This is a genomic window from Micromonospora sp. LOL_025, from assembly GCF_048060285.1.
Lineage (GTDB): Bacteria > Actinomycetota > Actinomycetes > Mycobacteriales > Micromonosporaceae > Micromonospora.
In genome coordinates, this window is record NZ_JBHMIR010000018.1 from 57,672 (window position 1) to 140,332 (window position 82,661).

General features: G+C 74.1%; 57 protein-coding genes (1 of these 57 only partly in view). 41 read left to right on the forward strand and 16 right to left on the reverse strand.

Features of this window, described 5'->3' with window-relative positions; genetic code table 11:
• The 9 genes from ACFHW0_RS21140 to ACFHW0_RS21180 form a co-directional block, all read left to right on the forward strand.
• Positions 1-55: the 3' end of a GNAT family N-acetyltransferase gene (locus tag ACFHW0_RS21140; RefSeq protein WP_416610237.1), read on the forward strand. It extends 179 nt beyond the left edge of the window; only the last 55 of its 234 coding nucleotides appear in the window; its start codon lies beyond the left edge, outside the window; the stop codon is at positions 53-55.
• Between the two features lie 434 nt (positions 56-489).
• On the forward strand, positions 490-2,139 hold the full coding sequence (locus ACFHW0_RS21145; protein WP_416610129.1) for a family 10 glycosylhydrolase: 1,650 nt from the start codon (positions 490-492) through the stop codon (positions 2,137-2,139).
• A gap of 347 nt (positions 2,140-2,486) precedes the next feature.
• Positions 2,487-3,035 (forward strand): hypothetical protein, encoded by a 549-nt coding sequence (locus ACFHW0_RS21150; RefSeq protein WP_416610131.1) that lies wholly within the window; start codon positions 2,487-2,489, stop codon positions 3,033-3,035.
• A 127-nt stretch (positions 3,036-3,162) separates the two neighbouring features.
• Positions 3,163-3,915 (forward strand): alpha/beta hydrolase, encoded by a 753-nt coding sequence (locus ACFHW0_RS21155; RefSeq protein WP_416610133.1) that lies wholly within the window; start codon positions 3,163-3,165, stop codon positions 3,913-3,915.
• A gap of 164 nt (positions 3,916-4,079) precedes the next feature.
• The gene (locus tag ACFHW0_RS21160) at positions 4,080-4,709 is read left to right on the forward strand and encodes a CatB-related O-acetyltransferase (protein ID WP_416610238.1); all 630 of its coding nucleotides are present in this window, start codon (positions 4,080-4,082) and stop codon (positions 4,707-4,709) included.
• 178 nt (positions 4,710-4,887) lie between these two features.
• Positions 4,888-6,468: a phenylacetate--CoA ligase family protein gene (locus ACFHW0_RS21165; RefSeq protein ID WP_416610135.1), complete on the forward strand. Its 1,581-nt coding sequence runs from the start codon at positions 4,888-4,890 to the stop codon at positions 6,466-6,468.
• A gap of 3 nt (positions 6,469-6,471) precedes the next feature.
• A complete protein-coding gene (locus ACFHW0_RS21170; protein WP_416610137.1) occupies positions 6,472-6,912 on the forward strand; it encodes a DUF4188 domain-containing protein in 441 nt (146 codons plus the stop codon).
• Positions 6,909-8,012, forward strand: a complete 1,104-nt coding sequence (locus ACFHW0_RS21175) for a hypothetical protein (protein WP_416610138.1) — start codon at positions 6,909-6,911, stop codon at positions 8,010-8,012. Before ACFHW0_RS21170 ends, ACFHW0_RS21175 begins: the two co-directional genes overlap by 4 nt.
• A 2-nt stretch (positions 8,013-8,014) precedes the next feature.
• A complete protein-coding gene (locus tag ACFHW0_RS21180; protein ID WP_416610140.1) occupies positions 8,015-8,998 on the forward strand; it encodes a nitroreductase in 984 nt (327 codons plus the stop codon).
• A gap of 75 nt (positions 8,999-9,073) precedes the next feature.
• Here the strand turns inward: ACFHW0_RS21180 and ACFHW0_RS21185 are convergent, their stop codons facing one another.
• Positions 9,074-10,363: an MFS transporter gene (locus ACFHW0_RS21185; RefSeq protein ID WP_416610142.1), complete on the reverse strand. Its 1,290-nt coding sequence runs from the start codon at positions 10,361-10,363 to the stop codon at positions 9,074-9,076.
• Between the two features lie 213 nt (positions 10,364-10,576).
• On the opposite strand from ACFHW0_RS21185, the gene ACFHW0_RS21190 reads away from it, so the two are divergent.
• The 4 genes from ACFHW0_RS21190 to ACFHW0_RS21205 all read left to right on the forward strand — a co-directional run bounded on the left by ACFHW0_RS21190 (position 10,577) and on the right by ACFHW0_RS21205 (position 16,132).
• Positions 10,577-13,555 carry an MXAN_6230/SCO0854 family RING domain-containing protein gene (locus ACFHW0_RS21190; RefSeq protein ID WP_416610144.1) on the forward strand — a complete coding sequence of 993 codons (2,979 nt, stop codon included), beginning with the start codon at positions 10,577-10,579 and terminating at the stop codon, positions 13,553-13,555.
• A gap of 69 nt (positions 13,556-13,624) precedes the next feature.
• Positions 13,625-13,927 carry a WXG100 family type VII secretion target gene (locus ACFHW0_RS21195; protein WP_416610146.1) on the forward strand — a complete coding sequence of 101 codons (303 nt, stop codon included), beginning with the start codon at positions 13,625-13,627 and terminating at the stop codon, positions 13,925-13,927.
• 7 nt (positions 13,928-13,934) lie between these two features.
• Positions 13,935-15,599 carry an alpha/beta hydrolase gene (locus ACFHW0_RS21200; protein ID WP_416610148.1) on the forward strand — a complete coding sequence of 555 codons (1,665 nt, stop codon included), beginning with the start codon at positions 13,935-13,937 and terminating at the stop codon, positions 15,597-15,599.
• Positions 15,596-16,132 (forward strand): hypothetical protein, encoded by a 537-nt coding sequence (locus ACFHW0_RS21205; protein WP_416610150.1) that lies wholly within the window; start codon positions 15,596-15,598, stop codon positions 16,130-16,132. Before ACFHW0_RS21200 ends, ACFHW0_RS21205 begins: the two co-directional genes overlap by 4 nt.
• Before the next feature lie 52 nt (positions 16,133-16,184).
• On the opposite strand, the gene ACFHW0_RS21210 is transcribed toward ACFHW0_RS21205, so the two are convergent.
• A complete protein-coding gene (locus ACFHW0_RS21210) occupies positions 16,185-16,982 on the reverse strand; it encodes a siderophore-interacting protein (RefSeq protein WP_416610152.1) in 798 nt (265 codons plus the stop codon).
• A 467-nt stretch (positions 16,983-17,449) separates the two neighbouring features.
• Between ACFHW0_RS21210 and ACFHW0_RS21215 the strand changes: the two genes are divergently transcribed.
• The 7 genes from ACFHW0_RS21215 to ACFHW0_RS21245 all read left to right on the forward strand — a co-directional run bounded on the left by ACFHW0_RS21215 (position 17,450) and on the right by ACFHW0_RS21245 (position 26,024).
• Positions 17,450-18,478: an iron-siderophore ABC transporter substrate-binding protein gene (locus tag ACFHW0_RS21215; RefSeq protein WP_416610154.1), complete on the forward strand. Its 1,029-nt coding sequence runs from the start codon at positions 17,450-17,452 to the stop codon at positions 18,476-18,478.
• Positions 18,475-19,518 (forward strand): FecCD family ABC transporter permease, encoded by a 1,044-nt coding sequence (locus tag ACFHW0_RS21220; RefSeq protein ID WP_416610155.1) that lies wholly within the window; start codon positions 18,475-18,477, stop codon positions 19,516-19,518. Before ACFHW0_RS21215 ends, ACFHW0_RS21220 begins: the two co-directional genes overlap by 4 nt.
• Positions 19,515-20,549 (forward strand): FecCD family ABC transporter permease, encoded by a 1,035-nt coding sequence (locus ACFHW0_RS21225; RefSeq protein ID WP_416610157.1) that lies wholly within the window; start codon positions 19,515-19,517, stop codon positions 20,547-20,549. Before ACFHW0_RS21220 ends, ACFHW0_RS21225 begins: the two co-directional genes overlap by 4 nt.
• Entirely contained in the window at positions 20,546-21,367 is an 822-nt protein-coding gene (locus ACFHW0_RS21230) for an ABC transporter ATP-binding protein (RefSeq protein ID WP_416610159.1), read from the forward strand. Before ACFHW0_RS21225 ends, ACFHW0_RS21230 begins: the two co-directional genes overlap by 4 nt.
• 178 nt (positions 21,368-21,545) lie before the next feature.
• Positions 21,546-23,255 carry an ABC transporter transmembrane domain-containing protein gene (locus ACFHW0_RS21235; RefSeq protein ID WP_416610161.1) on the forward strand — a complete coding sequence of 570 codons (1,710 nt, stop codon included), beginning with the start codon at positions 21,546-21,548 and terminating at the stop codon, positions 23,253-23,255.
• The gene (locus tag ACFHW0_RS21240) at positions 23,252-25,144 is read left to right on the forward strand and encodes an ABC transporter ATP-binding protein (protein WP_416610163.1); all 1,893 of its coding nucleotides are present in this window, start codon (positions 23,252-23,254) and stop codon (positions 25,142-25,144) included. The genes ACFHW0_RS21235 and ACFHW0_RS21240 overlap by 4 nt, the downstream gene beginning before the upstream one ends.
• Before the next feature lie 112 nt (positions 25,145-25,256).
• Positions 25,257-26,024: a YqjF family protein gene (locus ACFHW0_RS21245; protein WP_416610165.1), complete on the forward strand. Its 768-nt coding sequence runs from the start codon at positions 25,257-25,259 to the stop codon at positions 26,022-26,024.
• Here ACFHW0_RS21245 and ACFHW0_RS21250 read toward each other — a convergent pair.
• A complete protein-coding gene (locus ACFHW0_RS21250; RefSeq protein ID WP_416610167.1) occupies positions 26,016-26,489 on the reverse strand; it encodes a winged helix-turn-helix domain-containing protein in 474 nt (157 codons plus the stop codon). The genes ACFHW0_RS21245 and ACFHW0_RS21250 overlap by 9 nt on opposite strands.
• A 397-nt stretch (positions 26,490-26,886) precedes the next feature.
• On the opposite strand from ACFHW0_RS21250, the gene ACFHW0_RS21255 reads away from it, so the two are divergent.
• On the forward strand, positions 26,887-31,227 hold the full coding sequence (locus ACFHW0_RS21255; protein WP_416610168.1) for a S8 family serine peptidase: 4,341 nt from the start codon (positions 26,887-26,889) through the stop codon (positions 31,225-31,227).
• 87 nt (positions 31,228-31,314) lie between these two features.
• Here ACFHW0_RS21255 and ACFHW0_RS21260 read toward each other — a convergent pair whose 3' ends face one another.
• From ACFHW0_RS21260 to ACFHW0_RS21270, 3 genes are all read right to left on the reverse strand, one after another.
• Positions 31,315-32,016 carry a winged helix-turn-helix domain-containing protein gene (locus tag ACFHW0_RS21260; RefSeq protein WP_416610170.1) on the reverse strand — a complete coding sequence of 234 codons (702 nt, stop codon included), beginning with the start codon at positions 32,014-32,016 and terminating at the stop codon, positions 31,315-31,317.
• Between the two features lie 329 nt (positions 32,017-32,345).
• Positions 32,346-34,154: a serine hydrolase gene (locus ACFHW0_RS21265; RefSeq protein WP_416610171.1), complete on the reverse strand. Its 1,809-nt coding sequence runs from the start codon at positions 34,152-34,154 to the stop codon at positions 32,346-32,348.
• Positions 34,155-34,167: 13 nt separating this feature from the next.
• Positions 34,168-35,988, reverse strand: a complete 1,821-nt coding sequence (locus ACFHW0_RS21270) for a glycoside hydrolase family 3 protein (protein WP_416610173.1) — start codon at positions 35,986-35,988, stop codon at positions 34,168-34,170.
• Between the two features lie 161 nt (positions 35,989-36,149).
• Between ACFHW0_RS21270 and ACFHW0_RS21275 the strand changes: the two genes are divergently transcribed.
• The 3 genes from ACFHW0_RS21275 to ACFHW0_RS21285 all read left to right on the forward strand — a co-directional run bounded on the left by ACFHW0_RS21275 (position 36,150) and on the right by ACFHW0_RS21285 (position 38,085).
• Positions 36,150-36,731 (forward strand): RNA polymerase sigma factor, encoded by a 582-nt coding sequence (locus tag ACFHW0_RS21275; RefSeq protein ID WP_416610175.1) that lies wholly within the window; start codon positions 36,150-36,152, stop codon positions 36,729-36,731.
• The gene (locus ACFHW0_RS21280) at positions 36,724-37,443 is read left to right on the forward strand and encodes a hypothetical protein (RefSeq protein WP_416610177.1); all 720 of its coding nucleotides are present in this window, start codon (positions 36,724-36,726) and stop codon (positions 37,441-37,443) included. The genes ACFHW0_RS21275 and ACFHW0_RS21280 overlap by 8 nt, the downstream gene beginning before the upstream one ends.
• A 210-nt stretch (positions 37,444-37,653) precedes the next feature.
• Entirely contained in the window at positions 37,654-38,085 is a 432-nt protein-coding gene (locus tag ACFHW0_RS21285) for a hypothetical protein (RefSeq protein WP_416610179.1), read from the forward strand.
• Between the two features lie 174 nt (positions 38,086-38,259).
• Here the strand turns inward: ACFHW0_RS21285 and ACFHW0_RS21290 are convergent, their stop codons facing one another.
• The gene (locus ACFHW0_RS21290; protein WP_416610181.1) at positions 38,260-39,285 is read right to left on the reverse strand and encodes an alpha/beta fold hydrolase; all 1,026 of its coding nucleotides are present in this window, start codon (positions 39,283-39,285) and stop codon (positions 38,260-38,262) included.
• A 351-nt stretch (positions 39,286-39,636) separates the two neighbouring features.
• On the opposite strand from ACFHW0_RS21290, the gene ACFHW0_RS21295 reads away from it, so the two are divergent.
• On the forward strand, positions 39,637-41,142 hold the full coding sequence (locus tag ACFHW0_RS21295; protein WP_416610184.1) for an aminopeptidase P family protein: 1,506 nt from the start codon (positions 39,637-39,639) through the stop codon (positions 41,140-41,142).
• Between the two features lie 159 nt (positions 41,143-41,301).
• Here the strand turns inward: ACFHW0_RS21295 and ACFHW0_RS21300 are convergent, their stop codons facing one another.
• Positions 41,302-42,684 (reverse strand): hypothetical protein, encoded by a 1,383-nt coding sequence (locus tag ACFHW0_RS21300; protein WP_416610187.1) that lies wholly within the window; start codon positions 42,682-42,684, stop codon positions 41,302-41,304.
• A gap of 854 nt (positions 42,685-43,538) precedes the next feature.
• On the opposite strand from ACFHW0_RS21300, the gene ACFHW0_RS21305 reads away from it, so the two are divergent.
• The 6 genes from ACFHW0_RS21305 to ACFHW0_RS21330 all read left to right on the forward strand — a co-directional run bounded on the left by ACFHW0_RS21305 (position 43,539) and on the right by ACFHW0_RS21330 (position 49,466).
• A complete protein-coding gene (locus ACFHW0_RS21305) occupies positions 43,539-44,474 on the forward strand; it encodes an acetaldehyde dehydrogenase (acetylating) (RefSeq protein ID WP_416610189.1) in 936 nt (311 codons plus the stop codon).
• The gene (dmpG, locus tag ACFHW0_RS21310) at positions 44,471-45,481 is read left to right on the forward strand and encodes a 4-hydroxy-2-oxovalerate aldolase (RefSeq protein WP_416610191.1); all 1,011 of its coding nucleotides are present in this window, start codon (positions 44,471-44,473) and stop codon (positions 45,479-45,481) included. Before ACFHW0_RS21305 ends, dmpG begins: the two co-directional genes overlap by 4 nt.
• 100 nt (positions 45,482-45,581) lie before the next feature.
• Positions 45,582-46,388, forward strand: coding sequence for a cupin-like domain-containing protein (locus ACFHW0_RS21315; protein WP_121399328.1), 807 nt, complete (start codon positions 45,582-45,584; stop codon positions 46,386-46,388).
• The gene (locus ACFHW0_RS21320) at positions 46,388-47,641 is read left to right on the forward strand and encodes an aminotransferase class I/II-fold pyridoxal phosphate-dependent enzyme (RefSeq protein WP_416610193.1); all 1,254 of its coding nucleotides are present in this window, start codon (positions 46,388-46,390) and stop codon (positions 47,639-47,641) included. The genes ACFHW0_RS21315 and ACFHW0_RS21320 overlap by 1 nt, the downstream gene beginning before the upstream one ends.
• On the forward strand, positions 47,638-48,507 hold the full coding sequence (locus ACFHW0_RS21325; RefSeq protein ID WP_416610195.1) for an HpcH/HpaI aldolase/citrate lyase family protein: 870 nt from the start codon (positions 47,638-47,640) through the stop codon (positions 48,505-48,507). Before ACFHW0_RS21320 ends, ACFHW0_RS21325 begins: the two co-directional genes overlap by 4 nt.
• Entirely contained in the window at positions 48,504-49,466 is a 963-nt protein-coding gene (locus tag ACFHW0_RS21330) for an ornithine cyclodeaminase family protein (protein WP_416610197.1), read from the forward strand. The genes ACFHW0_RS21325 and ACFHW0_RS21330 overlap by 4 nt, the downstream gene beginning before the upstream one ends.
• Before the next feature lies 1 nt (position 49,467).
• Here the strand turns inward: ACFHW0_RS21330 and ACFHW0_RS21335 are convergent, their stop codons facing one another.
• A complete protein-coding gene (locus ACFHW0_RS21335; protein WP_121398517.1) occupies positions 49,468-49,962 on the reverse strand; it encodes a MaoC family dehydratase in 495 nt (164 codons plus the stop codon).
• A 150-nt stretch (positions 49,963-50,112) separates the two neighbouring features.
• Between ACFHW0_RS21335 and ACFHW0_RS21340 the strand changes: the two genes are divergently transcribed.
• Together ACFHW0_RS21340 and ACFHW0_RS21345 are read left to right on the forward strand one after the other, a co-directional pair.
• The gene (locus tag ACFHW0_RS21340; protein ID WP_416610199.1) at positions 50,113-51,477 is read left to right on the forward strand and encodes a hypothetical protein; all 1,365 of its coding nucleotides are present in this window, start codon (positions 50,113-50,115) and stop codon (positions 51,475-51,477) included.
• 178 nt (positions 51,478-51,655) lie between these two features.
• The gene (locus tag ACFHW0_RS21345) at positions 51,656-53,236 is read left to right on the forward strand and encodes an amino acid adenylation domain-containing protein (protein WP_416610202.1); all 1,581 of its coding nucleotides are present in this window, start codon (positions 51,656-51,658) and stop codon (positions 53,234-53,236) included.
• A 49-nt stretch (positions 53,237-53,285) separates the two neighbouring features.
• Here ACFHW0_RS21345 and ACFHW0_RS21350 read toward each other — a convergent pair whose 3' ends face one another.
• From ACFHW0_RS21350 to ACFHW0_RS21370, 5 genes are all read right to left on the reverse strand, one after another.
• Positions 53,286-54,527, reverse strand: a complete 1,242-nt coding sequence (locus tag ACFHW0_RS21350) for an acyl-CoA dehydrogenase family protein (RefSeq protein ID WP_416610204.1) — start codon at positions 54,525-54,527, stop codon at positions 53,286-53,288.
• Positions 54,528-55,430 carry a phytanoyl-CoA dioxygenase family protein gene (locus tag ACFHW0_RS21355; protein ID WP_416610206.1) on the reverse strand — a complete coding sequence of 301 codons (903 nt, stop codon included), beginning with the start codon at positions 55,428-55,430 and terminating at the stop codon, positions 54,528-54,530.
• Between the two features lie 14 nt (positions 55,431-55,444).
• Positions 55,445-56,968, reverse strand: coding sequence for an aldehyde dehydrogenase family protein (locus tag ACFHW0_RS21360; protein WP_416610208.1), 1,524 nt, complete (start codon positions 56,966-56,968; stop codon positions 55,445-55,447).
• The gene (locus tag ACFHW0_RS21365; RefSeq protein ID WP_416610210.1) at positions 56,955-58,136 is read right to left on the reverse strand and encodes an aminotransferase class I/II-fold pyridoxal phosphate-dependent enzyme; all 1,182 of its coding nucleotides are present in this window, start codon (positions 58,134-58,136) and stop codon (positions 56,955-56,957) included. The genes ACFHW0_RS21360 and ACFHW0_RS21365 overlap by 14 nt, the downstream gene beginning before the upstream one ends.
• A gap of 71 nt (positions 58,137-58,207) precedes the next feature.
• Entirely contained in the window at positions 58,208-59,440 is a 1,233-nt protein-coding gene (locus ACFHW0_RS21370; protein WP_416610211.1) for an MFS transporter, read from the reverse strand.
• A 280-nt stretch (positions 59,441-59,720) separates the two neighbouring features.
• Between ACFHW0_RS21370 and ACFHW0_RS21375 the strand changes: the two genes are divergently transcribed.
• From ACFHW0_RS21375 to ACFHW0_RS21410, 8 genes are read left to right on the forward strand one after another with little or no spacing between them, the layout of a single operon-like run.
• Positions 59,721-63,011 carry a non-ribosomal peptide synthetase gene (locus ACFHW0_RS21375; protein ID WP_416610213.1) on the forward strand — a complete coding sequence of 1,097 codons (3,291 nt, stop codon included), beginning with the start codon at positions 59,721-59,723 and terminating at the stop codon, positions 63,009-63,011.
• A gap of 38 nt (positions 63,012-63,049) precedes the next feature.
• Complete coding sequence (locus tag ACFHW0_RS21380; RefSeq protein WP_416610215.1) at positions 63,050-69,589, forward strand: amino acid adenylation domain-containing protein; 6,540 nt, start codon at positions 63,050-63,052, stop codon at positions 69,587-69,589.
• Positions 69,586-72,033, forward strand: coding sequence for a beta-ketoacyl synthase N-terminal-like domain-containing protein (locus tag ACFHW0_RS21385; RefSeq protein ID WP_416610216.1), 2,448 nt, complete (start codon positions 69,586-69,588; stop codon positions 72,031-72,033). The genes ACFHW0_RS21380 and ACFHW0_RS21385 overlap by 4 nt, the downstream gene beginning before the upstream one ends.
• Positions 72,034-72,037: 4 nt before the next feature.
• Positions 72,038-73,057 carry an LLM class flavin-dependent oxidoreductase gene (locus tag ACFHW0_RS21390; RefSeq protein ID WP_416610217.1) on the forward strand — a complete coding sequence of 340 codons (1,020 nt, stop codon included), beginning with the start codon at positions 72,038-72,040 and terminating at the stop codon, positions 73,055-73,057.
• Positions 73,054-74,649 (forward strand): MBL fold metallo-hydrolase, encoded by a 1,596-nt coding sequence (locus ACFHW0_RS21395; protein ID WP_416610219.1) that lies wholly within the window; start codon positions 73,054-73,056, stop codon positions 74,647-74,649. The genes ACFHW0_RS21390 and ACFHW0_RS21395 overlap by 4 nt, the downstream gene beginning before the upstream one ends.
• Positions 74,646-78,236, forward strand: a complete 3,591-nt coding sequence (locus ACFHW0_RS21400) for a CocE/NonD family hydrolase (RefSeq protein WP_416610221.1) — start codon at positions 74,646-74,648, stop codon at positions 78,234-78,236. Before ACFHW0_RS21395 ends, ACFHW0_RS21400 begins: the two co-directional genes overlap by 4 nt.
• Positions 78,233-79,534, forward strand: coding sequence for an aspartate aminotransferase family protein (locus tag ACFHW0_RS21405; RefSeq protein WP_416610223.1), 1,302 nt, complete (start codon positions 78,233-78,235; stop codon positions 79,532-79,534). The genes ACFHW0_RS21400 and ACFHW0_RS21405 overlap by 4 nt, the downstream gene beginning before the upstream one ends.
• Positions 79,535-79,550: 16 nt before the next feature.
• Positions 79,551-79,763 (forward strand): MbtH family protein, encoded by a 213-nt coding sequence (locus ACFHW0_RS21410; protein ID WP_370040316.1) that lies wholly within the window; start codon positions 79,551-79,553, stop codon positions 79,761-79,763.
• Positions 79,764-79,913: 150 nt separating this feature from the next.
• On the opposite strand, the gene ACFHW0_RS21415 is transcribed toward ACFHW0_RS21410, so the two are convergent.
• Both ACFHW0_RS21415 and ACFHW0_RS21420 read right to left on the reverse strand, forming a co-directional pair.
• Positions 79,914-82,202 (reverse strand): condensation domain-containing protein, encoded by a 2,289-nt coding sequence (locus tag ACFHW0_RS21415; protein WP_416610224.1) that lies wholly within the window; start codon positions 82,200-82,202, stop codon positions 79,914-79,916.
• The coding region (locus tag ACFHW0_RS21420; RefSeq protein WP_416610227.1) for a phosphopantetheine-binding protein at positions 82,199-82,661 on the reverse strand (463 nt) is incomplete at its 5' end. The genes ACFHW0_RS21420 and ACFHW0_RS21415, both read right to left, overlap by 4 nt.

Below are 82,661 nucleotides of genomic sequence, written 5' to 3' on the forward strand. Positions count from 1 at the left end.
CTCGGCGGCGGGCCCGGCCACACCTCACGGTCCGCGACGGGCGTGGGGGCGGTAGGCTGTCGAAGCGGGTACGCGACGGCCGATGACGGGCCACGACCACCCGCCTTCCTTCCGGCTCGCAGCCGCCAGTGAACATGTTGCGCGTCGCCCTGTGAAATCTTGGAGTACGTCTTGGCAGACATGACGCCGCCCGCCCTGAATCCCTTCGAATCAGAGGGAGACGGGGACACCGACCGCGAACGCGGGCGAGCGGTGGACGTGAGCGCGGACGCGATGACCCGCATGCGCACCCCGTTCGTCTCGACAGACAGTGACCACGGCACCGCCGACGAGAGGCGGGCGTCGCGTTCCTGATGCTCCGCGCCGGGGTCGTCGAGAGCGACGACTACGGCTGGATCCGCCACCAGATCGGCGCCCGGCCCTTATTTGACCGTTAACCAACGGTCCAACTGGTTCACCAGGTGGGGCCGGACTGGGCAGACTGGGACGATGTCCGCCGCTGAGTCGCCCGCCCGCCGCCGTCGTACCCAGGCATTCGTCGCGGTGGTCGCCGCGCTCGCCGTGGCGGTCGCCCTCGGCGCCTGGTCGCTGCGGGACCGGGTCGCCGGTGGACCCGGCCTGTCGGAGCAGGGCGCCGTGACCACCTTCGGTGCCGCCCCGGCGGATCGCGCCCCCGCCTGCGCCGGTCGACCGGCCCGGGCGCCCCGCGAGCTGCGGGGCATGTGGATCACGACGGTGAACAACATCGACTGGCCGAGCCGGCGGGGGGTGCCGGCCGAGACGGCGCGGGCGGAGTTCCGGGGCTGGCTGGACCTGGCGGTGCGGCACAACCACAACGCGGTCTTCGTGCACGTGCGGCCGAGCGGGGACGCCCTCTGGCCGTCGGCGTACGCGCCGTGGTCGGAGTGGCTGACCGGGCGCCGCGACGGTCGCGACCCGGGCTGGGACCCGATGGAGTTCATGGTCGCCGAGGCGCACGCCCGCAACCTGGAGTTCCACGCCTGGTTCAACCCGTACCGGGGCGGGCAGCCGGCCACGGTGGGCGGGCCCGGCCCGAGGCTGGACCGGCTCGCGCCGACGCACCCGCTGCGGCGGCACCGCGACTGGGTGGTGACCTATCCCAGCGCCGACCGGCCCGGCAGCCGCCTCTACTTCAACCCCGGCATCCCCGAGGCACGCACGTTCGTCGAGGACTCGATGCTGGAGGCGGTCCGGCGGTACGACGTCGACGGGGTGCACTTCGACGACTTCTTCTACCCGTACCCGGAGGCCGGGCAGGACTTCCCGGACGACGCGACGTTCGCCCGGTACGGCCGGGGGTTCGCGGACAAGCACGCCTGGCGCCGGGACAACGTGAACACGCTGGTCCGCGAGATGAGCGAGCGGATCAAGGCGATCAAGCCGTGGGTCAAGTTCGGCATCAGCCCGTTCGGCATCTGGCGCAACAAGCGCACCGACCCGGCCGGCTCGGCGACCGCGGGGTTGCAGAGCTACGACGACATCTACGCCGACACCCGACTCTGGGTACGGCGGCAGTGGCTGGACTACGTCGTGCCGCAGCTGTACTGGCACATCGGTTTCGACAAGGCCGACTACGCCAAGCTGCTGCCGTGGTGGACGGCCACGGTGCGCGGCACCCGGGTCCAGCTCTACATCGGCCAGGCCGACTACCGGGTGGGCGAGCGCGGCGCCTGGCGCGACCCGGCCGAGCTGGACCGCCAGCTCGCCCTCAACCGCCGGTACGGCGCGAGCGGGAGCGTGCACTTCAGCGCCAGGCAGGTGCGCACCGACAAGCTCGGCGCGGTCAGCCGGTACAGCGGGGCCCACTACGCCGGGCCGGCGCTGGTGCCCGCGATGGCGCAGCTGCCGGCGGCGCCGCCGGCCGCCCCCACGGTCACCGGCGCGCGGCGTACGGGTGTCGACGCGGTGACGCTGACCTGGCGCGGGGACGGCGCCGCGAGCTTCGCCGTCTACCGTGTCGACGGCGACACCGCCCGGCTCGTCGGCACCGCCCGGGGCGCCGGCTGGGTCGACCGCACCGCCCCCGCCGACCGTTCACTGTCCTACTGCGTCTCCGGCCTGGACCGCAGCGGCAACGAGGGTCGCCTCAGCGCGCCGATGGCCGTCGACACCCGGTAGGAGCGGGCGGTCAACCGACGAGGTGGACACGCTCACCGGGGTGCGGGCGGCGGATGTCGGCGCCCAGGCGGTCGGCCTCGCGCCGCAGTACGCCGTCGCGCACCCGCGCCCCAGTCGTTGAGGAGGCCGTCGTGGACGGCGTAGGCGCGCCGGGGTGCCATCCGGCGTAGGCATGCGATCAGGTCGGGGACGGTCATCCACGGCGCCTGGCTCGAAGTGATCGAAGTGTCGTGGGATCTGCCCGGCGGCCGGAGCTGCCGCAGGCAGAACCCGGTAGGCGACGCAGCGCGCCCGGAGAGGTCGCCCCGGTTGCGGGAACGCCCGGTCGCGCCGGTTACCCTGCGGCGGTGGTGGTCGGCGAGGACGGGGAGCGGCTGGCGGCGTCGCTGGCCGACCGGCTCGACGCGGTCACCTTCACCGACCTGACCACGGACCAGGTCACCGCCCGGTTGATCGACGCGGTGGTCGACTGGGCGGGGGAGCGGGGCTGGCGGGTCTACCGGCGGGCGTCCAGCGTGTTGCCGCTGCCGCCGCCGATGTCCGCGCAGCAGTCGGTGCTCGACGTGGCCTGCGCCCGCCCGGACGGGCCGCCGGTCGTCGTCGAGGTCGATCACGGTACGCGCCGCCGTACCTGGGAGAAGCTGCTCGCCGAGGCCGACGCGGGGCGGGTCCCGCTCTGGGTGCGCTGGGGCGCCGGCCGGTTCACCGCGCCGCCCGCGCCGATCCTGATGGTGGCCTGCGAGGTGAGCGGGCGGCCGGACCCGACCGGCCGGGGGCGGGTACACAGTCGTTCGCCGCGAGCCGACAAGCTGCCGCCGGCGCATTCGGCCGTGCGGGTCGCGACGGTGGACGCCGTCGAGCTGCCGCTGCCGCCGCCCGGGTCGCCCGGGGCCTGAGCCGCACGGGCACGGCCGCCGCACGGCTCGCGGCATCGCCTCGGTGCGTGCGCACACCGGGTGGCGGTCGACGGTGCGACCTCGGCCGTGACGCCACAGAGTGGCCGGGCCGTGCCAGACTGCGATCATGGACGAGACGCCGAATTTCCTCCGCCCGTTCGTGCTGACGCCGGCCGCACGTCGGCACGAGCGAGAGGCGAACCTCGACTGGTACGTACCGGAGGGCGGCGGTCCGCACCCCGCCGTGGTCCTCGTCCACGGGGGACCGCTACCGGCCGGCCTGCACCCGGGTCCCCGCGACTGGCCGGTCTACCGCGGCTACGGCTGCCTTCTCGCCGACCGCGGTCTCCTGGCCGTCACCGTCGAGCACCGGATGCGCGTCGTCGCCGGCCCGCAGGGCCCCGTCACCGACTGCCCGACGGCCGCCCTCGACGTCGCCTCGGCCGTGGACCGGGTACGTGCCGACCCGCGCGTCGACGGCGGGCGGATCGCCCTCTGGTTCTTCTCCGGCGGGGGACTGCTGAGCACGGACTGGCTGCGGGACCGGCCCTCCTGGCTGCGGGCCGTGGCCCTGACGTACCCGCTCCTCGCGCCGATGCCGGGTTGGGGCGTCGACCCGCGCTTCGATCCGGGCGCGGCCGTCGGCGAGCCGGGCGGGCCCGTACCGCCGCTGCTGCTCACCCGCGTCGGCCGGGAACGCGACGAGATGGCCGAGACGGTCGCGGCGTTCCTCGACGCGGCGGGCGACGCCGGCGTACGGGTGGAGGTGATCGACGTACCGGGCGGGCAGCACGGGTTCGACATGCTCGACCACACCGACGAGTCCCGGCGGGCGGTCGAGCAGGCGGCCGACTGGGTCTCGCAGCGACTGGCCCGGTGACCGGCTCTCCTTCCCACTCCGCAGCGGCGACGCTCTGCGGTGCGACGGCCGGTCGACCTCCGCCGGGAAGGGGCTGGTTTTGCGATCATGGGTACGTCGACCCGCCCGAGAGGAGGTGATCCGTGGTGGCAGGCGTCCCCGCCGATCCGAACGTCCTGCATCCGATGCCCGAGCAGCCGCGGGTGGTGCTGTTGAAGCCGCTGGTCACCTCGCCGCTGATCGAGGTCGGCGAGTTCTCCTACTACGACGACCCGGACGATCCGACCGCCTTCGAGACCCGCAACGTGCTGTACCACTACGGGCCGGAGAAGCTCATCATCGGGAAGTTCTGCGCACTCGGCGAGGGCGTGCGGTTCATCATGAACGGCGCCAACCACCGCCTCGACGGCCCTTCGACGTTCCCCTTCCCGATCATGGGCGGTTCCTGGGCCGAGCACTTCGACCTCATCACCGGCCTGCCCGGACGGGGTGACACCGTCGTGGGCAACGACGTCTGGTTCGGATACCGCGCGATGGTGATGCCCGGCGTCCGCATCGGCCACGGGGCGATCGTCGCTTCCGGTGCCGTCGTCGTCGACGACGTGCCCGACTACGGCGTCGTCGGCGGCAACCCGGCCAGGCTCATCCGCCGCCGGTACGGCGACGAGGACATCGTCCGCCTGCTGGCGCTGGCCTGGTGGGACTGGCCGCTCCCACACCTCACCGAGCACGTCCGCACGATCATGTCCGGCAGTGTCGACGCCCTGGAGGCTGTGGCGCCGCCCGCACGGCGGCCCGGGTCCTCCGACTCCTGACGACGCGGCCGCACACCGCACCCACCTGCCGCGCTGCGGGTTCGGCGTCGAAGGTCTCGCCCACCGCACCGACCTCGGGTAGCGGCCGGGAGCCTGGACCGGGCTGGGTGCGGATACTCAGCGACGCATCGGTGCGACAGCTCAGGCGTCCCCGGCCGGATGCGCCGAGGATTCTGACATGGCCGAGACGCTGCACCGCTACGCTGATCCGTCCTTTGTCGCGTCACCGCGCCTGACGGCCGGGGAACGCTGGCGACGGGCACGTCTGACGATCTTCGGTCGGGTGCTCGGGGCGGTGGTGCGGCTCGCCGGTCGCCATCCCGCCTCGTGGCGGTGGTCGGCCCGGCGGCACCACCCGGCACTGGACCTGCTCGCGGCGGCGAACGCCCGTGCGGGTTGCGCGCTCGCCGCACTGGACGTCCCGGCGTACCGCTCCTTCCTGCGCGCCCGGCCGGCCGGGGCCCGTCGCCGGCTGCGGGACTTCCCGGAGACCGACAAGGTGAGCTACGTCGTTCCGTTCGACGCCGCCCGGCGCTGCCGGGGCGGACGACTGCCGGCCCGGGGCGTGGTGGTCGACGAGTCGGCCGGGTCGTCGGGCCGGCCCTTCAACTGGCCGCGCGGCGAGCGGGAACTGCGCGCGGTGCACCGCGACGTCGTCGGCTACACCAGTCTGGTCTTCCCGATGCGTCGCCCGTTCGTCATCAACGCCTACTCGATGGGCGCCTGGGCGACCGGGACGACGACCGGCGCCGCGATGGCCCGCATCGCGGTGGTCAAGAACACCGGCCCGGACCTCGGCAAGATCGTCGACACGCTTCGCGAGTTCGGCCCGGACTTCGACTACCTGGTGACCGCGTACCCGCCGTTCCTGAAGCACCTGCGCGACCGGCTCGACGCCGACGGCTTCGACTGGTCGCGCCACCGTGTCTTCGCCAGTTGCGGGGGAGAGGGGATGACCGAGGCGTTGCGCGCCTACCTGGAGGAGCGGTTCCTGAAGGTCCGGTCGGCGTACGGCGCCTCGGACCTGACCATCGGGATCGGCGCGGAGACCCGGTTCACCGTGTGGCTGCGGCGCCGCCTGCGCACCGACCCCGAGCTGCGGGCGGCGCTGCTCGGCGTCGACGAGCAGCGGTTGCCGATGGTGTTCCAGTACAACCCGTTGGCCACCTACCTGGAGACCAACGAGCGCCGGGAACTGCTCTGCACCATCACCGGCCCCGACGTCCTGCAGCCGCGGCTGCGGTACAACGTCGGCGACGAGGCGCTGCTCGTCGGGTATCGGCGGATCCTCGACCTGGTCCGCGGCGATCCGCAGCGCTGGGCCGAGTGCCGCGCGGCGCTGGCCAGCGAGCGGATGACCCTGCCGCTGCTGCTGCTGTTCGGCCGGCGCGACTCGACGGTGTCGTACCTGGGCGCCAACCTCTACCCGCAGGACGTGGAGTACGGCCTCTACGCCGGGAACCCGTACGCCGCCGAGATCAGCCGGTTCTGCCTGGCGCTGGCCGAGGACGCCGCGCTGGAGACCCGGCCCGTGGTGCACCTCGAACTGCGCCGTCCGCTGCCCGACTCGGACCGCGAGGCTCTCGCCGGCGCCTGCCGCAGCGGCGTACGCCGGCACCTGGCGGATGTCTCCCGCGACTTCGCGCAGTCGCTGACCGAGGACCCGACCGCCGGTGACCTCCGGATCGAGCTGCACGAACCGGGCGCCGGCCCGTTCGCCGGCCAGCAGAAGATCAAGAACGTCTACCTGAAGGGCTGAGAGATGCGTACCCGTGACTTCTCCCGCGCCCCCGCGCGGGCGCAGGCCGGCGCCATGTTCTTCGGCGCCACCCGCTACAGCGGGCCGCTGGCGATCCTGCGGCTCCTCCCGGCCTGGCTGCGGATGGTCCGCGACATGCGCCGCATGTCCGGATACCGCTGGCACCGGGTGTACTGGGAGTTCCCGTTCACCCTCGGCACCGTCGCGTTCTTCGCCGACCGCGACGCCCTGCTGCGCTTCGCCCGGTCCCGGCACCACCGCAAGCTGATGGTCTGGCTCACCGACGGCAACCGCAACGCGACCGCGGGCTTCATCCGGCTCTTCACGGCCGAACCCGACGGCTACTCCAACGGGCTGTGGCGGGCCGAGTCCACCGAGATGGGGCACATCGCGACGTTCACGCCGCTGGGATCGGAGACGGTGGGACCGGCGGTGCGGCGATGACCGCCCCGCGCGGTCTGGAACGCGTCGTCGACCGGCGCGGCCTGCGCGAGTTCCTGGCGCTCACCGACCGGGTGTACGCCGGCGAGCCGCGCTTCGTGCCGCCGTCGCGCCAGCAGGTGCGGCGGTGGTGGCGCGACGGCGTGCCCATGTACGTGCTCCGCGACGGCGCGGGTGCCGTCGTGGCCCGGACCACCCTGCACACCGACGCCGCCCTCGACGCCCGACTCGGCCGCCGGTGCCAGCTCTTCGGGCTCACCGAGTTCACCGCCGCGGCGGCGCGCCCGCTGTTCGACGCGATCGGCGCCGCCGCCCACGCCGCCGGCGACCGGGACGCGCTCTTCGGGCCGGTGGCGTTGCTGCCCAACCAGTCGGGCGGGGTCATCACCTCCGGGTACGCCGACCGGGGCTTCATCGACAGCGCCTGGAACCCGCCCCGCTACGTGACCGCGTACGAGTCGTCCGGGTTCCGCCGGCGGTTCGAGTCGGACACCTGGATCTGCCCGGTCACCGCCGGAGACGACGTCCCGCCCGACCCCGACCTTCCACCCGGCGCCGACGAGGACGGCGCGGAGCTGAGGGTGCACCGGGGCGACGTCCGCCGGCTCGCCGACCAGCTCGAACTGCTGCGCGGGATGCTGAACGCGTCCTTCGCCCAGCTCGGCTACTACACCCAGATCTCCGCCGCGCAGCTGCGCCGGCAGACCGACGGGCTCGCGTACCTGCTGAACGAGTCGCTGCTGCTCTACCTGACCAGGGCCGGGCGGCCCGTGGCGTTCGTGCTGTGCGTACCGGACATCAGCGAGTTCGTGGTTCGGGTCCGGGGCGACCTCAACCTGGTCAACCAGCTCCGGCTGCTGGCGGTCCGCCGCCGGTACCGGCGGGAGGCGGTGCTGATCGTCAAGGGTGTGCTGCCCGAGCACCAGGGACGCGGATACCAGCGGCTGCTCTCCGCCGCGCTGCGCCGCAACCTGCACACCGGCGGGTACACCACGCTGCGCAGCACCTACGTCGGCCGGGACAACCCGGCCTCGGCCGCGCAGTACCGGACGATGGGCGGCCGGCCGCTGCACGGGTACACCTTCTACGAGAAGGCGCTGTAGACATGGGCCTCGCCGCGTTCCGCGCCCTGGAGCCGCTCTGCTGGCGGGCGCCGAGCGCGCACAACACCCAGCCGTGGCGCCTCGACCACCAGCCCGGAGCGGTCCGGGTGGGCTGGGACGAGGCGCACACGCTGCCGGCGGCCGACCCCTCCGGCCGGGACCTGCGGCTGTCCCTGGGCGCCTTCGTCGAGACCTGTCTGGTCGTCGCGGCCGACGCCGGGCTCCGGATGCGCTTCGTCGCCGACCACCGTGCCGCCGACCGGCGGGCGGGTTGGCTGCGGCCGTCCCCGCACCGCTACGACACCCCGTTCGACGCGGCGCAGGTGCTCACCCGCCGCACCCACCGGGGCCGGTTCTCGGCCGGCCCGGACGCCGGGGTGGTGGCGGCCGTCGACGCCGTCGCGCGGGCGTCGGGCGGGGCGGTCCGGGCCGTACCGGACGCCGGCCTGCTGGCCCGCCTGCTGAGGACCGCCGACCGGCAGACGTACGCCGATCCCGCGGTGGTCGGCGAGTTGCGGTCGTGGCTGCGGCTCACGCCGGCGCACCCGGACTATCACGTGGACGGGCTCACCGACCGGTGCCTGGGTCTGTCCGGGCGCGAGGCGACCGCGTTGCGGGCGGCGCTGGCGGCGTACCCGGTCCTGCGCCCGCTGGGCCTGCCCCGGCTCCTCGCGGCGGCGTCCGGCAACCCGCTCGCGCGCGGTGGCGCCGTGATCGTCCTGATCGGACCGCCCGGGACGCACGACGCGACCCAGGTCGAATTCGGTCGGGTGCTCGCGCGCACGTGGCTGACCCTGCACGCGGCCGGGCTGGCGGCGCACCCGCTGAGCCAGCTGATCGACACTCCCGCGACCCGGAACGCCCTGGGCTCGCTGCTGGGCGTGGCGTCGGAGCGCCTGCTGCACGTGGCCCGGGTCGGCCGGCCGGTGGGCCCGGCGGCACCCTCGGCGCGCCGGGTCGGCGGCAGCGGGCAGGGCCTGCGCTGATCCCTCTTCGACGGCGGTGGCGCGGCCGCGTCGGGGCCGCGCGGGGGCCGGCGTGCGGGCGGCACCTCCCAGGGGTCACGACGCCTGGCTGGCCGCGGGCCGTCGGGTCGCCGACCGGCGGACCACCGGCTCGGACCCGGCGCGGCGGACCGGGGTGAACAGCCCGCCGACCGCGACCAGGAGACACCCCGCTCCCGCGACGAGAGTGACCGCGGTGACGCCGTAGCGGCCCGCGGCCCAGGTCAGCACGGCGGCGCCGGCCGGGCCGAGCGCGTAGTGCGTGCTCCAGAACGCGGAGGTGACCCGCCCGAGCAGGTGGTCGGGGGTGATCTCCTGGCGCAGCGACATCGAGCAGATCCCGCCCACGCTGACGCCGCACAGGTACACCGCGGTCAGCACGGTGACGCCCCGCACGCTCCCGACGACGCCGATGCCCACGATGGCGAGACCGCACACCGCGTGCGCGCCGATCCAGGTGATGCCGAAGCCACGCCTGCGGCGCAGCGGTGCCACCAGCAGTGCTCCGACGACCGTGCCCAGGGCCGCCAGGCCCAGCACCGTGCCGACCGTGCCGTCGGAGCCGCCGAGGTCGTGCTTGACGTGGTAGACGAGGACGTCGGTGAGGCCGTACGTCAGGAAGATGAAGACCGACAGCAGGACGGTCAGCGAGCGCAGCACGGGCTGCCGCCAGAGGAACCGCGCGCCGGCGAGGAACTCGGCCAGCCGGCCCTCCCGCGCCGCCGCGCCGCCGGCCTCCGCGCCCTCGTCGGACCGGCGTAGCCGCACCAGCCAGAGGCCGAGGGCCGACAGGGCGAAGCTGGCCGCGTTGATGGCGATGGCCGCCGTGGGGCCGAAGCGGGCCGACACCACGCCGGCGAGCAGCGGCCCGAGCACGGCCGCCGCCGCGTACGTCGCCTGGAGGCGACCGTTGGCCTCGGTGATCCTGGGCCGGTCGACGAGGTTGCGCACCGCGGTCACCGCGGCGACCTGGAACACCATGCCGGCCGCCTCGCAGATGGGCAGCACGACGAAGAGCAGCCAGACCTGCGGGCCACCGAGCCAGGCCAGGGGAATGAGGCCGTAGAGCACCAGGCGGGCCAGGTCGGCGGTGATCATCAGTTTCCGTCTGTCGTACCGGTCGACCAGGACGCCGCCGAAGATCCCCGCGCCGACGGACGCGGCACCGGCCGCTGCCGTGAGCAGGCCCATCTGGGCGACCGACCCGGTCGCGTGGAGCACGAGCAGCGGCACCGCGATGTAGGCGAACGAGTCGCCGGCGGCGGAGAGCGACTGCGCGGCCCAGTAGGCGCCGAAGTTGCGATCACGCCACAGGGGACGCGGAACCGGATCGGTGCGTCGGCTCATGTCGGCGAGGGTAATCCGCTGCCCCCTGCCAGCGGTGTCCCCGGCACGCGAACGGGTGTCTCCCGGCCGGGAATCAGGGTGGGGCCGGCCGCGGCCGGCCCGTACGATCTTCCTCGCGGTGGGCGGCTCCCCGCGGTGCTTCCTTCTCACCCTTTCCTGGCAACTAGCGTCGCGACTCTCCGCCCACCGCCTTCGCACGGGGAGGTCGCGAGCATGGATGCGCTGGCCGTGGTGCTGCTGCGACGCACCGGCCGGGTCGCGGTGGTGGGCACGGGTGCCGCCCCTGTGGACGGTGCCGCCTGGGTGGCCGCCCTCGAGGCCGATCTGGCCGGTCGTGGCTGGCTGCTCCGGGACGACCTGCGCACGGCGGCGGCCCGGCTGCCGGCGTCGGTGCGGGTCCGGTGGGCCGACTGGCTGCTGGCGACCATCGACGAGATGGTCGGCGCGGATCGTCCGATGCTGCCGCTCTACCGGTCGTTCCCCGACACCCCGCGCGACATCGAAGCGGTCTACGTACGGCGGCTGCTGACCCATCTGTTCGCCGTGCCCGGCGCGCCCTGCGTGCTGTGCGGCCGCGAGGACGGTGGCGCGCCGCTCGACCCGTGCGGCCATCCCGTGTGCCCGGCCTGCTTCCCGCCGGAGCAGGTCACCGCGTGCCCGGTCTGCGGCCGCCGGCTGGCGGCGGACGACACGTACCTCACCGTCGTCGCGCCCCCGGCCCCGGTGCGCCGCCGGCTGCGGCGGGCCGGTGCGCCGGTCGGGGACACCGGCGCGCGCGCCGTCCCGGCCGCGCCGCCGCTGCCGATGCGTCTCGCCGGGCTCGAGGCCGACCCGGTCGGCGCCGCGGCCCGGCTCCGCGACGAGCTGGTCGCCCGTCCTGCCGCGCTGAGCGGGTCCGACCGGGCCGACCTCGAGGTGTTGGTGAACGCCACCGCGCCGGGCCGCCTCGACTGGTTGCCCGAGGTGGTGCCGGCGCGGGAGACCCTCGCGCTGGTCGTCGCCTGGGCGCTGCACGCCACGGCGTGCACCCCCGGCCACCGCGACCTGGTCGCCGCGGCCCGCCGGCGGTGGTCGACCGCCACGGACGTGGCGCGGACCCTGTGGGCGTACTCGGGTGGGGACCCGGGGCTGGTCCTGCCGAGGCGGGACGACGGGTCCGGGGCTCCGGGCGCGGCCTGGCGACCGGTCCACGAGCCCGTCGTCGTCGTGCCGGTCGCCCGGGTGCGGGCCCTGCCCCGGCCGCTGCGGCGCGCGGCTCTCGCGCATCTCGACGCCTGCGGTGCCGCGGGCGCGGCAGAGGACCTGCGGCGGCACCCCACCGTCTGGAAGCGCCTCGGCGAGCGGCTGCACCCGTACGAGAAGGTGGCCGCGCACCCGGCGGCGGCCGTCGCGTTCGCCGCGCTGCGCGGCACCCGCACGGCGCGCGCCAGCGCCCTCGGCGCGGCCATGGTGGCGGCCTGCGCCCGCGAGCCCCGGCGGCTCGTGCTGACCGGGCACCCCGACGGCACGGTCACGGTCCGCGTGCGGACCCACGCGTCCCTGGTGGAGGAGGCCCTGACCGACGGCGACGTGGCGGGGGCCGCCGGCCTGCTCACCGAACGTCCGGGCGAGCTGTGGCGCCGGCTCGACCACCTGCTGCGGGTCGCCGGGGACGATCCGGCGGCGTACCCGGCCGTCGAGACGGCCGTGCGCCGGACGGTGGCCCGGGTGGCACCCGGCGTGCTCGCCGCGGCGGCGGCTGAACTCACCGGCCGCGCCGAGACGGTACGGGCGACGGCCGCCGAGCTGGCGGCGACCGCGCGGGCGCGGGCGGCGGCGCGGGCCCGCGGCTCCGCGCAAAGCGGGGCCGCCCCGGCGCTCGCCGTCGGCCTGGGCGACGTCCTGCGCGCCGTCGCGCGAGGCGTGCGCGGTGCCGGCCCCGCCTTCCTGCGGCAGGCGTTCCGGTCGGGCGACGAGCTGCCCCCTCCCGCCGAGGCGCCGCCCGTGGGCGACGCCGTCGAGGAGTCCGGGATCGTCGGTGGCCGTCCCGGTCCCGGTATGCCCCGGCGGGTGTTCCATCCCCGCGGCAGCGTCGTGACCACCTGGACCGAGCCCGAGCGACGCCCGCCGGTGCCCGCGCCGGCGATCACCGCGGTACGCGGGCTGGTCGACGCCGAGCTGACCGCCCGCGCCGCCCGGCTCGGCCGGTTCGACATGGCCGTCCTCGACGCCGCCCTGGCCCAGGTGCCCGCACCGACGCGGGAACGGGCCGCCTCGGCGCAACTGGCGGGGTGGCCACGGGGCAGTGTGCGGGCGCTGCCCGACGCGGAGGTGTTGCGGTTCTTCCTGCACTGGGCGGAGCCGGGCGCCGCGCGGGTCGACCTCGACCTGTCCTGCGTGTTCTTCGACCGGGACTGGCAGCGGGTGGGCCACTGCGACTTCACCCGGCTGCGTTTCGCCGGCGACGGCGCGATCCACTCCGGCGACCTCACTTCCGCCCCGGCTCCGCTCGGGGCCACCGAGTTCCTCGACCTGCACCTGACCCGTCTCGCCGCGCACGGCGTGCACTACGCCGTGCCGACCGTCCTCAGCTACAACGCCGTGCCGTTCGAGGCCCTCACGGAGGCGGTCGCCGGCGTCATGCTGCCCCTCGCCCGGGGCCAGCAGTTCGACGGCGCCCGGGTCGCGCAGCGGTTCGACCTGCGCGGCAACGCCCGGATGCTGCTGCCGATGGTCGTGGACCTGCGCACCCGGCGGCTGCTCTGGACCGACCTGACCCTGACCGGCCGTGGCTACGGCCACAGCGTCGACCGCCACGGTGACCAGCTCGCGCGGGCGGCCGCCGACCAGTGGGAGCACTTCCTGGGCGGCCACCACACCACGGTCCTCGACCTGCTGGCATGGCACGCGGTCGGGCGCGCCGACCGGATCCTGGTCGGCCACGCGGGCCACACCTACACCGAGGTACCGGCCGACGTTGCCGCCGTCCGCGCGGCGGCGTCGGCGGACACCGGCGAGATCCGCGTACCGCCGGATCTGGCCGGCCGCACGGTCCTGGCCGGCGCCGTCGACCCCGACGCCCTCGACCGGCTGGTCCCCGTGCCCGCCCCGGTCGCGCCGGGCTCGACGGTGGTGACGGTGACCGGCACGCCCGGCCATCCGTGGACGCCGCTGCGCGCCGGTGACGTGCTGGCCGGGCTGGGCACCGGCTGAGGCGACCGATCCGCGCGGCGCGGGGGGCGGTTATGTAGGCTCGCATCGATCTTCGCGGGAGGCCAGTCAGTGATCGAGCTACACGTCGAGCCGGAGTTGCTGGAGAAGGCGTCGCGGGTGTGCGACGACCTGCGGGACGATCTGCGGCGCGACGTGTCCGACGTCGGAGACGAGACGCGGGCCGCGGTCTCCGGCCTGCCCGGATGGCAGACCCGGGCGGCGCTGGAGCAGCTGCGCTGGTCGTGGTCGGACGACCTGACCAAGCTGGACCGCTATCTGTCGCAGGTGGGCGACGCCCTGCGGGGCTGCGCGATGGACTACCGCTACAGCGACGAGGCCAACGCCGCCCGTTTCGACATCCACGGGCGGTGACCGCACGGTGGTGACCTACGCGGACCTGCGCGAGGCGCGCGTCGCCCCGCTCCGGGACGCCGCGCAGGCCTGGACGGACCTGTCCCGGGCCTGCGCGAAGCTGGAGGAGCGGTGTGGCGCCGAGCTGACCGGGCCGCTGCGCGGCTCGGGCTGGCAGGGGCCGGCTGCCAGTGCCGCGCTGGGCCGGCTGGGCGAACTCGACGACGAATTCGAGGTCGCGAGCCTGCAGACGCGGACCGCCGCGAGCGTGTTGCGTGAGGCGGCGGAGGAGTTCGGCGACCTGCAACGGCGGTTGGAGTCGGCCGTCGGCGCCGCCCGGTCCCTCGGACTGGCCGTGGACGAGGCCGGGCGGGTGTCCGCGCCGGCGATGGCGGCAGGGGACAGGCACGACCCGGACGCGGAGACGATCCACCGTCGGCACGTCCAGAACGCCGCGATCTACACCGATCTCATCACGCGGATCGTCACCGAGGCCACCGAGGCCGACAGCCGGATCGCCCGCGCCCTCACGCAGTTGAAGGCCAGCGCGTCGGGGCAGTTCGCCTGGGAGTACAACCGGGCCAACAGCGGCGCTCTCGCCGCCGCGGCGGCGCTCGAACTGCGCGAGGACGACATCCCCGCGCCGGGCAGCAGCCCCGCCGACGTGCACGCCTGGTGGAGCGGCCTGTCCGACGACGAGCGGCAGGTCTACCTCACCGCCTACCCGGAGCGGATCGGCGCCCTCGACGGGCTGCCCGCCAGCGACCGCGACGCGGCGAACCAGTTGGCGCTGCGCACGTTCGTCGGTGACGACGCCGGCCGGCACCGCGACCGCGACGACCCGCGGCACGCCACCGCGCTCCTGCTGCTGGACAAGCTGGAAGGCACGGAGAACGCGGCGCCGAACGAGCGGCTCTACCTGCTCTCGTTCGACCCGACGGGTGACGGGAAGGCGGCGGTCGCGATCGGCAACCCGGACACCGCCGCCCACACCGCGGTGCTCGTTCCCGGCGTCGGCACCGAACTCGACGACATCCGTGGCCTGATCGGGCGGGCCAACGACCTGCGGGAGGCCTCGGTCGAGCTTGCCCCCGCCGGCGCCGACGTCTCCGTCGTGGCCTGGCTCGGCTACGACACCCCGTCGGTGAACCTCGACATCGTCAGCGCCGTGTTCGGAGCCAAGTCCGAGGCCGGTGCCCGCGCGCTCGACGGCTTCGTCGACGGGCTCCGCGCCTCCCACGACGACAGTCCCTCCCACATCACCGCCATCGGTCACAGCTACGGGTCGACCGTCCTCGGCGAGGCGGCCAGCAACGGCGACGGCCTCGCCGCGGACGACCTGATCGCCGTCGGCAGTCCCGGCATGCGCGTCGAGAACGCCGGCGAGTTCAACATCGACCCGGGACACGTGTGGGCCGGCGCCGCGGCCGACGACACCGTCGTCGCCCGGCCGGAGGAGACGATCGGCTGGCTCGACGGCGTACCCGTCGTCGGGGAGTGGGTGGTCGACGGCCTCGTCGGCATCCACGGCCCCGCGCCGCACGACCCGGAGTTCGGCGGCAACGTCCTGCACGTCGACACCTCCGGCCACAGCGGATACTGGGCGCAGAACAGCCAGATGCTGCGCTCCCAGGCGGCCGTCATCGTCGGCGACTACGAGGCAGCCGCCCTCGACCACGGCAGAGCACCATGATCCCGCCGTACCGCACGCCCTGGTGGCGAGCGGTGGTCCTGGCGGCCGTACTGGTGCCGGTCACCGCCTGCACCGGCGGTGACCCCGGCTCCTCAGGAAAGGACGATCCGTTGCAGACCAAGCCAGCAGCCGAGGTGAGCACCCTGGCCGAGGCGCGGGCCCAGGCCGTCGCCGCCACCGCCGGCGTCGCCCTGGACGACTGGCGGACCAACACCTCGCCCTGCCAGGGCCAGCGGGGCGAGATCGCCGACGACGGACGGTGGACGTTGAGCGGCTTCGCCGGGCTTCCGGTCCCGCCCGCCGACCAGATCACCACGCTGCGGCGCATCCGCGACATGTGGCGGCAGCAGGGCTACGAGATCACCGAGGACCGCACCTTCGCCGACGGCACCCGGGGTGCCGTGTCGATGCGTGACCCCGGCACCGGGATCACGATCAGCCTCACGACCACCGCGAGCCGGGACCGCGTCGCCCTGATCCTGGCGAGCGACTGCTACCGGCCCGCGGCCGGCGAGGACCCGGCCAACGCCTAGGTCGGCTCCCGGCGCGTGCGCGGGCGGCCCGGGCACGCACGGCCACCGGAGTTCAGTGCGCGGCGACCTTCCAGTAGCCGCCGAAGTACACGCGTTCCTTGGCGATGCCGCGTTCGGCGCACAGGTGCCGTCGGACGGTCGTGACCATGGCGGACTCGCCCGCGACGAAGGCGTACGGCGTGCCGGCCGGCAACGCCAGGTCCCGCAGCGTACGGATCACCACGTCGCTGCCGCCCGCCGGCGCGCCGCCCCGGTGCAGCCAGGTCAGCGTGACACCGGGCGGCGTGCGTACCTCGATCTCGTGTTCCGCCGAACCCACCTCGATCAGCGCTATCGCCCGCGCCTGCGGCGGCAGCGCCTCGACGGCCGCGGTGATCGCCGGCATGGCGGTCTCGTCGCCGACGAACAGCTGCCAGTCGGTGTCGGCGGGCGGGGCGTACGCGGCGCCGTCGCTGAGCACGCCGATCCGGTCGCCCGGGGCGGCCCTGCGCGCCCAGGCGGAGGCCGGTCCGCCGTCGCCGTGGAGCACGAAGTCGATGTCCAGCTCGCGCCGGCCGGCGTCCAGGCGCCGGACCGTGTAGTTGCGGACCACAGGCCGTCGCTCCGCCGGCATGGCCTGCAGGGCGGGCCACCACTGCGCGGAGTCCGGCAGGTGCAGGTCGGCGTCGGGCGCGGGGGCGAGGAAGATCCGCGCCAGGTGGTCCGGCCCGGCGTAGCCGAAGCGGTCGATCTCGGCGCCGGTCAGGGTGATGCGCCGCAGATGAGGCGTGAGCGGCCGGTTGGCGACGACCTCGGCGAGCATCGGGCGCCTGATCACCCCGGCCTCGACCAGTGTGGTGCCGACGGTCATGGTGTCGCTCCTTCGAGGATCTGCGCTACCTCCTGGCTGCAAAGTTAGGTTAGCCTGACCTGAGCGCCGGCTGATCTCCTGCCCCTGGTCATCGAAGGTGGAGAATCGGTCCGGGTGCGGAGGCTCGCCCCCGGCCAGGGTGCGTCGGCGCTTTCGCGACCGGCGTCGGCGCGGCCCCGCTGTCGGGCGTCGCCGCGGGGCGCCCGGCGTCGCCGCGGAGGTCGTTTCCGGCCGCCCGTCCGGCCGTCGCCGTCCCGGTCCGTGTCCCGGCCGCGCCCCGTCCGGCCGGTGCCTGTCGCGCTCGCCGGGCGGCGGGCGCCGCGCTCCGCGGCACGGACCGCGTCGCCCCGGTAACCGCAGGTGAGGCGGCCTGCGGGGGCGGTTCCCGGCGGGGCCGCGGTAGATCAAGACCACCCCGGAACGTATGTTAGGTTAGCCTCCCCTTACCAGCATTGAGGTGTACTTTCATGCGCTCAAACCGCTTCCTCACCGGGGTCGTCGCCCTGGCCGCCACGTTGGCGCTCACCGCGTGCGGCGGTTCGTCGAAGGCCGAGGACGCCTCGACCGACGGCGGCTCCTCGGCGTTCCCCGTCACGATCACGCACGCGCTCGGCACGACGACGATCAAGGAGAAGCCGAAGCGGGTCGCGACAGTGGCCTGGGCGAACCACGAGGTTCCGCTGGCTCTCGGCATCGTTCCCGTGGGAATGGCGAAGGCCAACTTCGGCGACGACGACAACGACGGCGTCCTGCCGTGGGTCGCCGAAAAGCTCAAGTCGCTGGGCGGGACAGCCCCGGTGCTGTTCGACGAGAACGACGGCATCAACTTCGAGGCGGTCGCGGACACCAAGCCCGACGTCATCCTCGCCGCGTACTCGGGTCTGACCCAGCAGGACTACGACACCCTGAGCAAGATCGCGCCGGTGGTCGCGTACCCCAAGGCGCCCTGGGCAACGGCGTGGCGCGACACGATCAAGCTGGAGAGCCAGGCCCTCGGCCTGGCCAAGGAGGGCGACGCGCTGATCGCCGACATCGAGAAGCAGATGGCCGACGCCGCCGGGAAGCACCCGCGACTGGCAGGGAAGTCGGCGATGTTCATGACGCACGTCGACCCGACCGACCTCAGCAAGATCGGTTTCTACACGACGCACGACACCCGGGCCCAGTTCTTCGCGGACCTCGGGATGAAGGCCCCGGCAAGCATCGCCACCCTCTCCGCCGGCACCGACAAGTTCACGCTCAACCAGAGCGCCGAGCAGATCCAGGTCTTCGACGACGTGGACATCATCGTCGCCTACGGTGACGACAAGCTGCTCGCCGCCGCGCAGGCCGACCCGCTGCTGTCGAAGATCCCCGCGATCAAGCGCGGCTCGGTGGTCATGCTCTCCGGCAGCACGCCACTGGGCACCGCGGCGAACCCGACCCCGCTGGCCATCCCGTTCGTGCTCAACGACTACGTCGCGATGCTCGCCAAGGCCGCCGACCGGGTGTCATGACCCGGCTCGACTCGCCTGCCCTGCCGGACGTCGCCGTGGTGCGGCGTCCGGCACGGGTACGGCTGCTGTGGTTCCTCGTCGCGGCCGCGGTGCTGCTGGCGTTCATGCTGGCGTCGGTCGCGCTGGGCTCCCGCGACGTCGGCTGGTACGACATCCTCGCCGCGTTCCGGGGCGCGGACGCGACCATGGAACAGGCCGCCGTCACCAAACGGATCCCGCGGACCCTGCTCGCCGTGGCCGTCGGCGCGGCCCTCGGCCTGTCCGGGGCGGTCATGCAGGGCGTCACCCGCAACCCGCTGGCCGACCCCGGCATCCTGGGCGTGAACATGGGGGCGTCGCTCGCCGTGGTCACCGCCATGGTCGCCTTCGGCCTCTCCTCGGCGACCGGCTACCTCTGGACGGCGATCCTCGGCGCCGGCCTCGCGGCGGTCTTCGTGTACGCCGTCGGCTCCCTGGGACGCGGCGGCCCGACGCCACTCAAGCTCGCCCTCGCCGGCGCCGCCACGTCCGCGGCGCTCGCGTCGTTGATCAGCGCCTTCGTGCTGCCCCGCAACGACGTGGCCGGCGGCTTCCGCTCGTGGCAGATCGGCGGGGTCGGCGGTGCGACCTACGACAGCCTCCGGCAGGCCCTGCCGTTCCTCGCCGTGGGCTTCGCGATCTGCGTCCTGTCGGCCCGGGCCCTGAACTCGCTCGCGCTCGGCGACGAGCTCGCGGCGGGGCTCGGCGAACGGGTGGCCGTCGTGCGGGCCGTCGCGGCGATCGGCGCCGTGCTGCTCTGCGGCGCCGCCACGGCCGTCGCCGGACCCATCGGGTTCGTCGGCCTGGTCGTCCCGCACGTGTGCCGCCTGCTGGTCGGGCTCGACCACCGGTGGCTGCTGCCGTTCTCCGCGCTCCTCGGCGCGTCGCTGCTGACCGCCGCGGACGTCGTCGGGCGGGTGGTGGCGCGCCCGGCGGAGATCGACGTGGGCATCGTGACGGCGCTGATCGGCGCCCCGTTCTTCATCTACATCGTCCGCCGGCAGAAAGTGCGCGAGCTGTGAGCACCACGACTCTCGAGGCCGTCACCCACGGCCGGGTCCGCCGTACGCTCCGGCGACGCGTCGTGCTCGTCGTGCTCGCCGTCCTCGTCGTCGCCGCGTTCGCCGTCTCGCTGATGGCGGGGCGCACCTTCTACCCGGCGGCGGACGTCCTGGCGGTGATCGCCGGCGAGGACGTCCCCGGGGCCTCCTTCACGGTGGGCACGCTCCGCCTGCCCCGGGCCGTCCTCGCGATCCTGGCCGGGGGCTGCTTCGGGCTCGGCGGTGTCACCTTCCAGACGATGCTGCGCAACCCGCTCGCCAGCCCCGACATCATCGGCATCAGTTCCGGAGCGAGCGCCGCGGCCGCCTTCGCGATCGTGACGCTGCACCTCGGGGAGGCGGGGGTCTCCGCCTTCGCGATCGTCGTCGGGTTGGCGGTGGCGCTGGTCGTCTACACGCTGTCGTTCAAGGACGGCGTCGCCGGAACCCGTCTCGTCCTGATCGGCATCGGCATCGCCGCGATGCTCGACAGCATCACCGCGTACGTCCTGACCCAGGCCGCCGAATGGGACCTGCAGGAGGCGATGCGCTGGCTGACCGGCAGCCTCAACGGCGCCACCTGGGCGGAGACCGTCCCGGTGGCCGTCGCCGTGGCCGTCCTGGCACCGGTGCTGCTGGGACAGGCCCGCAACCTCTCCATGATGCAGCTGGGCGACGACACGGCCGCGGCGCTCGGGGTCCGCCTCGAGCGCACCCGGATCCTGGTCATCGTCGCGGCCGTCGGTCTCATCGCCTTCGCCACCGCGGCGACCGGGCCGATCGCCTTCGTCGCCTTCCTCTCCGGGCCGATCGCCGCCCGGATCATCGGCCCGGCCGGCTCCCTGCTGCTGCCCTCCGCCCTCGTCGGCGCCCTGCTGGTGCCCGTCGCGGACTTCGGCGGTCAGTACGCCTTCGACACGCGCTACCCCGTGGGTGTCGTCACCGGCGTGCTCGGCGCCCCGTACCTCATCTACCTGCTCATCCGTACGAACCGCGCGGGAGGCTCGCTGTGACCACCACCCACACGCTCGCGGTCGAGAGCCTGACGCTCGGCTACTCCGACCGCGTCGTCATCTCCTCGCTCGACCTCGTCGTGCCGCCCGGGAAGATCACGGCGATCGTCGGCGCCAACGCGTGCGGCAAGTCGACCCTGCTGCGGTCGATGTCGCGCCTGCTGGTGCCCCGCGCCGGCCACGTCCTGCTCGACGGAAAGCAGGTGCACCGGCTGCCGGCCAAGCAGCTGGCCCGTACCCTCGGCCTGCTTCCCCAGTCGCCGACGGCGCCCGAGGGGATCACCGTGGCCGACCTCGTCGGTCGTGGGCGCAATCCGCACCAGCGCGTGCTCTCCCGCTGGAGCAGGGAGGACGACGCCGCCGTGGCGGCGGCCCTGGACGCGACGCAGACGGCGGACCTCGCCGACCGCCCGGTCGACGAGCTCTCCGGCGGCCAGCGGCAACGGGTGTGGATCGCGATGGCCCTGGCCCAGCAGACGGACCTGTTGCTGCTCGACGAACCGACGACGTTCCTCGACGTCAGCCACCAGGTCGAGGTCCTCGACCTGCTCACGGACCTGAACCTGACGCGCGGCACGACGATCGTCATGGTGCTGCACGACCTCAACCTCGCCGCCCGGTACGCGGACCACCTCATCGCGCTGGCCGCCGGCAGGCTGCACGCCGCCGGGGAGCCTGCGCAGGTCCTGACGCAGGAGTGCGTCCGCGCGGTGTTCGGCCTCGAAAGTCAGGTCATCGTCGATCCGACGTCGCGGAAGCCGCTGATGCTGCCGATCGGCCGCCACCACGTGACTACCCGCCCCGGCGTCGGCGGATGACGCGTCGTCGGGCCCCCGTTCACCGAGGCCATTAGGTGAGGCTAACCTGGCCCCCGATCGCTGGGAGGGCGCATCTCGTGTACACATCCACGTTCGTCCGGGCCGTCTTCGACCCCAGGCGGGCTCCGGCCCTCACCTGGGCCGACGCCCTCGTCCCGCGCACCGGGGCGTGACGCCGGTGGCAGCCGACGTGATCAGCGGGCCGGCGGTGCTGCGCCGCGCCCTGCGCCGCCAGCGGGGCCGGGTGGTGGCGGGAATCGTGCTGCTCTGCACCCACCAGGCCGCCGAAGCGCTCGTCCCGGTCGCCATCGGCCTGATCATCGACCGGGCCGTCGCCACCGGGGACGTGCGGGCGCTGCTGCTCTCCCTCGTCGGACTCGCCGCCCTCTTCACCGTCCTCGCCTTCGCCTACCGGGCCGGCGCCCGTCAGGCGTACGCGGCCGTGGAGCAGGAGGCCCACCTCGTGCGGGTCGAGATCGCCCGCAGCGCCCTCGACCCGCGCGGGAACCGCTCGGGCATGCGCGACGGCGAGCTGCTGTCCGTCACCGCCTCCGACGCCGAGTTGTCCGCGCTCGTCGTGCGGGTCGCGGGGCTCTGCGCCGCCGCGGTCACCGCCATCGTGGTCGCGGCCGTCGCGCTGCTCGTCGTCGACGTCCCGCTCGGGCTCGGCGTGCTGCTCGGCGTACCGCTGGTGGTCGTCGCCCTGCAACGGATGGCGCCGCTGCTCAGCCGGCGCAGCGCGTCGCAGCAGGAGGCGCTCGCTGCCACGACCGCGCTCGCCGTGGACCTCGTCACCGGCCTACGCGTGCTGCGCGGCATCGGCGCCCAGGACCACGCCGCCCGCCGGTACGCGGTCGCCAGCCGCCACGCCCTCGACGTCACCCTGCGCGCCGCCACCACCAAGGGCCTGCACCTCGGGCTCACCACCACGGTGAACGGCCTCTTCCTCGCGGCCGTCGCCGGGGTCGCCGGCTGGCTCGCCCTGCAGGGGCGGCTCACCGTCGGCGAACTCGTCGCCGTCGTCGGGCTGGCCCAGTTCATCGCCGAGCCCGTGCAGACGCTCGGCTACTGCGTACAGCTGTTCGCCATGGCTCGCGCCTCCGCCGGGCGGGTCGCCCGGGTGCTCGGCGCCGAGCCGCTCGCCCGGCCGGGCACCGCCGGGCCGCCCGCCCCGGGCCCGGCGCGGCTCACCCTCGACACGATCGGGTACGCCGGACTCGACGGGCTGTGCCTGCGGGTCGGCGCCGGCGAGGTCCTGGGTGTGCTCGCCTACGATCCGGGCGAGGCCGAGGCGCTGGTGCGGCTGCTGTCCGGCCGCGTGCCCCGCGAGGACTACCGGGGCACGCTGTGCGTCGACGGCGTGCCCGCCGAGGACCTGCACATCGACGCCGTGCGCGGCGTCCTCCTGGTCGAGCAGCACGACGTGGCGTTGTTCGAGGGGACGCTGCGCGCCAACCTCGCCGCCGGCGCCGACGTCGACGAGGCGGTCCTGCGCGCCGCCGTGCGCGCCGCGGCAGCCGAGGACGTGCTCGCCGCGCACCCGCACGGCATCGACCGCCTGCTCACCGAGCGGGGGGCGAACCTGTCGGGCGGGCAGCGGCAGCGGATCGGGCTGGCCAGGGCGCTCGTCGCCGACCCGCCGGTGCTGGTGCTGCACAACCCCACCACGGCGGTCGACGCGGTGACCGAGGCGCTGCTCGCCGAGGGGCTGACCTCGGCCCGCGCGGCGGCGGAGGACCGCGGCACGGTGCTGATCACCAACAGCCCGGTCCTGCTGCGGGCCACGCACCGGGTGGCCGTGATCGACCGTGGGCGGGTCGTCGCCGAGGGCCCGCACGAGCAGCTGCTCGCCGGCGACGCCCGCTACCGGGAGGAGGTCCTGCGGTGACCGATGAGTCGAGCACGCTCGGCGTGGAGACCAGGCGGCTGCTGCCCACGGCCACCGCCCGGCAGACCTGGGCCGCCCTGCGGGTCGAGTTCGCCCGGCTGCCGGGGCTCAGCGCTGCCGCCGCCACGTTGCTGGTCGCCGCGGCGGCGACCGGACTCGTCGCCCCATGGGTGCTCGGCCGCCTCGTCGACGACGTCATCGCCGGGTCCGGCACGCCCCGGATCGTGGCCTGGGCCGGGGTGATCGCGGGCGCCGCGGTGCTCGCCGGCCTGCTCACCGCGGTCGGCGCCGCGCTCGCCGCACGCCTCGGCGAGACCGTGCTGGCGCGGCTGCGCGAGCGGGTCCTCGACCGTGCCCTGCACCTGCCGTCGGCCACGCTGGAGCGCGCCGGGACCGGGGACCTGATCGCCCGCGTCGGCGACGACGTGGCCGTGGTGACGAACGTGATCGCCACCAGTGGACCCGCCTTCCTCGGCGCGCTGCTGTCCATCGTGCTGACCGCGGCCGGGCTCTTCGCCCTCGACTGGCGGCTCGGCCTCGCCGGGCTGGCCGCGGCGCCCGCCTACGCGTTGGCGCTGTACTGGTACCTCAGGCGCTCCGTCCCGTACTACGCGCGCGAGCGGGTGGCGACCGGCGAGCGGTCACAGGCCATGGCCGGGGCGCTCCACGGCGCGGCGACCGTGCGCGCGTACCGCATGGAGGACGCCCACGTCGGTCGGATCGCCGATCGCTCCGCCACGGCCCGCGACCTGTCGTTGGAGATCTTCGGCCTGCACACCCGGTTCGGGCTGCGGATCAACCGGTCGGAGTTCGTGGGGCTCGCCGCCGTACTGCTCGCCGGTTTCCTGCTGGTCCGCGACGACCTGGCGACCGTGGGGGCGGCAACCACCGCCGCCCTCTACTTCCACCGCCTCTTCAACCCGATCGGCCTGTTGCTGCTCCAGTCGGACTCCGTGCTCCAGGCCGGGGCGAGCCTCGCCCGGCTCGTCGGCGTCACCGCGCTGCCCGGCACCGCCTCGCCCGACGGCTCCGGGCCCGCCCGTGCGGACCGGCCCGGGACGGCAGGGCCGGGCGCGTGCGAACCCGCGACGCTGGAGGTGGTCGTCGCCCGGCACTGCTACGACGACGGGCCCGTCGTGCTGCGCGACGTCACCCTCCGGCTCGCGCCCGGGGAGCGCGTCGCCCTCGTCGGCGCGAGCGGAGCGGGCAAGAGCACGCTGGCCGGTGTCGCCGCCGGAATCATCGCGCCCACCCACGGCTCGGTCCGCCTGCGCGGCGTGCCGCTGACCGAACTGGACGAGCACCGCGTCCGTCGCGAGATCGCCCTGGTCAGCCAGGAGGTGCACGTCTTCGCCGGGACCCTCGGCGACGACCTGCGCCTCGCCGATCCGGACGCCACCGACGCCGAGATCACCGCCGCGCTCGACCTCGTCGGCGTCGGCGACTGGCTCCGTTCCCTGCCCGACGGCCTCGACACGTGCGTGGGGGAGGGCGGGCGTCGCGTCACCGCCGCCCAGGCCCAGCAGCTCGCCCTGGCTCGCCTCGTCCTCGCCGACCCCGCCGTCGCGGTCCTCGACGAGGCCACCGCGGAGGCCGGCAGCGCGGGCGCGCGCGACCTCGACCGCGCCGCCACGGCGGCCACCGAGGGCCGTACCACGCTGATCGTCGCCCACCGTCTCAGCCAGGCGGCCACCGCGGACCGCATCGTCGTCCTGGAGCACGGGCGCGTGGTCGAGCACGGCACGCACGAGCAGTTGCTGGCGGCCGGGGGCGGGTACAGCCGGCTGTGGCGGTCCTGGAGCACGCCGGACCCCGTGGTCCCCAGGGGACGCGGGAGCGAGGATCCCGCCGCCGCCCGTCGGCCACGCTCGGCCGTCTCGCCGGGTTAGGGCGCGACCGCGGGGATCGTCGCCGGCACGCCGGTCGCCGCACGCCGCACCGGGCCGGTCCGGGCGCTGCCCGCGTGGCGTCGTCCGCCGGGGCCGGGGCAGGATGGGGTACGTGGACATCGAGCCGGTCGACTCCGCGCCCGAGCAGGCGTTTCCGTGGGGGATCCTGCGGCAGCGCTGGGACGACCTGACGTTCCTGCACTGGGCGGTCGCGCCGGAGCTCGTCGCGCCGCTGCTGCCCGAGGGAACCCGCCCCGACACCCTCGACGGGGTCAGCCACGTCGGCCTGATCGGCTTCCGGATGGTGGGGCTGGGCCTCGGCCGAGGGCCGGGGGTGCCGTACTTCGGCAGCTTCTGGGAGACCAACGTCCGGCTCTACTCGGTGGACGACACCGGTCGGCGTGCCGTGGTGTTCCGTTCGCTCGACGCGGCGCGGCTGGTCCCGGTGCTGGTCGCCCGGGCGACCCTGCGACTGCCGTACATGTGGTCGGCGATGCGGCTCGACCGGGACGGCGACCGCTACACCTACCGGTGCCGACGCCGCTGGCCCGGGCCGGTGGGTGCGACGAGCCGGATGGTGGTGCGGGTGGGGGAGCCCATCGCCGACCCGACCCCGCTGGAGCACTTCGTCACCGCCCGCTGGGGGCTGCACACCCGGGCGTACGGGCGGACGCTGCACCTGCCGAACTGGCATCCCCGCTGGCCGCTGCACCGGGCGGAGCTGCTGCACCTGGACGACGAACTGGTCGAGGCCGCCGGGCTGCCGCCGCCCGTCGGGGCGCCGGTGAGCGTGCTGTATTCCCGCGGCGTCCCGGTCCGGTTCGGCCCACCGGTCGCGACGGGCCGGACGCGGGCTGCCCAAGTCAGGCAGTCATCCTGAACCGCTGACCCTCGGCTGCTGATGGTCGGTCAGCCGGAAGCCGACGCCGCGCACCGCGTCGATGGCCACCCCGGTGCCGAGTTCGTGCAGCTTGCGACGCAGCCGCTTCACCAGGGACTGCACGTCCGCCCTGCGTTCCCGCCCCTCGTCACGCCACACCGAGCGGTGCAGCTCGGCGTAGCTCCACACCCGGATCGGCTCGGTGGTCAGGCAGGCCAGCAGATCGTGCTCGAGCCGTGTCAGGCCGATCTCGCGGCCCCGACTGCGGGCCGTCGAGCGGGCCGAGTCGATCAGCAGCGCGTCGTCGGTCGGCGGGCGCGCGGACGGCGCCGGGGCGGGCCCCGGCGGGACCCCGATCAGCCTGCGCAGCTCGTCGAGGTCGGCGACCAGCAGCAGCGGCGCGACCCCGTCCAGGCGTTCGGCGAGTCGTATCCGCTCGGTCGCCGACGGCGTCACCGCGATCACCAGCGGAAATGGTTCGTCGGCCGGAACTGGTCCGTCCGGCGTAGTGCTTTCGTCGCGTGCCCCCACAGCACCCACCCGGAAACTATGGGCAGCCTCTGCCCATCTTCGTCATGACCGTGACAATCATTGGCAAGCTCCCCATTCGCCGGCCAACGGCTAGTGACAAATTGCTTACGGCAAGTTCTTGATCGTCCATTCTTGTCGATCATAGTGTCCAGACGGGCAGCCGGCGCGACCCGCGCGGTGCCTGGGGGGCATGGAGGGGTCGGATCCGGATCATCCGAACGGAGCCGGGCCCCTGCACCCTCCACCATGGCTCGTTCCACTCTGGGTCGTTCTGGAGGAGGCACCACCGATGTTCACACGTCCACCCGCAAGGCGCTTAGCCAGATCTCTGGTGAGCGCCGGCGCGGCGATGATCCTCGCCGCGACAGGCCTGGCCGCGACCGGGTCAGGCGCACAGGCCTCCCCGTCCGACAAGATCAGGCCGGAGCTCACGAAGGAGCTCCAGGGCAAGACCGAGGGCGACTTCTGGATCCGCTTCAAGGACAGGGCGGACCTCAGCCAGGCCGCCGCGATCAAGGACTGGGCCAAGCGCGGTACCGCCGTCGCCGACGCGCTGAAGAAGACCGCCGCCAGCAGCCAGTCCAAGATCCGCGCCGAGCTCGACGGTTCGGGAACGAAGTACGAGACGTTCTGGGCGACCAACGCGATCAAGGTCAGCGGCGGCTCCCTGACGATGGCGCAGAGCTTCGCCGCGCACGCCGAGGTCGAGGGCCTGTACGCCCCGGTCGCCTACAAGGTGCCCGAGGTCACCGAGGGCACCGACGAGAAGACGGTGAACGCCCTGGAGTGGGGCATCGCGAACATCAACGCCGACGACGTCTGGTCCCAGTACGGCGCCAAGGGCGCCGGCATCACGGTGGCGAACATCGACACCGGGGTCCAGTTCGACCACCCCGCGCTGGTGAACTCCTACCGGGGCAACAACGGCGACGGCACGTTCGACCACAACTACAACTGGTACCGGGCCACCGGCTCCTGCGCCGCGCCCTGTGACACCAACGGCCACGGCACCCACACGATGGGCACGATGGCCGGCTCCGCCGGTGCGAACCAGATCGGCGTCGCGCCCGACGTGAAGTGGATCGCGGCCAACGGCTGCTGCCCGAGCGACGCGGCGCTGGTCACCTCCGGCCAGTGGATGCTCGAGCCGACGGACCTCAACGGTCAGAACCCGGACGCGAGCAAGCGGCCGAACATCATCAACAACTCGTGGGGAACCACGCTGCCCTCCAACGACCCGTTCATGGAGGACGTGACGCTGGCCTGGACCGCGTCGGGCATCTTCGGCGTGTGGTCCAACGGCAACAGCGGATCAGCCTGCCAGACCAGCGGCTCACCGGGCAGCCTGGTCAGCAACTACTCCGCCGGCGCCTACGACGTGAACAACAACATCGCCAGCTTCTCCTCCCGCGGCGCCGGCCAGAACGGCGAGATCAAGCCCAACATCGCGGCACCCGGGGTGAACGTCCGGTCGAGCATTCCGGGCGGCGGCTACGCCAGCTACAACGGCACCTCGATGGCCGCCCCGCACCTCGCGGGCGCGATCGCGCTGCTGTGGTCGGCCGCGCCGGCGCTCGTCGGCGACGTCACCGCCACCCGCGCGCTGCTGGACAACTCGGCGATCGACAAGGCCGACGCCCAGTGCGGCGGCACCGCCGACGACAACAACGTGTTCGGCGAGGGCCGGCTGGACGCGCTGACGCTGCTCAACGCCGCCCCGATCGGCGACACCGGCACCCTGGCCGGCAAGGTCACGGACGCGGCCACCGGCGCCCCGATCGCGGGCGCCACGGTGACCCTGACCGGCGCGGCGGACCGCGAGCTGACCACCGGGTCCGACGGGACGTACTCGTCCCTGCTTCCGGTCGGCGACTACCAGGTCGCCGTGGCGGCGTTCGGCTACCAGTCGAAGACGACGCCGGCAGCGGTCGCCCGCAACGCGACCACGACCGTCGACGTGGCGCTGACGGCCGTGCCGAGCGTCACCGTCAGCGGCACCGTCACCGACGGCTCCGGACACGGCTGGCCGCTCTACGCGAAGGTGACCGTGGAGGGTCCGTCGGGTGTGTCCGACTACACCACCCCCGTCAACGGTCGCTACAGCCTCAAGCTGCCGGCCGGCACCACCTACAACCTGAAGGTCGAGCCGCAGTACCCGGGCTACCAGACGGTGACCAAGCAGGTCGTGGTCGGCACGGGTAACGCCACGGCCAACGTGGCGGTGCCGGTGCGGACCGACGCCTGCACGACCGCGCCCGGCTACCGGTTCGGCTCCGACGGTGAGTACGAGACCTTCGACGGCAGCACCGTGCCGGCCGGCTGGTCCGTGGTGGACCACGCCGCCAGCGGCCAGGTCTGGAAGTTCACCGACGACGGTGCCCGCGGCAACCTGACCGGCGGCACCGGCAACTTCGCGATCGTCGACAGCGACGAGTACGGCTCCGGCGGCAAGCAGGACACCTCGCTCGTCAGCCCGGTCGTCGACCTGACCGGAGTCACGGCACCGGTGATCCGGTTCAACCAGGACTACAACTGGCTGGGCAGCGACCGCGCCGACGTCGACCTCAGCCTCGACGGCGGGACCACGTGGACCAACGTGCTCCGGCAGGCGGCCGACGTCCGCGGCCCGAAGGTGACCCAGGTCGCCATCCCGCAGGCCGCGGGCCAGGCCCAGGCACGGGTCCGGTTCCGCTACTACGACGCCTCGTACGAGTGGTGGTGGGGGGTCGACAACGTCCTGATCGGCAGCCAGCTCACCTGCGAGCCGATCGACGGCGGCCTGGTGCTCGGCCACGTTCGCGACAAGAACGACAACGGTTACGTCAACGGCGCCACCGTCACCAGCGACGACCGGCCGGCGGAGAAGGCCACCACCGTGGCGACCCCGGACGACCCGGGGCTGGCGGACGGCTTCTACTGGCTGTTCTCGTCGCTGACGGACACCCACAAGTTCACCGCCCGGGCCGGCAGCTACGTCAGCCAGAGCAAGCAGGTCGACGTCCAGGCAGACTGGGCGACCGCCGCGAACTTCCAGCTGGCGGCCGGCCGCCTGTCGGTCAAGCCGGCCCAGGTGGCCGGGACGGTCCGGATGCCCAGCGGCAAGGTCACCAAGGCGTTCACGGTGACCAACACCGGCGGGGCCCCGGTCGCGGTCGAGTTCAGTGAGCGCGACGGCGGATTCGAGCTGCTCCGGGCCGACGGGTCCCGGATGAGCAAGCAGGAGGTGCTCGGTTCCCCCGGCGCGCCGGTGCAGCGGCTCGAGGTCCCGACCTCGTTCGCCGCGAAGACCTCCGGCAAGTCGACGGCGGCGGCCTCGGCCGCGGTCGGTCCGCAGGCCGCGCCCTGGACCGACATCGCCGACTACCCGGCCGTGGTGATGGACAACCGGGTGGTGAACCTGGGCGGCAAGGTGTACTCCATCGCCGGTGGCACCGGATCGGCGTCGTCGGCGAAGAACTACGCCTACGACCCGGTCGCGCAGAGCTGGACCGCGATCGCCGATCTGCCCGGCGCGCGTACCGCCATGACGGTGGGCGTCCTGGACGGCAGGATCATCGCGACCGGCGGCTGGGCGGCGGCCGGTCCTGACGGCACCACCTGGTCGTACGACCCGGCGGCCAACACGTGGACGGAGAAGGCCGACAACCCCGCGCCGCGCTCCGCCGCCGGCCAGGCGGTCGCGGGCGGCAAGCTGTACGCCATCGGTGGCTGCACCACGGCGTCCTGCACGCCGATGTCGAACGACGTCGTGCGCTACGACCCGGCCAGCGACAGCTGGGAGACCCTGGCCGACTACCCGAAGTCGGTGGCCTTCCTCTCCTGCGGCGGGATCGACGGCGTCGTCTACTGCACCGGAGGCAACGACGGCTCCGCCGCGCAGAAGGCGAGCTACGCCTACGACGCGGGCGCCAACACCTGGACGGCCATCGCGGACGCGCCGGCCGACAACTGGGCCAGCTCGTTCGCCGTGGCCAACGGCAAGTTCCTGGTCGTCGGCGGCTCGCAGGGCGGCGCCATCACCAACGTCGGCTTCGCCTACGACCCGGCCACCTCCTCGTGGTCGAGCCTGCCGAACGCCAACACCGCCCGGTACCGCGGCGGCGCGGCGTGCGGCTTCTACAAGGTCGGCGGTTCCTCCGGCGGCTTCACCGCCACGCGCGACAGCGAGGTGCTGCCGGGCTTCGAGGAGTGCGCCGCCAGCACCGCCGACGTCAGCTGGATGACGATCGACAAGAAGGCGGCCACCCTGGCGCCGGGCGAGGCCGTCACGGTCAACGTCGGCATGACGGCGAACGTGGACCAGCCCGGTACCTACACCGCCTCGGTCGCCATCAAGGAGAACACCCCGTACGCGGTGGAGCCGGTGGCGGTCACGATGAACGTGCTGCAGCCGACGACCTGGGGCAAGCTGATGGGCACGGTCACCGGGACGAGCTGCCAGGGTGCCGGCTCGCCGCTCCCCGGTGCCACCGTCCAGGTCGACTCGTGGGCGATGTCCTGGACGTTCGCCACCGATGCCGAGGGCAGGTACGCCTACTGGCTGGACCGACGGAACAACCCGTTGACGATGATCGTCGCCAAGGACAACTGGAAGCCCCAGACCCGGCAGACGAGGATCAACACCGCCGCACCCACGGTGGAGGACTTCGCGTTGTCGCCCGTCCGCTGCTGACACCGACCGTCAGCTGACAGGTCCGGCCCGCCTGGTCTCCGACCAGGCGGGCCGGACCGCGTCGGGGCCCCGAAGAGGCCGGACGGGTCAGATCGGCGCGAGACGGAAGCCGACCCCGCGGACCGCGTGGATCGACGCCGAGGCGTCCAGCCGGACGAGCTTGCGCCGCACCCTGCGCACCACCGAGTGCATGTCGGAGCCCCGCCCGAGGTGCACGTTGCCCCAGACCTCGAGGTGCAGCCGCTCGTAGGTCCAGACCTGCCCGGGCGCGCCGACCAGGCACCGCAGGAAGTCGTGCTCCAGGCGGGTCAACTCGACCTCGCGGTCCAGCCAGCGCAACATCCGTCGGTCGGAGTCGACGCGCAGGTCGGCCGGCGGCGCCGCCACGGCGCCCTGCACGGGCCCGGCCGCGACGACGCGCTCGGCCGTCACGACGGGCTCGGCCGTCACCACCGGCTCGGCCGTGACGACCGGCTCGGCCGCCATGACGCGCGCGGTCGTGACGACGCGCTCGGCCGTGGCGACGCGCTCGGCCGTGACGACCGGCTCGGCCGTCGCGACGGGCTCGGGCCGAGCCGCCGGCGTGCCGGGCACGCCGAGGAACGTGCGCGCCTGATCGACGCTCGAGACGATCAGAAACGCCTCGGTCCCGCCGAGCAGACGTGCGAGCTGCCTGCGTTCGGCCGGCGAGGAGGCAATGCCGATGACCAGCGGAGCCACCCCCCTCATTCCCACCCCTTCCGGTGCCCCAACCACTCCGGGGACAGATTCAGCCACGACGCCGATCAATTGGTTTCCTGACCCTAGTGGTGGCTCGTCTCGCTTCGGTTAAAATCGGTGACGCGATGGCGTCGATAAATTGACTGCACTCGCGGGCCGAGTCGGGTCGTGGCCCTTCATGGTGGCTTGACCCTTTTCGGCGCGATGTGTTCTCCGGGCGCGGTTCCGGCGACCGACAATGGCCCGGCGGGTGCGATCGGGGGCCCGCGCCGGGCCCGGCGAATCGTCACACCCCGGCAGGTGCGGCGGCGATTCCGAAACTCCTGTCGACGCTGTGTGCCCCTGCCCGGACGGCGGCGGCACAGGCGACGCGGGCCGGGGCGCGCGCCGTGGTCCGGTCAGGTGCGGGCGGGCGACCAGCCGACGGGAACGAGCCGGGCGGCGTCGCCGCCCTCGCCCTGGAAGAGGAGCCCGTCGCGGTCCGCCGCCACGATCCGGTCGACGTAGACGCCGCGACCCCGGCTGGAGGCGTCGGTGGTGCTGCTGAAGCGCAGGTGGGTCGCCCGGTCGGGCAACTCGACCGAGACCTGCCACCAGACCCGGCCGCCGTAGCCGGTGACCGTGCCGTCACTGCTCCACCGTTGGTCGGAGTGCCGCAGCAGCAGCCGCCCCGGAGCCCACGTCGAACCGCCGTCGGTGGAGACCTCGAACCGGGCGCTGTCGTAGCGGGGCTCGGTGTCGTACCAGAGCAGGAAGCTCGCCGTGCCGCCGCCCCGCGCCGCCCGGCGCAGCGGGGCGGTGAGGGTGACCGTCGCGAGGTCGCGCGGGTCGGCCCGCCACGCCTCGCGGGACCGGGGCCGCACCGGCATCGCCTCGGCGAGATCGCCCGCGACGGCGCGCCGGGCGACGTTGTTGCTGCCCCAGCCGCGATCCGGGTGCACCCGGTTGCTGAGCAGGATGACGAACGAGTGGGAGAGCGGGTCGACGACGATCGACGTCCCGGTGAAGCCGGTGTGCCCGAACGCCACCGGGGAGGAGAGACCCATCATGTACCAGTGCTTGTCGAGCTCGAAGCCCAGCCCGCGGTCGCTCTCGGGATAGGCCTGCTCCAGCGGGGCGTTGTGGTTGACCAGCATCGCGCGCACCGTGTCGGGGCGGAGGATCCGTCGCCCCCGGTACTCGCCGCCGTTGAGCAGGGACTGGCAGAGCACGGCCAGGTCCGCCGCGGTGGAGAACACCCCCGCGTGCCCGGCGACGCCGCCGAGCGACCACGCGTTCTCGTCGTGCACCTCGCCGTGGACCATGCCCCGTCCGGCGTACGGCTGGTACTCGGTCGCGGCGATCCGCGACCGCCGCTCCGGCCCCGGGTTGTAGCCGGTGTCGGTCATGCCCAGCGGCGCGGTGACGCCGTCGGCGACGAGCGCGGCCAGCGGCCGGCCGGTCACCCGTTCCACCAGCACGCCCAGCGCGATCAGCCCGAGATCGGAGTACACGTACCGGGTACCGGGCTGCGCACCGGGCGCGAGCGGCGTGGCGAGCGCGGCGGCGAAGCGCTCCGCCGGCGTCGGGTACCTGCTCCAGAGGGGCGCGAAGGCGGGCAGACCCGAGGTGTGGGTGAGCAGCATCCGTACGGTGACCGCCGCCTTGCCGCCGGCCGCGAACTCCGGGACGTACCGGGCGACCGGCGCGTCGAGGTCCACCCGTCCCCCCTCGACCTGCTGCATGGTCACGATGGCGGTGAACAGCTTCGACACCGACGCCAGGTCGAAGATGGTGTCGGGCCGCATCGGGATCTGCGCGTCGGCGGGGAGTTCCACCCCCTCCAGCCCGGGCGGCGGGCCGACGGCGGCGTACCGCACCGCGGAACCCACCGCGGCGTGCTGCACGACCACGCCGTCCTTGGCCGCCAGGACCACGGCACCCGCGTACGCGGGATGGCCGGGGTGGTCCGGCGTCGGCTCGAGGTACGCCGCCAGGTCGGTGGGCAGGCGATCCACGTGCTCGGGGAGCAGGCCGACCTCGCGGGCGTGGCCGGGCCGCAGCGTGTCGTGCCGGAACGTGATGTCGGCGGGCGTGACGACCGGCGGCGCCGATCCGACCGGCGGCGGCGCGGCACCGGCCGCCGTGGCCGGAAGGGCCGCGCCCAGGACGGCCGCGGTCAGGCCGATCGCGAAGGGGCGGAGCGCGGGCGGGCGGAGCGACGACATAGTGGGTTGCCTCCTACCAGCTCATGCCGTGGCCGTAGGGATAGAGCACGGTGCCCGCACCCTCGGCCGTGGGGATCGTGACGGGAAGCCGTCCACGGGGGGACAACTCGCCGTGCAGCGCACGGACGAGGGCGTCCATCGCCGCCCGGGTGTACGAGTAGGTCGCCAGGTAGGTGGTCACGCCCGGCAGGTACGCGACGTCGTAGGGATCCCGGACCGCTACCACCACCACGGGCCTGCCCGTGCCGAGCAGCGCGGCGACGAGCCGCCGCTGGGTGCCGCGGGGATCGGTGACGGTCGTGTCCCACGCCTTGTTGGTCAGCACGACGGTGAGGTCGTGCTCGGCCGCCAGCGCGGCCGTCGTGGCGATCGTCTGATCCGACGGCAGGGTCGCGGGCCTGGCGGTGGCCCGGGCACCGCGGGCGGTGAACCCGTCGGCGACGGTCTCGACCGGCGCGAAGGCGGCGCTGTTCCAGCCGGTGACCAGCACCGACCGCTGCCCGGGGGCCAGCGGCAGCAGCCCGGTGTCGTTGCGGACCGCGGTGAGGGTCGGGTCGGTGACCCGTGCCACGGCGGCGAGGTGCGCGGGCGCCCCGACCGTGCGTACGGCCTGTTCGACGTCGACCAGCGGCGACCGGGCGAGGCCCTGCCGGTACTTCATGGCGAGGATGCGCCGGACCGACTCGTCGACGCGCTGCTCGGTCAGCTCGCCGGTGGCGACGGCCCGCAGCACCGCGTCCCGGGCCAGCCGCAGGTCCGGCGGCATCAGGAGCTGGTCGGCGCCGGCCTTGAGCGCCAGCACGGGCACCCGGTCGTCGCCGTACTTGCGCCGCACGCCGGCCATGTTCAGCGCGTCGGTGACGATGACCCCCCGGAAACCGAGCTCGCCGCGCAGCACGCCGGTGAGAATCGTCGGCGACAGCGTCGCCGGGTCGCCGGAGGGGTCGAGCGCGGGCACCACGATGTGCGCCGTCATGATCGATTCGACGCCCGCGTCGATCGCCCGCCGGAACGGCGGCGCGTCGATCCGGTCCCACTCCTGTCTGGTGTGGTCGATGACCGGCAGGTCGGTGTGGCTGTCCGTGGCCGTGTCGCCGTGGCCGGGGAAGTGCTTCGCCACCGCCGTCGCGCCGGCTCCGTCCTGGAACCCGGCGACCTGGGCGGCGGTCAGCTCGGCCACCAGGGTGGGGTCGGCGCCGAAGGACCGTACGCCGATCACCGGGTTGCCGGGGTCGACGTTGACGTCGGCGATCGGCGCGTACGGCTGGTGGATGCCGACCGCCCGCAGCTCGCGGCCGGTGATCTCCGCGGCCTCGTGGGCGGCCCGGGGCGACCGCCCGGCGCCCAGGGCCATCGACCCGGGGAACTGCGCGGCGGGGGCGGGCATCCGCAGCACCACGCCCTGCTCCTGGTCGGTGGAGACGAGCAGGGGCACCCGCCCCTTCGTGCCGTCGCCGACGGCGGCCCGCTGCAACCCGTTGGAGAGGGTGGCGATCTGGCGCGGGCTGTCCAGGTTGTGGGACCACGAGAAGTAGCAGACGCCGCCGAGGCGGAACTCGTCGACGACCTCGGCCGGCGTCTCGACACCGAACGCCGCGCGGTTGGCGGCGCGGTCGGCGGCCGAGGGCTCGGTGGCGTCACCGCCGTAGACGTAGGTGGCGAAGAGCTGGCCGACCTTCTGCGTCAGGCTCATGTGCCGCAGTGTCGAGGTGACCCAGCCGTGCTCCCCGCCCGGTGGACGCGCGGGTGCCGCGGAGGCCTGGACGGGCAGCGGGGCGAGGGTGGTCGACAGGGTGGCCACCAGGACGGTCGCGGTAACGAGTCGGGCCTTCATGGGCGACGACCTCTCAGTCCGGATGGCTGAAACTTAGCTACGCATCGATGAATCGTCAAGAAGGTTTGCTACAGGACCGGCCGGACTCCGAGCGGTCGGCGGAGGTCGGCGACCGGACATCTCCCTCGGCGCGGCGGAACCCGCGGGGCGTCGGTGGTGTCATGAGTGTGTCCCCACCGGAGGTACCCCTGAACGACGAAGACTTGGTCACCCGCGCCCGGGCGGGTGACCTGGAGGCGTACGAACTCCTGGTCGCCCGGCACACCGCATCCGCGTACCGGACGGCGGTGCTGCTCGGCGCGGGTCCGGACGCGGAGGACGTCATCCAGGAGGCGTTCGTGAAGGGACACCGCAACATCTCCCGCTACCGGGGAGAGTCGTCGTTCCGGTCCTGGCTGATGGCGATCGTGGCCAACGAGACCCGCAACCTGCACCGGTCGCGCAGCAGGCGCGACGGGCTCGCCCTACGCGCCGCCGTGGCGGACCCGCACACGGAGATCGGCGAGGACGCCGCCGTCGAGGCCGTCCTCGCCGGGGAACGCCGGGCCACCCTGGTGCGGGCGCTGCGCGCGCTGTCGGTGAAGGACCGTGAGGTGATCGTGTGCCGGTTCTTCCTCGACCTCAGCGAGGACGAGACCGTGACCATGCTGGGCTGGCCGCGCGGCACGGTGAAGTCGCGGACCTCCCGGGCGCTGGCGAAGCTCCGCGGCCTGCTCGACGTCGCGGAGGTGCGCCGTGGATGACCTCGAACGCGAACTGCGCGACCTCTCCGCCTGGCTGGAGACGCCCGACCCGCCCGACGTGACCGCCCGGGTACGCGCCCGCCTCGCCGCGCCTCCGCCGCGGCGACGCCGGTGGCGCCACCTCGTCGCCGCGGCGCTCACCGCCCTGGTCGTGGTGGCGTTGCCGCCGGGGCGCGCCGCCCTCGCCGACGCCGCCGCCGGGCTGCTGCGCTTCGCCGGGATCACGGTCGCCACGACGCCCGATCCGGCGCGTCCCACCGGCGCCGCCTCGCCACTGCCGACGCAGCGGCCGGCCACCGTGGCCGAGGCGCAACGGAAGGTGCGCTTCCCCGTCCGCACACCGACGAGGCTGGGCCCGCCCGAGCAGGTGCTGATCGCCGACCCCGACGGCGCGGGCTTCTGCCGGGTGGCGACGCTGCTCTACCGCGGGGGAGCGCTGCGCGTCGACGCCTTCGACGGCCGTCTCGACCTGGCCTTCCACAAGGAGAGCAGCGCGGCGGGAACCACCTGGGTCCAGGTGAACGGCGGCTTCGCCGTCTGGATCGGGGCCCCGCACCCGGTCTCCTACGTGGATCGCGCGGGCACCGTCCGGGTGGAGACCGCGCGGCTCGCCGCCTCGACCCTGATCTGGGAGCAGGCGGGCGTCAGCTATCGCATCGAGGGCGACCTCACCAGGCCCGAGGCGATCGAGATCGCCCGGTCACTGGGTTAGGGGCGGTCGTGCCGGTGCCGGCCCACCACCGGCGGGGCCCGGGGTCGGGAACCCGGGGGAGTCGGCCGGTGTCCCGACAGTGGAATGCACGAACAGGTCGTCGGGAGGCATGAGATGGGTGCGGCGCGCAGGGTGTTGCTGGGGGCAGTGGTCCTGTTGGCGGGGTGCACGACGGCGGGGCGACCCGTCCCGCAGACAGCCTCCCCGGCCGTGACGGTGTCGGCGGGCGCGGCGTCGGGCGGTGCCACCACCGGCTGCGGTTCCCGGGTCGAGACGGGGCCGCTGCCCGACTGGGCGGACGCCGGGTTCAGCGGGAGCACCCGGATGCCGCACGTCCTCGGCGCGGGCGGCGAGATCGTCGCGGTGCTGTTCGGACACCCACTGGCCCGGGCCAGGAAGCACGGGACGAACAACAAGATCCTCTGGGTCGCCCGTCCCGCCGCGACGCCCCCCGCCGCGACCACCCCGGACGCACTGCGGATCACCGCGACCCTGGACGGCACCGCAACCCGGGTGAACCGGGAGGTCGCCGGCGGCCCGGGCCCGTCGATCATCGACATGCCGCGGGCCGGCTGCTGGCACCTCGAACTGCGCTGGGCCGGACGCACCGACGTCATGGACCTGGTCTACGAGGACAGCTAGGCCCTCGGGCCGTCGCCCGCTCGAACGCCCGCCGCCTCCGGCGCAGCCAGCGTCGACGAACGCCGACGCCACGGCGGGGGCGGCCGGGCCGACCGGAGCGGGCGGTGGCGTCGCCACTGCCCGCTCCGGGGTCGACACAGGTCGCCCCCGCCGTGGCGCGGCAAGGGGCTTGGGTCAGGGGGCGCAGCCGGTGAGTTCGGGGCTGGACGGGGTGCCGGTGGAGGGTCCGAAGAAGAGCAACGCGCAGGCGCTGAAGAAGGCCGGGTTCTCCTCGGCGATCCAGTGGCCGGTGTCGGGGGCCACGACGGTGCGGACGTCGTCGGCCACCTGCTGATAGGAGGCGGCGACGGCGGGTCCGAACACGGACTGGGCGCCCATCGCCATCACGGGAATGGTCAGGCGCTTCGTCTGCGCGTGGGCCTGGTTGTCGGCGGCGTCGGCCTTGAACGCCCGGTAGTACTCGTATCCCGCCGTCCGCTTCGCCGGGTCGGAATACGCGCGGTAGTAGACGTTACGGTCGATCGCCTCCGGATGCTGCGCGCGGTCGAAGAGCATTCCGAGATAGGTGGGGACGTCCTCGGTGTCCATGATGCGTTCCGGGATGGGCGCGGGCGAGGCGTTGAAGAGGAAGTGCCAGCTGATCCCGTAGAAGTTCTCCAACCCGAACCCCGACAGCGGGCTCTCGACGACGCCGATGCGGGTGACCTCGGTGGGGAAGTCGCGGGCGTAGTTGTAGGCGACCATGGCGCCGAGGTCGTGCCCGATCAGGGCCACCCGGGTGAAGCCGAGCTGGTTGACCGCCTGCCGGATCCGTCGCGCCGTGGTGGCCTTGTCGTAGCCGCCGGCCGGGGCCGTGGAGGCACCCAGGCCGGGCAGGTCGAACGTGATCACGGTGTGCTGCTGGGCGAGGCTGGGCAGCACCTTGTGCCACACCCACGACGTCTGCGGCCAGCCGTGCAGCAGCACCAGCGGCGAGCCGCTCCCGCTGGTGGTGTAACGCAGGGTCGCGCCGTCGACCGTGACGTTGCCCTGCCGTACGGACTGGCCGCCGACGATCGCCGCGGCCGGCTCCGGCGGCGGCGTGGGAGCGACGGCGGCGGCACCCGCACCCGCCCCGCCCACGAGTGCCACACCGAGCGCGGCCGCGACGGCGATCCGCCTGCCCCGACGACGCGAATCACGGCCGAAAGCGGTCTTCACCGCAGAACTCAACGCAGACAATTGCATGGACACTTCGCTTTCCGTGAGTTGGCGACCGCATCGGACGGCCGGATCAAACAAAGCGGAAACGGCGGCGTTGACATGCGCGCCACGGATGCCGATCGAGCGGCTTTGGAAATGTTACAACGGATGTCAAGACGTCGATCGATTGTGGCGTTTCGGCGAAACTCTACGACCCGTACGGCCGAGACAAACGTCGATACCCGCGCCCGCGGCGACGCCCGGCGGCGACGACCGCGAACCACCCGTGCCGCCCGGGCGCTCCAGGAGCCACAGTCGAGGGTCGCAACGGCTTTGCCGAGGCTCCGGAGCGCGTGGCAGGATGCGACCATGACAAGCGACGAGCAGGTGAAAGCCAGCCACCGCAACACCCCGACGAGCGACGCGTTTCGCGCTTTCATCGCCTCCGGTTGGGCCAGTCCGGATGCGGCACCTGTCCCGCGGGCGGAGGTCGCCGACCACGCGGCCCGCCGCCGGGCGGCCTTGTCACGGCGGTTCCCGGGCGAGCGCCTCATCATCCCCGCCGGCGGCCTCAAGGTGCGCAGCAACGACACCGACTACACCTTCCGGCCGCACACGGCCTTCGCCTGGCTGACCGGTCTCGGGTTCGACACCGAGCCCGACAGCGTCCTGGTGCTGGACCCGAAGCCCGACGGCCACGAGGCGATCCTGTTCTTCCGGCCGCTCGCGCCGCGCGACAGCGAGGAGTTCTTCGCGGACTCCCGCTTCGGCGAGTTCTGGGTCGGGCCCCGCCCGACGATGCGCGAGATCGAGCAGCGGCTGGGCATCGGCACCCGGCACATCGACTCGCTCCCGGACGTCCTGGCCAAGGACGCCGGCGCGACCGTGGTGCGCGTCGTGCGGGGGGCCGACGGCGAGCTCGCCCGGCTCGTCGACGAGACCCGCGCCCAGGCGGAGACGCCGGCGTCGGTGACGCAGCAGCACGAGGCGGACGAGGAACTGGCCCGCCACCTCTCGGGGATGCGCCTGCTCAAGGACGAGTGGGAGGTGGGCGAGATGCGCAAGGCGATCGCCGCCACCCACCGGGGCTTCGAGGCCATCATCGCCGGGCTGCCCGAGGCGGTCGGCAAGGAGCGCGGCGAGCGGTGGGTCGAGGGCCTCTTCGGCCTGTACGCCCGCCACGACGGCAACGGCATCGGCTACGAGACCATCTGCGCGTCCGGCGACCACGCCAACACCATCCACTGGACGAAGAACACCGGGCCGGTCCGCGAGGGCGACCTCATCCTGGTGGACGCCGGTGTCGAGGTCGACTCCCTCTACACCGCCGACATCACCCGCACCCTCCCGGTGACCGGCCGCTTCACCGACGTGCAGCGCAAGATCTACGAAGCGGTCCTGGAGGCGCAGGAGGCCGGCCTGGCGGCGGTGAAGCCGGGCAACAAGTTCAGCGACATCCACGCCGCCGCGAACGTGGTCATCGCCCGACGGCTGTCCGAGTGGGGGCTGCTGCCGGAGGGGGTGACCCTCGAGCAGACCCTGGACCGCGAGCGCGGCGGCTGGCACCGGCGGTGGATGGTCCACGGCACCTCCCACCACCTCGGCATGGACGTGCACGACTGCCAGATGCTGCTGCGTCAGGACTACATGGACGGCGAGCTGAAGCCCGGGATGATCCTCACCGTCGAGCCCGGCCTGTACTTCAAGGCGGACGACCTGCTGGCGCCGGCGGAGTTCCGCGGCATCGGCGTCCGTATCGAGGACAACGTGCTGGTCACCGAGGACGGCCACGAGAACCTGTCGGCGGCCATGCCGCGTACCGCCGACGACGTCGAGGCCTGGATCGACCGGGTGCGCTCCGGCGCGGGTGCCTGAGCGCTCCGCGACCTGTGGGCCGGCACGCGGGCGCCGAGCGCCCGGCCGTGCCGGCCCCCTCCGGCCGGCGCACACCGCCAGCCCGCCGGGCACCGCGATCCGGTGCCCGGCAGACGGCGGTACGGGCGCGACGGCCCGCACCCGGCCGCTGACGGGCGCTCAGCCGCCGTGGAAGGTGCAGCCGATCCTCGCGCCGCCGGCCATGCTCACCACCCCGACCCCCGGGTCGGTGCTGCCGCGGACGAGGCAGCCGGCGTATCCGTCCTCGTCGACGACGTCCCGGTCGGCCAGGTAGACCCCCCAGTTGAGGTAGAGGTCCTGCACGCCGCCCGCGCCGTCGGGAAACGGTTCGGCGGCGGGGCGGACCCGGCGTTGCAGCACGAACGGGCCGTCCAGCGCGGAGTCGAGCCGGGCCTGCCACTCGTCGGCGTCCACCGTCCAGCCGGCGAGCACGCCGTTGCCCCCGTGCAGCAGCGTCGGCTTCAGGACCAGCTCGTCCTGCCGGGCGCGGGCGTAGGCGAGCAGGTCGACCTCGGCCCCCTCGGGATCGGTGCCGCGCGCGCGTACGTGCCGGGTCCACGGCAGGATGCGGTCGAGGCAGGCCAGCTCGTCGGCGTCGAACAGGCCCCGGTGCCGGTCGTCGGAGAGCATGGCCAGGGTGCCCTTGTTGCCGTAGAGCTCGGCGTCCAGGCGGCTGAACAGGCCGACCTTCTCCTGCTCCGCGGCGACCAGCAGCGGCTCCACCTGGGTCTCCACCGCCGGATCGGCCAGGTCCTCGGGCAGGAAGTAGCGCAGGACGATGTCGACGGCGCGGCCCGCCACGGTCGGCCGGCCCTGCGGGTACGTGAACTGGCCGAGGTGGCAGCCGATCCCCTCGATCCCGTACCCGGCGAGCATCTCGGCGAGCACCTCCAGACGGCCGCCCACGATCGGGTAGTTCTCCGTCGTGTCCACCACGGCGACGACGGGCGGTCGGTCCGCGGGGATCATCGCGGCGCACTCGGCGTACAGCGTCCGCACGATGCAGTCCAGCGTGTCGCGGTACCGGAGCCGGTGCCGGTCCACGAACTCCCGCAGCGGCGGGTACGCCAGCATCGCCCGGTTGATGTCGGCGCACTCGAAGCCGCCGAGGGCGCTGGTGAGGTTGAACTCGAGCAGGCGGAACCCCGCGCCGTCGTGGTAGAGGTCGGCGCGGCCCAGCGGGACGAGCGACCCGGCGCGGGCGCCGCGCGTGATCAGCGCCGTCTGCCGGGGATCCATGCCGACGGCCCGGGCCAGTGCGGTGAGGTCTCCGTCGAACACCCGCTCCGGCAGGGCGCGCAGCAGGTCGTAGACCGTGCGGAGGTCCCGGGCGACGGCCCGGCACTCGCTCTCCGCCAGGAAGGCGGGGCCGCTCATGAACCGGTCCCGGTACGGCTCGAGGGTGGCCGCGTCCAGGGCGGCGGCGGTCGGGTGGTCCGTCGACGCACTCCGGGCGAGGTGCTCGGCGTACGCGCGGCCCAGTGGTGACCTGCTCACTGCGGGCGGCCGGGTGGTCGTCATGGTGTGTCCTCTCGGGGCGGGTGGCGCGTCCGGTTCGGGGCCGGGCGGGGCCGGCAGGGGGGTGCGGCGGTGGTCGTCGCCCGTCGCCGGTCGAGCTTCGCCGGCGGCGGCGGACGACACATTCCGTCCCCCCTTTCGATCTGCCGATCCACCGCCGTCGACAATTCGACCGGACCGTCCGAAAATGCCAGCACGGTGGGGCTGACGAAGATAGTCGCAAATGGTCGTACCGGCGTCGACGGCGCAGTACCGTCGGCACCGTCACACCCCAGCGTGGACTGTCGTGAGAGTGACCCAACAGTCAGGTTCGCTCGGCGCGGCCATCTGATAGCTTCGATGCCGGCGGAACGCTGCGGCTGACGTGGAGCGCAACGGCCGCATTGGTTGTCGCGCTTGTAGACGGGGGCTTCTTCGGATATTACGTCGAGACTTCTGAGATCAAGCTAAATGTCCGATTGTTGTTCGAAGAAGCGGCAATTCCGGGAACGGAACCCGCCGGACGACCCCCGGTCACGACGTGTCCCGACATGCGCCCGGCGCACCCGTCTCCCGACGACCCACCGGCCGCGACGCCCACGAGGGCGGTCGCGCCGCCGTGGGCGTCGCGCGGGTCGTCCGGGCACCCGCATCCCGGGAACGGCACGGCCGGGCGGCGCCGCCCGGCACGCGACCCCCGCGCACCCGGCCCCCGTGGTGCCGCACGAGGTTCCGCCCGGACACCGTGCACATCGACTGGTGAGGACGACGTACTTGAGAACCTACGACCCGGAATCCGCGAGCCACCCGACCCGTACCCGCCGATCCCTCGCCCGGCGGTCGCGGGCCGGTCGGCTCCGGCGCCCTGGAGGCACGCCTTGAGTCTCACCGCGGACGTGACCGACGCCGAGGCCCGCGTCGTCGAACCCGCCACCGCCACCGTCGCCGTCATCGGCACCGGGGCGATCGGCCAGGACCTGATCAGCAAGATCCACCGTTCCTCCCTGCTGGACTGCCGGCTGGTGGCCGGGCGTAATCCGGACTCGGCGGGCCTGCGGCACGCCGAGCGGTTCGGCTTCCCCGTCAGCGCCGCCGGGATCGACGCCGTGCTGGCGGCGGGGGACGCGTTCGACGTCGTGTTCGATGCCACCAACGCGGCGTCGCACCTGCGTCACTGGTCGCTGCTGGAGCCGCTCGGCACGCTGGTGGTCGACCTGACGCCCAGCAGGGTGGGCCGGATGGTGGTGCCGACCGTGACCGGGGTGGAGGCGACAGCCGGGCGCAACATCAACCTGATCAGCTGCGGCGGTCAGGCGTCCATCCCGGTCGCGCACGCGCTCGCCGCCCGCTTCCCGGTGAGCTACATCGAGGTCGTCTCGACGGTGGCCAGCGACGTCGCGGGCCGCGGCACGCGGTTGAACCTCGACGAGTACGTGGCGACCACCCGGCACGCCGTCACGACGTTCTCCGGCGTGCCCGACGTCAAGGCGATCCTCAACATCAGCCCGGCGGTGCCGCCGGCGACGTTCCGGACGGCCGTGCACGCGCGGATTCCCGGCGCCGACGTCGCCGCGGTACGCGCGGCGGTGGACCCGGTGGCCGAGCAGGTGCGGTCGTTCGCCCCCGGCTACGCGGTGACCGCCTGCACCGTGGTCGACGACCGGGTGACGGTCTCCCTCCAGGTCACCGCCCACAGCGACGTGCTGCCCCGGTACGCCGGCAACCTCGACATCATCAACTCGGCGGCCATCCTGGTCGCCGAGCAGCACGCGGCCCGGCTGGGCCGGTCCGCCCGGACGGAGGCGGCCCGATGAGGAACGTCGTGATCCACGACCCGACGCTGCGCGACGGCCAGCACGCGGTCCGCCACCAGCTCGGGGCCCTCGCCCTGCGCCGGTACGCGGAGGCGGCGGACGCGGCGCGGATCCCGGTGGTCGAGGTCGGCCACGGCAACGGCCTCGGCGCGTCGTCCCTGCAGGTCGGGCAGGCCGCGGTCAGCGACGACGAGATGCTGTCGACGGTCCGGGAGGCGCTGCGGCACAGCCGGATGGGCGTGTTCATGCTGCCGGGTTGGGGCACCTCCGACGACCTGCGGCGCGCGATCGGCCACGGCGCCGACATCGTCCGCATCGGTGTGCACGCCACCGAGACGTCGTTGGCCGAGCGCCACCTGGACGTCCTGCGCGAGGCCGGCGCCGAGGCGCACTGCGTGCTGATGATGAGCCACATGGCGTCCCCCGGCGAACTGGCCGAGCACGCCGCGCAGGCCGTCGCGTACGGCGCGCAGGCGGTCGGGATCATGGACTCGGCGGGCCACTTCCTGCCCGCCGACGTCACCGCGCGGATCGGCGCGATCGTGGCGGCGGTCGACACGCCGGTGATCTTCCACGGCCACGACAACCTCGGCATGGCCGTCGCCAACTCGGTGGCCGCGGCGCAGGCCGGCGCCCTGATCATCGACGGTTGCGCGCGCGGCTTCGGCGCCGGGGCGGGCAACACCCAGCTCGAGGTGCTCGTCCCCGTGCTGGAGCGCAGCGGTTTCGCGACCGGCATCGACCTGTACGCGCTCCTCGACGCCGCGGACCTCGCGGAACGCGAACTCATGCCGGCGCCGCCGGTGACCGCCTCGATGTCCATCGTGAGCGGACTGGCCGGGGTGTTCTCCGGGTTCAAGCACCGGGTGGTCGAGCTGTCCGGCCGCGCCGGCGTCGACGCGCGTGACGTGTTCTTCGAACTCGGCAGGCGGCAGGCCATCGCCGGCCAGGAGGACCTGATCGTGGACGTGGTGGCGGAGTTGAGCGCCCGTAGGGTCACCACGTGACCGGCCGCGCACGCGGCCCCCAGCAGTGAGGAAAGGCGACATGGGAGTTTCGGACGCAGTGTCCAACGCGAACGGGTCGGCGGGTGTCCCCGTGGCCCGCATGACGTTCGACGAGTTCATGGCCGTCGGCCCCGGCGGCCTGTTCAAGGCCGACGTGCCCGTGGTGATCGCGCTGCCGGGCGACGTGCAGGGGCTCGGCCGGGAGGGCGTGGCGAGCCGGCTGGCCGACATGACCGTCACCCTGTTCACCGAGCCGGGCGACAAGAACCACCCGGGGCGCTGGGAGACCCGCGACATCAAGCTGCGCGACTTCTTCGCCGACGAGCGCCACCTGACCACCCCGGGCACGTGGCACCGGGTGGTGTCGAACATCCGCAACAGCCCGGCCGACGTGAACGCCGTCATCGGCTTCGACGCCGACAAGTTCTTCGGCTACGGCGACACGCTGTACGCGGCGAACCTGTGGATCAGTCACCGCGGTGTGTTCACCAAGAACCACTTCGACGAGTTCGAGAACTTCAACATCGCGCTGGAGGGCCGCAAGCGGTTCATCATCGCCCCGCCCGGTTCCCGCGAGTACTACCCGCGCTCGGTGCTGCGCGGGTTCGGGGACAAGTCCCAGGTCTTCGACCTGGACAATGTGGACCTGGCGCGCTACCCGAGGCTGGCGCCCAAGCTGGCCCAGCGCCGTGACTTCGTCCTCGAACCGGGCCACATGCTCTACCTGCCGCTCGGCTGGTGGCACCAGGCCGAGTCGCTGGACGAGATGAATATCAACGTCAATTTCTGGCTGAAGTCGAAGAAGATCCTCCGCAGGCCGCACGCGCTCGGCGTCGCGCTGTACACGTACGCCTACCGGAGGGTCAAGGGTGTCTACAGCTACAAGCCCACCGAGGTGAACTCCTGATGAGCGAGCGCAAGACCATCACCCCCACCCACCGCTACCGCAACAACGACAAGCTCATCGGTGTGGGGAACACCTTCTGGAACCTCTCCGAGGAGCACGGGGTCGCCGGCATCGTCGGCGACCTCAACGACGGCGTGTTCCGGATGGCCGACGGCCACGAGTTCGTCAACTTCACCGTCTGCTCCTACCTGGACCTGGACACCCACCCCAAGGTGATCGACGGGGCCGTCGACGCGCTGCGCCGCTTCGGCGTGCTGGACCACTGCATCCCGCGCACCCGCGTGCAGACGTCGGTGCTGCTGGAGCTGGAGGAGTCGCTGGGCGAGCTGTTCGACGCCATGGTGATCAGCGCGATCTCCACTGCGGCGGCCAGCACCGGCCTGCTGCCGCTGATCGCGTCGGGGCACCTCGGCAACGGCACCCGGCCGCTGATGGTCTTCGACAAGAACGCCCACGTGTCGATGGCCAACGCCAAGCCGAACTGCGCCGACGAGACCGAGGTCGTCACCTGCCGCCACCACGACCTCGACTACCTCGAGGACATGTGCCGCACCTACGAGCGCGTCTGCTACGTCGTGGACGGCTCGGACAGCCTCGGCGGCTACGCGCCCGTCGAGGAGCTGGCCGTGTTGCAGGACAAGTACAACATGCTGGTCTTCTACGACGACTCGCACTCGCTGTCGGCGTACGGCGAGCGCGGCATCGGCTACGTCCGCTCGCACTGCCCGGTGCGCGACGACCGGACCATCACCGTCGCGACCCTGAGCAAGGGCTTCGGGGCGGGCGGCACGGCGATCCTGCTCGACGGCTTCCCCAAGGAGACGCGGCGGATCATCGAACGCTTCGCGGGCCCCCTGGGCTACTCGCAGAAGATGAACGCCGCCGCGGTGGGCGCCGCGCTCGCCTCTGCCGAGATCCACCGCACCGAGGAACTCACCCGGTTGCAGGGGCGGCTGCGGTCCAACATCGCGCTGTTCGACTCGCTGCTCGCCACCGAACAGTCCGGCAGCACGTACCCGATCCGGGTGGTGCCGATGAGCGACGAGACCGTCGTCGAGGCGGCCCAGCGGGTCTTCGCGGCCGGGTTCTACACCTCGCCGGTGTTCTTCCCGATCGTCGCGCGTGGCACCGCCGGCCTGCGGGTCATGCTGCGCGCGGGCCAGACCGAGGAACAGATCACCCGGCTGTGCTCCGTGCTCGTCGAGGCGGGCGCCCGTCCGGCCGCCGCGCGACCCGAGCCGGTGACCCGGTGACCGGCGCCGCGCGGGCGATCCCGCGCAGCATCCTCTACACCCCGGCGCTGTCGCTGGACCGGGTCGTGAAGGCGTGGTCCTACGACGCGGACGTCCACCTGATCGACCTGGAGGACTCGGTGCCGGCGGCCGAGAAGCCGGCCGCGCGCACCGTGTGCCTGGCCGCCCTGGAGAAGGCGCCACGACCGGAGAACGTCGCGGTACGCATCAACGAGCTGGGCAGCGTCGCGGCGGTGCAGGACCTGGTGGCGCTCACGGAGGGCTCGGTGCGGCCCGGCATCGTCATGATGACGATGGTGACCTCGGCTGCCGAGGTGGCCCTGCTGCGGCGGATCCTGGCCTCCGCCGACGCGCATCCGGAGATCTACGTGACGGTGGAGACCGTGGAGGCGGTCGCGGAGATCGACGCGATCGCCGGGGCCAGTGACGGGCTGGTCCTCGGCTCGGCCGATCTGGCCGCGACGCTCGGGGTCGAGATCACCTGGGAGGCCATGCTCGCCGCCCGGCAGGCGATGGCGCTGGCCTGCGCGCGGCACAGCACCGCCTGCATCGACACCGCCAACTTCCGGCTGGCCGAGCCGGCCGTCCTGGCGCAGGAGACCGCCCGGGTGCGGGCGCTCGGTTTCCACGGCAAGGCGACGGTGCACCCGGGGGAGCTCGACGAGATCAACCGGGTGCTGCGCCCCCAGGCGGACGACCTGCGCCTGGCGCGCAGGGTGGCCGAGGCCGTACGGGCGGCCAACGGCGGGATCGCCGTGCTGGACGGGAACATGGTCGGTCCGCCGTTCGCCCGGATGGCCCGCGCCACCGTGTCCCGCGAGGACGCCTGGGCCGTCCGGTTCGGCACCGACGGAGCTGCCGGATGACCGGGCCGGTGACGGTCGACGCCGCGCAGATGGCGGGTACGCCCCAGCTGGTGCGGGTGATCGACGCGCTGGGCGAGATGTTCGCGGACCTGGTCGCCGGCCGGACCGACTCCCCGGCGCGCACCGTCATCGAACACGGCCCCCAGCGGGTCCTGCTGGTCAGCCCCGCGGTCTGGGAGCGGCGCGGGGTGGGCAGCGTCAAGATCACCACGCTCACCCCCGACAACCCGGGGCGCGGGCTGCCGCTGATCCACGGGATCGTCGCGCTGACGGACCTGACCACCGGGCAGATCACGGCCCTGCTCGACGGCGCGGAGCTGACCGCCGTCCGCACCGGTGCGGTCGCCGCCCTGGCGACCCGCTGGTGCGCCGCCGAGGACGCCGAGGACCTCGCGGTCATCGGGGCGGGGGTGCAGGCGCGGTCGCTGGTGCGCGCGGTGGCGGCGGTGCGGCGGATCCGTACCGTCCGGGTGTTCTCGCGGACCCGCGACCGGGCGGAGCAGTTCGCCGACTGGGTGGGCGACGTCGTGCCCCACCCGGTGCACGTGAGCGTCTGCGACAGCACCAAGGCCGCCGTCGCCGACGCGGCGATCATCTGCACGGCGACCTCGACCAGCGACAACACACCGTTGGTGGAGGCGGACTGGGTGGCGCCCGGAGCCCACGTCAACGTCATCGGCGGCACCCACCCGGACGCGATCGAACTCGACCCCGCCCTGCTGGCCGACGCCGTGGCGGTCGTCGAGGACCGGACCGCGGCGCTGGAGGGCGCCGGCGAGGTGCGCGCCGCCCTGGCCGCCGGCCTGATCGGCGTGGACGACCTGCACGAGCTGGGCGCGCTGGTCACCGGCGAGGTGCGCGTCGGCGGGCGGACGTCGGTCCTGCGTACGGTCGGGATGGCCATCGAGGACACCGCCGCCGCGGTGGCGCTGCACGAGGGGGCGGTGTCCGTGGCGTAGGTCAGGAGGAGCTCTCCCGGCAGCGGACCATGAAGGAACGCTCGAAGACGATGACCGTCTCGCCGGTGGACTTCGTGCCCGTCGTCTCCACCGTGACGATGCCCTGGCCGGGCCGGGACCGGCTCAGGCGCTTGTCGAGGATGCGGCTGGTGGCGTACAACGTGTCCCCGACGAAGACCGGCTCGCGCAGGCGGACCTTGTCCCAGCCGAGGTTGGCCACCGCCCGCGCCGACAGGGCCTGCACGGTCATGCCGCCGATCAGGCACAGGGTGATCCCGCTGTTGACCAGCACCCGCCCGTACTCGCTGCCCGCCCCGTAGTGCTCGTCGAAGTGCAGCGGGTGCTGGTTCATGGTGAGCAGGGTCAGCCAGGTGTTGTCGGTCTCGGAGATGGTGCGGCCCGGCCAGTGCCGGATCACCATCCCGGGCTCGAAGTCCTCGTAGTCCCCGCCGTGCTCTTCGCGGTACTCGTTGCCCTGGACATGACGCAAGGTCATCGGCAGTTCTCCCGTGTCGAGTGTGGGCGAACGGGCGCGGTCCCCGTCGAACGTGAATGTTAGTCTATGTCGATCATCGTTTCGGAGATACCGGCCCGCGGCGAGCACACTCCGGCGGCCGGCCCGACGTGCAACTCCGGGGAGCGTCAGATGACCGTGCGCGAGCATGTCGGCAGTGCGGGGCCGGCCGGGCATCCGTGGTTCGGCACCCATCGCCTGGCGCCGGCCGCGCCGGCGGAGACGATCCGCGGGATGCTCCGCTACGAGCTGCGGGACACCGGCTGGCCCTACCAGCGGCTGCTGCCCGCGGCACCGATCGCCATCCCGCGCGCGTCCTACGCCGAGATCTTCCGGGCGGCCGCCGCGCTGGTCGACCTGCTCCGCCGTACCGCCCTCGAGACGGCCCCCACCACGCAGGGCCGGCTGGCGGCCTACCGCATGCCGCAGAGCGAAAACCAGCTGTTCGTGCGGGACCCGTTCGTCGAGGAGCGCTATCCGGACTGCGTCGTGCGGCCGGACGTCGTCATCGGGCCCGACGGGCCGCAGTTCCTGGAGTTCAACGTCAGCGGCGCGCTCGGCGGCGTGGTGGAGACGCACTGCCGCCTCGAGGTGTGGCGCAAGCTCCACGCCGACGCCGAGGGCAGGACCCCGTTCAGCTCCCCGGACCCGTTCGCCGTACGCGCCGGGATGTACCGGTCGCTCTGCGCCGAGCTGGGGCTGGCGCCCAGGGTGGCCATCGTCGGCAGCGCCCGGGTCTACGGCGTGCAGAACCGCTACTTCCAGATGGAGGCCGACTACCTCAACAACCACGGCCTCACCGCCCGCTTCTTCGAGCCCGAGGAGCTGCCGGAGGCGTGGGACTGCCCACCCCACCTGCGCTACCCGATCGGGCTGCGCAACTTCACCATCCCGGACTGGCTCGACGCCGGGCTCGACACCACCTACGTGCAGGAGGCGCTGGACAACGGCTGCCTGCTCGTGGGCACCCAGACGTCGACCTTCATGCACAGCAAGCTGACCATGGGCCTGCTGTCGGAGGGCCGGCCGTGGATGAGCGCGGCCGAGCGCGGCCTCGTCGACCGGTACGTGCCGTGGACGCGGATCCTCTCGGACCGCAGGACGGGGCGCGAGGGCCGCGAGGTCGAGCTGCTCCCGTTCGTCCTGGCGAACCGGGACCTGCTGGTGCTCAAGGCGGGCCTGGGCGAGAGCGGCAAGCAGGTGGTCATCGGCGGCGAGGTCGACCAGGCGACGTGGGAGTCCGCCGTCGCCGAGGCCGCCGCCGACGGCACCAGCGTGGTCCAGGACTTCGTGGCGCCACGCACGTGCCGGGTCGCGCTCGTCGCCGACGACGCCGACGAACCCCACGACGTCGAGGTCGCCCCGGTGATCGGGCCGCTGCTGTTCGGCGGGCGCGCGGCGGGGCTGTTCTGCCGCTACTACGGCGACGGCTCCGCCGGGATCGTCAGCGCCCGGGGGCGCGACAGCGGCTCCGACAACTGCATGGTGGCCGTCTGACCAACGGGGGCGCGTCGTCCGTCGCGCGGTCGCGACGATAGGGGTTCGCGGCCCGAATGAGGTGTTGTCGCGGTGCGGGCCCCGTGTCACGATCGCTGCCACCGGAAGCCCGTGCCGCGCGACCCACGGTCGGCCGGCGACCTGTCGGCCCGCCGCCGTCGAACCGAAGGGACCTGCCATGCCTGCCGATCCCGAGGTGTCCGGGCCGCCGGCCGGATGGGACCCCGACCGGGCGGTGCCCGCGCTGATCTGGGCGGCGGCGGGACGGCACGGTCACCGTACGGCCGTCGTCGGCGCGGACGCGACGCTGAGCTACACCGAGCTGCGCCACGCCGTCGCGGGTCTCGCCGACGTGTTGCGGCGCCACGGTGCGGCAGCCGCCCCGGTGGCCGTCCTGGCCCACCGCAGCGCCGCCCAGCTGGTGGCGTGCCTGGCCGCGCTGCACGCCGGGCCCGGCTACGCCTGCGTGGACGCCAACCAGCCGCGGGCCCGCGTCGAGAGTCAGCTGCGCGGGTGCGGGGCCGCCGTCGTGGTGACGGATAGCGACGACCCGCCGGTGTCCGGGCAGGTGGTGCTCACCGTCGACCTGGCCGGCTGGATCGACGCGGGAGCGGCGGCGGAGAGCGCCGGGACCCTGCGCGGCCCGTCCCCGGTGGTGGGGGACCAGCTCGCCTACACCGTGTTCACGTCCGGCTCCACCGGCGTACCCAAGGTCGTCGAGATCCCCCACGCGGCCCTGGCCAACTACGCGGCGTTCGTCGCCCGGCTGGTCGACCCGGAACGGGCCGACGGCGGACAGCTGCGCTTCGCGTCGGTGACCAGCCTCGCGACGGACCTCGGGCACACCGCTGTCTTCCCGGCGCTCACCGGGGGAGACGCGGTCCACCTGGTGCCGACCGGGACCGCGACGGATCCCGACGACTTCGCCGACTACCAGGACGAGCACCGCGTCGACGTCCTGAAGATCACCCCGTCGCACCTGGCGGCGCTGCTGGACGAGGCGGCGGAGCGGGTGCTGCCCCGCCGACTGCTGATCGTCGGTGGCGAGGTGTGCCGCTGGGAGCTGGTGGACCAGGTCCGCGAGCTGTCGGACGTGCGAATGGTCAACCACTACGGCCCGACCGAGACCACCGTGGGCGCGCTCACCTTCGAGGTGCCGACCGACCCGGCGGCGCGTCCGGGCACCGCCACCGTGCCGATCGGCCGTCCGATCGACAACGCGCGGGTCGCCGTCGTCGACGCCGACCTCCGCCCGGTCGCGGCGGGCGTCGAGGGGGAGCTGCTGATCTTCGGCGCGGGGCTCGCCCTCGGCTACCGCGACGACACCGGACTGACCGGCGAGAGGTTCCCGACCTGCCATCCCGACGGCCGGTGCTACCGCACCGGTGACCTGGTGACCCGCCACCCCGACGGACTGGTGGAGTTCCACGGCCGCCGGGACGGCCAGGTCAAGATCCGAGGCCACCGCGTCGAGCTGGGCGAGGTGGAACAGGCGGTACGCCGGTGCGCCGGGGTGCGCCGGGCGGCGGTGGTGCCGGTCGGCGGGACCGGCTCCGTCCCGCGCCTGGTCGCGTACGTCGTACCGAGCGAACCGCCCGGGCCGACGGCCCGCGAGCTGCGCGACCAGCTGCGCGAGACGCTGCCCGACTACCTGCTGCCCGGTGCCGTGGTGTGCCTCGACGAGCTGCCCCGGACGCCGAGCGGGAAGCTGGACGTGCGCGCGTTGCCGGCACCCGGCCGGACCGGCGCGCGACGGTAGCTCCCGACCCGGCCGCCCCGGGCTGCCCGACGTGGGACAGCCGCCGGCTTCAGGCGGCGTGCGGGTCGAGTCCGAGCGCGACCCGCCCGATGAACGGGTAGCCGTCCAGCGGGCCGAAGGGCTGCATGAAGCCGCCCGCGCGGGCGTCCCGGTAGAGCCGGGACAGGGGGTGCCGGCTGCTGAAGGACGCCCCGCCGCAGATCGTCATGGCCCGGTCGACCGTGCTCACCGCCGTACGGTTCGCCAGCAGCTTCGCGGTCTGCCACCCCCGTACGACGTCGTGGACGGCGGCCTCGGACCGCTCCGCGGGGTCGGCGGCGAACAGGGCGTCCACCAGGCGTCCGGAGCGCTCCAGCACGCCCCGGGTGGCCGCGAGGTCGAGCTCCATGGTGGCGATCTCCCGCTGCACGGACGGGTGGTGTGCCGGCGCCGCCCGCCCGGGCTGCCGGGGAACCATGGTGGCGTGTTCCACCGCGATCCGGAAGGCCGCCTCGGCGATCCCCAGTGAGGCGCCCAGCAGGGGAAAGTTGATCGCGCAGGACCGCGCCAGGTCCTCCGACGTCGGCGGGCCGAATGGCTCGCCGACCGTGACCCGGTCGGCGGGGACGACGCAGTCCTCCAGCAGGAGCCCGTGGCTGCCGGAGCCCCGCATGCCCAAGGCGTCCCAGTCGTCCAGCACGGTCAGCCCGGGGGTACCGGCGAGGACGACGGCCTCGGCGTGGCGCCACCCGCCGTCGGGATCGGCGACCCGGACCGCGACGTTGAACGAGTCCGCGACGGCCGAGTTGGTGACGAACGTCTTGCGTCCGGTGATGACGTACTCGTCGCCCTTGCGGACGGCCTCGGTGAGCGCGCCGTTCCACGTCGCGCCCGGTTCGGTGGACGCCCCGGCCATGATCAGGTCTGAGCCGCCCAACGCCTCCAGGATGGCGTCCAGCTGCGTCGCCCTGACCCGGTCGCCGTCCGCCTCGGCCCGCTCCCAGCGGCGGACCTGCCCCCACACCGAGGCCATGTGCATGTTCGCGCAGATGGCCGTCGACCCGCAGCCCCGGGCCAGCCGGGAGACGGCCACCAGCACGTCGTACAGGGAGCGGACCCCCAGTCCGCCGTGCCGGGTCGGGGCGCACGCGGAGAGCACGCCGCTGTCGCGCAGGTCGGCGAAGTTGTCGGCGACGAACGTGTTGTCCCGGTCGTGGCGGCCGGCCCGTTCGGTGAGGGTGCCGACGTGACCCTCGGCGAGGGAGACCAGCTCCCGGCCGGCGGCGGTCGTGGCGGTGAGTTCTCCGAACACCTACAGCATCCTCAGGATGGAGAGAAACTCCTCGGCCCGCTCGGCGTGGGGCTGCTGCGGGCCGGCGAAGCGGGCTCCGGTCTCCGTCGGCACCGGCGTCGGCAGCACCCTCGGGAACAGCGGACCCCCGATGGGATCACCGGGCCGCAGGCCGTGTTCCCACAGCAGCGGCAGGACCGCGTGCTGCGGCTGGAAGGTGACGCCGTCGCCCACCCACCGGGAGACGAACGCCCGACGCTGCCGCTCGGGGCCGGTGCCGGTGGCGCCGTGCAGCGCGGCCGGGTGGAACAGCACGATGTCGCCGGGCGTGAGGTCCCAACTGAGGACGTCCTGGTCGGACACGTCCGGCACCGCCTCGAGTTCCTCGCGCCGGCCCAGGTGGGTGGCGCCCGGGGTGATCGGCACGTAGCGCCGGCCCCAGCGGTGCGAACCGCGCACCACCTGGAGCGCGGCGGTGTCGGGAGTGCACGGGTCGAGGGGGATCCACATCGCGCACACCTGGTCGCCCGCGATCGGCCAGGAGCTGACGTCCTCGTGGAACGGCGTCGGAGCACCGGATCCGGCCGGCTTGGCGAAGATCTGGTCGTAGAAGGCCGTGATCGCGGTGGAGCCGAACAGCTGCTGGGCGATGCGCGCCGCGGGGGAGAAGAACATGAAGTCGCGGAAGCCGTCGTGGGTCTTCCACATGAAGGCGTCCCCGGCGAAACCGCCGCCGCCCAGCAGCGCGGTCGCCTGCGCCAGCACGGTCGGGTTGGCGAGCAGGTACTCCACGCCTTCGGCGATCCGGCCGAGCCACTTGTCGTCGATCATGCCGGAGAGCCGGACCACGCCGTCGGTGTGGAAGGCGTCGATCTCGGCCTGGGTGAGGTCGCGCGGTGGTGCCTCGGGAGGGCTGATGTCCATGTGAGTGGTCTCCGTCAGGGAAGACGCCGCCAGTGGGTGCCGAAGAGGGTCTCCTCGTCCGGCAGGCTGGGCGGCAGGGGATGTGAGACGTAGGTGTAGTTGAGGAAGTCGCGCCAGGTCACGTTCTCCGACCGGGAGCAACCGCCCCAGCTGCCACTGGCGATGACCTGGGTGAACGGCATCCCGTTGTCGAAGCTGCCGCTGTTGCCCACGGCGGTCGACTGGTTGACCATGACCCGTCCGGCGCGGGCCCGCTCGGCCAGCCTGACCACCCGGTCGGGTCGCTCGGTGTGGATGCCGCAGCTGTGGCCCTGCCCGATCCGGCCCAGCAGCGCCTCCACCGCGACGAGCGCGTCGTCGAAGGCGGTGAACGTCGACACGGTGAAGACCGGCGCCAGCTTCTCACCGAGCATCGGGTCGTCGAGCGCCGGGACACCACCGCTCGCCAGGGGCGGTAGCTGGGCCACCAGGGCGGTGGTCTTGGTCGGCTCGGCCAGGTCGATCCCGGCGGCGGCGGCGAGCGCCGCGGCGGATCGACCGACCGCGTCACGGTTGAGCAGCCGTCCGTCCGGCCAGAGCAGCGTACGCAGCCGTGCCGTCTCGGCCGGATCGCACAGGTGCGCGCCCTGCCGGGCCAGCTGGTCGCGGAAGGCGGCGGCGATCTCGGCGTCCACCAGCACGTTGCTCTCCGACGAGCAGGAGGTGCCGTTGTTGAAGCTGCCACCGAGCACGATCAGCTCCGCCGCGGCGGCCACGTCCGCCGAGGCGTCCACGATCACCGCCGGGTTGCCGACGCCCGCGCTGATCGCCGGCGTGCCGCTGCGGTACGCCCGGCGTACCGTGCCGGGCCCGCCGGCGGCGATGACCAGGTCGGCGGCGGCCATCAGCGCCTCGGTGGTCTGTCGGTCGGTGACCGGCAGGCACTGGACGAGGTCCGCCGGGGCGCCGACCGTCTCCAGGGCCCGACGCAGCAGCTCGACGGTACGGGCCGCGGAGTGCCGGGCCCGGGGGTTGGGGGTGATGACCACCGCGTTGCGGGTCTTGAGCATCGGCAGGGCGTTGCCGACCACCCCGGAGCAGGGTGCGGTGGCGGGGCTGGCCACCGCGATCACCCCGATCGGCTTGGCCAGCTTGCGCAGGCCCCGCTCCGGCAGCTCCTCGATGATCCCGCTGGTGACGACCCCGTGCAGGTCGCGCAGCGTGCCGAGGACCCGGCGCCGGTAGAGCGTGAACAGGTGCTCCGGGTCGCCGAGGCCGGTCTCCCGGTAGGCGAGGTCGGCCAGCGCCCGGGCGGTGTCCTCCTGGTAGACCGCCCAGCCGAGGGCGGCGACCAGGTCGTCGACGCGGTCCTGCGGCCAGAACTCGACCTCCGCCTGGGCCCGACGGGCGCGGGCCATGGTGGCCTCGACGTCGGGCCGTTCCGCCTCGGTGGAGACGACGCCGGCCGGCACCCCGTCCCGGCGGCTCGGGGCCGCTGCGTCCGGCGCCCCGGTGTGCGTCACGGCCGCGTCGGCCTCGCGGAGGTCACCGCTGGACACCGGCGTGCTCCCGGTCCGAGGGGTGCGCCGACCGCAGCCGGCCGATGGTCTCCTCCAGCATGTCGTCGGTGACGGTGAGGGAGAGCCGCAGGTAGCCCGGCGCGCCCATCACCGAGGCCGGCAGCACCAGGAGCCCGCGCTCCTCGAGCCGGGCCGCGTGTGCCCAGTCGTCCGCGTCCGGCACCCGGGCCAGCAGGTAGAACGTGCCCTCGCTCGGCTGGACCTCGTACCCGGCCTCGCGCAGGGCGTCGACCAGCAGGTCGCGGCGCTGCTCGATCGGCTTGACCTGGAGCGCGTGCTGTTCGAGCTCGGGCAGGGCGAACAGCAGCGAGTTGTTGGGGAACGCCCAGCCGGTGGTCAGGCGGGCCACGGTCAGGGCCCGGCGGAGCACCGCCGGGTCGGGCACGGTCGGCGGGATCGCCACGTAGCCGACGCGCTCCCCGGGCAGCAGCAGCGTCTTGGTGTAGGTGTGCACCAGGAACGTGAACGGGTAGTGCGTCGCCGGGCTGGGGCACGTGCGGCCGTCGAACACGATGCGCCGGTACGCCTCGTCGGAGAGCAGGTAGATCGGCCGACCGGTGCGGGCGGAGGCTTCCCGCAGCACCTCGGCGAGGGCGGCGAACTCCTCGTCGGTGTAGACGGCGCCGGTCGGGTTGTTCGGGCTGTTGACGATGACGGCGCTGGTCCGGGGCGTGATCGCCGCCGCGATGAGTTCCGCGTCGAGTCGCCAGGAGCCGGGGGCCAGCGCCACCGGCCGGGGGACCGCACCGACCGAGGCGATGATCGGCTCGTAGTAGAACCAGGCGGGGTCGAGGTAGATCACCTCGTCGCCCGGGTCGCAGACGCTGCGCAGGCAGATGGTCAGCCCCGCGAACGCCCCGTTGGTCAGGGCGACGTCGTCGGCGGTGAACGGCAGGGCGAGTTCCCGGCCCAGGGTGGCCGCCACCGACTCCTGGGCCGGCGGGTGGTCGCGGGTGTAGGCGAACCAGTCGGTGTGCTGGGGGCTCAGGTGCCGTTGCAGGACCTCGACCAGGGCCGGGGCGGGGAACTCGTGCGGATCGCCGAAGGCGAGGTCGATCACGCCCGGGCCGCCGCGCAGCCGCGAGTAGGAGGACTGCTCGAGGTAGGCCCCCAGGCGCCGTCCGTACGCGTCGGTCGCGTCGGTCATCTGCCGACTTATCCGGTGCTCCATCCTGCTCCGATCTCCACCCTGATCCGTGGCCGGCGAGGTCGCCGGGTTCACACCGTGGCGGGTTGTGCGGCGGGGACTCTTGCGGGCAGCTGACGCACGGACCGCGCGGAGAAGGTCGCGACGGTCACCAGACCGAGCACCCCGCCGGCGATGACCAGCGTCTGGGCGACGCCGATCCGGTCCGCGACCGGGCCGACGACGGCCAGGCAGAGCGGGCCGAGCACGAACGAGCCCATGGCGTCGTACGAGCTGATCCGCGACAGCGCCTCGTTGGGCACGTGGTTCTGCAGGGCGGTGTCCCACAGCACCTCGAAGATGTCGACGCAGACGCCGTTGACGAGCATCGAGGCAGCGATCAGCCAGACCGGCGCGCCGGCCGCGATCAGCGCGAACGGCGGGAGGAAGCCGAAGGTGGCCAGCACCGCCACCCGCATCGGCCGGCGGGGGCGGATCCGCATCGCCACGAGGCTGCCGCCGACCAGGCCCACGGCCTGCGCGGTGACGATCACCGACCAGGCGGTGGCGCCGCCCAGCTGTTCCTTGGCGGTCAGCGGGCCGAGCACGTAGATCGCCGAGAAGCATCCGTTGACGAACGCGAACTGCACGACCACCAGCCAGACCCAGGACCGGGAGCTGAACTCCCGCCAGCCCTCCCGCAGGTCGGCGAGCATGGTGCCGGTGGCGGCCCGGCCGGGGTGGGACACCCGGACGCCGGCCAGCAACAGGGCCGAGCCGAGGAAGGTGGCGGCGGGCACCGCCAGCGCCCAGCCGGCGCCGAGGGCCGCCACGAGCACGCCGGCCAGGGCCGCGCCGCCGATGGTGGTGCTGTTGCGGGACAGCCGCAGCAGCGCGTTGGCCGACTGGAGCTGCTCCCGGGCCACCACCTGCGGCACCACGCCGCGGGAGGCCGGCAGGAAGAGCGCGGCGGCGGCGCCGTTGACGGCGGACAACGCGATCACGACCGGCAGCGAGGGCCGGCCGCTGACGAACACCACGGTCAGGACCGCCTGCGCGGCGAAGGCCAGCAGGTCGGAGCCCACCATCAGGCGGAAGCGGTTCATCCGGTCGGCGAGGACGCCGCCGAACAGCAGCAGCGCGACCTGCGCCAGCGACCGGGCGGCGAGCACCAGACCGAGGTCGGTGGCGGAGCCGCCCGGCGCGTCGAGGACGGCGAAGGCCAGCGCCACCGGGATCACGGCGCTGCCCAGCAGCGACAGCGTGCGGGCCAGGAAGAGCATCCGGTACGACCGGTCGGCCAGGATCCGGAGGTCGTCGCGCACCTGGCATCACCTCCGGTCGGCCGGTCGAACGGGTCGCGTGCCGGCGCACCGGCGGTGTCACGAGCGTGCCCATCATGTGGCAGGGAAACGGGTTGCCCAACCCCTAGGACTCTGAACAGATGTCGTGAATTGTGAGGTCAAACCCCTATAACGGCGTCGTTCGCTGACTACACGCTCAGTCGCCTGGTACAGATCGATCATCGGCACCCGCATCGGTGCGGCGCGCGCCCGGCGGTGATCCCGGCCGCGGACCGGAGCACCGACGGACATCGGAGGACCAGTGGGACGGCAGGAGCATCCGGTCGCGAGTGACGTCACGCAACGCGTGGCGCGGCTGTCCAGTTCGGCGCGGGCGCTGCTCGACGAGCGGCTGCGCGCCGGCCGCTCCGAGCCGGCACCCGGCGGCACCGTCATCCCCCGGTTGGACGCCGCCGAGGCACCGCTGTCGTTCGCCCAGGAGCGGCTGTGGTTCATCGAGCGCCTGGAGGACGACGCCGTCCACCACAACGACGCCACCCTGCTGATCCTGACCGGCGAGCTGGACCAGGTCGCGCTGCGCCGCAGCATCGAGGAGGTCGTCCGCCGGCACGAGATCCTGCGTACCGCCTTCCGCCAGCTCGGCGAGCGGGTCGTGCAGGCCGTCACGCCGCCCGCCCCGCTGGGCATCGACGTGGTCGACCTGCCCGGCGCCACCGCGCGCCCCGACGACCCGGTCCTGCGGGCCGCCGTCGAGCGGGAGATGCGGGTTCCGCTCGACCTGGCCGCGGGCCAGAGCATGCGGGCGGTGCTCTACCGGATCGCCCCGGACGTGCACGTGCTCGGGGTCACCGTGCACCACCTCGTCTGCGACCTGTGGTCGTTCACCATCTTCTGCCGCGAGCTGGCCGCCACGTACGCCGCCTTCGCCTCCGGCGCCGCGACGGCGGACCTGCCCGAGCTGCCGATCCAGTACGCCGACTACGCGGCCTGGCAGCGCACCGCGGTCGGCGAGGAGCGGATGGCGGCGCACCTGCGCGAGCGGGTCGACGAGCTCGCCGGCGTGCCACCCCTGCTCACCCTGCCCACCAGGGGCCCCCGGCCGGCCGTGCAGCAGTTCGTCGGCGCGTCCGAGTGGTTCCGGATCGGCGCCGCCGACGCCGAGCGGATCCGCGCGCTCGGCCAGGGCCAGGGCGCCACCATGTTCATGACCCTGCTCGCCGCCTTCAGCGTGCTGCTCGCCCGGCACAGCGGCCAGCGGGACATGGTCGTCGCCAGCCCCATCGCCACCCGCGAGCAGGACGAGCTGGAGCACCTCATCGGCTGCTTCCTGAACATGATCGTGGTGCGGGCCGACCTGTCCGGCGAACCCACCTTCGCCGAGCTGGTGGGCCGGGTCAAGGCGGCCTCGCTGGACGCGTTCCGGCACCGCGACGTGCCGTTCGAACGCCTCGTCGCCGCGTTGCGGCCGGAACGCAGCCGCAGCCACCAGCCGCTCGCGCAGGTCGCCTTCGTGCTCCAGAACGTGCCCACCAGCCGGCTGGACCTGCCGCGGCTGCGGGTCGACGTCCACCAGATGGAGACCGGCCGGTCCCGGATGGACCTGTCGATGAGGATCACCGAGACGGCCGACGGGCTGGCCGGTGAGATCGAGTACGACACCGGCCTCTTCACCGCCGACGCGGTGCGCGACATGGCCCGGCAGTTCGAGCTGCTGCTCGTCGAGGCGGCGCGGGAGCCCGACACGAGCGTGTGGCGGCTGCCGCTGCTCGACGACGCGCAGCGCCACCGGATCCTGCACGAGTGGAACGACACCGCCGCCGACCTCGGTCCCGAGGCGCTCGTCCACCGCCTCGTCGAGGCGCAGGCGCGGCGCACCCCGGACGCGGTCGCGGTCGTCGAGGGCAACGTCCGCACGACGTACCGCGAACTCGACGAACGGGCCAACCGCCTGGCGCACCACCTGCGCGACCTCGGTGTCGGCGTGGAGGACCCGGTGGCGGTGTGCCTGCCGCGCTGCACCGCCGAGGTGGTGGCGATCCTGGCGGTGCTCAAGGCCGGCGGCTACCACCTGCCGGTCAACCCGCGCGACCCGCAGGCCCGCCGGGACGCGCTGCTCGGGCAGGTCCGCCCGGCGGTCGCGATCTCCGCCGGGGACCTGTGCGACGAGGTGTGGAGCCCCGGCCGGCGGATCATCGACCTGGACGGGGAGTCGTCGCTGACCGGCACGTGCCCCGCCACCGACCCCGCCGTGCCGCTGCACCCGGACAACCTCGCCTACACGCTGTTCACCTCCGGCTCCACCGGGCAGCCCAAGGGCGTGCAGGTCACCCACCGCGGGTTCACCAACCGGATGCTGTGGGCCCAGCGCAACTTCCCGCTCGGCCCGGACGACCGGGTGCTGCGCAAGGCGGCCTGCACCTTCGACGTCTCGCTGGACGAGCTGTTCCGGGCCCTGTTCAACGGCGCGGCCAGCGTGCTGATGCCCGAGACGGCGACCTTCGACCCGCGCCGGCTGGCGGGGGTCATCGCCCAGCACGGCGTGACCGACGCCGACTTCGCGCCGACCGCCCTGCGCGAGGTGCTGCTCAGCGCCGACGCCGCGGACCTGAAGTCGCTGCGGCGGATCGTCTCGGGCGTGGAGGAACTCACCCCCGAGACGCAACGGCTGGTCTTCGACCGGCTCGACGTCACCATGTTCAACCTGTACGGCCCGACCGAGGTGTCGGTCTCCTGCACCGCCTGGCCGTGCGACCCCGCCGACGAGCGGCCGTTCGTCCCGATCGGCCGTCCGATGGCCAACGTCCGGGTGTACGTGCTCGACGAGGCGATGCAGCCCGTACCGCCGGGTGTGGCGGGGGAGGTTCACGTCGGCGGCCCAGGGCTGGCCCGGGGCTACCTCGACAACTCCGCCCTGACCGCGGAGCGGTTCCTGCCCGACCCGTTCGCCGGCACGCCCGGCGCCCGCGTCTACCGCACCGGCGACCTGGCCCGGTTCGGGCCGGACGGCGTCCTGGAGTTCCTCGGCCGGGGCGACGGGCAGCTGAACCTGCGCGGCTACCGCATCGAGCCGGGCGAGGTGGAGTCCGCGCTGCGCCGCCACCCGGCGGTCCGCGAGGCCGTCGTCGTCGTACGCCGGGACCCGCCCGCCAGGGACGCCCGGCTGGTCGGCTACGTCGTCGGCGACGACCTGCCGGGCACCGCGGACCTGCGGGCCCACCTGCGCCGGCGGCTGCCGGACTACCTGGTGCCGGCCGCCTTCGTCAGGCTGCCCCGGCTGCCGCTGACCAACCACGGGAAGCTCGACGTCGCGGCGCTGCCACCGCCGGGGCAGGGCGAGCCCGCCGCCGCCGGGACCGACGGGCCGCGTGACGAGCGCGAGCGGGTGCTCCTGGACATCTGGTGCGACGTGCTCGGGCGCGAGGGCATCGGCATCCACGACGACTTCTTCGACCTCGGCGGCGACTCCCTCACGGCCACCCGGATCGTGGCCCTGGCCGGCGCGAAGCTGGGGGCGGACGTCGAGGTGGCGGTGATCTTCGACGCGCCGACGGTCGCGGAGCTGGCCGCCCGGCTCGCGCCCGGGCAGCCGTGACCCCCGGTCGGACCCCTGCGCAGCGAGTGGAGAGCCTGATGACCGAGCACGCCGGCGCGTTGACCCACGAGGCGACGGGCGTCGTCAACCTGGGCGCCGCCCTGTCCCACCAGGCGCGGGTCCAGCCCGGCAGCCCCGCCCTGCACCTGGTGGCCGAGGACGGCTCGGCCGACACGGTGGACTACGCGACGCTCGACGCCCGGGCCCGCCGGGTCGGCGCGGCCCTGGCCGGGCACTGCCGCCCCGGTGACCGGGTGCTGATGCTCGTCGGGGCGGGGGTCGACTTCCTCGCCGGCTTCTTCGGTTGCCTCTACGCCGGCACCGTGCCGGTCCCGCTGGCCGCGCGGCTCAACCGGGCCAGCGCCCCGGTCGTCGGGCGGATCCTCGACGACGCGCAGGCCACCGCGGTGCTGGCGGCCCGCGCGGTCACCAGCGCGGTCGACCTGGGCACGCTCATGCCCGGTCGCCGGCTGCCGGTCCTGGAGATCGAGTCCCTCGACGCCGCCCCCACCGGTTGGCAGCCGGCGGTGGCCGAGGGCGGACTGGCGTTCCTCCAGTACACCTCGGGCACCACCAGCACCCCCAAGGGGGTGATGGTCAGCCACGCGAACCTGCTGGAGAACCTGCGGGCCATCCGCCGCTCCTTCGGCTTCGACGACGCGACGGTGATGGCCTCCTGGCTGCCCCCGCACCACGACATGGGCCTGATCGGCACCCTGCTCACCCCCGTCTACCTCGGGGTGCCGACGGTGCTGATGGACCCGGCGACGTTCATCCGCACCCCGGTGCGCTGGCTCCAGGCGATCAGCCGGTACCGGGCCACCATCAGCGGCGGGCCCAACTTCGCCTACGACCTGTGCGTACGCAAGGTCGCCGAGGCCGACCGCGCCGCCCTCGACCTCAGCTCCTGGCGGGTGGCCTTCAACGGCGCCGAGCCCGTACGCGCGGCTACCCTGCGCGCCTTCGCCGAGGCGTTCGCCCCGCACGGTTTCGACGAGCGGGCCTTCCTGCCCTGCTACGGGCTGGCCGAGGCGACGCTGCTGGTCGCCGGGCGGGCCCGGCCGCAGCGGCCCGTCGTGACCACGGTGGCCGACCCGGAACCCCACCGTCCCGGCACGGAGGTGGTCGGCTGCGAGATCCTGCCCGAGGCGGAGGTCCGCATCGTCGACCCGACCGGCCACCCGGTCCCGGACGGCACCGCCGGCGAGATCTGGGTGCGTGGCGGCAGCGTCGTCGACGGGTACTGGAACCGGCCGGAGGAGTCCGCGCGGACCCTGCACGCCACCCTCGGCGGCGACCCCGATGACGGCCCCTACCTGCGCACCGGCGACCTCGGCTTCCGGCAGGACGGTCACCTCTACGTCCGTGGGCGGATCAAGGAGACGGTGGTCGTCCGCGGCCAGAACCACTACCCGGACGACATCGAGCAGACCGTCCGCGCCGCCTGCCCCCGCCTCGGCGGGCGGATCGCGGCGTTCGGCGTGGACGTCGCCGACGACGGCCACGGCGTCGGCGAGGCCGTGGTCCTGTGGTACGAGACCCGCTCCGACCGGGCGTCGGACGAGGCACCGGCCATCGCCGAGGCGGCCCGCCGGGCCGTGGTGACCGTCCACGGCCTGGACCTGCACCGGGTGCTGGCCGTACCGCCCGGCACGATTCCCGTCACCACCAGCGGCAAGACCCGGCGCGGCGACTGCGCGCGGGCGTACGCCGCGGGCAGCGCCACGATCGTCGCGGACGACCCCCTGCGTCCGGCGGCGCGCCCCGCCCCGGCCGTCGCACCGGCGCAGGCGCAGCGGCTGCGCGCCCTGGCCGGCGGGCTGCTCGACGTCGACCCGGAGCGGATCGACCCGGAGCGTTCCCTGCCGGAACTCGGGTTCGACTCGCTGCGGGCCGTGGAACTGCAACACCTGATCGAGGGGGAGTGGGGCGTCCGCCCGGCCCTGACCGACCTGCTGGGCGACAGCACGGTGGCCGAACTGGCCGCCGCGCTGCCGTCCGCGCCCGCGCCGGCCGACCCGCCGGCCGCCCCGGCCGCCGCCGACCGGCCCTACCCGCTGTCGTACGGCCAGCGCGCGATCTGGTTCCAGGGCGCCCTCGCCGAGGACCCGGCCAACCTCAACCTGTGCCGCGCGGTGACCGTCGACGGCGTGCTGGACGCCGCGGCGCTGGCCCGCGCCGTCCGCGACCTCGGCGTCCGGCACCCGGCCCTGCTCACCCGCTACGACGACGCCGGCGCCGAGGTGACCCAGCGGGTGGCCGACGACGCCGAGGTGACGCTGGAGGTGCGCGACGCGGCGGGCTGGCCGGCGGGCCGGCTCGACGGGGAGATCGAGGCGGAACTCGGCGTCGGCTTCGACGGCCCGCCCCTGCTGCGCGCCGTGCTGTTCCGGCACGCGGCCGACCACCACACGCTGCTGCTGTGCACCCACCACAGCGTCATGGACGTGTGGTCGCTGGCGGTGCTGGTCGAGGACCTGGCGACCGGCTACGGCCGGCACGCCGCCGGGGACGACGCGGCACCGCCCGCACCCACCGCCCACCCGGCCGAGTTCGTCGCCTGGCAGCGCTCCTTCCTGGACGCTCCGGCCGGCCGGGAGCTGACCGCGACGTGCCAGGCCCAGGTCGCCGACCTCGTGCCGCTGGACCTGCCGACCGACCGGCCCCGCCCGTCGGTGCGTACCTTCCGGGGCGCCGCCCACGCCTTCCGGCTCGACGCCGACCTCTGCGCCGGGATCGACGCGCTCGCCGCGTCGTGCGGGGTCAGCCGCACCGCCGTGCTGTTCGCCGGCTACGCGGCGGTGCTGTCGCGCTACGCCGGCCAGGCGGCGTTCCCGCTGGGCTTCGTGCACGCCGGCCGGGTCCGCGGCCGCTTCGCCGACCTGGTCAGCTACCTGGTCAACCCGCTGCCGGTGCCGGTGGACCTGTCCGCCGACCCGGAGTTCGGCGCCCTCGCGCGGGCGGCCCACGACGCGGTGCTGGCCGCCTCCGACCGCGCCGAGGTGCCGTTCGGACGGATCGTCGAGGGGCTCGGGCAGGCCGCCGACGCCAGCCGCGGCGCGCTGCTCAGCGCGGCCTTCGCCTACCAGCACGGCCGCGGCACCGACCGGCTCGGGCTCACACCGATGGTGCTCAACCACGAGGGGGCGCTGGGGGACTGGGCCGGGCTGCGGGTGCGCAGCCGGCCGGTGCGGCAACGGGCCACCTACTACGACCTCTCGCTCTACCTGGGCGAGCACGGCGGCGAACTGCTCGGCACCTTCGACTACAGCACCGACCTGTTCGACGCCGACACCATGGGCGTGCTGGCCGAGGCGCTGACCGTGCTGCTGTCCGCGGCCGTCGCGGCGCCGGCGACCCCGGTCGGCGCCCTGCCGCTGCTCGGCGCCGAGCAGCGCCGGCAGGTGCTGGTGGAGTGGAACGACACCACGGCCGACTACGACACCGACCGGTGCGCGCCCGAGATCGTCGCCGAGCAGGCCCGCCGGACCCCGCACGCGCCGGCCGCGATCGACGACACCACCCGGCTCACCTACGCCGAGCTCAACGCGGCGGCGAACCGGCTCGCCCACCGGCTGATCCGGCTGGGCGCCGGCCGGGGCACCCGGGTCGGCCTGCTGGTGCCCCGCTCCACGGTCAGCCTCACCGCCGTGCTGGCGATCCTCAAGACCGGCGCCGCCTACGTGCCGCTCGACCCGTCGTACCCGGTGGACCGGCTGCGGTTCATGCTCGCCGACTCCGGCGCCCGGCTGCTCGTCGCCGCCCCCGGCGCGGCCGGCGGCCTCCCCGAGGTCGAGGTGGTCGACCCGGCCGAGGAGTCGCTCGCGGCCGAGGACGACCGCGACCCGCGGCCGACGGCCCACCCCGACGACGTGGCCTACGTCGTCTACACCTCCGGGTCCACCGGCACCCCGCAGGGCGTACTCGGCCTGCACCGGGGCATCGTCAACCGGCAACGGTGGATCATGGACCGCTTCCCGGTGGGGCCGGACGAGGTGGGCAGCCACAAGACCTCGCTGAGCTTCTTCGACTCCGGCGGCGAGATGTTCCTGCCGCTCTTCGCCGGCGCCCCGGTCGTCGTGGTGCCCGAGGACGTCGGACGCGACCCGGTCCGCCTGGTCGACCTGCTCGCCCGGCACCGGGTCACCCGCCTGGTGGCCGTACCGTCGTTGCTGCGGGCCATCCTCGACGGCGTCGCCGACGCCGCCGAGCGCCTGTCGGCGCTGCGCTACTGCCACTCCAGCGGGGAGGCGCTCACCCCGGACCTGGCCGCGCGGTGGCTGGCGGCCCTGCCCGGCTGCGTCCTGGTCGACCTCTACGGCTCGTCGGAGATCTCCGCCGACGTGACCCTGGACGTGGTCACCGGCCCGGAGCGGGTCGGCAGCGTCGGGCGGCCGATCGGCAACACCCGGATCTACGTCCTGGACGAGGCCATGCGGCCGGTGCCGCCCCGCTTCGCCGGCGAGGTGTACGTCGGCGGGGCCGGCCTGGCCCGTGGCTACCTCGACCAGCCGGCATTGACGGCGGCGCGGTTCCTCCCCGACCCGTACGGGGCCGGTGGGCGGCTGTTCCGCACCGGCGACCGGGGCCGGTGGAGCCACGACGGGCGGCTGGAGTTCCTGGGCCGGGCCGACCACCAGGTGAAGGTCCGCGGCTTCCGGATCGAGCTGGGCGAGATCGAGGCGACGCTGCGGGCCCACCCCGGGGTCGCCGCCGCGGTGGCCGCGCTCGCCCAGGCGCCGGGCGGCGGCGAACAGCGGATCGTCGCGGCCGTCGTGCCCCGGGGTCGGGGCGACTCGTCCCGGCCGGCGCCGGCCGGGTCGGACCCGGGCGGGGCGCCGGCCACCACCCGGGTGTCGGACTGGCGGCTGCTCTACGACCGGATGTACACCGAGGCCGGTCCCGCCGAGGAGGCCCAGCAGGCGATCTGGACCAGCAGCTACACGGGCGCGCCGTTCACCGACGTCGAGATGGGCGAGTGGATCGACCAGGCGGTCCGGCGGATCCGGGAGCTGCGTCCCCGCCGGCTGCTGGAGCTGGGCTGCGGCACGGGCAACCTGACCCTGGCGCTGGCGCCGGACTGCGAGGCGTACGTCGGCACGGACTTCTCCGCCGCCGGCCTCAAGGTGCTCGAACAGCGGCTCGACGCCGAGGGGGTGGACCGGGACACGGTCACGTTGCTGCTGCGCGAGGCCGACGACCTCACCGGCATCGAGGCCGGCAGCTTCGACACCGTGGTGCTGCACTCGGTGACCCAGTACTTCCCGAACCACGACTACCTGCGCGGGGTGCTGCGCGCGGCGGTCACCGCGGCCTCGCCGGGCGGGCGGATCTACCTCGGCGACGTACGCGACCTGGACCTGCTGGAGGTGTTCCACGCCTCGGTGGAGCTGGGCGCCGACCCGGAACCCGGGCTGACCGTCGCCGAGCTGCGCCGCCGCGTCGCCGCCCGGGTGCTCGCCGACGACGAGCTGGTGCTGGCCCCCGACCTGTTCCTCACCGCGCCGGACTGGCTGCCCGGGGTGACCGGGGCGGAACTGCACCTCAAGCGAGGCCGGCAGGCCAACGAGCTCAGCGCGTTCCGCTACGACGTCGTCCTGCACGTGGGCGCCGCCCCCGACGGCGACGCCGCCGGGCCGGTCGAGCCGGTGCGGCTGAACTGGACGGGCGACGGGCTGGACGTCGCCCGGTTGCGGAGCCTGCTGCGCGGCAACCGCAACCGGCCGGTGGAGGTGCGCGACGTGCCGAACGCGCGGCTGGTCACGGTCGCCGGCCCCGTACGCCGGCTGGCCGGTCTCGCCGACGCCGACCCGGTGACCCGCCCGCTCGGCGAGCTGCCGCCCGGGGTCGACCCGGAGGACTGCTGGAGCATCGGCGAGGCGCTGGGCCGGCGGACCGCCGTGGTGCCGTCGACCGCCCGCGACCCGTACGCGATGGACCTGCGGTTCTGGCCCGCCGCCCGACCGGACGACGCGGTCGCCTGGACCCCGCCGGGGACCCGGCGCGCCGACTGGTCGGAGCTGGCCAACGACCCGCTGGGCGCGACCGCGCGGCGGGACCTGCTGCACGACCTGCGCACCCACCTGCGGCAGCGGCTGCCGGAGTTCATGGTGCCGCTGCTGCACCTGGTCGACGAGCTGCCCACCACGGCGACCGGCAAGGTGAGCCGGCGCGCCGTCGCGGCCGAGGCCACCGAGGCGCTGGCCCGGCTGGGCGCGGGCGCCACGACCCGGCAGCTCGCCCCGGCGGCCGGTGGGCTCCTGGCCCAGGTCACCGAGATCTGGCTGGACGTCCTCGGCGTCGGCGCCGTCGGGCTCGACGACAACTTCTTCGACGTCGGCGGCAACTCGCTGAGCCTGGTCCAGGTGCACATCCGCCTCCAGGAACTCCTCGGTCGGCAGTTCCCGCTGGTCGACCTCTACGAGCACACCACCGTGCGCAAGCTCGCCGAGCACCTCGGCGGGCCCGCGCGCCCGGCGACGGACCCGCCCGTCGACCCGGGGCCCGACCGCAACGAGCAGGTGGCCAACCGCCGCCGGCTGATGCGCCAGCGTATTCAGGAAGTGGGAAGTCGATGAGCAGCGAGATGGACATCGCCGTCGTGGGGATGAGCGGACGGTTTCCGGGCGCGGCGAACGTCGCCGAGTTCTGGGAGCTGCTCCGCGACGGCGTCGACGCCGGCCGCGAGCTGACCGCCGCCGAGCTGGACGCCGTCCCGGTCGAGGAACGCACCGATCCGGCGTACGTGCCGGTGTGGTCCGGCATCGAGGGCGCCGACCGGTTCGACGCGCAGTTCTTCGGCTACTCGCCGACGGACGCGATGCTGATCGACCCGCAGCACCGGATCCTGCTGGAGTGCGCCTGGGAGGCGTTGGAGGACGCCGGCTACGACAGTCGCCGCTTCCCCGGCGACATCGCCGTGTACGCCGGGTGCGGCCTGAACCAGTACCTGCTCTACCACCTGCTGCCCCAGCAGGAGCTGGTCGACTCCGCCGGCCGCCTCGGCATGGCCGTCGCCAGCGACAAGGACAACCTGGCCACCCGCATCTCGTACAAGCTCGACCTGACCGGGCCCAGCATGACGGTGCAGACCAACTGCTCCTCGGCCCTGGTCGGGCTGCACCACGCGATCAGCAGCCTGCTCGACTACCAGTGCGACATGGCGATCGTGGGCGCGGTCAGCGTCAAGAACCCGGTGCCCCGCGGCTACCGGCACGAGGCCGACGGCATCAACTCGCCCGACGGCCGCTGCCGGGCCTTCGACGCGGAGGCCGCCGGCTACCACCTGGGCGACGGCGCCGGCGTGGTGGTGCTGCGCCGCCGCGAGGACGCCGAGGCCGCCGGCGACCGGATCTACGCCCTGGTCAAGGGCTCGGCGGTGAACAACGACGGCGCCGGCAAGGTCAGCTTCGTGGCGCCCGGCCGGTCGGGCCAGGTGCGGGTGATCCGCCGGGCGCTGCGGGTCGCCGACGTCCCGCCGAGCTCCATCCAGTACGTCGAGGCCAACGGCAGCGGCACCCTGATGGGTGACTCGATCGAGGTGTCCGCCCTGGAGGAGGCGTACGGCGCCGCCGACGGCCCGGGCGCCGGGTGGGCGATCGGCTCGGTCAAGCCGAACGTCGGCAACCTCGACACCGCCTCCGGCGTGACCTCGCTGATCAAGGCGGTCCTCGCCGTCCACCACGGCGAGCTGCCGCCGTCGATCCACTACCGCAAGCCCAACCCGCAGACCTCGCTCGACCGGGGGCCGTTCCGCGTCAACGACATGCTGCGGGACTGGCCCGAGGCCACCGGGCCGCGCCGGGCGGCGGTCAGCTCGTTCGGGGTCGGCGGCACCAACGCGCACGTCATCCTCGAACAGGCGCCGCCGCCCGCGCCGCCGGGGCCGAACCCGCCGGCCGTGCTGCTCGCCGTCTCCGCGGCCGGCGGCGAGGCGCTGGCCGCCGCCGCCGGCCGGCTCGCCGAGCACGTCGGCAGCCACCCCGAGCAGGCGCTCGCCGACATCGCCTACACCAGCCAGGTCGGCCGGCGCGCGTTCCGGCACCGGGCCTTCGTGGTCGCCGCCGACGCCGACGAGGCGGCCCGCGCGCTGTCCGCCGTCGGCGCGGGCGAGGCGTCGCCGGAGGCCGCCACCGTCGCGTACGCGTTCGGCGCCACCTGCCCCGACCTGGCCGCGCTGTGCGACGCGTTGCCCCGGCTGCGGGCGGAGGTCGACCGGGTGGCCGGTGAGCTGGGCGTCGATCCGGGTGCCGGCGCGGCGGGGTCCGACGCCGCCACCGTCACCGGGCAGCTCGCGCTCGCCCGCCTGCTGGGCGCCTGCGGCGTGACCCCGGTCGCCGCCCACGGCGAGGGCCCGGGCGCCGTGACGGCCGCCGTCGTCGACGGCCGCTGGACGGTGGCGGAGGCCGGGCGCGCGCTGCGCGCCGGCACCCACCCGCCGGCGCCGGCCGGGGCACCGGCCCAGGCCGACCTGACGCTGGCCGTCGGCCCGGCCGAGGCGTCGACGCTGGCCCTGGCCGACGACGCCGGCAGCGTCCGTGGGCTGCTCGGCGCGTTCGGCGAGCTGTGGCGCCGGGGCGTCGAGGTGGACTGGGCCGCCCTGCACGAGGGCGCGTCGCGGCGTCGCGTCGGCCTGCCGACGTACCCGTTCCAGCGCTCGCGGCACTGGGTCGACCCGGTGGCCGTGGCGCCCGTGACCGGGCCGACGCCGGCGGCTCCGGCCGCCGACGCCCAGCCGGCCGCCGGCTCGGTCCTGGAGGAGGCGGTGGCCGCCGTGTGGCGCCGCCGGCTGGGGGTGGACCGGATCGGGCCGCACGACTCGCTGCTGATGCTCGGCGCGGACTCGCTCAGCGCCGCCCGGACGCTGCGGGACCTCGCCCAGGCCTTCCACGTCGAGCTGCAACTCGGCGTGTTCCTGCAGAACCCCACCGTCGCCGCGCTCGCCGAGGTGATCGACGGCAAGCTGCGCGAGGCGCAGGAGATCCGGGCCGCGCTCGCCGCGGTCACCGAAGAGGGAGCGTGAGGCCGTGCCCGACGTCAACTTCGTCACCGTGGTGCCCCGGGTCCGGGACCTGACCGCGTACGCGGACACGGCGATGTCCGTCATCCGCCGCACCGACGCGGCCGACCTCGACGGGGTGCTCATCTTCACCGGCAGCGGCGCGGTGCTGGACCCCTGGATCCTGGCGACCGCCGCGGCGGCCGGCACCACCCGGCTCAGCCCGCTGGTCGCGGTGAACCCCGTCTACCAGCACCCGTTCACCGCGGCCCGGATGGTCGCCTCGCTCGGCCTGCTCTACCAGCGGCGGATCGACCTCAACCTGATCACCGGCACCGCCGTGAGCGACCTGGACGCGCTGGGCGACCGGCTGGACCACGACGACCGGTACGCGCGCCTCGCCGAGTACGTCGAGATCATGATGGGGGTGCTGGGCAGCCGCCGCCCGTTCAGCTTCGACGGGCGGTTCTACCAGGTGTCCCGGTTGCAGCTCACGCCCGGCCTGCCCGCGCACCTGCTGCCTCGGCTGTTCGTCGCGGGACAGTCCCCGGCCGCCCGCGAGGTCGCCGAGCGGGTGGGCGCCACCAGCATCCAGATGCTGACGGCGGCCCGGCCCGACGCCGGCGGCGCGCCGGGCGCGCTGAACTTCGGGCTGCTGACCCGGGCGACGGCGGAGGAGACCGAGCGGGCCGCCGAAGCCCGCTTCCCGGAGGACCCGGACGGCGCGAAGATCACCGCGGTCACCATGGCCAACACCGACTCCGTCTGGAAGCAGCGGCTCTTCGCCGAGGCGGAGGCCGGCCACGGCGCCGTCACCGTCGACCCGGCGTACCGGCTCGCGCCGTTCCGCTCCGGCCAGGCGGACGGGCCGTACCTGGTGGCCGACCACGCCGGCGCCGTCGACCGGCTGCTGGGCATGGTCCGGGCCGGGGTACGCACCTTCGTGCTGGACACCCCCACCGACGACGAAGACTTCCACAACCTCGCACAGGTCGTCCGGACCGTCCGTGACCGACTGCGGGTGGACCCGACCGAGGGAGAGCGATGAACCCGCCTTTCGCCAGCCACGACCTCGTCCACGCCCGGCCCAACCTGGCGCTGGAACCGCTGATCCACCGGTACTACGCCTGGCTGAACCTGGTCTCGCCGGTGCCGGCGGCGATGAACTTCGCCAAGCTGCACGTGCCGCTGCTGCGCTCCTTCCTCGACGCGCCGGCGCTGCACCGCCGCTCGGCCCGCGACCCCAAGCTGCGCGGCGGCATGTTCGTCGACCTCGAGGACGACCAGCTCGACGGGGTGTCCGAGCTGGCGGGCCGGCTCGCCGACGGGCCGATGCCCGAGCTGTCGGCGGCCATGGACGAGCTGACGGTCAACCTGGAGAAGCTCGCCGACGGCTTCGACCTGACGCCCCGCTACGGCGAGATCCCGCCGGCCCTGCGCGGCTACGTCGAGCTGGTCTACGACCTCAACGACCACGCCCGGATCCGGCTCGCCGAGCGGATGCTCTACCGGTCGCGGCACTTCGACGAGACCGCCCACTCGGTGGACCTGTCGCTGGCCACCGGCGACGAGCGGCCGTTCGCGATGACCACCCCGCGGTTCCCCGGCAACGGGCACGTGCAGGCCACCATGCCGCTGCGCGATCCCCGCATCGACCTGCTCTTCTCGACCATGACCACGGCCCGACCCTTCGGCGAGCTGCGGGAGGCGTTCGACGTCTCCGACGCCGACCTGGCCACCTTCAGCGGGCTGTTCTCCGCCGAGCCGGGCGGGAGCCCGGACCGCAACCTGGACGGCCCGGGGCTGCGGGTGCGCTACTTCGGGCACGCCTGCGTGGTGGTGCAGTCCGGCCCGGTCACCGTGATGACCGACCCGTTCCTGTCCGACGCCCTGGGCGACGGCGACCGGTACGCCTACGCCGACCTGCCCGACGTCATCGACTACGTGCTGATCACGCACGGGCACCAGGACCACCTCGAACTGGCCACCCTGCTGAAGCTGCGGCACCGCATCGGCACGGTCGTCGTGCCGAAGACCGCCGCCGGGGCGTTGCAGGACCCGTCGTTGCGGCTGTGCCTGGAGGCGCTCGGCTTCCCCAACGTGGTCGACGTGGAGCCGGGCGAGACCATCGAGCTGCCCGACGGCCAGATCGTGGTCTGCCCCTTCGTCGGCGAGCACTGCGACCTCGACATCGCCGCGAAGGTGACCTACTCGGTGCGCACCGGCGGGAAGAACCTCTACTTCGGCGCGGACAACCGCTGCGTGGACCCCGCGCTGTTCGGCCACATCCACGACATGATCGGCGACGTCGACATGGCCTTCCTGGGCATGGAGTGCGACGGCGCCCCGCTGTCCTGGATGTACGGTCCGCTCTTCTCCCGCCGCATCGACCAGAAGATGAGCCGCAGCCGCAAGCTCAACGGCTCCGACGCCGTCGAGGCGATGGGCATCGTGCGGCGGCTGCGGGCCCGACAGGCGTACGTGTACGCGATGGGCCGCGAGCCCTGGCTGGTGTTCGTCATGGCGACGAACTACACCGACGAGTCGTACCAGCTCAAGCAGATGGCGGAGTTCTTCCAGCGCTGCGCCGACGTCGGGGTGCCGGCGCGGGAACTCTACGGACGGGCCGACCTGGCATGAGCCGCAGCTGGACGTGCCAGTCCCGGTACGTGGCCACGCGCGACGGGACCCGGCTGGCGGCGTACGTCTTCCGGCCGGTCGGCCAGCGTGACCCCGCGCCCGTCGTCTGGGCCCACGACCGCTACCACCAGGTGTCGCCGCGCCCCGGGCGGGACGACTTCCTGGCCGTGGTGCGCGCCGAACTGGCGGACGTCGACCTCACCGACATCGAGGACCTCGGCGTGGCCGAGGTGGCCCCCGGGGAGGTGACGCTGCGGGCCTTCCCGGTCGCGCAGCGCCTGCTGGCCCGGGGCTACGTCGTGGTGGTGGTGGACAGCCGCGGTAGCGGCGCGTCGTTCGGCACCAGCGACGGCCCGTTCGGCACGGCCGAGGCGACCGACACGTACGACGTCACCGAGTGGATCGCCGCCCAGCCCTGGTGCGACGGCCGGGTGGGCATGTTCGGCCGCTCCTACCTCGGGGTGTCGCAGTACCTGGCGGCGAGCACCGCCCCGCCGCACCTGGTGGCGATCTTCCCGCAGATGGCGCTGTTCGACCTGTACCGCTTCGCCTGGGACGGCGGGGTGTTCCGGGACGACTTCGCCCGCGCCTGGGGCGAGGACGTGCGCGAACTCGACCTGCACGGTCCGGTCGCGCCCCTCGACGACGACCCGGACGGTCTCCTGCTGGCCGCCGCCCGCGAGCAGCACGTGGCGAACCGGGACGTCCGCACGATGTTCGCCGGCCTGCCCGGACGCGAGTCGCGGCTGACCGACACCGGCGAGGCGGCGTACCTGACCCGCAGCCCGTCGGCGCTGCTGGAGGCGATCAACGCCTCCGGGGTCGCCGTCTACCACCTGGGCGGCTGGCACGACGTCTGGGCGCGCGACGCGACCGAGTGGGCCGGCCGGCTGACCGTGCCGCATCGGGTGGTCATCGGCCCCTGGGCGCACACCGGCGGGGTGCTGGGCGGCGCCGGCTACAACCTGGCCGACGAGCACCTGCGCTGGTTCGACCACTGGCTGCGGGGCCGGGACACCGGGATCATGGACGGCCCGGCCGTCCGGTACCACGTGCTGGGCGCCGACGCGTGGCGTACCGCCCGGTCCTGGCCGCCGGAGCCGGCGACGACCGGCACGTGGCACCTCGGCCCGGCCGGCGAGCTGGGACCGGAACCCCGGGCCGGCGAGGCCCGCCGGTACGAGGTGGACTACGCCACCACCTCCGGCAAGACCAGCCGGTGGGCCAGCGGCTACGGCTCGCCCTTCCAACGGCCGGACCTGACCGACAACGACACCCGGGCGTTGTGCTGGACCTCCGACCCGCTGACCGAGGCGGTCGAGCTGGTCGGCGCCCCGGTGCTGCGCCTGGCGGCCCGGGTCACCGACGGCCCGGCGGACGTCTTCGCCTACCTGGAGTCGGTCGCCCCCGACGGCACCTCGCTGTACGTCACCGAGGGCTGCGGCCAGGTCGACGGCGCTCCCGGCGACTCCCGCCTGGAGATCGAGCTGCACCCGATCGCGTACCGGTTCGCGGCGGGCGAGCGGATCCGGCTGGCGATCACCGGGGCGGACGCCGACAACGCGCTGACCGTACCCCGGGACGTCGCGCCGGTGCTGACGGTGCGGCACGACGCCGACGCCGCCCCGACGCTGGAGCTGCCCCGCGCGGTGGCCCCCGAACGGCGGGACGCCGACGACGTCACGGCGCCGCTGTCGGTGGCGCAGCGGGCGATCTGGCTGGCCGAACAGGCCGGCACGAGCGGGGCGGCGTACCACCTCGACGCGGCGGTCGAGCTGACCGGACCGGTGGACGCCGGCGCGTTGCACGCGGCGGTCGACGAGATCGTCCGCCGGCACGAGGCGTTGCGGACCACCATCGTCGAGGTCGACGAGGAGCCGGTCCAGCGGATCCATCCCGCGGCGCCGCTGACCATCGCGCGCCTGGACCTCACCGACGCGCCCGCGGACGGCTGGGCCGGCGACGTACGGGTGACGGAGTTCCGGGACCGCCGGTGGGACCTCGGCCGGGAGTGGCCGATCCGGGTCGCGACCGTGCTGCTGCCCGCCGGCCGGACGGCGCTGCTGCTGGTGGTCCACCACGTCGCCGCCGACCCGACCGCGGCGGAGATCTTCTTCGCCGAACTGGCCCGGCTCTACCCCTCCTACGCGCTGGGGGAGCCCGTCCGGCTGCCGGACGTGCCGTGCCGGTACGCGGACGTGGCCCGCCGCCAGCAGGCCGAACTCGCCGGGCCCGGCACGGCCGAGCAGCTCGCCCGGTGGCGGCGCTACCTGGACGGGGCCCCGCAGGTGATCGCCCTGCCGACGGACCGGCCCCGACCGCCGGTGCTGGACCACCGGGGCGGGTCGGTGCGCTTCACCGTCGACGACGCCCTCGCCGCCCGGCTCGTGGCGGCGGCCGCCGCCGCGCGGACCAGCCCGTTCACGCTGCTGACCGCCGCGTTCGCCCGCACCCTCAACGCGTACGGCGCGGGCGACGACCTGCTGATCGGCACGCCGAGCCTGCAACGCGACGACGAGTCGACCCGCGACCTGATCGGCTGCCTGGTCAACCTGCTGCCGTTGCGGGTCCGGGTCGACCGGGACGCCACCGTGGCCCAGTTCCTGCACGACGTGCGGGGCAGCGTGCTGACCGCGCTGGAACTGCGCCGGGTCCCCTTCGACACGCTGGTGGGCGAGCTCCGGCCGCGCCGCGACCCGGCGGTCTCCGCGCTGGTGCAGGTCTGCGTCCGGTACGGCCGGGCGGTGCCGGACCGGTTCCGGCTCGGCGAGGTCGAGGCGGTCCGGCTGGAACCGCCGGAGTGGACGTCGGCGAAGTACGACCTGGCGCTGGCCGTGAGCCAGGTGGGCGAGGACCGGATGGTGGGCAGCCTGGACTTCCGGCTCGCCCTGTTCGACCGGGCCACCGTCCAGCGGATCCTCGACTCGATGCTGACCGTGCTCGACCAGCTCGTCGCCGACCAGGACCGGCGGGTGGGCGAGCTGTCCGCGATGCCCCGGCGGGAACTGCGCGCCGTGCTCGACGGCTGGAACCCGGCGCGGCTGCCGGACGCGCTGGCCGACCGGGACGACCTGCCGGCCGTGGCCCGCTGCTACGTCCTGGACGACCGCGTGCGACCCGTGCCGGTGAACACGCCGGGGCGGCTGTGGCTCAGCGGCACCGGCGACGTCGACGACCCGTACGCCGGGACGCCGGGCGCGCGGATGCGGGACACCGGGGCCACCGTGCGGTGGACCACGGCGGGGCGGCTGGACCTGGTGCCACCCGCGACGCCCGCCGGTGGGCCGGCAGCCCCGCCGGACCCGGTGACGACGGCGGGCCCGGCGACCACGGCGGGTCCGGCGACCGACGACGGCCGGTCCGAGGTGCTCGACCAGCTCGGGCAGATCTGGGCCGCCCTGCTCCAGGTCGACGGCGTCGACCCGGGGGACGACTTCTTCGACCTGGGCGGCGACTCGCTCTTCGCGATCCGCCTGATCAGTCGGATCCGCAAGGCGTACCAGGTCCGGCTCTCCCTGCAGGACGTGTTCGCGGCGCCGACCTTGGCCGAGCAGGTCGACCTGGTCCGTGAACGGCGCGCGTCGTGACCGGGCCCGTCTTCTATCCCTGGTCCGCTCAGGAGGAGATCGACCCGGTCCGCGTCGCCGGCGGCGCGGGCAGCTGGTTCTGGGACGACCGGGGCAACCGGTGGCTCGACCTGCACGCCCAGATGGGCAACCTGCACCTGGGCCACCAGCACCCGGCCCTGGTCGCGGCGCTGCGTGAGCAGGCCGGGCGGATGTGCACCATCGCGCCGTCGTTCGCGGTCGACATCCGCGACGAGGCGGCCCGCGCGATCGTCGAGGTCGCCCCGGGCGACCTGGAGACGGTCCTGTTCACCACCGGCGGCGCGGAGGCCGTGGAGCACGCGGTGCGGATGGCGCGGGTGGTCACGGGGCGGCCGAAGGTGCTCGCCGCCTACCGGTCCTACCACGGTGCCACGGCCGGTGCGCTGGCGTTGACCGGTGACCCCCGCCGCTGGCCGGTGGACACCGCCAGCGGCGGCGCCGTGCACTTCATGGGCCCGTACCCGTACCGCAGCGACTTCCACGCCGAGGACGCCGCGCAGGAGTGCGACCGGGCGCTGGAGCACCTGCGCCGGCTCGTCGGCTACGAGGGCCCGGACACGATCGCCGCGATCCTCCTCGAGCCGGTGGTGGGCAGCAACGGCGTGCTGGTGCCGCCGGACGGATACCTGGCCGGCGTCCGTCGGCTCTGCGACGAGCACGGGATCCTGCTGATCGCCGACGAGGTGATGACCGGCTTCGGCCGGTGCGGTCGGTGGTTCGCCGGCGACCTGTGGGACGTGGTGCCCGACCTCATGACCTTCGCCAAGGGGGTCAACTCCGGCTACGTGCCGGTGGGCGGGGTGCTGCTGTCCCGCGCGGTGGCCGCCCACTTCGCGCACCGCCGCTACCCCGGCGGGCTCACCTACTCCGGGCACCCGCTGGCCTGCGCCTCCATCGTGGCGGCGCTGCGGGTGCTGCGGGAGGAGAACCTGGTCGACCGGGCGGCCGTACTCGGCCGGGACGTGGTGGGCCCGGCGCTGGCCGAGCTGGCCGAGCGCCATCCGATCGTCGGCGACGTACGCGGCGTCGGCCTGGCCTGGGCCGTCGAGTTGGTCCGGGACCGCGCGACCCGCGAGCCCCTGGCGCCGTACGCGGCCCCGGGGACGCTGGCGCCCGAGATGGCCGCCGTGCTGGCGGCGTGCAAGCGGCAGGGTGTCTGGCCGCTGGCGGCGGGCAACCGACTGCACCTGTTCCCCCCGCTTACCATCACGGAGGCGGACCTGACCGACGGGATCGCCGGGATCGACCGGGCCCTGGCCATGGTTTCCGAGGTATGAGGAGAAGAAGATGACGGTGGAGCAGCCGGAGACGGCCGAGATCTGTCGGGTCGTGGTGAACGACGAGGAGCAGTACTCGATCTGGCCGGACGGGCGGGAGATCCCGGCGGGCTGGCGTGCCGAGGGCTTCGTCGGGCCGCGGGCCCGGTGCCTGGAGCACATCGACTCGGTGTGGACGGACATGCGCCCGCTGAGCCTGCGCCGGGCGATGGCGGCCGAGGCGCGGTAACGCGGACGGGAGGGCCGGCCGCCCGGGCGTGACCGTTCCGTCAGTGCCCGCCGGCCGTCCCGCCCACCGCCCGGACGCACCCGCCCTCGTGGGGCCGCCGGCCACCGCCGGGCGGCCCCACGCGCGCAACACCCGCCGGAGCGCCTGCGCTCACCGACCGTCCAGCGCGCGGGCCAGCCATCCGGCGATCCGCTCCACCGTGGGCCGGCGCAGCAGCGAGTAGTGGTCACCCTCGTACTCGTGCACGGTGGTCCGGGCGCCGACGTAGCGCTCCCAGCGCGGCTGCCAGCGCGGCGACGCGGATGCCTGGACGACGGTCACCGGCAGCTCCACGCCCTCCGGCCGGTACCCGGCCACGGCGGTGACGTGTCGGGCGAAGGTCTCCACCCGGCGGCGCACCTCGCGCACCGGCAGCGCCACCGGGGTCACCCCGGCGTCCACCAGCCACCGGCGCAGCAGCATCGTCTGCTCCTCGACGGACAGCGCGGCGAGCGTCGCGGCCGTCGGGGCCGGGTGGTCCCGGCCGAGGGACGCGGCGAGGTCCGCGGCGAACCGCGCCGCCATCGCGGCGTCGTCGGTCCCCTCGTCGGCCGGGCGCGCCTGCCCGGGCGCGGTGTCCACGACCACCAGCAGGTCGACGGCGCGCCCGGCCCGCACCAGTCGGCGGGACATCTCGTACGCCAGCAGGCCGCCCATCGACCAGCCGCACAGCCGGTACGGGCCGGCCGGCCAGCGGGCGAGAAGTGCGGCCAGGTACGACTCGGCGAGCGCGTCGATGGAGTCGCCGGTGGCGTCGCCGGCCGACTCGATGCCGACCAGATGGTACGCGGGCAGCAGCCGGGCGAGTTCGGCGTACGCGCCGACCGTGCCGCTGACCGGGTGCGGCAGGACCAGTGGCGGACGGTCCGTCGGCCCGCCGAGGTGCACCAGCGCGCCGGACGCCGTTCCGCCCGGCCGGGTACGCACCGTGGGCGGCGGGGGCGCCACGGGGACGCCCGGGGCCGGCACCGGCCGGCGCACCGGCAGCGTGCCGACGGTGGCCTGCGGGTCGGCGACGACCGCGCCCAGCAGCGCGACGAAGTCGTCGGCGACGGCGGCCATGTCCGCCGGGTCGAACAGCTCGTCGCGCCAGGTCCAGGCCGCCACGAGCCCGCCCGAGTCGTCCGTGAGGACGTCCAGCTGCACGTCGAACTTCGCCGTGCCGGTGTCGACGTCGATCCAGGCGGTGCTCAGGCCGGCGAGGCGGGGCGGGGGCGCGGGGCGGCCCTCCACGCTGAACGCGAACTGCGAGAACGGCATCCGGCCCGGCACCCGCGCCGGACGCACCTCGTCCACGATCCGTTCGAAGGGCACCGCCATGTGCGCGTACGCCCCGAGGGTCAGCTCCCGGACCCGGTCGACGACCTCGGCGAAGGTCGGATTCCCCGCCAGGTCGCCGCGCAGCACCACGGTGTTGACGAAGTACCCGATCCGGCTCTCGTCGGCCTCGCTCGTCCTGCCCGTCGTCGGCGACAGCACGGCGACGTCGCTGCTGCCGGTGCGCACGGACAGCAGCACCAGGTACGCGGCCAGCAGCGTCATGAACGGGGTGGCCCGCCGGGACCGGCCCAGCCGGGTCAGGGCCGTCGTCACGTCCTGGTCGAGCGGGACGTCCAGCCGCCGCCCGGCGGTCAACGCCCCGGCCGCCCGGTCGCGGACGCCGGGCAGGTCCAGGTCGGGCAGGCCGGCCAGCCGCTCACGCCAGTAGGCCAGTGCCGCGTCCGGGTCCTCCGGGTCGGCGAAGTCGTCCTCGTCGTCGTCCTCGTCGTCGGGCACCGGCGGATCGAGGTCCGGCACCTTCCCCGCCCGCAGCGCGTCGTACGCCGTGGCGAGGTGTTCCCAGAAGACCGGGCGGGACCCGCCGTCGAAGACGATGTGGTGCACGGTGACCGCGAGCAGGTGCTCGGCGGCCCCGCAACGGATCAGCACCGCCCGCAGCAGCGGGCCGTCGGCGAGGTCGAACAGCCCGTCGTGGGCCTTCTCCAGTTCCTGCCGGACCCGTTGCTCACGGGTCGCGGCGTCCGTGGTGCTCAGGTCGACGACCGGTAGCGGCACCGGCGCGCGGGGACCGATCCGCACGACCACCTCGTCGTCGACCATCGCGAAGGTGGCCCGGAGCAGCTCGTGCCGGTCCGTCACGGTGGCGAGCGCGCCGCGCAGGGCCGGCAGGTCCAGCTCGCCGGTCATCCGCACCACCGTCAGGATGTGGTACGCGGTGCTGGTCGGCTCCAGCTGTTGCAGGAACCAGAGCTGACGCTGGGCCACGGTGGCGGGATCGGTCGACGCGGCGGGCAGCCGCTCGCGCAGCAGCCGTACCAGCAGCCGCCGGTGCTCCTCCGCCGGCCAGCCGGGCGGCGGTCGCAGCAGCGCGGCGACCGGGTCGGGCGACGGGCCGCTCATCGCGGTGCTCCTGTCTCGTCGTACGGCTGGCCGGGCCGGGTGGCGGCGGCCAGCGCTCGTCGGGCCTGCTCCTCGGTGAGCGCGGCGACGGCCTCGCGCATGCCGGCGACGGTGTCCACCCAGCCGGGCCGGCGCTCGACGCGGCGCACCTCGTCGGCCAGGCCGGCGATCGTCGGGTCCCGGAACAGCGCCGCGACCGGCAGCTCGACCTCGAACGCGGCGGCGGCCTGCGCGGTGACCTGGGTGGCGAGCAGGGAGTGCCCGCCGAGGGCGAAGAAGTCGTCGCGGACGCCGATGCCCGCGACGGGGGTGCCCAGCACCGTCGCCCAGATCCCCGCGAGCTGTCGCTGTACGGCGTCGCCGGGCGGCTCGGAGCGGACCGTCGCGGGATCGGGTGCGGGGAGTGCGTTGCGGTCGATCTTGCCGTTGCGGGTGAGGGGGAGGTGGGGCAGGGCGATG

Coding starts and splice junctions, on each gene's coding strand:
- ACFHW0_RS21205 (WP_416610150.1), top strand. CDS start 15,596: ATGATCCCGCCGTACCGCACGCCCTGGTGGCGAGCGGTGGTCCTGGCG.
- ACFHW0_RS21320 (WP_416610193.1), top strand. CDS start 46,388: ATGAGCGAGCGCAAGACCATCACCCCCACCCACCGCTACCGCAACAAC.
- ACFHW0_RS21400 (WP_416610221.1), top strand. CDS start 74,646: ATGAGCCGCAGCTGGACGTGCCAGTCCCGGTACGTGGCCACGCGCGAC.
- ACFHW0_RS21295 (WP_416610184.1), top strand. CDS start 39,637: ATGACAAGCGACGAGCAGGTGAAAGCCAGCCACCGCAACACCCCGACG.
- ACFHW0_RS21365 (WP_416610210.1), bottom strand. CDS start 58,136: ATGACCGACGCGACCGACGCGTACGGACGGCGCCTGGGGGCCTACCTC.
- ACFHW0_RS21300 (WP_416610187.1), bottom strand. CDS start 42,684: ATGACGACCACCCGGCCGCCCGCAGTGAGCAGGTCACCACTGGGCCGC.
- ACFHW0_RS21185 (WP_416610142.1), bottom strand. CDS start 10,363: ATGAGCCGACGCACCGATCCGGTTCCGCGTCCCCTGTGGCGTGATCGC.
- ACFHW0_RS21190 (WP_416610144.1), top strand. CDS start 10,577: ATGGATGCGCTGGCCGTGGTGCTGCTGCGACGCACCGGCCGGGTCGCG.
- ACFHW0_RS21275 (WP_416610175.1), top strand. CDS start 36,150: ATGAGTGTGTCCCCACCGGAGGTACCCCTGAACGACGAAGACTTGGTC.
- ACFHW0_RS21340 (WP_416610199.1), top strand. CDS start 50,113: ATGACCGTGCGCGAGCATGTCGGCAGTGCGGGGCCGGCCGGGCATCCG.
- ACFHW0_RS21170 (WP_416610137.1), top strand. CDS start 6,472: ATGCGTACCCGTGACTTCTCCCGCGCCCCCGCGCGGGCGCAGGCCGGC.
- ACFHW0_RS21220 (WP_416610155.1), top strand. CDS start 18,475: ATGACCCGGCTCGACTCGCCTGCCCTGCCGGACGTCGCCGTGGTGCGG.
- ACFHW0_RS21145 (WP_416610129.1), top strand. CDS start 490: ATGTCCGCCGCTGAGTCGCCCGCCCGCCGCCGTCGTACCCAGGCATTC.
- ACFHW0_RS21180 (WP_416610140.1), top strand. CDS start 8,015: ATGGGCCTCGCCGCGTTCCGCGCCCTGGAGCCGCTCTGCTGGCGGGCG.
- ACFHW0_RS21380 (WP_416610215.1), top strand. CDS start 63,050: ATGACCGAGCACGCCGGCGCGTTGACCCACGAGGCGACGGGCGTCGTC.
- ACFHW0_RS21415 (WP_416610224.1), bottom strand. CDS start 82,202: ATGAGCGGCCCGTCGCCCGACCCGGTCGCCGCGCTGCTGCGACCGCCG.
- ACFHW0_RS21265 (WP_416610171.1), bottom strand. CDS start 34,154: ATGTCGTCGCTCCGCCCGCCCGCGCTCCGCCCCTTCGCGATCGGCCTG.
- ACFHW0_RS21315 (WP_121399328.1), top strand. CDS start 45,582: ATGACGTTCGACGAGTTCATGGCCGTCGGCCCCGGCGGCCTGTTCAAG.
- ACFHW0_RS21385 (WP_416610216.1), top strand. CDS start 69,586: ATGAGCAGCGAGATGGACATCGCCGTCGTGGGGATGAGCGGACGGTTT.
- dmpG (WP_416610191.1), top strand. CDS start 44,471: ATGAGGAACGTCGTGATCCACGACCCGACGCTGCGCGACGGCCAGCAC.
- ACFHW0_RS21175 (WP_416610138.1), top strand. CDS start 6,909: ATGACCGCCCCGCGCGGTCTGGAACGCGTCGTCGACCGGCGCGGCCTG.
- ACFHW0_RS21210 (WP_416610152.1), bottom strand. CDS start 16,982: ATGACCGTCGGCACCACACTGGTCGAGGCCGGGGTGATCAGGCGCCCG.
- ACFHW0_RS21215 (WP_416610154.1), top strand. CDS start 17,450: ATGCGCTCAAACCGCTTCCTCACCGGGGTCGTCGCCCTGGCCGCCACG.
- ACFHW0_RS21160 (WP_416610238.1), top strand. CDS start 4,080: ATGCCCGAGCAGCCGCGGGTGGTGCTGTTGAAGCCGCTGGTCACCTCG.
- ACFHW0_RS21395 (WP_416610219.1), top strand. CDS start 73,054: ATGAACCCGCCTTTCGCCAGCCACGACCTCGTCCACGCCCGGCCCAAC.
- ACFHW0_RS21355 (WP_416610206.1), bottom strand. CDS start 55,430: ATGGACATCAGCCCTCCCGAGGCACCACCGCGCGACCTCACCCAGGCC.
- ACFHW0_RS21270 (WP_416610173.1), bottom strand. CDS start 35,988: ATGAAGGCCCGACTCGTTACCGCGACCGTCCTGGTGGCCACCCTGTCG.
- ACFHW0_RS21155 (WP_416610133.1), top strand. CDS start 3,163: ATGGACGAGACGCCGAATTTCCTCCGCCCGTTCGTGCTGACGCCGGCC.
- ACFHW0_RS21335 (WP_121398517.1), bottom strand. CDS start 49,962: ATGACCTTGCGTCATGTCCAGGGCAACGAGTACCGCGAAGAGCACGGC.
- ACFHW0_RS21165 (WP_416610135.1), top strand. CDS start 4,888: ATGGCCGAGACGCTGCACCGCTACGCTGATCCGTCCTTTGTCGCGTCA.
- ACFHW0_RS21330 (WP_416610197.1), top strand. CDS start 48,504: ATGACCGGGCCGGTGACGGTCGACGCCGCGCAGATGGCGGGTACGCCC.
- ACFHW0_RS21345 (WP_416610202.1), top strand. CDS start 51,656: ATGCCTGCCGATCCCGAGGTGTCCGGGCCGCCGGCCGGATGGGACCCC.